Consider the following 115,343-nt stretch of genomic DNA (forward strand, 5'->3'; position numbering starts at 1 on the left):
GGTAACGCAGGGTGCCCCAGCCCTGATGCTCGGTGATCAGCCGGTCCTGACGGTCGTACTCGAAGGCCAAAGGATGTTGCTGGCCGTCGTCGACATTGATCAAACGACCGAGGCGGTCGTATTGGTAGGTGACCTTGATCCCGTCGGGCAGGGTTTTGACCAGCAGGCGCCTGGCCGCATCGCGCTCATAAGCGGTGAGCAAACAAGAGCCATCATCACCGAACTCGGTCTTCTCCAGCAGATGCCCGTTGAGGTCATAGGCGTACGCTGTACGGCGGCCGTCAAAACCGACTTCCTGACGAATCAGCCCGGTCGGCGTGTAATCCAGCCGGTACTTTTCCCCGGATTCGTTTTCGATCTCGGTGAGCAGCAGTTGCGCATGGTCATAGCGGTATTGCACCCGCGTGCCGTCGGGGTTGATCCGCCGCGAGACCAGGTGCAGATCGTCGTCATACTCATAACGGGTGATGTGCCCCTGTTCATCGCGCTCGGCGGTGACCTGACCGTAGGCGCCGTAGCTGTAAGCGCGGGTGCTGCCGGTAGGAAATGTCGTCTGGATCAGTCGGCCGACGGCATCCCAGTGCTGACGGGTGACCGCACCGTGTTCGTCGGCAGTCGTGGTACGTCGCCCCAGTGCGTCGTAGGAAAAGCGCCGCACGCCACCGTCGGGCAAGGTCTCTTCGGTCAACTGGCCGAACCTATTCCAGACCAGCCGATGGCGGCTGCTGTCCGGGTAGCGGATCGACAGCAACTGGCCCCGGGTGTCGTAGTAGTAATGAGTAACCTGGCCGTCGGGGTCGACCGCTTCGGTGACATCGCCCTCGGCATTGCGCCGGTAGATCCACACCGCCTCTTCGCGAGAGCGTTTGTGCAGGAAACCGTTGCGATACTCGTAGGACGTTGGCGCCTCATCCGGTGGAATCAGCGCGATCAATCGTCCGACGTCGTCGTAGCGGTATTCGGTGACAGCGCCCAAGGCATCCTGCTCGGCAATCAAGCGTCCCGAGGCGTCATAAGCCTTGAGCTGCTCGCCACCGTCCGCCGAGACTTTACGCACCAGTCGCGCACGCTCATCGTGCACGTACGTCTCTTCGGTGCCATCGACGTAATGCACCGCGACACTGCCGTCGTCCGCCCAGACGTAACGCGTGTCCATCTGCGAAAACGACGCCCAGTGACGCACGCAGCGCGCGGCTTTCCCCGACCGTTCCCACTCCCAGAAGAAGCTCGCGCCACCGGCCAGTTGCCGCTGCAGAATCACGTGGGCATCGTCGTAGTCGTAGCGCTCGCTGTCACCGACGGCGTTGGTCGCTTCGATCAGGTGCTGATAGGCGTCGTAGCGGTAACTGACCAGCGCCTGTTCGGTGCCCCAGGCACCGTCGCGAAACACCTGGTAATCCACACCAAGCAACTGCGCGCGGTCATAGCGCAACAACAGCGAACGCCCGGCGCCGTTGTCCAGTCGCTGCACCCGGTCAGAGTGATCGCGCTGCACCGTCAGACGATTGCCATAGACATCGCTGATCGCCGTCAGCCGTCCTGCACGAAAGTGATAAAAGCGCGCCGTGTCCCCGGCCAGCGCGAGGATCAGCTCTTCCGGCTCCTCGCCCAGAAAAATCGCCGCCCGCGACAAACTGTTGTGAATCGCCGGCCGCTCAACGCTCGGCAGCGGGAAACGGGTACGGCGGTTTTCGTGGTCGACCCAGACCACAAAGTCGCCTTCAAACGCCAGCCGATGCGCCAGCGAATGACTCCAGCCAAACCCCAACCCAATATCGATTTCGGCGGCGCTGGAGCGATACAAGCGGGTGAACTCAAACGGCAACACGCCATCGAGCAGCGCATCGTTCAGGGTCAGCAGTTCTTCGCCGGTGACCATCGACACCGGGCAGCCGTTGGTGCAGGTGCGCGGCACACAATCGGCGCTGTCGCCGTTGGGGTTTTTCGCCTGATCCGGCGAATCGTCGTGAGGCTCATGCCGTTCCAACCGGCTCGAAGCACCAGACTTGTCCCGCGCCAGTGGCGCCGGATTCGGCACCGTCAACACCAGCGAATCGGCCTGACGAATGTTCAGCGGTATCGACGGTGTCGGTTTCAACTCAACGTCACGCGCGTGAAACATCAGCGGCTTCAACGCGCCCGCATGTTTGTTCAGTTCTGGCGCTGACGTTAATTCCGCGAGTCGCAATGCCGAGGCCGCCAGCCACTCCCGCGCGCGCGGCGACTTGATCTTCGCCAGCACCTTACTGCTCAAGCGCAGCGGCACGCCGACGCCGCCCGACACGCCCATCAACAGGAAGCTGATCAGCAATTCGACGCGCACCTCGGCCACCACTTCGGCCAAATGTTGCGGCGGCAGCATCTTCAGCCAACTGGTGAACGCGGCCAGATGAATGAACAGCAGCGGCTCGTCACTGAGGATCAACAGACCGTTGGCAATGGCGTCGCTGGAGGCATTCAATAACGCCTCAAGCTCGGCCTCGCTGAGGTATTCCAGCAACTTTTCACTGTTGGCCTGCAAGTCGGCGAGCAGGGCGAATACCTGGTGGATGTCATCCCAAACACCATTCAGGGCTTGCTCGAATCCACGCCAATCGGCCTGTTGCAACTGACCGTAACGCTCAAGAAATCCGGCGCTGGAAAATTCCTTCCACTGCGGCTGAAATTCACTCCATTCCCCGCGCAACCAGCCCTCCAGGCCATCGATGATGCCCTGATAGGAGGCGTACAACGTCTGCACATGGTCCGTGGACACATCGGGAAAGAAGGTGATGCGATAACGCTGGCCCCGATCGCAGTCGGTCACTTGCAGAATGCCGCTGGGGCCGATGGTGTAATGCAGCGGTTCGCCGAAAGTCAGCACGCCGCCGACATCGGCAAGCACCGGTTCGAGGGTTACCGGGGTGTTGCCAATCGGCACAAACCGCGCGGCCTCGAACATGTGCACCAGCGTCAGCGACCCGCTGGCCGAGCACATGGCCACGGATGAACTGAGCGGCTGGCGCGACTTGATCGGCGCGCTGAGGCGCACGTCGTTGCCGACGGTAAAGACCTGCTCGACATCCAGCGTGGTGCCTGTCCAGAACTGCTCGGCCCAGGCCTCGTAGTTGTTCAGGCACAGGCGGAATTCGCGGATCAGGTTGTCAAAATCCGGCTCATCGGGATTCAAAGCAGCAACAACGAGCAGGCCGATGCTGTTGTTCAGGGCCAGAAGCCGATCAGTTGGAAGCATTCGCAGTCTCTCGCGCACGTCAAAAAGGTGCGGGGACTTTGCGGGGGATCAATCAGGAAAGAAGTCGGGCGAGTAGGCGATGCCTGTAGGGCGTTTCGCTAAATATCTGCGAGTAGTTCATCGCTCAATAAACATTGGCCGTTGCTCAATGTCTGTCGCGCTCGTTATGCTGCTGAACCCTTTAATCAGATCCGAGCAGCGGTTCACCTGCCGCCTGGGATGTCTTTGTTAACGGATCCGATGATGAATGCACCGCTGAAGGCGTTCGGCCCGATCAAGGCCGTGATTTTCGATATGGACGGTTTGCTGCTGGACACCGAGGGCATTTACACCGAAGTCACTTCGCTGATTGCCCAGCGCTACGGGCGCACCTTCGACTGGAGCGTCAAACAGAACATCATTGGTCGTGGAGCCAACGATCTGGCCAATTACGTGGTGCAGGCACTGGATCTGCCGATCACCGCCGAAGAGTTTCTGGTGATCCGCGAACCATTGATGCGCGAGCGTTTTCCCACGGCGCAAGCGATGCCGGGTGCCGAGGAGCTGATTCGCCACCTCAAGGCGCACAACATCCCCATCGCCGTCGGCACCAGTTCGTCGCGGCAATCGTTCGGACAAAAAACCACGCTGCACCGCGACTGGTTCGTGCTGTTCGACTTCATTGTCACGGCGGACGATCCGGAAGTCGGCGCGGCGAAACCGGCACCGGATATCTTCCTGACCGCTGCCCGCCGTCTGGGTGTTGCACCTGAGGACTGCCTGGTGTTCGAGGATTCGCCGTTTGGCGTGACCGCAGCGAAAGCCGCAGGCATGACGGCCATCGCCATCCCCGATGCCGCCATGGCCGATGAAAAGTACGCACACGCTGACGGGATTCTTCGGAGTTTGAAAGCGTTCACGCCAAGTGCCTGTGGTTTGCCGGCGCTGGAATGGGTGTAAACATCTGAGACAAAAAAACGCCGCCCCTCTGTAAAAAGAGGAGCGGCGTTTTTCGTTCAGGCGACTCGAAAAATCAGGCGCCGAAACCACCGTCGATGGTCAGGCTGGCACCGGTGATGTAACCGGCTTCCGGGCCCGCCAGATAGGCGACGAAACTGGCGATTTCTTCGGCTTTACCGTAACGACCGACGGCCATCAACGGAATGAGGCTTTCGGCAAAGTCACCGTGCGCCGGGTTCATGTCGGTGTCGACCGGGCCAGGCTGGACGTTGTTGATGGTGATGCCGCGCGGGCCGAGGTCGCGGGCCAGACCTTTGGTCAAACCGACCAGCGCCGATTTGCTCATGGCGTACACACCGCCACCGGCGAAGGGCATGCGGTCGGCGTTGGTGCTGCCGATGTTGATGATGCGCGAACCTTCGCCCATGTGCTTGGCGGCTTCTTGCGAGGCGATGAATACGCTGCGCACGTTGATGGCCAAGGTCTGGTCGAAATCTTCCAGGGTGAAATCTTCCAGCGGAGCGACAGCCAGCACACCAGCGTTGTTGACCAGGATGTCGAGTCGGCCAAAGGCTTCGACCGTGGCGCTGACCGCGTGGCGGATCGCTGCGGCGTCGGCGCTGTCGGCCTTGATCGCCAGGGCTTTACCGCCGCTGGCGGTGATGCTGTTCTGTAACTCTTCGGCTTTGGCGGTGGAGCTGACGTAAGTGAAGGCTACTGCAGCGCCTTCAGCGGCCAGGCGTTTGACGATGGCAGCGCCGATACCACGGGAACCGCCTTGAATCAGAGCGACTTTGCCGCCGAGGTGTTGAGTGGTCATGTTCGATCTCCAGACTATTCAAGGCGGGATGCCTTGTTGTTGGTGCCGAGTATCGGCCTCTGATCCACAACCGTGTAGACCCTGATTGCTATAGTCTGTGTAAACCAAAAGTTTATAGTGGCGGCCATGGAAACCTTCAGCAGTATCGAATGCTTTGTCCGTAGTGCTGAGGTCGGTAGCTTTGCCGAGGCGGCGCGGCGCTTGAGTCTGACCCCGGCAGCGGTTGGCAAAAGTGTCGCAAAGCTTGAGGTGCGGCTGGGTGTGCGGCTGTTTCAGCGCAGCACCCGCAGTCTGACGCTGACCGAGGCGGGGCAGCTGTTTTTGAGTGAAGTCAGTGCCAGTCTGACCACGATCCAGAATGCCGTGGCCAATCTGGCCAGTGCCGAAGGGCAGCCGATCGGCACCTTGAAAGTCAGCATGGGCACGGTGTTCGGGCGCCTTTATATAGTGCCGTTGCTCGGCGAGTTTCTGCGGCGCTTCCCGGCGATCAATCCGGACTGGCATTTCGATAATCGTCAGGTCGATCTGATCGGGCAGGGCTTTGATGCGGCGATTGGCGGCGGCTTTGAGCTGCCACAAGGTGTGGTGGCGCGCAGATTGACGCCAGCGCATCGGGTGTTGGTCGCTTCGCAGGATTATCTGAACGGCAATCCTGCGATCACTCATCCGGACGATCTCAAGCAGCACGACGGCATTCTGATTCGCTCACCGCAAACCGGGCGTGTGCGTTCATGGCAATTGACGCACCGCGATCAGCAGCACAGTCCGTTGATGCTCAAGGCCAGGATGACCATGAGCGATTCCGAAGCCGCGTGTGCGACAGCAGCGCAGGGCCTGGGGATTGCACTGGTGAGCATGCCGTTTGCGGTGGGGTATCTGCAGGCGGGTACGTTGCAGCGGGTGTTGCCGGACTGGTTTGTCGATGATGGCAACATCTCGATTTATTACGCCGAACATAAGTTGTTGCCGGGCAAGACGCGGGCGTTTGTCGATTATGTGATTGAACAGTTTGCGGAACAGGGATTGGCGCGGCGCTTTAGTGCGATTTGAGCAAGGCCTGGGAACAAGGTGAAGGCCTTCGCGAGCAGGCTCGCTCCCACAGGGAAATGCATTCCAAATGTGGGAGCGAGCTTGCTCGCGAATGGGGCGACTCGGTTTCCGATGATGAGCCTAGCGGGCAAACCGCCCCGGCCAACCAATGATGTTCTTCGGTCGGGGTGTTGCATACGTTCGCACTTTCGACGTCGACAAGCGCAAGCGCACCAGCGATTCCGCAATCGTTACCGCCGCCGTGACGCCATCCACCACCGGCACGCCAGTGCGCCGACGAATCTGTTCATCCAGCCCGGCCATGCCGCCGCAACCCAGGCAGATCACCTCGGCTTTGTCCTGCGTCACCGCCAGTTCTGCCTGATGCACGATGGCTTCCAAGGCACGCTGTGGCTCGTGTTCCAGTTCCAGAACGGCCAGACCACTGGCCCGTACCGATGCACAACGATCCCACAGGCCGGATAATTTCAGCCGATCTTCGATCAGCGGTACGGTGCGATCCAGCGTGGTCACCACCGAATAGGCGTGGCCGAGAAACATCGCCGTGCTCGCGGCCGCATCGGTGATATCCACCACTGGCACGTTGAGCAATTCCTGCAGACCTTCGCGACCGTGCTCGCCGTAGCCGGCCTGAATCACGGCATCGAACGGCTGGTCGTAGGCCATCACCCGATCCATCACCGCGATGGCCGCCAGATAGCTTTCGAAGTTGCCTTCAATCGAGTCGGCGCCGAAAAACGGTGTCAAACCGACGATTTCGGTACCGGGCGAGGCGACAGCCTGCGCCGAGCGGGCAATGGCCTCGGTGATGGATTCGGTGGTGTTGACGTTGACCACGAGAATACGCATGGGGAAATCCTTATAGCGGGCAGTTCGGCGGCCCGAAGTCCGGGCCACGAGGGAATTAATGGCAGACGTTGTCGACAGCGATCGATTCGCCGCTGATGTCGGCGTAGTGCGGCTGGCGTTTGGCGATGATCAGATAAAGCATTCCGGCGATCCCGGCGCCGATCAGCCAGGAGAACGGCGAGACGCTGTGGAAACCCGGCACGAGCGCCAGGACGATGGCGATCAGCGCCGCAGGAATAAATGCCGCCACCGCACGGAAATTCACCCCACGGCTGTAGTAATAAGCGCCGTCGGGATCTTCGCTGTAGAGCTGCGGGACGTTGATCCGGCCTTTGCGGATCAGCCAGTAGTCGACCATGATCACGCCGTACAACGGGCCGAGCAGGGCGCCGAGGCCAGACAGGAAGTACACGATCACCAGCGGGCTGTTGTAGAGATTCCACGGCAGGATCAGCACAGCGATGGTTGCGCTGATCAGCCCGGCGCGACGGAACGTCAGGTACTTCGGCGCCAGGTTGCTCAGCACGAATGCCGGGGCGACGAAGTTGGCCATGATGTTCACCGCCACAGTGACGATCAGGAATGCCAGGCAACCGAGCACCAGGAAGAAGGTGTTGGGAATCGAGGCGATGATCTCGGTCGGGCTCTCGATGATCCGGCCGTTGATCTGAAATTGCGCACCGCAGAGCAGCACGGTAATCGCGGCGAATACCAGAATATTCACCGGCAAACCCCAGAAGTTTCCTACTTTGATGGTCTTGCGGCACGGCGATGAGCGGGCGAAGTCGCAGAAATTCAGAATCAACGTGCCGTAGATCGCCAGCCACAGTGCGCCGCCGGCAAAAATGTTGCGCCACATCTCGCCACCGGTCAGTGGCTCGCGGATCGACCAGGCGATGGTCGCGTTGGCCTGGAAGTACATCCACGCGGCGAGGGCGGCAACGGTCAGCAGAATCACTGGCCCGGCAAACGCTTCGTAACGGCGGACCATTTCCATGCCGTAGGCGAGGATCGCCAGTTGCACGAACCAGATCGCCACGAAGCACACCCAACCCAGCGACGACAGACCAAGAATCGAATCGTGGTCGTATTCGGCGAATCCGGGATGGACTGCAGTGAGCAATACGCGAAATACCACTGACGCCAGATACGTCTGAATGCCGAACCAGGCGATGGCGATAACCGCGCGGATCAGTGCAGGAATTTGCGCGCCGTGGATGCCGAAACTGATCCGGCTGATCACTGGAAACGGCACCCCGGTTTTTTGTCCCATGTAACCGGACAGGTTCATGAAGACATACACCAGCGCCGCGCCGATCCCCAGCGACAGCAGAATCTGCCAGCCCCCCAGGCCCAAGGCGTACAGACCGATGGCGAACGAGTAGTTGGCGATGTTGTGCACATCGTTGGTCCACAGGGCAAAGATGCTGTATTTGCCCCAGCGTCGACCTTCGGCCTTGGTTGGCGCCAGATCGCTGTTGTGCAGACGCGGACTGAGTTGTAACGGCTCGGCCAGACCGTCATGGGGTAACGGTTGGTCGAGAGCAGCGGCGGGCAGATTCAGCGCGATGTTGTTGGAGAGACTTGTACGCATTCCGGCAGGCTCCTGATGTTCAGGGCCGCGATGACTGTGCATGAGCCGTCAGGCTCGACAAATCTTCGTCGCGGCAGTGAAAGCATCACTGGTTACGGGGCATCTGCAGCCTGTACGGGATAGGGCGCTTCAGGCTTGCGGATCGAAAGTGGTTTTATGTTTTGCAGTTTTGTATACAAAACATGTATGCACCTAAGCCAGATCTGTGCCAGTCGTTGATCTATGTGCAGCCGTGCTCATTTCGAAAAGTTATCGATGTGCGCTAAGTGTCTGAAAATAATTGGCTAAAAATTGACCGGTTGAACAGGTATTTATTTTTGGCGGGGGATTTTGATGGCGGGCGGAGGCGAGGGATTTTTGGCAGGGATGTAACTTTTCAGGGCGCTTAAACAAAAAAGTGCACACATAAATGGCACCGATGGTGACATTCCTGTGTACATATTTATTGATTCGCTACAAAACCTTGTGGGAGCGAGCTTGCTCGCGAAGGCGGTGTGTCAGTTTAGGAAGATGCTGACTGACATTGCGCTTTCGCGAGCAAGCTCGCTCCCACAGGGAATGGGGTGACAATTAGAAGGATTACGCCTTGCTGATGATATTCCCGGCATGCAACCCGCACTCTTTCTGCGTCGCCTCTTCCCACCACCAGCGGCCTTCGCGCTCGTGCTGATTCGGCAGGACAGGGCGGGTGCACGGTTCGCAGCCGATACTGATAAAGCCGCGCTCATGCAGGCTGTTGTACGGCAACTCGAGCATGCGGATGTAACCCCAGATCTCTTCGCTGGTCATCTGCGCCAACGGGTTGAACTTGTACAGGGTGCGCTCGGGGGTGGAGAACGCGGTATCGATTTCCATCACCGCTACAGCACTACGAGTGCCCGGGCTCTGGTCGCGGCGCTGGCCGGTGGCCCAGGCTTTGACGGTGGACAGTTTTCGGCGCAGCGGCTCGATCTTGCGGATACCGCAGCATTCGCCGTGGCCGTCCTTATAGAAACTGAACAGGCCTTTTTCCTTCACGAACGGTTCGAGTTTCGTGTAGTCCGGCGACACCAGTTCGATGTCGATCTTGTAGTGCTCGCGCACCTGATCGATGAAGCGGTAGGTCTCCGGGTGCAGACGGCCGGTGTCGAGGCTGAACACCTTGACGTTCTTGTTGAGCTTCCAGGCCATGTCCACCAGCACCACATCCTCGGCGCCGCTGAAAGATATCCACAAGTCATCGCCGAACTCGGCGAACGCGAGTTTGAGGATGTCTTGCGCGGATTTGTTGGCATAGGTCGTGGCGAGTTCCACGACGTCGAACGTTGCACTCATCAGGGCGGCTTCCTACAGGTCGGTGGCGCTGGGCGCTCTATATGGCGCTGATGGTAACAAAAAGCTGCACGGCTCGGGGGCGTGCTGTGCATTGCGCGTCTGCATGTGAGTCGCTAGAGTTCGGCCTCGCTCGACTCAAATAATCAATACAAACGGGAGTGTCTTGTGGAAATTGCTTGCCTGGATCTTGAAGGGGTGTTGGTGCCGGAAATCTGGATCGCCTTCGCCGAAAAAACCGGAATCGAATCCCTCAAGGCCACCACCCGGGACATTCCCGATTACGACGTGCTGATGAAGCAGCGCCTGCGCATCCTCGATGAGCACGGCTTGAAGCTGTCGGACATTCAGGAAGTGATCGCCACACTGAAGCCGCTGGACGGCGCGGTGGAGTTCGTCAACTGGCTGCGCGAACGCTTTCAGGTGGTGATTCTGTCGGATACGTTTTACGAGTTCTCGCAGCCGCTGATGCGGCAGCTGGGCTTTCCGACGTTGCTTTGCCATCGCCTGATTACTGACGAAACCGGGCGGGTCACCAGCTATCAGTTGCGCCAGAAAGATCCCAAGCGCCAGTCGGTACTGGCGTTCAAGAGCCTGTATTACCGGGTGATTGCGGCGGGGGATTCGTATAACGACACGACGATGCTGGGCGAGGCTGATGCGGGGATTCTGTTTCATGCGCCGGAGAATGTGATTCGTGAGTTCCCGCAGTTTCCTGCGGTGCATACCTTCGCTGAGTTGAAGCAGGAATTCCTCAAAGCCTCAAATCGCGACCTGAGTTTGTAGTCGTCTGGAAGGGCCCCTTCGCGAGCAGGCTCGCTCCCACTTTTGGAATGCATTCCCCTGTGGGAGCGAGCCTGCTCGCGAAGCTTTTAGAGGTTTTGCAGGGTTTCCAGCAGAACCTTCACTTTGGTAATCGACTCCTGATATTCAGCCTGCCAATCCGAATCGGCCACAATTCCGCCACCGCCCCAGCAGCACACCTGCCCATCCTTGACCAACAGACTGCGAATCGCGATGGAACTGTCCATCTCGCCGCGCACGTCCAGATACAGCAACGAGCCGCAATACAACCCACGCCGCGTCGGTTCCAGCTCATCGATGATTTGCATCGCGCGAATCTTCGGCGCGCCGGTAATCGAGCCACCGGGGAAGCTGCCGGCAATCAAATCCAGTGCGTCACGATTATCCGCCAACTCACCGGTGACGCTACTGACCAAGTGATGCACGTTCGGATAGCTTTCCAGACTGAAAAGCTCCGGCACTCGCACCGAACCGATGCGGCAGGTGCGCCCGAGGTCGTTGCGCAGCAGGTCGACGATCATCAGGTTTTCCGCACGATCCTTGGGGCTGGCCAGCAGTTCGGCGGCGTTCGCGGCATCTTCAGTCGGGGTCATGCCGCGCGGACGGGTGCCTTTGATCGGCCGGGTTTCCACCTGACGGTCGCTGACTTTGACGAAGCGCTCTGGCGACAGACTCAAAACGGCACCGCCATCAGGCAGGCTCTGGAAACCGGAGAACGGCGTCGGGCAGGCTTCGCGCAATGCGCAATAAGCCAGCCACGGATCGCCTTGGCATGAAGCGCGAAAGCGCTGAGCGAAGTTGACCTGATAGCAATCGCCGGCCTGGATGTAATGCTGGATGCGCTCGAAGGCCTGACGATAATTGTCGGCCGAGAGGTCGGCGGTCATTGGCTGGTTCAGTTTGAACGGCGCCATCGACTCGACAAGCGGCTGGCTGAACAGCGCGATCAGCCGCTGTTTCTCGCTATCGATCACGGATGGATGAAACACCAGTTGGCTGCTGGCCGTCTGGTGATCGCTGATCAGCGCCCAGTCGTACAGGCCAAAGCGGGCATCCGGCAATTGCAGATCATCCAGCGCCTGGCTCGGCAGGTTTTCCAGATGCCGACCGAAATCGTAGCTCAGGTAGCCGATCAAACCGCCAGCGAATGGCAGGTCGAAACCCGTTGGCAAATCAGCCTTGCCCAGACGGGTCAGATTATCCCGCAGGCGCTGAAGGAATACGCCGCCGCTTTCGTCGGGCAACACCGCCAGATGTTCCAGCGGCCAGGCGCTGAGCAGGTCATAACGACCACGGCCGGCACTCGGCCGGCCACTGTCGAGCAGCACGGCGCCGGGCGCGTTGCGGATGGCCGCGAAGTAGTCGGCGGGATTGGCATGGTAGGGCAGCGGGTGTACGGAACAGGTCAACATGGGCGGGGCAGATCGGCCGTTGAGGCGGGGTGGGGATTGTAGTCCTCTCTCGGCTGTCAGATCAAAATCAAAAGCCTACCCCCTCACCCCAACCCTCTCCCCCAAGGGGGCGAGGGGGAAAGGGAGCAGATCTTCATGCTTTTCAAGATCCGAGTTCGGCTCGATATTTCAAGCTGGCGAGGGGGAAAGGGAGCAGATCTTCATGCTTTTCAAGATCCGAGTTCGGCTCGATATCTAAAGCTGGCGAGGGGAACGGGAGCAGATCTTCATGCTTTTCAAGACCCGAGTTCGGCTCGATATCTCAAGCTGGCGAGGGGGAAAGGGAGCCGATCTTCATGCTTTTCAAGACCCGAGTTCGGCTCGATATCTCAAGCTGGCGAGGGGAAAGGGAGCCGATCATCATGCTTTTCAAGACCCGAGTTCGGCTCGATATCTCAAGCTGGCGAGGGGAAAGGGAGCAGATCTTCATGCTTTTCAATGCCGGAGTTCGACTCAAGACGTTCAGGTCGGCGTACCTCGAACATCCACCTCGGTCAGTCCCCTCTCCCTTTGGGAGAGGGCTAGGGTGAGGGGCTTTTTGTTTTTCAGCTTTTAGCCTTCCACAGCAGGAATATGCCCGAACATCTCCTGCGTAAACGCCACCCGCTCTTCAACCGATTCCGTCACCCCACGCGCCTTCAGCTCTTCCAGCCGCGCTTCAACCGCATGGGTACGCAACGTCAGCCCACAATCATTGGCAATCTGAATATTCAGCCCAGGCCGCGCATTCAGCTCGAGAATCAGTGGGCCTTTCTCCTGATCAAGCACCATATCAACACCGATATAGCCCAACCCGCACAGCTCATAACAGCCAGCTGCGAGCTTCATGAAACCGTCCCAGTAGGGCAGTTGCACGCCGTCCACCGCGTTGGTGGTGTCAGGGTGTTTGGCGATGATGTTGTTCAGCCAGGTGCCGCGCAACGTCAGACCCGTGGCCAGGTCAACACCGACACCGATGGCGCCCTGATGCAGGTTGGCCTTGCCGCCGGACTGCCGGGTCGGCAAGCGCAGCATGGCCATCACCGGGTAGCCCATCAGCACGATGATGCGGATGTCCGGCACGCCTTCGTAGCTGATGCTCTTGAAGATCTGATCCGGGGTCACGCGGTATTCGATCAGCGCCCGATCACGGTGGCCGCCGAGCGAATACAGGCCAGTGAGGATGCTCGAGATGTGATGCTCCAGCTCTTCATGAGCGAGGATCTTGCCTGACACCGTGCGATAGCGGCCCTCGAAGCGGTCGGCAATCACGATGATGCCGTCACCGCCAGCGCCTTGGGCCGGTTTGATCACGAAGTCGTTGCGCCCGCCGATGATCTCGTCGAGCTTGTCGATTTCCTTCTCGGTGGAGATCACGCCGTACAGCTCCGGCACGTGAATGCCGGCCTCGATGGCGCGTTCCTTGGTGATGATCTTGTCATCGACAATCGGGTACAGGCTGCGCTTGTTGTACTTGAGCACGTAGTCGGCGTTACGCCGATTGATGCCCATGATGCCCCGCGCCTCCAGGGCCTTCCAGGTCTTCCAGAAACCGAACATCAGGCGTCAGCCTTCTTCAGGAAAGCCTTGAAGCGCACCAACTCGGTCAGGCGGTAGCCGCGATAGCGCCCCATCGCCAGCATGAAACCGACCAGAATCAGCAGGATCGCCGGGAAGGTGAACACGAAGTAGACCAGCTCTGGCACGGTCATGATCAGGTGCGCGAGTGACGCCGCGAACAGCGTGCCGATCGCGACTTTCATCGCATGGCTGGCGCCGCGTTCTTCCCAGGTGATCGACAGACGTTCAATGGTCATGGTCAGAATCACCATTGGGAACAGCGCCACCGACAGCCCGCGTTCCAGGCCGAGTTTGTGGCTGAACAGGCTGATCGCCGCGATCAACACTACAACAAAGGTCAGCACCACCGAGAGTCGCGGCAGCATTTGCAGCTTCAGGTGTTCCAGATACGAACGTAATGACAAGCCCAGCGCCGTTATCACGGTAAACAGCAGAATGCCGAAGCCCAGTTGCGTTTCGCGGAAGGCGAGGGCGATCAGCACCGGGGTGAACGTGCCGAGTGTCTGCAGGCCGATCAGGTTGCGCAGAATCAGGATCACCAGCACGCCGATCGGGATCATCACCATGATCATGAACGTCTGCTGAGTCTGCAGCGGCAAGCCGTAGAGCGAGTATTCGAGGAAGTTGGCGTCGGTGTTTTCGTCCGTCAGCTTGGCCAGACGAATCGCGTTCATCTCGCTGTTGTTCAGGCTGAAGGTCACGTTGGCTTTTTTGCCGCCATCGACGGTGATCAGGTTTTCATCGCCGGTCCACCACAGCAGGCGGTCGGTCGGCAGGCCTTGCTCACCGGTTTCCGGGTTGAAGTACAGCCAGTCGTTGCCGTTGAAGCTGCGCAGCCACAGTTCAGGCGTTTGCGGCTGGTCGGCGACGAGGCGGATGGTGTGGACTTTTTCCACCGGCACGTGGGCGATGGACAACAGCAGTTCAACGATTTTGGCTTTGTGCGGCGTCGACGGATCGCCGGCCAGCAGCAGTTTCACGTTGTCGTCGTTGACGTTGTTGACGCGTTTGATCGCCTCGCCAATAAAGGTTTCGACGTCGGCGGAATGCTGGCGGATCGGCGCGAGCAGGGCTTCGGCGGCGATTTTCTCAGGGCCTTCGATGGCGATGCTGTCGCGGAAGGTCGGGCCTTTGATCTTGGATTTTTCGGCGGTGTAACGCTTGGTCAGCACCAAACGGTAATAAAGCGTCTGGTTGCCCTTGGCCCGGCGCGCCGACCAGGTGACCTTGCGGTTGCCGTCGACGCGGTTGACGGCGACACCGTAGTTATTGGAGATAAAGCTTTCATTGAGGCTGACGTAATCGCGGCTCAACGGTGGCACGAACATCTGGATCTTCACCGGATCCTTGGTGCTGGCGACGAACTCGACCTTGGCGTCGATGTTCCACAAGTCGTCGGTGGCGTCTTCGGTCACCGGGATGCCGAGCACGAAAATCTGATAGGCCGTAACCGAAACGCCCAGGAGCACCAGAATGGTGATCAGGATTTTCAGGTGGAAGGTTAGAGAACGCATGGAAATTACTCGGCGGTATGAGCGGCGATGGTGCAGGCGGGTTTGCCGACAGCGTATTTAAGGCTTGGATCGACCAGCGCATCAAAGCGTTTCAGCGCTTCGGAGCCAATCAAAAGCGGATATTGGAACGCACTTCGGTCGGTCAGGTTCACTTCGATGCTGCGCATCGCCGTGCCCATGCAGATATCCAGCTCGATCACCGGACGGGCGGTGTACTTCTTGCCTTCCTCCGGGTCGTAATCGCCGGCGCGGCGCTTGATTTTGCTGACCCGCGCCAGCGGCCGTTCGATCGGGTGCGAATGCGCGGCGTCGATGGCCAGGTAGAAACGTACCCAGGACTCACCGTTGCGTTTAAAGCGTTTTATGTCGCGGGCACTCAGCGATGCGGTTTTCGCACCGGTGTCGAGTTTTGCCGCAACTTCCAGGTTGATGCCGTCAAGCGAAGCGTATTCGTTGAGGCCGTACACGGTTTTTTCCCCCGCGGCGGCGAGGCCGGGCAGGCAAAACAGGGCAAAGAATGTGGGAAAAGGCTTGAGTCTCATAAATCCTGGTGCGCAGCGTTCCGTTTTCGGTTCAGGTCCTTGGCAAAACTTGCGCAAGGCCCTTCGTGTGCCTGGCAGCTTTTTATGACAAGCCGTACAAATGGCCAGCAAATGCGGGCGGCATTCTAGCACGGTGGGTTTATGGCGCCAGCGCTTGGGCCGGTCTATAAAAGATCAGAAGATCGCAGCCTTCGGCAGCTCCTACATTGGATTTGCGTGCGCCCTGTAGGAGCTGCCGAAGGCTGCGATCTTTTAAGGTTATTAGACGATTGTCGACAATACCTATTTATCCTTTGACTGACGCGGGCGAATTGGCTAGTTTTTGCCGCATTGGATTTAAAGGTGTCGACAATCATGCTGGATCAACTCGATCCCCCGGTCATCAGCGGCGACGATTCCGAGACGCTCTCGGAAAACGTCTTCCGGCGTATTCAAGCGGCCATCGTCAAAGGTGAGATCGCCCCGGGCAGCAAGATCTCAGAGCCGGAGCTGGCGCGCACCTACGGCATCAGTCGCGGGCCGTTGCGTGAGGCGATTCATCGCCTGGAAGGCCAGCGCCTGCTGGTGCGTGTACCGCACGTCGGTGCGCGGGTGGTGTCGCTCAGTCATGCCGAATTGCTCGAACTCTACGAAATCCGCGAATCCCTCGAAGGCATGGCCTGCCGTCTGGCGGCCGAACGCATGAGCGTCGAAGAAATCGACGAACTGCGCCGGGTGCTGGAAACCCACGAGCGCGACGCGGCGTTTCAGGCCGGCGTTGGCTATTACCAGCAGGAAGGCGATTTCGACTTCCACTACCGGATCATCCAGGGCAGCGGCAACCGCACGCTGACGCAGATGCTCTGCGGCGAGCTGTATCAACTGGTGCGCATGTACCGCATCCAGTTCTCGACCACGCCGAACCGCCCGCGCCAGGCCTTTGCCGAACACCACCGGATTCTCGATGCCATCGCCGACCGTGACGGCGAACTCGCGGAATTGTTGATGCGCCGTCACATCGGCGCTTCGAAACGCAACATCGCCCGTCATTACCAGGACGGCGCCCACAACAAGACAGCCACTGAACGAGGTGAGTCATGAGTTCCAACCTGAACACTCCAGGCCAGCGTTTCCGCGATGCGGTCGCCAGCGAGCATCCATTGCAAGTGGTCGGCGCGATCAACGCCAACCACGCGCTGCTGGCCAAGCGCGCCGGTTTCAAGGCGATCTACCTGTCCGGTGGCGGCGTGGCCGCAGGCTCCCTCGGCGTGCCGGATCTGGGCATCACCGGTCTGGACGACGTGCTGACTGACGTGCGGCGCATCACCGATGTCTGCGATCTGCCGCTGCTGGTCGACGTCGACACCGGTTTCGGCTCGTCGGCGTTCAATGTGGCGCGCACGGTCAAGTCGATGATCAAGTTCGGCGCTGCGGCGATTCACATCGAGGACCAGGTTGGCGCCAAGCGTTGTGGCCACCGTCCTAATAAAGAGATCGTCAGCCAGCAGGAAATGGTTGATCGCATCAAGGCTGCGGTGGATGCGCGTACCGATGACAGCTTTGTGATCATGGCGCGAACCGATGCACTGGCGGTGGAAGGTCTGGAGTCGGCACTCGATCGCGCAGCCGCATGCATCGAGGCCGGCGCCGACATGATCTTCCCGGAAGCCATCACTGAACTGGAAATGTACAAGCTGTTCGCCAACCGTGTGAAAGCGCCGATTCTGGCCAATATCACCGAGTTCGGCGCGACGCCGCTGTACACCACCGAGCAACTGGCTGGTGCCGACGTGTCGCTGGTGCTGTATCCGCTGTCGGCGTTCCGCGCGATGAACAAGGCAGCAGAAAACGTTTACACCGCGATCCGCCGCGATGGCACGCAGCAGAATGTCATCGACACCATGCAGACTCGCATGGAGCTTTACGATCGCATCGACTACCACACCTTCGAGCAGAAGCTCGATGCGTTGTTTGCACAAAAGAAAGGCTGAACAAGACCCCTGTGGGAGCGAGCCTGCTCGCGAAGGACGCCAACGATAACGCGGAGTCCCTGACGCACCGAGGTGTTCCAGCCACCTTCGCGAGCAGGCTCGCTCCCACAAGTTTTCCCCATACAAATTCAAAAAGATTGGAGAACACAATGGCCGAAGCAAAAGTACTCAGTGGTGCCGGGCTCCGTGGCCAGGTTGCCGGGCAAACCGCACTGTCCACCGTGGGCCAGGCCGGTGCCGGGCTGACCTATCGCGGCTACGACGTGCGCGAACTCGCTGCCGATGCACAATTTGAAGAAGTCGCCTACCTGCTGCTCTACGGCGAGCTGCCAACCCAGGCGCAACTCGACGAATACCAAGGCAAACTGAGCAAGCTGCGCGACCTGCCGCAAGCGCTGAAAGAAGTGCTTGAACGCATCCCCGCCGACGCCCACCCGATGGACGTGATGCGCACCGGTTGCTCGTTCCTTGGCAACCTCGAGCCGGAGAAAGACTTCTCCGAACAGCGCGACAAGACTGACCGTCTGCTCGCCGCGTTCCCGGCGATCATGTGCTACTGGTATCGCTTCAGCCACGACGGCAAACGCATCAACTGCGTCAGCGACGAGCCGACTATCGGCGGTCACTTCCTGCACCTGCTGCACGACAAGAAGCCAAGCGAACTGCACGTCAAAGTGATGAACGTTTCGCTGATCCTCTACGCCGAACACGAATTCAACGCCTCGACCTTCACCGCGCGCGTTTGTGCGTCGACCCTGTCTGATCTTTATTCCTGCGTGACCGCCGCCATCGGTTCGCTGCGTGGCCCGTTGCACGGCGGCGCCAACGAAGCGGCGATGGAAATGATCGAGCGCTTCTCGTCGCCGGAAGAGGCGATCAAGGGCACCCTCGGCATGCTCGAGCGCAAGGACAAGATCATGGGCTTCGGCCACGCGATCTATAAGGACAGCGATCCGCGCAACGAGGTGATCAAGGGCTGGTCGAAAAAACTCGCGGACGAGGTCGGCGACAAGGTGTTGTTCGCGGTTTCCGAAGCCATCGACAAGACCATGTGGGAGCAGAAAAAACTGTTCCCCAACGCCGATTTCTACCATGCCTCGGCGTACCACTTCATGGGCATTCCGACCAAGCTGTTCACGCCGATCTTCGTCTGCTCGCGCCTGACCGGCTGGGCCGCGCACGTGTTCGAGCAGCGCGCCAACAACCGCATCATCCGTCCAAGCGCCGAATATATCGGCGTTGAACAGCGCAAGTTCGTGCCAATCGAACGTCGCTGAAATGGTGAGCTGACCCGAAGCGCAAGATCACCGCTAAACCCTGTAGGAGTGAGCCTGCTCGCGATGACGGACTGACATTCACCATCGATGTCGACTGATCTACCGCTATCGCGAGCAGGCTCACTCCTACAAGGGACGGTGTGAATCTTGAGTCTGGCGTCAGCCCACCCTTTGCAACCACCGTGACCCGAGTCCTGACCCGATGAACACAGAATTCCGTAAAACCCTGCCCGGCAGCCCTCTGGATTATTTCGACGCCCGCGCGGCGGTCGAGGCGATTCAGCCCGGCAGTTACGACACTTTGCCGTACACCTCCCGCGTGCTGGCGGAAAACCTCGTGCGTCGCTGCGACCCGGCCACGCTCACCGATTCCCTCAAGCAACTGATCGAGCGCAAACGCGACCTCGACTTCCCGTGGTTCCCGGCGCGCGTGGTCTGCCACGACATTCTCGGCCAGACCGCACTGGTCGACCTCGCCGGTCTGCGTGACGCGATCGCCTTGCAGGGTGGCGATCCGGCGCAGGTCAACCCGGTGGTGCCGACGCAATTGATCGTCGACCACTCGCTGGCGGTGGAAGCGGGCGGTTTCGACAAGCAGGCGTTCGAGAAAAACCGCGCCATCGAAGACCGTCGCAACGAAGACCGTTTCCACTTCATCAACTGGACCAAAAAAGCCTTCAAGAACGTTGATGTGATCCCGCCGGGCAACGGCATCATGCATCAGATCAACCTGGAGAAAATGTCCCCGGTGATCCAGGTGCGTGAGGGCGTGGCGTTCCCCGACACTTGCGTCGGCACCGACAGCCACACCCCGCACGTTGATGCGCTGGGCGTGATCGCCATCGGTGTCGGCGGCCTCGAAGCCGAGAGCGTGATGCTTGGTCGCGCGTCGTGGATGCGCCTGCCGGAGAGCGTCGGCGTCGAACTGACCGGCAAGCTGCAACCGGGCATCACCGCCACTGACATGGTGCTGGCGCTGACCGAATACCTGCGCAAACAGAAAGTCGTCGGCGCATGGCTGGAGTTCTTCGGCGAAGGTGCGGCGGCGCTGACCCTCGGCGACCGCGCGACCATCTCCAACATGGCCCCGGAATACGGCGCCACCGCAGCGATGTTCTACATTGACCAACAGACTATCGATTACCTGAAGCTGACCGGTCGTGAAGACCAGCAAGTGCAGCTCGTAGAGCAGTACGCCAAGCTCACCGGCCTGTGGGCCGATAGCCTGAAAGGTGCGCAATACGAGCGCGGCCTGACTTTCGATCTGTCCTCGGTAGTGCGCAATATGGCCGGCCCGAGCAACCCGCACGCGCGCGTTGCGGTGGCGGATCTGGCGGCCAAAGGCATCTCCGGGCAGTGGGAGGACGTGCCCGGGCAAATGCCCGACGGCGCGGTGATCATCGCCGCCATCACCAGTTGCACCAACACCAGTAACCCGCGCAACGTGATTGCCGCCGGACTGCTGGCGCGCAACGCCAACAAGCTTGGCCTGACCCGCAAGCCGTGGGTGAAATCCTCGCTGGCGCCGGGTTCGAAAACCGTCGCGCTGTACCTCGACGAAGCGGGGTTGACCACTGAGCTGGAGCAACTCGGTTTCGGTGTTGTCGCCTTCGCTTGCACCACTTGCAACGGCATGTCCGGCGCGCTCGATCCGGTGATCCAGCAAGAGATCATCGACCGCGATCTGTACGCCACCGCCGTGCTTTCCGGCAACCGCAACTTCGACGGCCGCATTCACCCGTATGCCAAGCAAGCGTTCCTCGCTTCGCCGCCACTGGTGGTCGCATACGCCATCGCCGGGACCATCCGTTTCGACATCGAAAAAGATGTGTTGGGCGTGGTCGACGGCAAGGAAATCCGCCTGAAGGACATCTGGCCGAGCGACGAAGAAATCGACGCCGTGGTGAAATCTTCGGTCAAGCCTGAGCAGTTCCGTCAGGTCTACATTCCGATGTTTGCCGTCCACGAAGACACCGGCCCGAAAGTCACGCCGCTTTACGACTGGCGCGAAATGAGCACCTATATTCGCCGTCCGCCGTATTGGGAAGGTGCACTGGCCGGCGCCCGTCCGCTTAAAGGCATGCGCCCGCTGGCCGTGCTGCCGGACAACATCACCACCGATCATCTGTCGCCATCCAACGCGATCATGCTCGACAGCGCCGCCGGCGAATACCTGGCGAAAATGGGCTTGCCGGAAGAGGACTTCAACTCTTACGCCACCCACCGTGGCGACCACTTGACCGCACAGCGCGCGACGTTTGCCAACCCGAAACTGTTCAATGAAATGGTCGTGGAAAACGGCAAGGTCAAGCAGGGTTCGCTGGCCCGTGTCGAGCCGGAAGGCAAGGTCATGCGCATGTGGGAAGCCATCGAGACCTACATGGAGCGCAAGCAGCCGCTGATCATTATTGCCGGCGCCGATTACGGTCAGGGTTCGTCCCGTGACTGGGCGGCGAAAGGCGTGCGTCTGGCCGGTGTCGAGGCGATTGCCGCAGAAGGTTTCGAGCGCATTCACCGCACCAACCTGGTGGGCATGGGCGTGTTGCCGCTGGAGTTCAAGCCGGGCACTGACCGTCACACCCTGGCCATCGACGGCAGCGAAACCTACGACGTGATCGGCGAGCGCAAACCGCGCGCGGACCTGACGCTGGTGATCCATCGCCAGAACGGCGAGCGCGTTGACGTGCCGGTGACCTGCCGTCTGGATACCGCTGAAGAAGTGTCGATCTATGAGGCTGGCGGCGTGTTGCAGCGCTTCGCTCAGGACTTCCTCGAAGAGTCGGCGGTTGCCGTTTAAATCTACTGATGCAGGCGTGAGGCTTGGGTCTCACGTCTGTGGTTAAGGAGCACCATGGCTCACGCACCACAAATCAAAATCCCTGCGACCTACATGCGCGGCGGCACCAGCAAAGGCGTGTTCTTCAGCCTCAAGGATCTGCCCGAAGCGGCACAGATTCCCGGCCCGACCCGCGACGCTTTGCTGCTGCGCGTGATCGGCAGCCCCGACCCGTACGACAAACAAATTGATGGCATGGGCGGCGCCACGTCCAGCACCAGCAAAACCGTGATCCTGTCGAAAAGCATCAAGGCCGATCACGACGTCGATTACCTGTTCGGTCAGGTCTCCATCGACAAGCCGTTCGTGGACTGGAGCGGCAATTGCGGCAACCTCTCGGCAGCGGTCGGTTCGTTCGCCATCAGCAACGGTCTGGTCGACGCCAGCCGCATTCCGCACAACGGTGTTGCGGTGGTGCGCGTGTGGCAGGCCAACATCGGTAAAACGATTATTGCCCATGTGCCGATCACCAACGGCGAAGTGCAGGAAACCGGTGATTTCGAACTCGACGGCGTGACCTTTCCGGCGGCCGAAGTGCAAGTCGAATTCATCGACCCGGCAGCGGAAGAAGAGGGCGGCGGTGGTTCGATGTTTCCCACCGGCAATCTCATCGATGAGCTGGAAGTACCGGGTGTCGGCACGTTCAAGGCGACCATGATCAATGCTGGCATCCCGACGATTTTCGTCAATGCTGAAGACATCGGTTACACCGGTACCGAGTTGCAGAGCGCGATCAACAGCGATCCGCAAGCGCTGCAGATGTTCGAGACGATTCGGGCTTATGGCGCGTTGCGCATGGGTCTGATATCGAATCTCGATGAAGCGGCCAAACGTCAGCACACGCCGAAAGTCGCGTTTGTTGCCAAGCCTGCGGATTACGTCGCATCCAGTGGTAAAGCGGTTGGCGCCGGTGATGTGGATTTGCTGGTGCGCGCCTTGTCGATGGGCAAGTTGCATCACGCGATGATGGGCACGGCGGCGGTGGCCATCGGCACCGCTGCAGCAATCTCCGGCACCCTGGTAAACCTCGCGGCCGGTGGTGTTGAACGTAGTGCCGTGCGTTTTGGGCATCCGTCCGGGACGTTGCGCGTTGGCGCCGAAGCCAGCCTGGAAAACGGCGAGTGGGTGGTGAAGAAGGCCATCATGAGCCGTAGTGCGCGTGTCCTGATGGAGGGTTACGTGCGCGTCCCAGGAGACTCCTTCTGATCCGAGAGCTTTACCCTCATCGGAACGCCGCCCGCCCAGCACTCTCCCAAAGGGAGAGGGGGCCGACCGAGGTGTCTGGGGTTGTACATCGACCTGAAAGATCGAGTCGATTATGGATTCAGGGGCCGATCGAGGTGTGAAGTTGTGCATTGACCAGATCAATTATGGATTCAGCGCAGATCGTTCACGTCGGTGAACCTCTACAGCATCCCCCAATCGGTTCCCTCTCCCTCGGGAGAGGGCTAGGGTGAGGGGCCACCCACTGAAGAAACCCAGAACAAGCAGGCACCCCAGACCTGCAATCAACCAGACCAACCCAGCCAAGCCCTGAGGAAGACCGCACCCACTCATCATTCCCGCACAGGAGAACCGCAATGAGCGCCAACGTCGACCTGAACAACCGCCCCGACTACGACCGTGTCCTGCAGGACATCGCCGATTACGTCCTCACCTTCAAAGTCACCTCCACCGAAGCCCTCGACACCGCCCGCAACTGCCTGATGGACACGCTGGGCTGCGGCCTGCTGGCGTTGCGCTTTCCCGAATGCACCAAGCATCTGGGCCCGATCGTCGAAGGCACCGTCGTCCCGTTCGGCGCACGCGTTCCCGGCACCTCCTATCGCCTCGACCCGGTCAAGGCCGCGTGGGACATCGGCTGCATCGTCCGCTGGCTCGACTACAACGACACCTGGCTCGCCGCCGAGTGGGGTCATCCATCCGACAACCTCGGCGGGATTCTCGCTGTGGCCGATCATCTTTCGCAGAAGCGTCTGGCCAACGCTGAAGCACCGCTGACCATTCGCGATGTGCTGGAAGCGATGATCATGGCCCACGAGATTCAAGGCGTGATCGCTCTGGAAAACTCCTTCAATCGTGTAGGACTCGATCACGTCATTCTGGTGAAAGTCGCTTCAACCGCTGTCACCGCCAAACTGATGGGCGCCAATCGCGAGCAATTGCTGTCGGCGTTGTCCCACGCGTTCGCTGATGGTCAGGCGCTGCGCACTTATCGTCATGCACCGAATGCCGGTTCACGAAAATCCTGGGCGGCGGGGGATGCGACGAGTCGTGGTGTGCGTCTGGCCGACATCGCCATGCGCGGCGAGATGGGTATTCCCGGCGTGCTGACTGCGAAACAGTGGGGCTTTTATGACGTGCTGTTCAGCCATACCAACAGCGATCTGGCGCTGAAACCGGAAGATAAACGTGCTTTCAGTTTTTCGCGGCCGTTCGGCAGTTACGTGATGGAAAACGTGCTGTTCAAGATCAGCTTCCCCGCCGAATTTCATGCGCAGACGGCCTGTGAAGCGGCAGTGACGTTGCACCCGCAAGTGCGCAATCGTCTGCATGAAATCGACCGGATCGTCATCACCACCCACGAATCGGCGATTCGCATCATTTCCAAAGTCGGGCCGCTGGCCAACGCCGCCGACCGTGACCACTGCATCCAGTACATGACCGCCGTGCCACTGGCCTTTGGCAATCTGGTCGCCGAGCAGTACGAAGACGATTTCCACCGGGCGCATCCGATCATCGATGTGCTGCGCGAGAAAATGGTCATCGTCGAAGAACCGCGTTTCACCCGTGAATATCTGGAGCCCGACAAGCGCTCGATTGCCAACGCCGTGCAGGTGTTTTTCAAGGATGGCAGCAGCACTGAAAACGTCGTGGTGGAATACCCGATCGGTCATCGTCGCCGCCGTGTCGAGGGTATTCCATTACTCGAAGACAAGTTCAAGGCCAACCTGGCCACGCGCTTCACCGGCCAGCGCAGCAGCGAGATCTTCGCGTTGTGCAAGGATCCGGCGCAGCTCGAAGCCACCCCGGTCAATCGTTTTGTGGATATGTTCGTTATCTGAACCACTTTTCCACGGGCAATTTGGTGATCGCAAACCCGCTCAACAAAACCGCCGAATAGATCATCAGCTCCCGGGACAGGGTTTGTCCCTCGTACCAGGCGCCGATGATCACGGCGAATACCGGGAAAATGATAAACACGAACGACAGAATGATCGGGCTCAAGCGTTTAAGCAGCAAAAAGTAAACGATGAATCCGCCCACTGATGCCACCAGTCCCAGATACAGCAGGGCGCCCCACGAGCGCGCGCTGACATCGCTGAATACCGGCGTCTCAACGCTCAATCCGACAATAAATAACATCGCCCCGGCAATGCCGATTGGCAACGTGTTGTAGGTGATCACGCTGATCGCGCTGCCGTGTTTTTTCGTCACTACGTAACACAGCGCATGCATCACCGCCGCACAGAGAATCGCCAATACTCCCAGCCATTCCGCTTGATCCAGATGCAGGCCCTGACTACGAATAATCATGAACAGACTGCCAAAACCAATGGCGATGCCGAGCATTTGTGACGGGTAGATTCTCTCGCGCAGAAACAGCGCGGAAAACAACAGGATAAACACCGGCATGCAACTGAACAGCAGGGCTGTCAGGCCGGACGATACGTGCATCTCACCGTAGTTGAGCAGGTAGTAAGGCAGGCTGAAATACGACAGCGTGACAAACACAAAGAACCAGCGACTTTGCCGGGGAAACAACAGCGGTTCCTTGCGCAACAGCGCGAAGCTCAGGAACAGCGGAAAAGCGATCAGAAAACGCAGCCCGGCGGCCGTCAGCGGCGGCACGCTTTCCACCGCAATCTTGATCCCCAGCCACGTCGTGCCCCAACTCAAACAGACGATGAGAAACAGCGTGCTGGTGATCAATCCGGCGAGCCAGGGTTTGCTGATGTGCATCGGTGTGCTGACGGCGGTCGACATGTGGCGTACTCCGAACGGTGGAATTGACCTGATCGCGGAAACGGTCTATTTCTGATTGAACCTTTTTAAGCACGCTATTCGGGGCGAGAATGACTGTCAAAGTAAGTATTGCCATGGTGTCAATCCTCCGTGATGGACTCGCCAATGGCGTGGGCGTGAAGTACAAACGCCTGGCGAATGCCGTCGCGCAGGCCATCGACGAAGGCGTAATCGATGCCGGTAGCAAACTGCCGCCGCACCGGTTGTTGGCCGACAGTCTCGGAGTGACCATCGGTACGATCAGCCGTGCCTATGGCGAATTGGAACGCGTGGGGTTGGTCGTCGCCCGCGTCGGAGATGGCACTTATGTGTGTCAGCGCGGGATGGAACGGCCGCAGGACAAAGGCTTTCGTAATGTCAGCGATGAGCCGTCAGCCTGCTTCGACATGAGCCGCAACCAGCCTATTCCGGCGCAGGAAGCGGCATTCATGAGCCAGAGTCTGCAGGAACTGGCCAGCGATCCTCGGGTGCTGCAACAGTTGACCGGGTACACCGCTGAAGCCGGGTTGGCGCGGCATCGTGTGGCGGGGGCGGTGTGGTTGCAGCATGCGGCGTATGTCCCGCATGCCGATCAGGTGTTGTGCGTCAACGGTGGTCAGCATGGTCTGCTGTGCACATTGATGGGCTTGCTCAAGGCCGGCGACACCGTTGTGACCGAGCATTTGTCCTACCCGGGATTGATCGGCGTCGCACGCCAGCTCGGGATAAAACTCATTGGCGCGGCAATGGATGACGAAGGGCTTTTACCGTCGGCGCTCGAGGATATCTGCCGTCAGCATCGGGTTTCGGCGGTGTATTGCACCCCGACGATCCAGAATCCTACGGCCGCTGTAATGTCGATCCCACGGCGCGAGGCGATTGCCGACCTCTGTCGTCAACACAATCTGCTGATTATCGAAGACGAGGCTCATGCCGTTCTGGATCGCCAACGCCCGTTACCGCTCAGCTATTTTGCGCCGGAGCGATCGGTGTTGATTGGCAGTCTGAGCAAGGCTGTTTCGGCGGGATTGCGCGTCGGTTATCTGCATGCGCCGCAAGCCTTGATCGGGCGTTTGAGTGCCGGCATCCGCGCGACCTGCTGGATGGCCAATCCGTTATCGATGGAAGTCGCGAGCCTGTGGATTGAAAGCGGCATGGCCGAGCGTTTACTGGACGAGCAGATCAGCGAGATCGCTCGGCGCAAAGCGTTGGTGGCGCCTGTGCTGCAGGGTTTGAACTACAAGACTCACCCTTACAGTCCGCACTTCTGGGTGGAGGTGCCTGAGCTGTGGCGGGCGTCGCAGATTGCGGCGGAGTTGAAGGAGAACAACTATCTGGTGGCCACCGCTGAGGCGTTTGCGGTGGGGCACGCAGCAGTGCCGCAATTTATTCGGGTGAGTGTGTGTAATGCGGTGGGGAATGATCGGTTGTTGCTGGCAGGTTTTGAAGCTCTGGCCAAGGCATTAACAGACACCGTGTGATCGTTCTTCGCGAGCAAGGTGTTTGGGGTGAATGCAACATGTGCAAACACCCGAGAACCCTGTGGGAGCGAGCCTGCTCGCGAAGGCGTCAGATCAGGCAATACAGACCTATTTGAACCGCCGCTCCACACCTTTCTCCACCAGAATCTTCGCCGAAATCTCTTCCACGGAAAAATGCGTGGAGTTGATGTTGGGGATGTTCTCGCGACGGAACAGATTCTCCACTTCACGCACCTCGAACTCGCACTGGGCGTAGCTCGAATAACGGCTGTTGGGCTTGCGCTCGTTGCGGATTGCGGTGAGGCGGTCCGGGTCGATGGTCAGGCCGAACAGCTTGTGCTGATGAGCGCGCAGGGCCGTCGGCAGGGTCAGGCGTTCCATGTCGTCTTCGGTCAGCGGATAGTTGGCCGCGCGAATGCCGAACTGCATGGCCATGTACAGACACGTCGGCGTTTTGCCGCATCGCGACACGCCCACTAGTATCAAATCGGCTTTGTCGTAATAGTGCGTGCGCGCGCCGTCGTCGTTGTCGAGGGCAAAGTTAACCGCCTCGATACGTTCCATGTAGTTGGAGTTGTGGCCGATCGAATGCGACTTGCCGACGGTGTAGGAAGAGTGCTCGGACAGTTCCTGCTCCAGCGGGGCAAGAAAGGTCGAGAAAATGTCGATCATGAAACCATTGGACGTTGCGAGAATCTCACGGATGTCCTGATTGACAATGGTGTCGAAGATGATCGGGCGAAAGCCGTCGGTTTCAGCGGCTTTGTTGATTTGTTGTACCATGGCCCGCGCTTTTTCAACGCTGTCGATGTACGGTCGCGTGAATTTGCTGAAGGTAATGTTTTCGAACTGCGCCAGAAGGCTTTGACCCAGGGTTTCGGCAGTGATGCCGGTGCCATCGGAGATGAAGAAAGCAGATCGTTTCATTTGCACCTTGGGCCTTAAGCTAATGAGCATTTCTGGATATGATAGGCGCGATTTGTCGGCCGCGACTGGCCCGCATTCTCACTTATTTTCCAGGTCCAGGCCATACAACCGGCCAAGGCTCCCCCGGGCCACCGGTTTCTGAGCTTTTCCAACACAGTTAGTGGAGAGATCACCTTGGTAGAGTACGTAGTTTCCCTCGATAAGCTCGGCAAACACGATGTTGAGCATGTGGGGGGCAAGAACGCATCCCTGGGCGAGATGATCAGTAACCTGGCAGGCGCCGGTGTTTCGGTCCCCGGCGGCTTCGCCACGACGGCCCAGGCCTATCGTGATTTCCTCGAACTGAGCGGCCTCAACGACCAGATCCACAAGGCCCTCGACGCGCTCGACGTTGATGATGTCAACGCCCTGGCCAAGACCGGCGCACAGATCCGTCAATGGATCATGGAAGCCGAATTCCCTGAAAAACTGAATGCCGAAATCCGCACCGCGTTCGCCGCGCTGTCGGCCGGCAATCCTGATGTGGCCGTGGCCGTGCGTTCTTCCGCCACCGCCGAAGACTTGCCGGACGCCTCGTTCGCCGGTCAGCAGGAAACCTTCCTGAACATCCGTGGTGTGGAAAACGTTATCCGCGCCGCCAAAGAGGTGTTCGCGTCGCTGTTCAACGACCGTGCGATCTCCTACCGCGTGCACCAGGGCTTCGACCACAAACTGGTCGCCCTGTCGGCTGGCGTGCAGCGCATGGTGCGTTCGGAAACCGGCACTGCCGGCGTGATGTTCACCCTCGACACCGAATCCGGTTTCCGTGACGTGGTGTTTATCACCGGCGCCTACGGCCTGGGCGAAACCGTCGTACAAGGCGCGGTCAACCCGGATGAGTTCTACGTGCACAAGGGCACGCTGGAGGCCGGTCGTCCGGCGATCCTGCGTCGCAACCTGGGCAGCAAAGCGATCAAGATGATCTATGGCGACGAGGCCAAGGCCGGTCGTTCGGTCAAGACCATTGACGTCGACAAGGCGGATCGCGCGCGTTTCTGTCTGTCCGACGCTGAAGTCAGCGAGCTGGCCAAACAAGCGATGATCATCGAGAAGCACTATGGCTGCCCGATGGACATCGAGTGGGCCAAGGACGGTGACGACGGCAAGCTCTACATCGTGCAGGCGCGTCCGGAAACCGTGAAAAGCCGCACCCAGGCCAACGTCATGGAGCGTTACCTGCTGAAAGAAACCGGCACCGTGCTGGTTGAAGGTCGTGCGATTGGCCAGCGCATCGGCGCCGGTAAGGTTCGCATCATCAAAGACGTGTCCGAGATGGACAAAGTCCAGCCGGGCGACGTACTGGTTTCCGACATGACCGACCCGGACTGGGAACCGGTCATGAAGCGCGCCAGCGCGATCGTCACCAACCGTGGCGGCCGTACTTGCCACGCGGCGATCATCGCTCGTGAGCTGGGTATTCCGGCAGTGGTCGGTTGCGGCAACGCCACCCAACTGCTGAAGGATGGCCAGGGCGTGACCGTTTCGTGCGCCGAGGGCGACACCGGTTACATCTTCGAAGGCGAACTGGGCTTCGACATCAAGAAGAACTCCGTCGACGCCATGCCGGAGCTGCCGTTCAAAATCATGATGAACGTCGGCAACCCGGACCGCGCCTTCGACTTCGCGCAACTGCCGAACGCCGGTGTGGGCCTGGCCCGTCTGGAATTCATCATCAACCGCATGATCGGCGTCCACCCGAAAGCGCTGTTGAACTACGACGGTCTGCCGCAGGAAATCAAGGACAGCGTCGATAAGCGTATCGCCGGTTACGACGATCCGGTCGGCTTCTATGTCGAGAAACTGGTTGAAGGCATCAGCACCCTCGCGGCTGCGTTTGCACCGAAGAAAGTTATCGTGCGTCTGTCGGACTTCAAGTCCAACGAATACGCCAACCTGATCGGCGGCAAGCTCTACGAGCCGGAAGAAGAAAACCCGATGCTGGGCTTCCGTGGCGCTTCGCGTTACATCAGCGAATCGTTCCGTGACTGCTTCGAACTCGAATGCCGCGCGCTGAAACGTGTGCGCAACGAGATGGGCCTGACCAACGTCGAAATCATGGTGCCGTTTGTCCGTACTCTGGGCGAAGCCAGCCAGGTTGTTGATCTGCTCGCCGAGAACGGCTTGAAGCGCGGCGAGAACGGTCTGCGCGTGATCATGATGTGCGAACTGCCATCCAACGCGATCCTTGCTGAAGAATTCCTCGAATTCTTCGACGGTTTCTCGATCGGTTCCAACGACCTGACTCAGCTGACCCTGGGTCTGGACCGCGATTCCGGTATCATCGCGCACCTGTTCGACGAGCGTAATCCGGCGGTCAAGAAGCTGTTGGCCAACGCGATTGCGGCATGCAACAAGGCCGGCAAGTACATCGGTATCTGCGGTCAGGGTCCTTCGGACCACCCGGATCTGGCCAAGTGGCTGATGGAGCAGGGCATCGAAAGCGTGTCGCTGAACCCGGACTCCGTGCTGGAAACCTGGTTCTTCCTCGCCGAAGGCCAGGCGCAGGCCTGATCAATATGTGAACGGCCCGTTCCCTCTCAGGGGCGGGCCTTGAGATTCAAGTAGGGCGGGCTCCTGTAGATGCCGCCCTTTTTTGTGCAAGAGCATTATGCAAAGCAGCAGCAACTTATTTCCTGTCGCCCTGATCAGCGCCGAACGGCGTGGTGATCTGAGCGAAGACGTGTATCGCTTGAAACCCGGCAACAGTCCCGACTGGTCCGTGGAAATCGCTGTGACCCGTTTGGGCATGGCCGATGACTCGACGCCTCGCGGTGTGCCGGTGATTCTGCTGCACGGCAGTTTTTCCAATCGGCGCTTCTGGTTCTCACCCAAAGGCCTGGGCTTGGGCGCATATCTGACGCGCCTGGGGTTCGACGTTTGGATTCCGGAGATGCGCGGCCACGGCCTGTCGCAGCGCAACGAGGAATACCGGCGCAATCGCGTGGCCGACTATGCCCGCTACGACCTGCCGGCGATTGCCGCGTTCGTGCGTGAGCAGAGCGGACAGGTGCCGCACTGGATTGGTCATTCGCTGGGCGGCATCACCCTGGCGGCGGCGCTCGGTGGCGAATACCTGGGCGAGCCGGCGGTAGCGTCGGCAGCGTTTTTTGGCACCCAGGTCAGCCGCACCTACTGGCCGCTGAAAATCCCGCCAGTGGAGTGGAGCGGGCGCTTTATCCTCAAGCGTTTTGCGCAATTGTCGGGTTCGCGTCTCAAGCGTGGCCCGGAAGATGAGCCGATCGGTCTGGCGCTGGAAAGCATGCGCTGGTACGGCTTGTTCGGTCGTTTTGGCGACAAGGACAAGGATTGGTGGGCGGGGCTGGCCGATGTTCAAGTGCCAGTGCTGGCGGTGACCGCAGCAGGGGATCATCAGGATCCGGCCTGGGCCTGTCGCAAATTGTTCGAGCAGATCGGCTCCGAGCACAAGCAGTTCATCAATCTGGGGCGCGAGCAGGGCTTCAACGATAATTTCGGCCATGTCGAGATGTTGGTGAGCAAAGCGGCGCAGACCGAGGTCTGGCCATTGGTGGCGCTTTGGTTGAACGATCAGCACACGCCATTGTTGGGCGAGAAGCCGGATCTGGCCGCTGCCGTGTGAGTGCGAAGGACTTGAAGGGATTTCGTTCGGGTTGGCTTGCGGCTAAGATATGACGCAATGTGCGGATCTGGTCATTTTTGGTGGCGGTTTAGCTATTACGTTTCAGGGTTTGTTCAGGTTCGTTCAGCGACCATGGGATGGACTAAGGTAAACAACGACCACCGAAACTCGTCTCCTCAGAACGCAGCATCCTTGATCGTTTTCCTTTTTACAGGAGTTTTTCGATGAACCATTACCTTACGCCTGATCTGTGCGACGCCTATCCGGAGCTGGTACAGGTGCTGGAACCGATGTTCAGCAATTTCGGCGGCCGTGATTCGTTCGGCGGCGAAATCGTGACCATCAAATGCTTCGAAGACAACTCGCTGGTCAAGGAACAGGCTGAACTCAAGGGCAGCGGCAAGGTGCTGGTGGTCGATGGCGGCGGTTCGCTGCGCCGTGCGCTGCTGGGCGACATGATCGCCGAGAAGGCGGCGAAAAACGGTTGGGAAGGGCTGGTGATATACGGCTGCATCCGTGACGTTGACGTCATCGCCCAGACCGATCTGGGCGTGCAGGCGCTGGCCAGCCATCCGATGAAAACTGAAAAACGTGGTATTGGCGACCTCAACGTCCCGGTGACTTTCGCCGGTGTGACGTTCCACCCGGGCCACTACATTTATGCGGACAACAACGGCGTGATCATCTCGCCGAGTCCGCTGAAGATGCCTGAATAAGCTTTTCGACAAAGGGATGCGGATGTTCGAGGAAGAAAACGCGCAGTGGGGGCTAGTGCATGCCCTGGTGCTGGACGGAAAAGGCGGTGCGCGTTCGATAGCCCGGACTGAGCTCGACGATTTGCAGCTGCAGGCCCATGAAAGCCTGTGGCTGCATTGGGATCGCAGCCATCCGCAGACCCAGACCTGGCTGCGCAAATCCAGCGGGCTCAATGAATTCACCTGTGATCTGCTGCTGGAAGAGAACACCCGGCCGCGCCTGTTGCCGCTGCCGGATGCCGAACTGTTGCTGTTTCTGCGCGGGGTCAATCTCAACCCGGGCGCCGAGCCGGAAGACATGGTCTCGGTGCGGATTTTCGCTTCTGCCCAACGGGTGATTTCCCTGCGTTTGCGCCCGTTGCGCGCCACCGATGAGCTGCTGGCGCAATTGGCCGACGGCAACGGCCCGAAAACCTCCTCCGAACTGATCCTTTATCTGGCGCAGTTCCTCACCAACAAGGTGCAGGATCTGGTCACTTGCCTCTCGGAAATCGCCGATGAGGAAGAAGAAAAGATGGATGCCGACGAACGGTATACTCCCGAGCATGGCGCCATTTTGCACATCCGTCGCCGGGCGGCCGGACTAAAGCGTTTTCTTGCACCGCAGCGGGATATTTTCGGACAACTCACGCGGATAAAACTGCCTTGGTTTGTCGATGACGATGCCGATTACTGGAACGAACTGAACAACAGTCTGACCCGCTATCTCGAAGAGCTCGAATTGACCCGAGAGCGCGTGGGGCTTGTGCTGGAGGCCGAAGACCGGCGCTTGAGCGAGCGTATGAATCGCACGATGTACCGCTTCGGGATCATCACCTGCATCTTTTTGCCGATGAGTTTTATCACCGGTTTGCTGGGTATAAACGTCGGCGGAATTCCGTTCTCCAGCAGCCCTTATGGTTTCCTGATTGCCTGTTTGACGGTGCTCGCCCTGGCCTTCGGTCAGTGGTGGTTATTCCGTCGTTTGCGCTGGGTATGAAGATGGCGCATGTGACCCGACCAAATCTGCCCGCGTCTTTCACAGACATCACGAGAGGTGCGTATGCACGATCCGTTTGAACAGTCTTTGCGCGACATGCTCAACGCTTCGCCGTCCAGCCGCGACGACGATGCGTGCCTGGGCCGCGTACTCAAAACCGCCAACCGCCAGGTTGGCGCCGGTGATCTGTTCAGCCTGCTGGGCCGCTGGCTGCCCGCGCTGATGATCGCCCTGAATAATGGATCGGCGCATGTCTCGCCGGTTTCCCGTCTTCGTAAACCTACCGCTCGCACTGCTGATAAGGCTGATTGAATATGGAACTTGATCTCTGGACTCAGAGCCTCGTCACGGCAATGACTGCGTTGTGGACCAAAGTCGCCAACTTCATCCCGAACCTGTTCGGCGCACTGGTCGTGCTGCTGTTGGGTTTCGTGGTGGCCAAGCTGCTCGATACCCTGCTGTCCAAACTGCTCGCCAAGCTCGGTCTTGATCGCCTGATGGGCGGCACCGGGCTGACCAAGTTGATGTCGCGCGCCGGGTTGCAAGTTCCGATCTCGACCCTGATCGGCAAGATCGTTTATTGGTTCGTCCTGCTGATTTTCCTGGTTTCTGCAGCAGAATCCCTTGGCCTTGAGCGAGTTTCGGCTACGCTGGATATGTTGGCGCTCTATTTGCCGAAAGTATTCGGCGCGGCGCTGGTGTTGCTGGTAGGTGTTTTGCTCGCGCAACTGGCCAACGGGCTGGTGCGCGGGGCGGCAGAAGGCGTGGGCCTGGACTACGCTTCGGGGCTGGGGCGAATTGCGCAAGGGCTGGTGATCATCATCAGCATCTCGGTCGCGATCAGTCAGCTTGAGGTCAAGACTGACCTGCTGAACCATGTGATCGTCATCGTTTTGATTACCGTTGGTCTGGCCGTTGCGCTGGCCATGGGTTTGGGAAGCCGGGAAATTGCCGGTCAGATTCTTGCGGGAATCTATGTGCGTGAGTTGTATCAGGTTGGGCAACAAGTGCGTGTTGGCGAGGTCGAAGGCCAGATCGAGGAGATCGGCACGGTTAAAACCACATTGCTGACCGATGAGGGTGAGCTAGTCTCTCTTTCCAATCGGATCCTGCTGGAACAGCATGTGAGTAGCCGCTAATCCGGCAAACCCTGCTAATGTATGCCGCCGCAAAATGCCAGCTGATGCTGGTTGCGGCGGACATTGACCTGACTGTCGGCACGACTTGTTTTGAATAAAGCCCAAACGCTATCCACGCGCTACGACCCCCGCGAGCTCTCTGATGAGGAGTTGGTCGCGCGCTCGCATACCGAGCTTTTTCACGTAACGCGCGCCTATGAAGAACTGATGCGGCGTTACCAGCGAACATTATTTAACGTTTGTGCGAGATATCTTGGGAACGATCGCGACGCAGACGATGTCTGTCAGGAAGTCATGTTGAAGGTGCTGTATGGCCTGAAGAACTTCGAGGGGAAATCGAAGTTCAAAACGTGGCTGTACAGCATCACGTACAACGAATGTATTACGCAGTATCGGAAGGAACGGCGAAAGCGTCGCTTGATGGACGCATTGAGTCTTGACCCCCTCGAGGAAGCGTCCGAAGAAAAGGCGCCGAAACCCGAGGAGAAGGGCGGGCTTGATCGCTGGCTGGTGTATGTGAACCCGATTGACCGTGAAATTCTGGTGCTTCGATTTGTCGCAGAGCTGGAATTTCAGGAGATCGCAGACATCATGCACATGGGTTTGAGTGCGACAAAAATGCGTTACAAACGTGCTCTAGATAAATTGCGTGAGAAATTTGCAGGCATTGCTGAAACTTAGTTCAGCGCAAATATCTCTTACGTGTAGGCAAGTTCTGATAGACTTGCCGCCGAGTTGTCCCCCGGTTTGCGGGACTGCTTCACAATCACCAGATGGGGATTTAACGGATGAAACTGAAAAACACCTTGGGCTTGGCCATTGGTTCTCTGATTGCCGCCACTTCGTTCGGCGCTCTGGCACAAGGCCAAGGCGCAGTTGAAATCGAAGGCTTCGCAAAGAAAGAACAATTCGACAGCGCTCGTAACTTCAAGAACAACGGCAACCTGTTCGGCGGCTCGATCGGTTACTTCCTGACCGACGACGTTGAACTGCGTCTGGGCTACGACGAAGTGCACAACGTGCGTTCCGACGACGGTCGTAACATCAAGGGCGCTAACACCGCTCTGGACGCTCTGTACCACTTCAACAACCCAGGCGACATGCTGCGTCCATACGTATCGGCTGGTTTCTCCGATCAGAGCATCGGTCAGAACGGTTCCGGCGGTCGTGACCGCTCCACCTTCGCCAACGTTGGCGCTGGTGCCAAGCTGTACTTCACCGACAACTTCTACGCCCGTGCTGGCGTTGAAGCTCAGTACAACATCGACCAGGGCGACACCGAGTGGGCTCCTAGCGTCGGTATCGGTGTGAACTTCGGTGGCGGCTCCAAGCCTGCTGCTGCTCCAGTTCCAGCACCAGCTGAAGTCTGCTCCGACAGCGACAACGATGGCGTTTGCGACAACGTTGACAAGTGCCCGGACACCCCAGCCAACGTAACTGTTGACGCTGACGGCTGCCCAGCAGTTGCTGAAGTTGTTCGTGTTGAGCTGGACGTTAAGTTCGACTTCGACAAGTCGGTTGTGAAGCCAAACAGCTACGGCGACATCAAAAACCTGGCTGACTTCATGAAGCAGTACCCATCCACCACCACTACTGTTGAAGGTCACACTGACTCCGTCGGTCCTGACGCTTACAACCAGAAACTGTCCGAGCGTCGTGCAAACGCCGTTAAGCAAGTTCTGACCAACCAGTACGGTGTTGAATCGTCCCGCGTTCAGTCTGTTGGCTACGGCGAATCCCGCCCAGTTGCTGACAACAAAACTGAAGCTGGCCGCGCTGTAAACCGTCGCGTAGAAGCGCAGGTTGAAGCTCAAGCTAAGTAATTAGCTGCCGCTCTGAGAAAAGCCCGGCTTAGGCCGGGCTTTTCTTTGCCTGCGATTTGGCTTTGCAGCTTTAAAAGGTCGCAGCCTGCGTCAGCTCCTACAGGACCAATGCAGATCCAAAGTAGGAGCTGCCGCAGGCTGCGATCTTTTGCTCTTCAACAACAGCCGCCACCGCCCCGATCACCAGAATCGCCGGGCTTTTCAATCCAAACGCACACGCGTCATCACTCATGCTCGCCAGATCACTCCGGCATTCGCGCTGCTCTGGCAACGATGCATTCTCGATCATCGCCACCGGCGTATCCGCCGCCATCCCGCCTGCCAGCAGTTGATCGCGAATCTCCCCCAGCTTGGCCACGCCCATATAAACCACCAGCGTCGTACCCCCCTGTGCCAGCGCCTGCCAGTTCAACTGGCTGTCGTCCTGGGTGTGTGCAGTCACCAGGGTCACCCCGCGCGCCACACCGCGTAACGTCAGCGGAATATCGCACTGCGTCGCCCCGGCCAGCCCAGCGGTAATGCCATTGACCAGTTCCACCTCAACTCCGCGCTCACGCAGCCACTGCGCCTCTTCGCCGCCACGGCCGAAGATGCACGGATCGCCGCCCTTGAGCCGCACCACACACTTGCCATGGCGGGCATAGCGCAGCATCAACCGATGGATAAATGCCTGCGGCGTCGAACGGCATCCACCGCGTTTACCCACCGCAATAATGCGGGCGTCAGGACAGTGTTCCAGCACCGCGTCGTTGACCAGATCATCAATCAGCACCACATCGGCCTCGCGCAGGGCGCGCACCGCTTTGAGGGTCAGCAGTTCCGGATCACCCGGCCCCGCGCCGACCAGCCAGACTTTTGCGTTCATGGTGTTTCCCTCATCAGATAACAGCGGCTGGCTGCACGTCGGCAGCGAGTAAGCGTTTTATTTCCGGGACGCACGAGCCGCATTGCGTGCCGCAGCCCAGTTGGTTTTTCAAGCCCTGCAGATCCAGGCCTTGGCGAATGCCGGCGCAGACCGCGTTGAGGCTGACGTTCTTGCAGTTGCACAGGGTTTTATCCACAGCCATTTGCGCCCCGACACTGCCCGGCGGCGCACTCATTGGCGCCAATAGCCAGCGCCGCAGTTGCTCATCCGCACGGCCTTCCAGCCACAACCCTTGCAGCCAATGCTGAGCGAGGGTTTCACCGGCTAACCGGATCGCAGTGATCCGGCCGTTTTCAATGCGCACGCGTTTGCCAATGGCGCGGCGAGGATCGTCATAAGCCAATACCGGGCCGTCGATCAGTGACAGGCATTGGTCGATTTCACCGAGCAATTGCGCATTCGGAGCTTCGCTGCTGGCCGCGCGTATCAGCAATGCCGATCGTTCACGTCCGACAAGGCTGAGACTCACGTAGGAAAATGCCTCACAGAGCGGTCGTAGCGTCTCGAAATGCCGTTGAACATCACCCTCGATCAGTGCGAAAAGTTGCCACGGCAGACTGACCGGCTCGAGGCGCACACCGTTGTGTTTGAGTTCCGGTTGCTTCGACAGCGGATCAAAGTCCGGCAGGGTCAGGCTGTTCACACCGCCCTTGAGAAAACGGTCGCCCCAGTGCATCGGCAGAAACGCTTGCCCCGGACGTACGCTGTCATCGCTGCCAACCGCGACGATTACCGCGCCGCGACGACTTTTAAGGTTGACCAGATCGCCCGGCTGCAAACGATGCCGGCGCATTTCGTCCGGGTGCAGGCTCAACACCGCTTCGCTGACATGCCCGAACAATTGCGCTGCCGTGCCAGTGCGGCTCATACCGTGCCATTGATCGCGCAAGCGGCCAGTGATCAACGTCAGTGGAAAGCGAGCATCGCGCTGCTCTTTGGCGGCGCGATACGGATCGGCAATAAACTGAGCCCGACCGTTGGCCGTAGGAAAAATACCGTCCTCGTACAGTCGTGGCGTTCCTTGCCGCGCTCCGACAGGGAAGGGCCATTGCTGCGGTCCGATCTCGTCGATCAGCGCGTGACTGATTCCGGACATATCCAGATCCCGCCCACGCGTCAGCCCTTTGAATTCATCGAACAACTGCGCGGGCTGAGCAAACGCAAACAGGCTTGGTTCAGCGGGACGCAGACGTTTCTCCAGACGTTGTGCGAAATCTACCGTGATCGCCCAGTCCGGCCGCGCCTCACCCGGTGGGAGGATGGCTTTACGCACGTGGGAAATGCGTCGCTCGGAATTGGTCACCGAGCCTTCTTTCTCGCCCCAACTGGCGGCAGGCAGCAGGAGATCGGCGAATGCTGCGGTTTCGGTGGTGCGAAAGGCTTCTTGCAGAACCACAAACGGGCAGGTCTCAAGCGCTGCTCGCACAGCATGTTGGTCCGGCATCGATTGGGCAGGGTTGGTGCAGGCAATCCACAACGCCTTGATCTTGCCGTTGCGCACTTGCTCGAACAGTTCGATGGCACTGAGACCGGTACTTTCCGGCAACCGATCAACGCCCCAATATGCCGCTACTTCGGCGCGATGTTCAGGGTTGGCCGCGTCTCGATGGCCCGGCAACAGATTCGACAAACTGCCCGTTTCGCGCCCGCCCATGGCATTTGGCTGACCGGTAAGGGAGAAAGGTCCTGCACCCGGACGGCCGATTTGCCCGGTAGCTAAATGCAGATTGATCAGCGCGCTGTTCTTCGCGCTGCCAGCGGTGGACTGGTTCAGGCCCATGCACCACAGCGACAGAAAACTCGGCGAGGTGCCCACCCATTCCGCGCATTGCTGCAATTGCTCGACACTGATCCCGCACAGTTGCGAAACCATTTGCGGGGTGTAATCGCGCACCAGATTTTTCAAGTCGGCGAGGCCATCGGTGTGCGCCTTGATGAAGTCACGGTCGATCCAGTCTTCCCACAGCAACAGATGCAGAATTCCGTGAAACAACGCGACATCGGTGCCCGGCAGAATTGCCAGATGCAGATCGGCGAGGTCGCAGGTGTCGGTGCGCCGTGGATCAATGACGATGACTTTCATCTGTGGGCGACGGGATTTTGCCTCTTCCAGCCGACGGAAAAGTACCGGATGGGCGTAGGCCATGTTACTGCCGACGATCATCACGCAATCGCTGAGTTCCAGGTCCTCATAACTGCACGGTGGAGCGTCGGCGCCGAGGCTGCGCTTGTAGCCGACCACCGCTGAAGACATGCACAGGCGCGAATTGCTGTCGATGTTGTTAGTCCCGACCAACGCCCGCGCCAGTTTGTTGAAGGCGTAATAGTCCTCGGTCAGTAACTGCCCGGAAATATAGAACGCCACACTGTCCGGGCCGTGCTCGGCAATGGTCTCGGCGAACACGTTGGCAGCGTGTTCCAGTGCCGTATCCCAATCCGTTCGGCTGCGCGCCAGGCCTTTGCCCAGACGCAGTTCCGGGTACAGCGCGCGAGCCGCGAGGTCGCCGGTCAGGTGCAGGGTCGAGCCTTTGCTGCAGAGTTTGCCGAAGTTGGCCGGGTGCGCCGGATCGCCGCTGACGCCGAGGATGCGCTCGCCGTCATGCTCGATCAGCACGCCGCAGCCGACCCCGCAATAACAGCAGGTCGAGGCGGTCGTCTGGCGGTTCATCAGATGGCGTCCCGCAGGGCCAGTTGTACACGACCGTTTTCGACCCGCGCCGGGTGATGGTGCGCGCAACCGATATCCGGCGCCTGAGCTTCGCCAGATTCGAGGTCGATCTGCCAGTTGTGCAACGGGCAGGCCACACGTTTGCCGTAGATCAAACCTTGCGACAATGGTCCGCCCTTGTGCGGGCAGCGGTCGTCGAGGGCGAAAACCTCATCGTCGCTTGTACGAAAAATCGCGATGTCACCTTTCGGCCCGGCAATGATTCGCGAACCGAGGGCATTGATCTCGTCGAGGGCACAGATATCCAGCCAGTTCATGCCGGCACCTCCAGGTTTTTCACGGGAATTACGTCGAATTCTTTCTTCAGTTGCGGCTGTGCCAGACGCTCTTTCCAAGGGTCTTGCTCGAACGACAGAGAGAATTGCAGGCGCTCGTTCAGTGCCTTGCGACGCTCGGGGTCTTCGAGCACGGCTTTCTTGATGTGCTCCATACCGACCCGTTGCAGGTAGTGCACGGTGCGTTCGAGGTAGAAGGCTTCTTCGCGATACAGCTGCAGGAAGGCGCCGTTGTATTCGCGGACTTCCTCGGCGGTTTTCAGCTTGACGAAGAACTCAGCGACCTCGGTTTTGATTCCGCCGTTACCGCCGATGTACATCTCCCAACCGGAGTCGACACCGATAATTCCTACGTCTTTGATCCCCGCTTCCGAGCAGTTGCGGGGGCAACCGGAGACGGCGAGTTTCACTTTGTGCGGCGACCACATGTTGAACAGATCGTGCTCGAGCTCGATGCCCAGTTGCGTCGAGTTCTGCGTGCCAAAGCGGCAGAACTCGCTACCGACGCAGGTCTTCACGGTACGGATGGATTTGCCGTAGGCATGCCCGGATGGCATGTCGAGGTCTTTCCAAACGCCGGGCAAGTCCTGCTTCTTGATGCCGAGCAAATCGATGCGCTGACCGCCGGTGACCTTGACCATCGGCACGTTGTACTTGTCGGCCACGTCGGCAATCCGCCGCAGTTCCGAAGGATTGGTTACGCCGCCCCACATCCGTGGTACCACCGAATAGGTGCCGTCCTTCTGGATGTTGGCGTGTGCACGCTCGTTGATCAGGCGCGATTGCGGATCGTCCTTGGTTTCGCCAGGCCAAGTGGAAATCAGGTAATAGTTGAGGGCTGGGCGGCAAGTTGCGCAGCCGTTCGGCGTGCGCCAGTTGAGGTAGCTCATGGTCCCGGCGATGGTCAGCAGATGCTGTTCGCGAATCGCTTGTCGGATCTGTCCGTGATTGAGGTCGCTGCAACCGCAGATGGCTTTTTCGCTCTTCGGTTTGACGTCCGCCGCACCGCCGACGGTGTTGATCAGGATCTGTTCGACCAGCCCGGCGCAGGAGCCGCAGGAGCTGGCAGCCTTGGTATGTTTCTTCACCTCATCGACGCTGAACAGGCCGTGTTCCTGAATGGCTTTGACGATGGTGCCTTTGCACACGCCATTGCAGCCGCAGACTTCGGCGCTGTCGGCCATGACCATGGCTTTGTCCTGGCCCTGATGTCCTACGTCTCCGAGTGCGTTTTCTCCGAACATGAGGTGATCACGGATCTCGCCGATGGCGTGATTCTCACGAATCTGCCGGAAATACCAACCGCCATCTGCCGTATCGCCGTACAGACAGGCGCCGACCAGCACGTCATCCTTGATCACCAATTTTTTGTACACACCGCCGATCGGGTCGGAGAGGGTGATGGTTTCCGTGCCTTCGCCGCCCATGAAATCGCCGGCAGAAAACAGATCGATGCCGGTGACTTTCAACTTGGTCGAGGTCACCGAACCCTGATAACGGGCGAAGCCCAGTTGTGCGAGGTGGTTGGCGCAGACCTTGGCCTGTTCGAACAACGGCGCGACCAGACCGTAGGCAATGCCGCGGTGGCTGGCGCACTCGCCGATGGCATAAATGCGCGGGTCGTAGGTTTGCAGCGTGTCGTTGACCAGAATCCCGCGATTGCACGGGATGCCGGCCTTTTCCGCCAATTCTGTGTTGGGACGAATACCGGCAGCCATTACCACCAGATCGGCGGGGATGATCTCGCCGTTCTTGAACTGCACCGAGCCGACCCGGCCATTGCCTGCGTCGTGCAGCGCCTGAGTCTGTTCGGACAGACGGAAGTGCAGGCCACGGGATTCAAGAGCGTTTTGCAGCAGTTGGCCGCTGGTTTTGTCGAGTTGACGTTCCAGCAACCACTCACCGATGTGCACCACGGTGACGTGCATGCCGCGCAGCATCAGGCCATTGGCGGCTTCGAGCCCGAGCAGACCGCCACCGATGACCACCGCGTGTTTGTGGGTTTTAGCGGTGTCGATCATTGCCTGGGTATCGGCGATGTCGCGATAGCCGATCACTCCGTGCAAGGTGTTGCCGGGGATCGGCAGGATGAACGGCGTCGAACCGGTGGCGATCAGCAGGCGATCGTATTCGGCTTCGGTGCCGTCCTCGGCGATCACCCGGCGTTTGACCCGGTCGATCTCCACCACTTTGCGGTTGAGCAGCAACTTGATGTTGTTTTCCAGGTACCAGTCGAGATCGTTGAGGACGATCTCTTCGAAAGTCTGCTCACCGGCCAGCACCGGCGACAGCAGGATGCGGTTGTAGTTGGTGTGCGGTTCGGCGCCGAAGACCGTGATGTCGTACAGCTCGTTGCTCAGCTTGAGCAGTTCTTCGAGGGTGCGGACCCCGGCCATGCCATTGCCGATCATCACCAGTTTGAGTTTTTTCATCAGGTTCTCCGGGGAGCTGCGGCTGGCCTCTTGTGGGCAGTCAGGCCTTGCTCGAGAAATTTTGCGCAAACAAAAAAAGGCGTCCCGCTAGTTGCCTAGCGAGGACGCCTTTGTCCTGGTCCCGTTCTCTCGGGAAGCGCAGCCTTCGTCGTTGAAGGTTGGGCTTTATGTGTGTGTTGAGTGGGGTAATGCAGTGGTTGTGCCAAGTGGGGGCGGTGGCGGGTTTATTGGGGTTTGGCAGTTTTTGAGGGTAATTTTTTGCACTGAATCGAGGCGGGTTGCTCGTTCGTGGGGCATTCAGGCAGGTGGATTTGTAGTGATTGGGCGGGCCCCTTCGCGAGCAAGCTCGCTCCCACAGGGGATTCGTGTCGTTCGCAAATCTCCTGTGGGAGCGAGCTTGCTCGCGAATGGCGCGACGCGGTTCAACTGTGAAACAACAAAACCAGCAGCGCCACATTTCCGAGCAACGCCAGCAACGCCATCGTCCGCCAGACCTTCAATGGCTCACGCTCCAATAATGGTCTGGGCCGCACACTCAAACTCTGCCTCTCGCCCTGTTCTAACACCAATAACCACTCTTCAGCCGTTTCAAACCGTTGCTGCGGATCAGCCGCCACCCCGCGCTCCAGACTCTGCGCCAGCCATTCCGGCAGATCCGGCCGAAATCGACTGGCACTCACTGCCACACCAAATCGCGGCCGCTGAAACGCTTCGATCTCGCCATAGGGAAAATGCCCGGTGAGCAAGAAATACAGGGTCACACCGACCGCATACAAATCCTGCTGCACATTCGGCGGATCCCCACGAAACGCTTCCGGGGCGATATAGCTGGGCGTTCCCGGCAACGTTGACGGCGCGTCTTCGGACAAGCCTGGGCAGTACGCCAGGCCAAAATCCAGCAGACGCAATTCGCCGTCGTCGCCCACGTGCAGATTTTCCGGTTTGATGTCCCGGTGCAGAATCTGTCGCCGATGCAGCAGCCCGACCGCACGCAACAGGCGCTCGGCGATGTCCTGCCACTGTGCCAACGGCAGCGGGCCTGACTGTTGAAACAGCTGTGCCAGCGTCGCCCCGGAATATTCCCGCATCACGTAGTACAAATGCTGACGCTGCTGGCAGGCATGGACTTCAGGAAAGTGGCGACCGGCTACGCGTTTCAGAAACCATTCCTCGGACAACAGTGCTTGCCCGGCGTAGGAATCATCGGCGGAACGCGTGGGTAGGGTTTTCAGAAGCCACGTTTGACCTTGTCCATCAAGCACCCGATACAGCAGCGATTGCTGGCTCTGAGCGACAACCTCCAGCACTTGCCAGCCTTCGAACGACTGACCGAGTTTCAACGGTGGCGGCAGGGGCCATTGCTGCAGATGAATCAGCGCATCGCCGATACTCGCCTCACCGACAGCATCCACCCGCACCAGCAAAGCACTGGCATTGTCCTGGCTCCCCGCCAGATGCGCGGCGTTGACCAGCGTCTGCGCGGCACTGTGCAGATCCGGTTGATCACGCAGAATCGCCGCAATGGCGGTATCGCCGAGTGTCGACCAGACTCCGTCACTGAGCAAAACAAAGCACTCGCCGTCGCGCAGTTCGCCATCAAGGAAGTCCAGCACCAGATGCTGATCCAGCCCTAGCGCACGCTTGAGCACATGCTGCATGCCCGGCTGATCCCAGACGTGGTCTTCGCTGATTCGCTGCAAGCTGTCGGCGTGCCAGCGATACACCCGGCAATCGCCGACGTGGGCGAGGGTGAAACGCCGACCACGCATGACCAAGGCGCTGACCGTGGTGAGCAACGGTTGCCCACCACCGTTGGCCTGCAACCAGCGGTTTTGCGCGAGCAGCAGGCGATCCAGTGCCTGGGCCACGCTCCAGGTTTCCGGTGTGGCGTAGTAGTCCAGCGCCAAGGCTTGCAAGGTCGAACGCGCAGCCAGTCCGCCATCGGCACACTGGCTGACGCCGTCGGCGATGGCGAACAGATAACCCTTGCTCGCCGCCAGCGCTGGCGCGGGCGTGACCAGACGCAAAGCGTCCTGATTCTCCGCGCGCGGACCGGTGGCGCTGGCGTCGGCAAAGCTCAGTTGCAAGGCCATCGAAGGTTCAGACCCGCGCCGCCGTCACCGCCGCCGAACCCCAGGTGGTTCTCCAGCGACGCTTGACGCCGTGCAGGCCAAACCACGCCAGCACGCCAAGGCTGGCGAACAACCACAGGGCCAGTTGATAGCTGCCGGTGCTCTGCTTGATCGCGCCCATGCCAGCGGCCAAGGCAAAACCGCCGATGCCGCCGGCCATGCCGATCAGTCCGGTCATCACGCCGATCTCCAGGCGAAAGCGCTGTGGTACCAGTTGGAAAACTGCGCCGTTGCCTGCCCCTAAACCGAGCATGGTGCAGACGAAAAGCGCCAGAGCAGCGTAGGAACTTGGCAGGTTGAAACCGACGGCCGCGATGCACACGGCGGCGACGGTGTACATCGCCAGCAACGTACGAATACCACCGAAGCGATCAGCCAGTGCGCCACCCAGCGGCCGCATCAAGCTGCCGCCGAACACGCAGGCTGCGGTGTAGTAGCCAGCGGTCACCGGGCTCAAACCGTACTGATCGTTGAAATAGCCGGGCAGGGCGCTGGCCAGGCCGATAAAGCCGCCGAAGGTCACGCTGTAGAAAAACATGAACCACCAGCTGTCACGGTCGCCCAGCGCCTTGAAGTAGTCGGCCATGGCTTTGGCTTTCGGCCGTTCAGGCGCATTTTTTGCCAGCCAGGCGAACAGCACCAGCGTCAGGATCAGCGGGATCAGAGCGAAACCGAAGACATTGCTCCAGCCGAACGCGGCGGCGAGTACCGGCGCGAGCAGCGCGGCGAAAACGGTACCGGAGTTGCCCGCACCGGCGATGCCCATGGCTTTGCCTTGATGCTGCGGCGGATACCATTGCGAGGCCAAGGGCAGGGCGACCGCAAACGATGCGCCGGCCATGCCGAGGAACAGGCCGAGAATCAACGCCTGCTCGTAGCTATGAATGCCGATTTTCCAGGCACCGAACAGCGCGCAAATCACGATGACCTGACCGATCAGCCCAGCAGTTTTCGGTGACAGCCGATCGGCGAGCATGCCCATGATGAAGCGCAACACGGCGCCAGCAAGGATCGGCGTGGCGACGACGAGACCGCGTTGTTGCGTGGTTAGCTGCAGGTCGGCGGCAATCTGCACCGCCAGCGGACCGAGCAGGTACCAGACCATGAAGCTCAGGTCGAAATACAGGAAGGCCGCGAACAGGGTCGGGGTGTGGCCGGATTTCCAGAAGCTTGAATTCATCGCGCACCTCAGCTGAAAAGAGTCTCGAAAGGAGTCATGCAACAGCAGGTGGGGCGCCGCCACGGCCGCACCACCGGCCCCGGTCTGTGGGGCCAAAACGCAAAAACGCCGCTCCCTGATGCGCCGGTTGGGCGAACGGGTGAGCGACGTCTTTGTCGTAGGTGGGGCAACCGCCGTTGGTTACCTGTGCGTTTTACTTAGCGAGATTTGTGCCAACAGCCGGAAAATCAAAAGCCCCTCACCCTAGCCCTCCCGAAACGTCGGACCGCCCAGAGGGAGGGCTAGGGTGAGGGGCTTTTCAAGCGTTCAGCGCTTTCAGCCCAACAACTCACTCATCGCAATAATCTGCTCCGCCACCTGAATCAGCTTCTGCTGCCGACTCATCGCCTGGCGCCGCATCAAGGTGTAAGCCTCTTCCTCATTGCAATCCTTCATCTTCATCAACAACCCCTTGGCCAGCTCAATACGCTTGCGCTCGGCCAGTTGCTGGTCTCGCGCCTGCAGCTGCGCACGCAAAGCCTGATCACTCTCGAATCGTGCCATCGCCACATCGAGAATCGGCTGTAAACGTTGTGCATGAATGCCTTCGACGATGTAGGCGCTGACCCCGGACTTGATCGCCTGACGCATCACACCGGGGTCATGCTCGTCGGTAAACATCACGATCGGCCGTGGCTGGTCGCGGCTGACCAGTACCACTTGCTCCATGACATCGCGGCTCGGTGACTCGGTATCGATCAGGATCACGTCCGGGCGCACCGTTTCGACGCGCGCGGGCAGGTCGATGGTCAGGCCGGACTCGTCGATCACCTCGAAACCGGCCTCGGTCAACGCAGCTTTCAGGCGCCCGACTTTTTTCGCTGTGTCGTTGATCAACAGAATACGCAACATGTTCGCGGTCTCCTGTCAGCGGCGGGCGAGAAGGGGGGCGTCGTCGTTCAGCGCGTGCAACTTGAAACTGCGCGCGTAAGCAGCCGGGTCGCTGCCGTCCCAGACTTTGCCGTCGAGCAACTGGCTGCTGCGCATGTCAGTGCCCCATGCGGCGACGCCGACAGCGGTGGCGGCGTCGCGGTAGACGTCCAGCCGCTGAACCTGGCGGGCGACGGCGAGGTAATCCGGATCTTCGCGCAGCAAACCCCAGCGGCGGAACTGGGTCATGAACCACATGCCGTCCGACAGATACGGCAGATTCACTTCGCCGTTACCGTGAAAGCGCAGCGCGTGCGGATCCTGCCAGCGATTGCCGAGGCCATCGGCATAGTCACCGAGAAAACGCGGTTCGATGCACGACACTGGCGCGTCCAGATATTCCGCCGCGCTGAGCAATTGCGCGGTGCTGCGACGATTTTCCGGGCTTTCTTCGATGAAGCGGCTGGCTTCAAGGATCGCCATCACCAGCGCTCGTGCAGTGTTCGGGTATTGCTCGACAAACTCACGCGTGCAGCCGAGGACTTTTTCCGGATGATCGGGCCAGATGGTCTGGCTGGTGGCCAAGGTAAACCCAAGATCCTGCTGCACCGCGCTGGCCGCCCAAGGCTCGCCGACACAAAAACCGTCGATGCGTCCGGCTTGCAGGTGCGCGACCATTTGCGGCGGCGGCACCACCACGCTGTCGACGTCCTGCAATGGATGAATGCCCTGGCTCGCCAGCCAGTAATACAGCCACATGGCATGAGTGCCGGTGGGGAAGGTCTGCGCGAAGGTGAGTTTTGCGCGGCTTTGGTGCACGTGCCGGTCCAGTGCTTCAGGACTGGTCACGCCGAGGTTTTGCAGGCCGTGAGAGAGGTTGAGGCTCTGACCGTTCTGATTCAGGCCCATCAGCACGGCCATATCGGTCGGGGCGACCCCGCCGATACCCAGGTGCACGGCGTAGATCAGTCCGTACAAACTGTGCGCGGCGTCGAGTTCGCCGCTGACCAGATTGTCGCGCAGATTCGCCCATGAGCTCTGGCGCTTGAGGTTCAGCGTCAATCCATAAGGCTGGGCGAAGCCCTGTGTGGCTGCGACCACCACCGACGCGCAATCGCTCAGGGCCATGAAGCCGAGGTTGATCGCGCTTTTTTCCGGGGCATCGCTGCCATTGACCCAGGCCAGTGGCCCTACCGAAGGTTCATTCATCCAACGTACCTCGAAAAAAAAGCGCCGCCCCGGACTTTGCGCAGGCAAACCCCGAAGACGACGCCATTGTCCGTGCCCGCCTGCCGTCATTGACCGGCGCGCTGATAGCCAGGAGGGTGCAAGGCATATGCCAGTGCCAGTGATTTGCGCGTGCGCCTCGCGCCGCAGGTCGATGCCCGGCTATAATCGCCGCCTCTTTTCGCCGCCCGAGTCATCGCCGCCCATGTACACCCTGGCCCGTCAGCTGTTGTTCAAACTTTCCCCGGAAACCTCCCACGATCTGTCGCTGGATCTGATCGGCGCGGGTGGGCGTTTGGGCCTCAACGGCTTGCTGTGCAAGGCGCCGGCAAAGAAGCCGGTGACGGTCATGGGCCTCGATTTTCCGAACCCGGTGGGGCTGGCGGCCGGTCTGGACAAGAACGGCGCGGCCATCGATGGCTTCGCGCAACTGGGCTTCGGCTTTGTTGAAATCGGCACCGTGACCCCGCGTCCGCAGCCGGGCAACCCGAAACCACGGATTTTCCGTTTGCCGGAAGCCGAGGCGATCATCAACCGCATGGGTTTCAACAACCTCGGTGTCGATAACCTGCTGGCGCGCGTGGCCGCGGCGAAATACAAAGGCGTGCTGGGTATCAACATCGGCAAGAACTTCGATACGCCGGTTGAGCGCGCGGTCGACGATTACCTGATCTGCCTGGACAAGGTTTACGCCCACGCCAGCTATGTGACAGTCAACGTCAGCTCGCCGAACACTCCGGGCCTGCGCAGCCTGCAATTTGGTGATTCGCTCAAGCAGTTGCTCGCCGATCTGGCTACCCGCCGCGCCGAACTGGCCTTGCGTCACGGCAAGCATGTGCCGCTGGCGATCAAGATCGCGCCGGACATGACCGATGAAGAAACCGCACAGGTTGCTCAGGCGCTGATCGAAACCGGCATGGACGCGGTGATCGCGACCAACACCACCCTGAGCCGTGTTGGCGTCGAAGGCATGGAGCATGGCGACGAGGCGGGCGGTTTGTCCGGCGCACCAGTGCGGGAGAAGAGCACGAATACTGTGAAGGTGCTGGCCGGTGAGTTGGCGGGGCGTTTGCCGATCATTGCGGCTGGCGGGATTACCGAAGGCAAGCATGCTGCCGAGAAGATTCTGGCCGGTGCGAGCCTGGTGCAGATCTACTCTGGCTTTATCTATAAAGGCCCGGCGCTGATTCGTGAATCGGTAGACGCGATCGCCTCCCTGCGCTGATCCATAGACACCACTGTTCCCTTGTAGGAGTGAGCCTGCTCGCGATAGCTTTCTTTCGGTCACTTCATCAGCGACTGACAGACCGCTATCGCGAGCAGGCTCACTCCTACAGGTTATGCGCTCGGCACAAAAATCCATGCAATAAAAAGGGCTCCTCGAAGGAGCCCCTGGGCCGCAGCCCGCCGTCCGGGAAGGACGTGCATGGTAAGTCGCTACAAATTCAGATTGTCGTGTCGGAATTAATGCCCTGTGTCAGCCGACGGCGTGAAGTTCGTTGAGTCTGTGGATTCCCGCAGTGCCGGTCATACCGTCCCAGTTGTCGCCGCGTCCTTCTCGCCAGCCGTTAATCCAGGCTTGGCGTACCGACGGTAGAGTAAATGGGCAAAGCTCACGGGATTTGCCACCAACGCCATATTGATATCCGCGCAAAAATGCTCTTTCCAACGGATCACGCTTAAGTCTTCTCATAGGGTGTTTCCCTCACTTGTTGACTGTTTTGTGTCGCGTTGACCTCAACTGAGGTCTGGCAGAAGAAACCTGCCATGGTGCGGCTCGCTGCCGGCGTGGCGAGCCAAGGTGTTGACGCCGTTGCGACGTCAACCTGTGTTCAGTTCTAACCAATGAGTCACACCGAGGGAATGATCGTTTTGTCATAAGGACGTAACGAAATTGGTGCTACAGCCATAAGTAACGACGGGTTTCATGCACGGTTTTTCAGCAAACCCCGGTATGATCGGCCCCGCGCTGCATGATGGGGTTAATTCTTTAGTGAGAATGACCCACGTTTGCGCTGGGGTATAAAGCGACGAAGGGTCGCTTTAAGACTTTTTGTTTCATCAACTTTTTTATCTGTCCCGGCATCTAAGCTCTTTTAACCCGAGCAGCGGGGATGGAACGGCACACCTTCGTGCCACGCGGGCGTTCTTTTAGAAAAGCGCCTGATTGAAAACCGGATCGGCAATGCGTTGCCGATTCACTAGCCAAAGGCTCTGGAAATACCATGTCCGACCGTTTCGAACTCTTCCTCACTTGCCCTAAAGGTCTTGAAGGCCTGCTCATCGAGGAAGCCGTCGGGCTTGGCCTTGAAGAAGCGCGCGAGCACACTTCTGCCGTGCGTGGCATGGCGACCATGGAAACCGCTTATCGCCTGTGCCTCTGGTCGCGTCTGGCCAACCGCGTGTTGCTGGTACTCAAGCGTTTCCCGATGAAAGACGCGGAAGACCTCTACCACGGCGTGCTCGACATCGAGTGGCAGGATCACATGCTCAGCGACGGCACCCTGGCCGTTGAATTCAGCGGCCACGGCTCAGGCATCGACAACACCCACTTCGGTGCCCTGAAAGTCAAAGACGCCATCGTCGACAAACTGCGCACGCCGCAGGGCGACCGTCCGTCGATCGATAAGCTCAACCCGGACCTGCGCATTCACCTGCGTCTGGATCGCGGCGAAGCGATTCTCTCCCTTGACCTGTCCGGCCACAGCCTGCACCAGCGCGGTTACCGTCTGCAGCAGGGCGCTGCACCGCTGAAGGAAAACCTCGCGGCGGCGATCCTGATCCGTTCCGGCTGGCCGCGCATTGCCGCTGAAGGCGGCGCGCTGGCTGACCCGATGTGCGGTGTCGGTACGTTCCTCGTCGAAGCCGGCATGATCGCCGCTGATATGGCGCCGAACCTGCGCCGTGAGCAGTGGGGCTTCACCGCATGGCTGGGTCACGTGCCGGCGCTGTGGAAAAAACTCCACGAAGAAGCCGTCGAGCGTGCCGCTGCCGGTCTGGCCAAGCCACCGCTGTGGATTCGTGGTTATGAAGCTGACCCACGTCTGATTCAGCCAGGCCGCAACAACGTTGAGCGTGCTGGCCTGAGCGAGTGGATCAAGATCTACCAGGGCGAAGTCGCGACCTTCGAGCCGCGTCCGGATCAGAACCAGAAAGGTCTGGTCATCTGCAACCCGCCGTACGGCGAGCGTCTCGGCGACGAAGCCAGCCTGCTGTATCTCTACCAGAACCTCGGCGAGCGCCTGCGTCAGGCTTGCCTGAACTGGGAAGCGGCGGTGTTCACCGGCGCCCCGGATCTGGGCAAGCGCATGGGCATTCGTAGCCACAAACAGTATTCGTTCTGGAACGGCGCGCTGCCGTGCAAACTGCTGTTGATCAAAGTGCTGCCGGATCAGTTCGTCACCGGCGAGCGGCGTACCCCGGAACAGCGTCAGGCCGAGCGTGAGCAAGCGGCTTACGACCAGACCCCGGACGAGCCGCAAGAGCGCAAGTTCAACAAGAACGGTAACCCGATCAAACCGACGCCAGCCCCGGCACCGGTGATCGAGCAACCGCGCTTGAGCGAAGGCGGGCAGATGTTTGCCAACCGTCTGCAGAAAAACCTCAAGGCCATGGGCAAGTGGGTCAAGCGCGAAGGCATCGATTGCTACCGCGTCTACGATGCCGACATGCCTGAATATGCGATGGCCATCGACCTGTACCACGATTGGGTGCACGTCCAGGAATACGCCGCGCCAAAATCGATCGACCCGGAAAAAGCCTCGGCGCGCATGTTCGACGCGCTGGCGGCCATTCCGCAGGCGCTGAACGTCGACAAGAGCCGCGTGGTGGTCAAACGCCGCGAGCGCCAGAGCGGCACCAAGCAGTACGAGCGTCAGGCTGCGCAAGGCAAGTTCAATGAAGTCAGCGAGGGCGGCGTGAAGTTGCTGGTCAACCTCACCGACTACCTCGATACCGGCCTGTTCCTCGATCACCGTCCGATGCGCATGCGTATTCAGAAAGAGGCCGCCGGCAAGCGCTTCCTCAATCTGTTCTGCTACACCGCGACCGCCAGCGTGCACGCGGCCAAGGGCGGTGCGCGCAGCACCACCAGTGTCGACCTGTCGAAAACCTACCTCGACTGGGCGCGCCGCAACCTGTCGCTGAACGGCTTCTCGGACAAGAACCGTCTGGAGCAGGGCGATGTGATGGCTTGGCTGGAAAGCAGCCGTGACGAGTACGACCTGATCTTCATCGATCCGCCGACCTTCTCCAACTCCAAGCGCATGGAAGGCATCTTCGACGTGCAACGTGATCAGGTGCAGTTGATCGACTTGGCCATGGCGCGTCTGGCGCCGGGCGGTGTGCTGTATTTCTCCAACAACTTCCGCAAGTTCCAGTTGGAAGAAAACCTCGCCGAGCGTTACGCGGTCGAGGAAATCAGCGCGCAGACCATCGATGCGGATTTCGCCCGTAACACCAAGATCCACCGCGCCTGGAAAATCACGGCTCGTTGACGCTTGGCGCAATTGGATCCACAGAGCCTTGATTTTTAAAGGCTCCGTGGATCTGCCCGCGCTAGCTAAATTAGTGGCTAATAGCTATAACTCACACACGGTCAATGGGGTTTTCCCGTAAATGCTGGCGTAGTGTGAGTTGTCTTTATGTCGTTGCACCCCGTGCGCCCAAAGATTCTGGGTTTCATCAGCGAAGACGTCTCGGCCTGGCTGGTCGCGCTACTGGTATTGCTCGCCGGCGGGATTCTCACGGGGCTGCTCGCTTGGGCCACCCTCAATCAATTCCAGCAACAGACCCGTCAGCGTTTTCAACTGCTGGCCAACGAACGTTACACCCGCATCGAAGAACGCTTTCAGGATCAGGAGCAACGCCTCGACGGCCTGCGCCGCTTCTTCGCCAACTCCGAATCGGTGTCCCGCGCCGAATTCGACGGTTACACCCACCCCTTATTGATGCGTACCCAGGCCTATTCGTTTGCCCTCAAGGTCAATGGGGCCGAGCGCGCTGCATTTGAGCAGCGGGTGCGTGACGAAGGCCTGACCGACTTCACGATTCGTGAGCTGAATGCGCAGGGCGAACTGCAACTGGCGGGCGAACGCGAGGAATACGTGCCGGTGCTCTACAGCCAGACGCAGAGTCGACTCGGCTCACCGTTGGGTTATGACCTGCTGGCGCAACCCTTGCGCCGGGACACCCTGCAACGTGCCGACAAACGCGGCGGGCTGGCGGTGTCGCAACCGATGCACCTGGTCAGCATCGAGCCGTCCTATGCGCGCGGTGTGCTGCTGGTGGCGCCAGTGAGTCGTAATGGCGAGCGCCAGTCGTTTGGCTACGTGATGGCGGTAATCAGCATGCGCCAGTTGCTGGCCGACGGTCTGCCGGATGCCTTCCATGATTATCTGTCGGTGCGCATTCTCGACATGTCGACCAATGATCAGCACGAAGTGTTGTTCGAGTCGACCAATGAGCCGGCGCCGAGCGACCTGTCGGCCACGCGATTACTGCGCATGGCCGATCACGACTATCAGGTCGATATCCTGCCGAGCGACGCCTTCGCGCAGGCCAACCATTCGTCGGTCGGCAGTGTGATCATCCTGGGGGGCTTGCTCAGTCTGCTGCTCAGCGCCTTGCTCTACGTGTTGGTCAGTCAACGTCAGCGCGCCTTGCGCATGGTCGAACTGCGCACGCAGGAGCTGCACGCCAGCGAACAGGAGTTGCGCGGCACCCACGGTCAGTTGCGCGGCGTGCTGAATGCAGCGACGCAGGTGGCGATCATCGCCACCGACTTGCGCGGCGTGATCAACACCTTCAACCCCGGCGCCGAACAAATGCTTGGCTACAGCAGTGCCGAAGTCGTCGGGCACATGACCCTGGAAAACCTGCACCTGCCCCGTGAGCTGATGGCCCGCGCTGCCGAGTTGAGTGCGCGCTACGGGAAAAGCATCCCGACCTGCCACGCGATGCTGGTCGAGGGCGGTGAGGTCGGCGGCCATGAGGCCCGCGAATGGACGCTGGTGCGCAGCGATGGCAGTCATTTGCCGGTGAATATGCTCGCCACGCCGGTGCTCGATGAACAAGGGTTGTGGGTCGGGCATCTGGCGATCTGCATCGACATCACCGAGCGCAAGCGCGTGCACGAGGTGCTGGCGGCGCGGGATGTGTTGCTGAAGAAACTCAGCGCGCACGTGCCCGGCGGTATTTATCAATTCAGGATGGAATTCGATGGGCGCTTCAGCGTGATCTACGCCAGCGACGGCATCCGCGAGATCTACGAGCTGGAGCCGGACGTGCTGTTGTTCAACGCCGAAGCGATCTTCACGCGCATTCATCCACAGGACGTTACTCGTGTGCGCTCTTCCATTCGCGCCTCGGCCGACAGCCTCAGCCCATGGCGCGAGGAATACCGCGTGCAACTGCCCGAGCGCGGCCTGCGCTGGGTGCGCGGCGAGGCGACGCCGGAAGAGCTGCCGGGCGGCGGCGTGCTTTGGCACGGCTATATCTCGGATATTTCTGACCTCAAACGCGTCGAGGAAGAGTTGCGGGCGCTGTCGGTGACCGATTCGCTGACCGGCATCCACAACCGTCGCTACTTCCAGGAACGCCTGACCACGGAAATGGCCCGGGTCGAGCGCGGCGGCGGCGAGCTGTCGGTGATCATGCTTGATATTGACCACTTCAAACGTATCAACGATCAGTACGGCCACGCTGTGGGCGACCGGGTGCTGCAAGCGGTGTGCGAACGCATCGGCCATCGATTGCGGCGCACCGATGTGTTCTGTCGCTTGGGCGGCGAGGAATTCATGGTGCTGTGCCCGGACATCGACGGCGAGCATGCGCACACGCTGGCGGTTGAGTTGTGGCAGGGTTTGCGCAGTGCGCCGGTGGATGTAGTTGGCGTGGTGACCGCGAGTTTCGGTATCGCCAGTTGGCGACCGGGGGAGGGCGCGGACGCGCTGCTGTTGCGGGCGGATTCGGGCGTGTATATGGCGAAGCAGCGCGGGCGTGATCGCGTCGAACAGATGAGCTAAGCCGCGACGCTGTTCCCTTGTAGGAGTGAGCCTGCTCGCGATTGCGGTATGTCAGTCACACATGATGTATCTGGACTGACGCTATCGCGAGCAGGCTCACTCCTACAGGAGCCGCGGTGATCAGAGAACCGAAGCGGTCTGCGGCAGTTTCGGCTGCTTGTACAGATCCAGCAGCACCTGATCGAGCACCGACGATGCCCCAAACGGTGCCTTGTCATTGAGGATCGCCACCACTGCCCAGGTGTTGCCATTCACATCACGGCTGAAACCGGCGATCGCGCGCACGGTGTTCAGGGTGCCGGTCTTGACGTGAGCCTCACCGCGCATCGCCGTGGTTTTCAGGCGTTTACGCATGGTGCCGTCAGTACCGGCAATCGGTAGCGAGCTGATGTACTCGGCAGCATACGGGCTGTGCCACGCCGCTTGCAGCATGCTCGCCATCTCACGGGCGCTGACACGTTCGGCGCGAGACAAACCGGAGCCGTTCTCCATCACCAGATGTGGTGCAGTGATGCCTTTCTTCGCCATCCACTGACGCACTACGCGCTGCGCTGCCTTGGCGTCGTCACCGTCGGCATCGTTGCGGAAGCGTTGCCCAAGGCTGAGGAACAGTTGCTGGGCCATGGTGTTGTTACTGTATTTGTTGATGTCGCGGATGATTTCCGCCAGGTCCGGGGAGTAGGCACGAGCCAGCAGTTTCGCGTTGCTCGGGGTCGAGGCCAGACGATCCTTGCCCTGAATGCTGCCACCCAGTTCTTTCCAGATCGCGCGCACGGCGCCGGCGGTGTAGGTCGCGTGGTCGAGCAGCGACAGATAAGTCTGCGAACTGCAACCTTCACCCAACTGGCCGGCCACGGTCACGGTCACGCTGCCATCGGCCTGCGGCACCGGGTTGTAGCGCACGCCGCCGGTGCATTGTTTGGAAGGCAGCGCTTTGACAGTGTTTTCGATACGCACGCTGGCAATCGGCGGCTCAACCGAGATCAGCACCCGGCCGTTATCGTTACGGGCAACAAAGCGCAGGGCCTTGAGGTTGACCAGCAAGGAGTCGGGTTTGACCAGGAACGGCTTGTTCTCGTCATTCCCGTCATCGTTGAATTCCGGCAGCACTGGCTGCACGAAGAAGTTACGGTCGAGGATCAGATCACCGGTGATTTGCGTCACACCGTTGGCGCGCAGGTCGCGCATCAGCAGCCAGAGCTTTTCCATGTTCAGCTTTGGATCGCCGCCGCCCTTGAGGTAGAGGTTGCCGTTGAGGATGCCGCCGTTCAGGTCGCCATCGGTGTAGAACTCGGTCTTCCACTGATGGTTGGGGCCGAGCATTTCCAGCGCCGCGTAAGTGGTCACCAGTTTCATGGTCGAGGCCGGGTTGACCGACACGTCGGCGTTGAACACGGTCGGCGTGCCCGGGCCGTCCAGCGGCACCATCACCAGCGACAGGGCGCTGGGCTGCAATTTGCTCGCCTTGAGGGCTTTTTCGACATTCGGGGTGAGGGAAGTATTGATGGTGGCAGCGGAAACAGGCAGGGCCAGGGGCAAAAGAAGGCCGGCTAGAAACAGAGGACGCAACGATTTGATCATATGAAATAAAACCCTACAGTCGAGGGGAAAATAACGAGGACATGGATGAAAAAGCCCTCAGCGGTCATGAAAGTGTCGGCATTATGCCCCAAGGTGTTACAGCTTGTGCCTTGTCCGGGTCGGCCAATACATTATTTTTTACAGGCGGTCGGCTTCAGGGGCCAGAGAGGCGGGCAATCGACGGCTTAAACTGGTAAAGTGCCGGCCGTTAATACTTATGAGGATTGTTCCAATGGCGACTAACCGTTCCCAGCGTCTGCGCAAAAAACTGTGCGTTGATGAATTTCAAGAGCTGGGTTTCGAACTGAACCTGGACTTCAAAGAAGACTTGTCCGAAGAAGCCATTGACGCTTTCCTCGAAGCCTTCATCAAAGAAGCCATGGAAGCCAATGGTCTGGGTTATGTGGGCGGCGACGACTTCGGTCTGGTTTGCCTGCAGAAGCGTGGCTCGGTCAACGAAGAGCAGCGCGCTGCCGTTGAAGCCTGGCTGAAAACCCGCTCCGAACTGACCAAGTATGAAGTCAGCCCGTTGCTGGACGTTTGGTATCCGGAAAAGCCGATCAACGCGGCTAAGTGATACTGAAAAAAACGGCGACCTGAGGGTCGCCGTTTTTTTTCGTCTGGGGTTTGGGTTTTTGGCTTGGGTACTGTGGTGAATCTACCCCTCACCCCAGCCCTCTCCCCCAGGAGAGGGGGCCGATTTATGAGCTTTTCAAAATTTGAGTTCGACTCGGGATCACATGTCGCTAAAACTCCCGCATACAACGCGGTCAGTCCCCTCTCCCTCCGGGAGAGGGATAGGCGGGCGGCGTTCCGATGAGGGGCTTTTGATCTTTTGCCTTAAACTTTGCGCCAATTGAGGATCAGCAAGGTCAAAACCCCCGCCACAATCCCCCAAAACGCCGACCCAATGGAAAACAGCGTCAACCCCGACGCCGTGACCATAAAGGTAATCAGCGCCGCCTCCCGTTCCTTCACCTCGGTCATGGCAATGCTCAAGCCATTGATGATCGAACCGAACAGCGCCAGCGCGGCAATCGACAGCACCAGTTCCTTCGGCAGCGCGGCAAACAGCGCCGCCAACGTGGCGCCGAACACCCCGGCAATCCCGTAGAAAATCCCGCACCACACCGCAGCGGTGTAGCGCTTGTTGCGATCTTCGTGGGCGTGCGGCCCGGTGCAGATCGCCGCGCTGATCGCTGCGAGGTTGATGCCGTGGGAGCCGAATGGCGCCAGCAGCAGCGAGGCAATACCGGTGGTGGTGATCAGCGGTGAGGCCGGCACGTTGTAACCGTCGGCGCGCAGCACGGCGATCCCGGGCATGTTCTGCGAGGTCATCGCGACTACGAACAGCGGAATGCCGATGCTGATGGTCGCCGCCAGCGAGAAGTGCGGGGTGGTCCACACCGGTGTCGCCACTTCCAGATGAAAACCGCTGAAGTCGAGCAGACCCATAAAGCCTGACAGCGCGGTGCCGATCAGCAGCGCGGCGAGCACGGCATAACGCGGCGACAGGCGTTTGATCAGCAGATAAGTGAAGAACATCCCCAGCACCAGCCCGGTGCGGTGCTGCGCAGCGACGAAGATCTCACTGCCGATCTTGAACAGAATCCCTGCCAACAATGCCGCCGCCAGTGAAGCGGGGATCTTTTTCACCAGCCGTTCGAAGCTGCCGGTCAGGCCGCAGATCGTCACCAGCACGGCGCAGGTGATGTAGGCGCCAATGGCCTCGCCATAGCTCACGCCGCCGAGGCTGGTGATCAGCAACGCTGCGCCGGGGGTCGACCAGGCGATGGTGATGGGCGTGCGATAACGCAGCGACAAACCAATCGAACAGACCGCCATACCGATCGAGATCGCCCAGATCCACGAAGAAATCTGCCCGCTGCTCAGCCCGGCCGCTTGCCCGGCCTGGAACATCAGCACCAGCGAGCTGGTGTAGCCAGTCATCATCGCGATGAATCCCGCGACGATCGCCGATGGTGATGTGTCGGCCAGTGGGCGCAGTTGAGTGTGCGTGGCGTCGTTCATGACGGCGGTGTTCCTTATACCAATGAAGATGTCCCCTGTACGCCAAACCCCTGTGGGAGCGAGCCTGCTCGCGAAAGCGGTGTGTCAGTCGACATTCATTTTGAATGTGAAACGGCTTTCGCGAGCAGGCTCGCTCCCACAGGGGATTGTGGTCGACCAGCGGATTCTGTGATCAAGCCTAAACTCAAACGTAACGGATCGTTGCAATACAGCGGAAGTCACAAACAGCCGTACAGTCGTGTTGCCACCTTTCATTGTGTACAATCGCGCTGTTTTTTACGCGATACTTGCCAGCGACCTACTGTGCCGTATTACAGTCACGGTCTATTCGCCGCAGTTCTCCCGACTCGAGTGCCCATGAACGAACAGTTGCAACCCCTCAAGAAACAACCGCGAGCAGGCAAAGCCGGCCGCAGCGGAACCCAGGACGATATTGTCTACGCGCATATCTTCGAGGCCATCCTCGAACAGCGTCTGGCGCCCGGCACCAAGTTGAGCGAAGAAGCGCTGGGGGAAATCTTTGGGGTCAGCCGCACCATCATTCGCCGCGCGCTCTCGCGTCTGGCCCATGAAGGCGTGGTGCTGTTGCGGCCGAACCGTGGCGCCGTGGTTGCCAGCCCGAGTGTTGAAGAAGCCCGTCAGGTGTTTCTTGCCCGTCGCCTGGTCGAACGCGCGATCACTGAGCTGGCGGTGCAACACGCCACCGCCGAGCAGATCGCCGAGCTGCGGCAGATGGTCAACGACGAGCGCGACAGCTTCTCCCGTGGCGATCGCGGCGCCGGTATTCGTCTGTCGGGCGAATTCCACCTGAAACTGGCGGAAGCGGCGATGAACGCCCCGTTGATCAGCTTTCAGCGCAGCCTGGTTTCGCAGACGTCGCTGATCATTGCCCAGTATGAAAGCGGCAATCGCTCGCATTGCTCGTATGACGAACACACCCAGTTGATTGACGCGATCGAGAAGCGCGACGGTGAGTTGGCGGTGAATCTGATGATGCACCACATGGATCACATCGACAGCAAGCTCAACCTCGACGAGGAAGGCGCGTCGGATGATCTGCATGCGGTGTTCTCGCATTTGTTGCAGACCAAGAAGCCGGGGCGTCCTGCGGCCAAGCTCTAAGCTGATACCGAGTCGACCCCTTCGCGAGCAGGCTCGCTCCCACAGGGGAATGCATTTCAAATGTGGGAGTGAGCCTGCTCGCGAAGGCGATCTTACAGGCAACAAAAAATCCCCCGGGGCTGAACACCACCGGGGGATTTTTTATGCCTTGGAAAAAGCTTAGCGCTGATGCACCAAAGCACCCGCCGCATACGTCTGCTGCACCGTGCGGTCATCGCCCAGCGTCATCAACACAAACAACGTCTCGGCAATGTTGTTGGCCTGCTTCAAACGGTAGCTCAGCAGCGGCGTCGCGTTGTAATCGAGCACCAGGAAGTCAGCGTCGGAACCCGGTTGCAGGTTGCCGATCTTGTCTTCCAGACGCAGCGCCCGCGCGCCACCCAAGGTCGCCAGGTACAGCGACTTGAACGGGCTCAGTCGTGCCCCTTGCAGTTGCATCACTTTGTACGCTTCGTTCAGCGTCTGCAGCAGCGAGAAACTGGTGCCGCCGCCAACGTCAGTGCCCAGACCGACATTGAGCTTGTGCTTCTCGGCCATCGGCAGGTTGAACAGGCCGCTACCCAAGAAGAAGTTCGAGGTCGGGCAGAACGAGATCGCCGAACCGGTTTCCGCCAGTCGCGCGCATTCGTCGTCGCACAGGTGCACGCCGTGGGCGAACACCGAGCGCTCGCCGAGCAGTTTGTAGTGGTCATAAACGTCGAGGTAGCCCTTGCGCTCAGGGAACAGCTCCTTGACCCACTCGATTTCCTTGAGGTTTTCGCTGATGTGGGTCTGCATGTACAGATCCGGGTATTCGGTCAGCAGTTGCCCGGCGAGGGTCAGTTGTTCCGGGGTGCTGGTCGGCGCGAAGCGCGGGGTGACCGCGTAGTGCAGGCGGCCCTTGCCGTGCCAGCGTTCGATCAGCGCCTTGCTTTCGACGTAGCTCGATTCGGCGGTGTCGGTCAGGTAGTCCGGGGCGTTGCGGTCCATCATCACCTTGCCGGCGATCATGCGCAGGTCGAGCTTCTCGGCCGCTTCGAATAACGAGTTCACCGATTGCGGGTGCACGCTGCCAAACACCAATGCGGTAGTGGTGCCGTTGCGCAGCAGCTCCTTGACGAAAATGTCAGCGACTTCGTCGGCGTGGGCCTTGTCGCCGAACTGGCTTTCGCACGGGAAGGTGTAGGTGTTCAGCCAGTCGAGCAATTGCTCGCCGTAGGCACCGACCATGCCGGTTTGCGGAAAGTGAATGTGGGTGTCGATGAAGCCCGGGGTGATCAACGCGTCCTGGTAATGCTCGATTTCGATGTCCGCCGGCAGGGTCGGCAGCAAATCACTGGCATGGCCAAGGGCGCTGATCTTGCCGCCATCGACCACCAGCAGGCCGTCCTCGAAATATTCGTAGGAGGCTTCGATCCCGACTTCGGCGGGGTCGGCGATGCTGTGCAGGATGGCGGCGCGGTAGGCTTTGCGAGTCAGAGGCATGAGGGTTCTCTAATCAGTTTGAGGCTTTGAGTTTGGTCGCTTGACTGCGCCGCGACACCGGCAACAGTTTGGCAATCGGTTCGGCGCTGGCAGTCTGCTGGCCGAAGTTGGCGTTGTAGGTGGCGATGATTTCGCCGGCGATGGAGATGGCAATTTCCACAGGCAGTTTGCCTTTGACTTCGCCGATGCCCATCGGGCAGCGCATGCGTTGCACGACGCCGCTGTCGAAACCGCGATCACGTATACGGTGCTCGAACTTCGCGCGTTTGGTCTTCGATCCGATCAGGCCGAAGTAGGCGAAGTCGTTGCGCTTGAGAATCGCGGCAGTGAGTTCAAGGTCGAGTTGATGGTTGTGGGTCATGACGATGCAGTAACTGCCGGCGGGCAGGTCATCGATTTCATCCACAGGCTCTTCGGCGACGATTTTACGCACGCCGTGGGGGATGTGTTCGGGGAATTCGGCCTCGCGCGAATCGATCCAGCGCACCCGGCAGGGCAGGCTGGCGAGCAGCGGCACCAAGGCGCGGCCAACGTGACCGGCCCCGAACACGGCGATTTGCGCCTGCACCTGGCCCATTGGTTCGAACAGCAACACGGTGGCGCCGCCGCAGCACTGGCCCAGGCTGGCGCCGAGGCTGAAGCGCTCCAGATGAGTGTCCTGCTTGCCGCAGGCGAGCATCTCGCGGGCGATCTGCATGGCTTTGTATTCCAGATGCCCGCCACCGATGGTGTCGAAACTCTGATTAGCACTGATGACCATTTTCGAGCCGGCATTGCGTGGCGTCGAGCCGAGCTCTTCGATGATCGTCACTAGAACGCAGGGTTCACCCTGGTTCTGCAGGTCGGCGAGGGCGTCGATCCAGTTGTACATACACACCTCTCAGATCGCTCCCACGCTCTGCGTGGGAATGCATCACTGGACGCTCCGCGTCCGCTGTTCAGGATGCGACGCAGAGCGTCGCGGGCTGCATTCCCACGCAGAGCGTGGGAACGATCATCAAACAACCGCGGTTTCAGCTTCGACGGCTTTCACCGCTTTCAACTGACGCATCTGCTCACAACCCCACAACACCCGCTCCGGTGTCGCCGGCGCATCGATCTGCGGCTGATGCTTGTAATCACCGAGGCTCGCCACCGCATCCTTGATCGCACACCACGAGGCAATCCCGAGCATGAACGGCGGCTCGCCGACAGCCTTGGAATGGAACACCGTGTCTTCCGGGTTCTTGCGGTTTTCCACCAGCTTCACCCGCAGGTCCAGCGGCATGTCCGCCACGGCCGGGATCTTGTAGCTGGCCGGGCCGTTGGTCATCAGCTTGCCTTTGTTGTTCCAGACCAGCTCTTCCATGGTCAGCCAACCCATGCCCTGAATGAAACCACCCTCGACCTGACCGATGTCGATGGACGGGTTCAGCGAGGCGCCGACGTCGTGAAGGATGTCGGTGCGCAGCATCTTGTACTCGCCGGTCAGGGTGTCGACGATCACTTCGCAGCACGCCGCGCCGAAGGCAAAGTAGTAGAACGGACGACCACGGGCCTGGCTGCGGTCGTAGTAGATTTTCGGGGTCTTGTAGAAGCCAGTGCTCGACAGCGAAACCTGATTGAAATACGCCTGCTGGATCAGCGCTTCAAAGGTCAGGATGTGGTCGCGAACACGCACGTGACCGTTGTGGAATTCAACGTCTTCTTCAGTGACTTTGTAGTGACGCGCAGCGAATTCGATCAGGCGTTTCTTGATGATTTCCGCCGCGTTCTGCGCCGCTTTACCGTTCAAGTCGGCGCCGCTGGACGCTGCCGTCGGCGAGGTGTTTGGCACCTTGTCGGTGTTGGTCGCAGTGATCTGCACACGGTCGATTTCGACCTGGAACACTTCGGCCACGACCTGCGCGACTTTGGTGTTCAGGCCCTGACCCATTTCCGTGCCGCCATGGTTCAGGTGGATGCTGCCATCGGTGTAGATGTGGATCAGCGCACCGGCCTGGTTCAAGAAACTGGCGGTGAAGGAAATGCCGAATTTCACCGGGGTCAGCGCCAGGCCTTTTTTCAGGATCGGGCTGTTGGCGTTGTAGCGACGAATCGCTTCACGGCGCTCGTGGTACTGGCTGCTTTCTTCCAGTTCGGCGGTCATCTCTTCGAGCATGTTGTGCTCGACGGTCTGGTAGTAATGGGTGACGTTGCGTTCGGTCTTGCCGTAGTAGTTGGCCTTGCGCACCGCAAGTGGGTCAAGCTGCAGGTGACGGGCAATCGCGTCCATCACTTCTTCGATCGCGACCATGCCTTGCGGGCCACCGAAACCACGGTAAGCGGTGTTCGACGCGGTGTTGGTCTTGCAGCGGTGACCGTGGATGGTCGCATCGCCGAGGTAGTAAGAGTTGTCGGAATGGAACATCGCCCGGTCAACGATCGACGCGGACAGGTCCGGCGAGCAGCCGCAGTTGCCGGCCAGGTCCATGTTGATCCCGTGCAGGCGCCCGGTGCTGTCGAAGCCGACGTCGTACTCGACGTAGAACGGGTGACGCTTACCGGTCATCAGCATGTCTTCGACGCGCGGCAGGCGCATCTTGGTCGGCTGGCCGGTGAGGTGCGCAACCACCGCGCACAGGCACGCCGGGCTGGCGGCCTGGGTTTCCTTGCCACCGAAACCACCGCCCATGCGGCGCATGTCGACGACGATTTTGTTCATCGACACGTCGAGCACTTCGGCAACCAGTTTCTGTACTTCGGTCGGGTTCTGCGTCGAGCAGTAAACGATCATGCCGCCGTCTTCGGTGGGCATTACCGAGGAGATTTGCGTCTCCAGGTAGAAGTGTTCCTGACCGCCGATGTGCAGTGTGCCTTGGATGCGGTGTTCAGCGGTTGCCAGCGCAGAAACCGAATCGCCGCGCTGGTGGGTGTGGCTGTCAAGGACGAAGTGGCGCTTGCGCAGGGCTTCGACTACGTCGAGCACAGGTTCGAGATCTTCGTATTCGATGATCGCCGCCATCGCGGCTTTGCGCGCGGTTTCCAGATCCTTCGCGGCCACCGCGAGCACCGGTTGGCCGACGAACTGCACGTCATCGATGGCCAGCAACGGGTCGCCTGGCATCAGCGGGCCGATGTCTTTCAGGCCTGGCACGTCTTCGTGGGTGATGGCGATGCGCACGCCTTCGAAGGCGTAACACGGCGAGGTGTCGATGCTGATGATCTTCGCGTGGGCGCGGTCCGACATGCGTGCATACAGGTGCAACTGGTTGGGAAATTCCAAGCGATCATCGATGTACTGCGCTTCACCGGACACGTGCTTGGCGGCGCTGTCGTGCTTGACGCTGCGGCCGACGCCAGAGGTCAGATCCTTGGCGAACAGTTCAGCCAGTTCAGCCTGGGTTTTTTCTACGCCGTGATGGTTAGACATAAGCGGTCACCCGAGTCTCGATGTGCGGTGTTTGCAGTTCGATGAAATATTTACGCAGCAGGTTCTGCGCGCTGAGCAGGCGATATTCCTTGCTGGCGCGGAAGTCCGAGAGCGGGGTGAAATCTTCCGCCAGTGCGGCGCAGGCACGTTCGACCACCGTGTTGGTGAACGGCGCACCAATCAGCGCGGCTTCACAATGGGCGGCGCGTTTCGGGATCGCGGCCATGCCGCCGAAAGCCATGCGTGCATCGGTGATCACGCCGTTTTCCACGCGCAGGTTGAACGCGGCGCAGACGGCAGAGATGTCGTCGTCCAGACGCTTGGAGACCTTGTAGGCGCGGAACAGCTGCTCGGCGCTGGCGCGCGGGACGATGATCTTCTCGATGAATTCACTTTCCTGACGGACCGTGACTTTGTAATCGATGAAGTAATCTTCCAGGTTCAAGGTGCGGCGAGTTTCGCCTTTGCACAGCACGACCTGCGCGCCGAGAGCGATCAGCAGCGGTGGCGAATCACCAATCGGCGAGGCGTTGCCGATGTTGCCGCCGAGGGTGCCCTGGTTGCGGATTTGCAGCGAAGCGAAGCGGTGCAGCAGTTCGCCGAAGTCCGGGTACTCGGCGTTCAGCGCTTCGTAGCAGTCGGAGAGGGCGGTGGCGGCGCCGATTTCGATGCGGTCTTCGAAGGTGTCGATGCGCTTCATTTCCGCGACGTTGCCGACGTAGATCATCACCGGCAGGGTGCGGTGGAATTGGGTGACTTCCAGCGCCAGATCAGTGCCGCCAGCGAGCAGGCGCGCTTGTGGGTAAGCGTCGTAGAGATCGGCCAGATCAGCGACGGTCAGCGGCACCAGGCAGCGTTTGTCGCCGCTGTTGAGTTCGCCGATATCGGTCGGTGCGATGGCTTTGAGGCGCGCAATGGTCTCCGCTTCGCGGGCATCGAACTGATCTGGTTGCTTGCCGCAGCAGGATTGCTCGGCAGCGGCCAGAATAGGCCGGTAGCCGGTGCAACGGCAGAGGTTGCCGGCCAGCGCTTCGTGGGCCTTGGCGTGATCCGGTGCATCGCTGTTCTTTTGCAGGGCGAACAGCGACATGACGAAACCGGGGGTGCAGAAACCGCACTGCGAGCCGTGGCACTCGACCATGGCTTTCTGCACGCTGTGCAGTTCGCCTTGGTGCTTGAGGTCTTCGACGCTGATCAGTTGTTTGCCGTGCAGCGACGACACGAACGTCAGGCACGAGTTGAGGCTGCGATAGCGAATGTGTTCGCGGCCAGCGTCATCCGTTTGCAACTCGCCGACCACCACGGTGCAGGCGCCGCAGTCACCGCTGGCGCAACCTTCTTTGGTGCCGGATTTGCCGACGTGTTCACGCAGGTAATTGAGCACAGTCAGATTCGGGTCCAGGGCGTGCTCGCTACGGAGTTCCTGGTTAAGTAAAAACTGGATCACGGAAGGCCTCGCAGACTCATTATTGTTGTTAACCGACGTGAACCGAATTTAGCAGGTCTGACTTTTCGGTCAATGGTTTTCTGACTTAAAGGTCAGGAAAAAGCATTTCGTCGATCAACAACGTGTCTATTCAGTATTGACCCTCATTGGATCCCCTGCTTTTTTGCGGGAATCGTGCCAAAAACCGCTGAGTGGGCACTCCGCCATGAGCCTGCATTTGCGCTACACTGCGCCGCTTGTGCAGATCGATAGAGTTTGAAGGACAACCATGACGTTCAAGGCGCCGGACAGCCTCGCCGAGCAAATCGCTCACCACCTCGCCGAACGCATCATTCGTGGCGAAATGAAGCCGGGAGAGCGCATCCAGGAACAGAAGGTCACGCTGGCACTGAATGTCAGTCGCGGTTCGGTCCGTGAAGCCTTGCTGATCCTTGAGCGCCGCCACCTGATCGCGATCCTGCCGCGCCGTGGTGCGCACGTCACCGAGCTGACGCCGCACAAGGTGCAGAGCCTGTGCACGCTGATGAGCGAGCTGTACATCCTGCTCGGCAACGCAGTGGCCAATGGCTGGCAAGTGCAATCGGACATGGCGCCGTTCGTGCAGATCCAGCAGCGCCTGACCGCCAGCTACGAGCGTCAGGATATCCGCAGCTTCGTCGACGACAGCTTCGCCGTAATGCGCGCCGCCTATCCGTTCGCCAACAATCCGTACCTGCAAGAGACCGTCGAGAACCTGCAGCCGGCCATGAGCCGTGCGTACTTCCTCGCCCTCGAACAGCGCAAGGCTTCAATGAGCGAGTTCCTCGAACTGTTCGAACGCCTGCTCGCCGCCGTGCTCGCCCGTGATTTGCCGCAGATCCGCATCGTGCTGACGGCTTACGCCCAGCGCAGCTGCGATCTGGTGGTTTCCGCCCTGACGGTTGCCTAAGCGTGCGGCTCAAGTGCATCAAACTGGCGGGATTCAAATCCTTCGTCGACCCGACCACGGTGAACTTCCCCAGTAACATGGCGGCGGTCGTCGGGCCGAACGGTTGCGGCAAGTCGAACATCATCGACGCCGTACGCTGGGTGATGGGCGAGAGTTCGGCGAAGAACCTCCGTGGCGAGTCGATGACCGACGTCATCTTCAACGGCTCGACCAGCCGCAAACCGGTGAGTCAGGCCAGTATCGAACTGGTTTTCGACAACTCCGACGGCACGCTGCTGGGCGAGTACGCCGCCTACGCCGAGATTTCCATCCGCCGTAAAGTCACCCGCGACAGCCAGACCACGTATTACCTCAACGGCACCAAATGCCGGCGTCGCGACATCACCGATATCTTCCTCGGCACCGGTCTGGGCCCGCGCAGTTACTCGATCATCGAGCAGGGGATGATCTCCAAGCTGATCGAGTCCAAGCCCGAAGACCTGCGCAACTTTATCGAAGAAGCCGCCGGCATCTCCAAGTACAAGGAGCGCCGGCGTGAGACCGAAAACCGCATCCGTCGCACCCACGAAAACCTCGCGCGTCTGACTGACCTGCGCGAAGAGCTCGAGCGTCAACTCGAGCGCCTGCACCGCCAGGCCGAAGCGGCGAAGAAGTATCAGGAATTCAAAGCCGAGGAGCGTCAGCTCAAGGCACAACTGTCGGCCCTGCGCTGGCAGGATCTCAACGAACAGGTCGGCCAGCGCGAGTCGATCATCGGCACCCAGGAAATCAGTTTCGAAGCGCTGGTCGCCGAGCAGCGTAATGCTGACGCGGCCATTGAGCGTCTGCGTGATGGTCACCATGACCTGTCCGAACGCTTCAATCTGGTGCAGGGGCGCTTCTATTCGGTCGGCGGCGATATCGCCCGCGTCGAGCAAAGCATCCAGCACGGCCAGCAACGCTTGCGGCAGTTGCAGGACGACTTGAAAGAAGCCGAGCGCGCACGCCTCGAAACCGAATCACACCTGGGCCACGACCGCACGTTGCTGCTGACCCTCGGCGAAGAGCTGGACATGCTCACCCCCGAGCAGGAAGTCACCAGCGCTGCCGCCGAAGAAGCCGCCGCTGCACTGGAAGATTCCGAATCGGTCATGCACGGCTGGCAGGAGCAGTGGGACGCCTTCAACCTGACCGCCGCCGAACCGCGCCGTCAGGCTGAAGTGCAGCAGTCGCGCATCCAGCAGCTGGAAACCAGCATGGAGCGTCTGGCCGACCGGCAAAAGCGTCTCGGCGAAGAGCGCGCGCTGCTCTCGGCTGACCCGGAAGACGCGGCGATCATGGAACTCAACGAGCAGCTCGCCGAGTCCGAAGCGACCCTCGAAGATTTGCAGACCAGCGAAGAAGCGCAGGTCGAAAAACTCGAACAACTGCGGCAGGAATTGCAGCAGGCGCTGACCGCGCAACAACAGGCGCAGGGCGATTTGCAGCGACTTAACGGTCGCCTCGCGTCCCTCGAAGCCTTGCAGCAAGCCGCGCTCGACCCGGGCACCGGCACTGCCGAATGGCTGAAAGAACACAACCTCGCCGAGCGTCCGCGTCTGGCCGAGGGCCTGAAGGTCGAGGCCGGTTGGGAGCTGGCGGTGGAAACCGTGCTCGGCGCCGATCTGCAAGCGGTGCTGGTCGACGACTTCAGCGGCTTCGATTTGTCCGGTTTTACTCAGGGCGATCTGCGCCTGCTCAGCCCGGCCAGCGATGGCGTGCGCGTGGCCGGCAGCTTGCTCGACAAGGTTGATGCGCAGGTCGATCTGTCGCCGTGGCTCGGTCAGGTCAAACCGGTCGATAGTCTTGAGCAGGCCTTGGCCTTGCGCGGACAGTTGAGCGCTGGCGAGAGCCTGATCAGTCGTGACGGTTACTGGGTCGGCCGGCACTTCCTGCGCGTGCGCCGGGCCAGCGAAGCGGAAAGCGGCATGCTCGCCCGTGGTCAGGAAATCGAAGCGCTGCACCTCGAACGTGAAGAAAAAGAAGCCACGGTCGAGGCCATGGAAACCCGTCTGCAAACCCTGCGTGCGCAACAGCGTCAGCAGGAAAACGGCCGCGAACATTTGCGTCGTTTGCTGCAAGACGAAGCGCGTCAGCAAGGCGAATTGAAAGCACAGCTGTCCGCCGGTAAAGCCAAGGCCGAACAGCTGACTTTGCGCCGCACCCGTCTCGATGAAGAGCTGGTCGAGCTCGGCGAACAACGCGAACTCGAGCACGAACAGATCGGCGAAGCGCGCATGCAATTGCAAGAAGCGCTGGATGCCATGGCGCTGGACACCGAACAGCGCGAGTTGCTGTTGGCCCAGCGCGACAGCCTGCGCGAGCGCCTTGACCGCGTGCGCCAGGAGGCGCGGCAGCACAAGGATCACGCCCATCAATTGGCCGTGCGTCTTGGCTCTTTGCGCGCGCAGCACGACTCCACGCGTCAGGCGCTGGAGCGTCTGGAAATGCAGGCCGAGCGCCTGACTGAAAAGCGCGAACAGTTGAGTCTGAATCTGGAGGAGGGCGAGGCACCGCTGGAAGAGCTGCGCCTGAAACTCGAAGAACTGCTCGATAAGCGCATGACCGTCGATGAAGAACTGAAGACCGCGCAGATCGCTTTGGAAGATGCCGATCGCGAATTGCGCGACGCGGAAAAGCGCCGGACTCAGGCCGAGCAGCAATCGCAGTTGATTCGCGGCCAGCTCGAACAGCAACGCATGGAATGGCAAGCCCTGACCGTGCGCCGCAAGGCTTTGCAGGATCAGTTGCTGGAAGACGGCTACGATCTTAACGGCGTGCTCGCGACATTAACCGCACAAGCCAGTGAACGCGAAGCCGAAGAAGAACTCGAACGCATCAACGCGCGGATTCAGCGCCTGGGTGCGATCAACCTCGCGGCCATCGATGAATACACGCAACAGTCCGAGCGTAAACGTTATCTGGATGCCCAGGACGCCGATCTGGTCGAAGCGCTGGAGACCCTGGAAAACGTTATTCGCAAGATCGACAAGGAAACCCGCAACCGCTTCAAAGATACCTTTGATCAGATCAATGGCGGTTTACAGGCGCTTTTTCCAAAAGTTTTCGGTGGCGGGCGCGCGTATTTGGAACTGACGGGCGAAGATCTACTCGATACAGGGGTAACGATCATGGCGCAGCCGCCAGGGAAGAAGAACAGCACCATCCATTTGCTCTCCGGCGGGGAAAAAGCCCTGACCGCACTGGCACTGGTTTTTGCCATCTTCAAATTGAACCCGGCGCCGTTCTGCATGCTCGATGAGGTTGACGCGCCACTGGATGACGCTAACGTTGGACGCTACGCACGCTTGGTCAAAGAGATGTCGCAGACCGTGCAGTTCATCTATATCACCCACAACAAGATCGCCATGGAAATGGCCGAGCAGTTGATGGGCGTAACGATGCATGAACCGGGTTGTTCGCGACTGGTAGCCGTAGATGTCGAGGAGGCGATGGCGATGGTGGACGCCTGAGTCAGCGTGGTGTCGGAAAAGGTAATTCAGGTCTGTAGGACTTTTTTACCAACTGCGACTTGCTGGCCAATCGACATATTCGCGCAAGCCAAATGAGACAGACGGTGTAAAGTTGTCTTTGGTCGTGCTAGTTTAATGTCAATTTTTCGTATACGTGGGCAAAACGCCTGTCAGAACATAGAGTTGGCGCCACGTTTTAAAGCGGTTTGCACAATGTAAACCCCTTATTTTTCAGCATTTTTTATAGAGGCACGGGATTACATGGAAATCGGTCTGCGCGAGTGGCTGATCGTCATCGGCATCATTGTGATAGCCGGTATTCTTTTCGATGGCTGGCGCCGTATGCGCGGCGGCAAGGGAAAACTGAAATTCCGTCTTGACCGAAGTCTGTCCAACCTGCCGGACGAGGACACCAGCGCTGAGCTGTTGGGCCCGGCTCGCGTGCTGGACACCCACAAAGAGCCGCAACTGGACGAACACGACCTGCCGTCGGTGAGCATGCCGGCCCGCGAAGCACGCGAGCCTCGCGAATCCGGTTCGAAACGTGGCAAGCGTGGCAGCAACGGTCCGGCGCAGGGTGACCTGAACCTCGATCTGGATCTGGACGGCGGCCCGAGCTTCAGCAGCCGTGACAACGATTTCGTTGAAGACAGCAAGCCTGCGCCGGCTGTGGCCGACAAGGATCAGCCACAAGCTGAAGAAGTATTGGTCATCAGCGTGATCTGCCGTGATGCCGCTGGCTTCAAAGGCCCGGCGCTGTTGCAGAACATTCTCGAAAGCGGCCTGCGTTTCGGCGAGATGGATATTTTCCACCGTCACGAAAGCATGGCCGGCAACGGTGAAGTGCTGTTCTCCATGGCCAACGCGGTCAAGCCGGGCATCTTTGATCTGGACGACATCGACCATTTCAGTACCCCGGCGGTAAGCTTCTTCCTCGGCCTGCCAGGCCCGCGTCATCCGAAGCAAGCTTTCGACGTGATGGTGGCTGCAGCCCGCAAGCTGTCGCAGGAATTGAACGGCGAACTGAAAGATGACCAGCGCAGCGTCCTGACCGCGCAGACCATCGAGCACTACCGTCAGCGCATCGTCGAATTCGAACGTCGCGCCTTGACCCAGAAGCGTTGATTGAAAAGATTTCCTCGGCACAAGAGGCAGTCGGCAATATAGATTGAGCAGCCTCGGCTGCTCTTTTGCTTTTTGAGAGAACACCCATGACCGCCGCCAAAAACCGCATTCTCGAGCTACGCGCTGAACTCGATCAGCACAACTACCGTTATCACGTTCTCGACGAGCCGAGCATTCCGGACGCCGAGTACGACCGGTTGTTCCACGAGCTCAAAGCGCTGGAAGCGGCCAACCCGGAACTGATCACCAGCGATTCGCCGACCCAGCGCGTCGGCAGCGTGGCGCTCACCGCGTTCACCCAGGTGCGTCACGAAGTGCCGATGCTCAGCCTCGGCAACGCTTTCGAAGAAACCGATATGCGCGAATTTGATCGCCGGGTGACCGAAGGTCTGGACCTGCCGGCCGGCGATCTGTTCGGTGGCGGTGCTGCGGTGGAGTACAGCTGCGAGCCGAAACTCGATGGCCTAGCGGTCAGCCTGCTTTATCAGGACGGCGTGCTGGTACGCGGCGCCACGCGCGGCGACGGCACCACTGGCGAAGACATCAGCGTCAACGTGCGCACCGTGCGCAACATTCCCCTGAAACTGCATGGCGAAGGCTGGCCGGCGACCCTGGAAGTGCGCGGTGAAGTGTTCATGTCCAAGGCCGGCTTCGAGCGTCTCAACGCCTCGCAACTGGAAATCGGCGGCAAGACCTTCGCCAATCCACGCAACGCTGCCGCTGGTAGCCTGCGCCAGCTCGACTCGAAGATCACCGCCAACCGTCCGCTGGAATTCTGCTGCTACGGCATCGGTCAGGTCTCCCACGATATTTCCGACACCCACATCGGCAACCTCAAGCAGTTGCAGAAGTGGGGTATGCCGATCAGTCACGAACTGAAACTGGCCAAGGGCATCGGCGAATGCCTGGATTACTACCGCGACATCGGTGAGCGTCGTAACGCGCTGGCCTACGAAATCGACGGCGTGGTGTTCAAGGTCAACAGCATTGCCGATCAACGCGAACTGGGCTTCCGCGCCCGCGAACCGCGTTGGGCGATCGCGCACAAATTCCCGGCTATGGAAGAACTCACCGAACTGCTCGACGTCGAGTTTCAAGTCGGTCGTACCGGTGCTGTCACCCCGGTCGCTCGTTTGAAACCGGTCAAGGTCGCCGGCGTCATCGTGGCCAACGCTACGCTGCACAACATGGATGAGGTCGCGCGTCTGGGCCTGATGATCGGCGACACCGTGATCATCCGTCGCGCCGGTGATGTGATTCCGCAGGTGGTGCAAGTGGTCATGGATCGCCGTCCCGAAAATGCGCGCGCGGTGCAGATTCCCGAGAGCTGCCCTGTGTGCGGTTCGCACGTCGAGCGCACGCAACTGATCAAGCGCAGCAAAGGCAAGGAAACCGTCAGCGAAGGCGCGGTGTATCGCTGTGTGGGCCGACTGGCCTGTGGCGCGCAACTGAAGCAGGCGATCATTCACTTCGTCTCGCGTCGGGCGATGGACATCGAAGGCTTGGGCGACAAAAGCGTGGAGCAACTGGTCGATGAAGGTCTGGTCAGTTCGCCGGCCGATCTGTATGCGCTGAAGTTCGATGACATCGTCGATCTGGAAGGTTTTGCCGAGGTATCGAGCAACAAACTGCTGGCGGCCATCGAAGACAGCAAGAAACCGGGGCTGGCGCGTTTTATCTATGCACTGGGTATCCCTGATGTCGGCGAGGAGACTGCCAAGGTCCTGGCGCGCTCGCTGGGTTCGCTGGAGCGCGTGCAGCAGGCGCTGCCGCAAGTGCTGACCTATCTGCCGGATGTGGGGCTGGAAGTGGCGTACGAGATTCACAGCTTCTTTGAAGATGCGCATAACCAGCAGGTCATCGCTGAGTTGCTGGGCCATGGTCTGCAGATTCAGGATCAGGGTGAGTTGGGCGCCGAGTTCGCGGCCAGCACTACGTTGGGTGGCTTTCTCGACAAGCTGCACATTCCTTCGGTCGGCCCCGGTGGCGCGCAGAAGCTGGCGGACAAGTTCGGTTCGCTGGAAGCGGTGATGAATGCTGACTGGCTGGACATGCGTCAGGCCTTGCCGGAGAAACAGGCGAATTCGGTTCGCGAGTTTTTTGCGCTGCCTGAGAACCGGCAACTGGCTGAGGCATCCGAAAAGCAACTGCGTGATTTCGGCATGCACTGGCAGAGCGAGAAGAAGGTTGTTGAGGGCTTGCCGCTGTCCGGCGAGACCTGGGTGCTGACCGGCAAGGTTGAGTTGATGAGCCGTGATGTCGCCAAGGAACATCTGGAAAGCCTTGGCGCCAAGGTTGCCGGTTCCGTGTCGGCGAAGACTCATTGTGTGGTCGCAGGCCCCGGCGCTGGTTCCAAACTGACCAAGGCCAATGAGCTGGGCGTGAAAGTGATGGACGAAGAAACCTTCATCGCCTTCCTCAAAACTCACGGCGTCGCCGTTTAAGATTGATCGTTCCCACGCTCCCGCGTGGGAATGCCGCTCCGGACGCTCCGCGTCCGCTGTGACGCAGAGCGTCACTGGATGCATTCCCACGCAGAGCGTTGGAACGATCAGCAAAGCGCGGGAACGATGTTGTCACGGGAATGATCTAGTCTTGGCAAGCCCCAGGGAGAGATCGCCATGCACCGCTTTTTCGAGCAGCTCAGTTCCCGCATCATCGCGCCGTTCATGGGCGAATCCTCACGCAACAGCAAAGTCTGGCCGTGCCGCTGCGGCCAGTCGCTGTTCTTTCGCAACAGCCAGTGTCTGGCCTGTAATGCGTTACTCGGTTATCAAGCCGAAGAAAGTCGCCTGACCTCGCTGCAGCCGGGGCCGTATGAGGGCACCTGGACGCTCGATGCCGACCCCGAGGCCGGCCTGTTCCGCCGCTGCGCCAACCTCGACACAGCCGCCGCGTGCAACTGGCTGCTGCCGGCCAACGATCACGACAGCCTGTGCATCGCCTGCAGCCTCAACCGCACCATCCCCGACCTGTCCGCCCCTGACAACCCTGAGCGTTGGCGCAAAGTCGAAATCGCCAAGCGTCGCCTCGTTGCGCAACTGATCACCCTCGGCCTGCCAGTCATCCCGAAAACCGTTGATGAAGACACTGGGCTGGCCTTCGACTTCATCGGCGTCGACCTCGAAGGCAACGCACCGATGACCGGCCACGCCAATGGCCTGATCACCCTCGACATCAAAGAAGCCGACGACGCCCACCGCGAGCAGGTGAGGGCGGCGATGCATGAACCCTATCGCACACTGCTTGGGCATTTTCGCCATGAGGTTGGCCACTATTACTGGGATCGCCTGATCGCCAACGGCCCCTGGCTCGGCTCATTCCGCAGCCTGTTCGGCGACGAACGCGCCAGTTACGCCGAAGCGCTTGATCGTCACTATCAACAAGGCGCACCTCAGGACTGGCCGCAGCACTACGTCAGCGCCTACGCAACCATGCACCCGTGGGAAGACTGGGCGGAAACCTGGGCGCACTACCTGCACATGATGGATGCGGTGGACACCGCGCTGGGTTTTGGCATGAGCGCGCGGGAAATGGATTTCGACTACCAGCCGTTTCCGCCCAGCACGCTGTACGACCCGGAGCATCCCGGTGGCGAGGCGTTCCTGTCATTCGTCAACGCGTGGATCGAACTGGCCGGCATGCTCAATGAACTGTCACGGAGCATGGGCCAGCCGGATTTTTACCCGTTCGTGCTGCCGGCGCCAGCGATTGCCAAACTGCACTTCATTCATCTGGTGATCCAGCAGGCGGGCGGCAGGGCGGATGAAGTTCTGGCCCTGTAGGCGCTGCCGCAGGCTGCGATCTTTATGTCCTTGAACCCGTTCATATTTTTAATCTGCAACCAACGGTTGTAACTTCGTCTCAGATAGGTACAATGGCGCGGCTCGCCGACAGGCAAGCGTCGTTATGGTGACCCCATCGGTCCCCCCGCAACGATTACCCGTGAACCTGGTCAGAGCCGGAAGGCAGCAGCCACAGCGGGAACATTGTGTGCCGGGGTGTGGCTGGTGGGGTTACCACCTTAACGAACAATCGAACGCTTAAACAGAACTGCATGGGTTTCGCCCACTGCGGTTTTTTTGTGTCTGCGATTTGGCCAGTGCCCTGAGTTAACTGTGGGAGCGAGCTTGCTCGCGAAGGCGTCAGACCTGCCAGAGATGAGTTGACTGAGACACCGCTTTCGCGAGCAGGCTCACTCCTACAGGGGTTATGGGGTGGCTTCAGAGGACCCGGTATAGAGCCGGATAATCTCATCAATCTCCCCCGACATTTTCATCCGCAACAACGTGCGCAATATTCGCTGCACCGGTACCTTCGGATCATTCCGCACATAACAACCGACCTTCTGCTCCTGCAACACCGCCACCCCTTGCAGCTGTTGCTCAGGTAGCAGGCGCTGGTTAAACCAGTCCAGCGTCCACTGATTGCTCACCGCATAGCGATAACGCCCGGCCAACAGTTTTTCCAGCACCTGCTCCTGATTGCGCGCATCTTCACGTTGCAGCCGATCCGCATCAAACAGCGGTTGCAGAGTCGGGTAGGTGTAGCCCAGAACGGTGCCGATGGATTGGCGGGGCAAATGCGCGGGGACGACACTGTTAGGTTGATCTTTGCGGCTGATCAGCAGATCGCGCTGGAAGAACAACGGCAGACTCCAGATGTAATCCCCCGACTGATTTGGCAGCCATGACTGTGCGGCATAGCAGCGCACGTCGATCTCGCCGTGTTCCATGGCGGTCTGCACGCGGGCGCGGGGCAGGACGTGAAACTCGGCCGGTACGCCGACCTGCGTGGCCAGGCTGAGCATCAGGTCGTAGAGAATGCCTTGGGTCGGTCGGCCGCGTTCGAATTGCACCATCGGCATTGCCCAGCTGTCGGGCATGGCGAAGCGCAACGGGGTTTCCGCTGCCGTCACGTTCAGGCTGATTCCCAGCAACGCCCCTAAGGCCCACCGCATAAACGCTCCGGTAATTCCCGATCCCGAGCCGATAAAAGCCTCTGCTCATGCAGCTTAGCCATATTAGACGAGGACACCGGATGCAATTTTGCCCTTGCTCCGCTAGCATTAGCCGCTTCAGCTTCCTTCGTTGCGACGGTTTTCGATGAGTTATCAGGTTCTTGCACGTAAATGGCGTCCGCGCTCGTTCCGCGAAATGGTCGGCCAGACCCATGTGCTCAAGGCTCTGATCAATGCCTTGGACAGCCAGCGGCTGCACCACGCGTACCTGTTTACCGGTACGCGCGGGGTGGGTAAAACCACGATTGCGCGGATCATTGCCAAATGCCTGAACTGTGAGACAGGTATCACTTCCAGCCCGTGCGGCGAGTGTTCGGTGTGCCGTGAAATCGATGAGGGGCGCTTCGTCGACCTGATCGAGATCGACGCCGCGAGCCGCACCAAGGTCGAAGACACCCGCGAACTGCTCGACAACGTGCAGTACGCGCCAAGCCGTGGGCGCTTCAAGGTCTACCTGATCGACGAAGTGCACATGCTCTCCAGCCATTCCTTCAATGCGCTGCTGAAAACCCTCGAAGAGCCGCCGCCGTACGTCAAGTTCATCCTGGCGACCACTGATCCGCAGAAACTTCCGGCAACGATTTTGTCGCGCTGCCTGCAGTTCTCGCTGAAGAACATGACGCCGGAGCGTGTGGTCGAGCATTTGACCCACGTTCTCACTGCCGAAAACGTGCCGTTTGAAGACGATGCACTGTGGCTGCTCGGTCGCGCCGCTGACGGTTCGATGCGTGACGCCATGAGCCTCACCGATCAGGCGATTGCTTTCGGTGAAGGCAAGGTTCTCGCTACCGACGTGCGGGCGATGCTCGGCACGCTGGATCACGGTCAGGTCTATGACGTCCTGCATTCATTGATCGAAGGCGACGCCAAGGCGTTGCTCGAAGCCGTACGTCACCTGGCCGAACAAGGCCCGGACTGGAATGGCGTGCTCTCGGAAATTCTTAATGTGCTGCACCGCGTGGCCATCGCCCAGGCGCTGCCGGAAGGCGTCGACAACGGCCATGGCGACCGCGATCGCGTATTGGCACTGGCGCAGGCCTTGCCGGCTGAAGACGTGCAGTTCTATTACCAGATGGGCCTGATCGGCCGCCGCGATTTACCGCTGGCGCCGGACCCGCGTGGTGGCTTCGAAATGGTCCTGCTGCGGATGCTGGCCTTCCGGCCGGCAGATACGGCAGACGCACCGAGGCAACCGCTAAAGCCAGTGGGGATCAGCCAGGCCACAGTTGATTCCGCAAACTCCGTGGCTGCCGCGCCTAAACCTGCGCCGGTAGTCGCTGCGGCTGTTGCGCCGACGCCTGCTGTAGCGCCTGCGCCAGTGGCTGCACCTGCACCTGCACCGGCTCCCGAGCCGGCGCCGGTTGCTCCTGTTGCCGCGCCAGAACCTGAGCCAGCGCCTCTCGTCGCTGAAGAAGTCGTCGACCTGCCGTGGAATGACCCGGTGGAACCCGAGGCCGACCCCGAGCCTGCGCAGCAACCCGCCGTCGAACCGGTACTGGAAACCACCGCCGAGCAACCCGAGTTGCCGCCAATGCCACTGCCGACCCCGGACAGCGTCGTTCCGGAAGCGCCTGAGTGGGCCGCCGCGCCGATTCCCGAGCCGTCGGTCGCCGACGTCGATGCCGCCACCCCGGGCATGGACCTGGACGACGAGCCGCCGCTGGATGAGGATTACATCGAGCCGGACATCGATTCGGCCTACAGCTACCTCGACGAACTGGCCAGCGAACACGCTGCCGAGCCTGCCCCGGAACCCGAGCCAGAGCCGGCTGCGGCGCCGGCCACAGGTCTGGCGTTGCAGTGGCTGGAGCTGTTCCCGAAACTGCCGATCTCCGGCATGACCGGCAGCATCGCCGCCAACTGCACATTGATCGCCGTCGATGGCGACCATTGGCTGATGCACCTCGACCCGGCGCACAGCGCACTGTTCAACGCCACGCAGCAGCGTCGTCTCAACGATGCCTTGAACCAGTTCCACGGTCGCACGCTGAGCCTGACCATCGAGCTGATCAAGCCCGAGCAGGAAACCCCGGCCCAGGCCGCGTCCCGTCGGCGCGCCAACCGTCAGCGCGAGGCGGAGGAGTCAATCCATGGCGATCCGTTCATCCAGCAGATGGTTCAGCAGTTCGGCGCGGTGGTGCGAAACGATACTATTGAACCTGTCGACGCCTTGGTCACCCAAGGCTAATAACTGAAGGTGCCCGGCCGCGCTGGCCGGGCGCTGTTTTGATCCAAGTACTTTTGAGGTGATTCCCATGATGAAAGGTGGCATGGCCGGCCTGATGAAGCAGGCACAGCAGATGCAGGAAAAAATGGCCAAGATGCAGGAAGAACTGGCCAACGCCGAAGTCACCGGTAAGGCCGGCGGCGATATGGTCACCGTGGTGATGACCGGTCGCCACGACGTCAAAAGCGTGAGCATCGACCCAAGCCTGGTTGAAGGTATGAGCGAAGATGACAAAGAAATGCTGGAAGCGGTCATCGCCTCCGCCGTCAACGACGCAGTGCGCAAGATCGAAAAGAACAGCCAGGACAAAATGGGCAACATGACCGCTGGCATGAACCTGCCAGCCGGTATGAAACTGCCATTCTGATTCGCCATCCGGCGGCAGATGAGCTACACAAAATGCCAGGCATTGCGCCTGGCATTTTTGTTTCTGGCCGATCGTTCCCACGCTCTGCGTGGGAATGCAGCCCGGGACGCTCCGCGTTCCAAGTCCAGAGCCGAACGCGGAGCGTCCGTTGCGGCATTCCCACGCGGAGCATGGGAACGATCAACTCACCTCGGTCCACCGGAATAAACATCGAACGCCCAAAAGCCTCAACGGTCTGCTCCCTATACCCGCTGAATTAACCCTTCACAGGAGACGCTGACATGTCCGACTCTCTTACCCTCAACCAACGCTTCGTCCTCGCCTCGCGTCCGGTTGGCGCGCCGACCCCGGAAAACTTCCGCCTCGAACGCGAAGCCTTGCCGGATCTGCAGGACGGTCAGGTATTGTTGAAAACCCTGTACCTGTCCCTCGATCCCTACATGCGCGGGCGCATGAGCGACGCACCGTCCTACGCCGCGCCGGTACAAATCGGTGAAGTGATGACCGGCGGCGCGGTCAGCCGTGTCGAGGATTCACGTCATCCGAAATTCCATAAAGGTGATCTGGTGGTCGGCGCGACCGGTTGGCAGAGCCACAGCATCAGCGATGGCCGTGACATCATGCCGATCCCTGCCGGGTTGCCGAGCCCGTCGATGGCGCTGGGTGTGTTGGGCATGCCCGGCATGACCGCGTACATGGGGCTGATGGACATCGGTCAGCCGAAAGAAGGCGAAACGCTGGTGGTGGCGGCTGCCTCCGGCGCGGTCGGCTCGGTAGTCGGGCAAGTGGCCAAGATCAAAGGCCTGCGCGCAGTCGGCGTGGCCGGCGGTGCCGAGAAGTGCAAGTACGTGGTCGAAGAGCTGGGTTTCGATGCCTGCATCGATCACAAGGCGCCCGATTTTGCCGAGCAATTGGCCAAGGCCTGCCCCAACGGCATCGACATCTATTACGAGAATGTCGGTGGTCATGTCTTCGATGCCGTGGTGCCGTTGCTCAACCCCAAGGCGCGCATTCCGCTGTGCGGCCTGATCGCCGGTTACAACGCCTCCGAAGCGCCAAAAGGCCCGGATCGCCTGCCGATGCTGCAACGCACGCTGCTGACCAAGCGCGTGCGCATTCAGGGCTTCATCGTGTTCGACGACTACGGTGATCGTCAGCCGGAGTTCATCAGCCACATGGTGCCGTGGGTACGCGATGGCAAGGTGAAATTCCGCGAGGACGTGGTCGAAGGCCTTGAGCAGGCGCCCGAGGCGTTTATCGGTCTGCTGGAAGGGCGCAACTTCGGCAAACTGGTGGTGAAGGTCGCCCAGGACTGAGTATTTGACGCTGGCCAGAGGCGCGGGTATAAACCGCGTCTCGTTGTTTTGTCGGACTTTTTACCCATGAGCTTCAGCCCTTTGATTCGCCAACTGATCGACGCCTTGCGCACTTTGCCGGGCGTGGGGCAGAAAACCGCTCAGCGCATGGCGTTGCAGATGCTTGAGCGTGACCGCAGCGGCGGCTTGCGCCTGGCCCAGGCCCTCAGCCAGGCCATGGAAGGGGTCGGTCACTGCCGTCAGTGCCGCACGCTGACCGAAGACGATCTGTGCCCGCAATGCGCCGATACCCGCCGTGACGATACGTTGCTGTGCGTGGTGGAAGGGCCGATGGATGTGTATGCGGTCGAGCAGACCGGTTTCCGTGGCCGCTACTTTGTGCTCAAGGGGCATTTGTCGCCGCTCGATGGCCTGGGGCCTGAGGCGATCGGCATTCCGCAGTTGATGACGCGGATCGAAGAGGCGGGCACGTTTACCGAAGTCATCCTCGCGACCAACCCGACCGTGGAAGGTGAAGCGACGGCGCATTACATTGCTCAGCTGTTGAGCAACAAAGGCCTGATCGCCTCTCGCATTGCCCACGGCGTGCCGTTGGGTGGTGAACTGGAACTGGTCGATGGCGGCACGCTGGCGCATTCGTTTGCCGGGCGTAAACCGATTTCTCTCTGAATTTGCAGTGTCTGAGCTGACGCCTTCGCGAGCAAGCTCGCTCCCACATTGGTTTTGTGTCATTCACAAATCCCCTGTGGGAGCGAGCTTGCTCGCGAATGGGGTGACTCGGTTTGGCTGATTCACACAATTGAGTTGAAAACCAAGCAAGCGCTCGGTTAAGTTCGGCGAACCTTTCCGTGGAGCTCGCCCATGCCTGCCTTTCAGGAATACTTCGACCCCAGCCACCAATTGGTCCGCGACAGCGTCAGACGTTTCGTCGAACGCGAGATCCTGCCGGACATCGATCAGTGGGAAGAAGCCGAAAGCTTCCCCCGCGAGCTGTACCTGAAGGCTGGCGCGGCAGGCATCCTCGGCATCGGTTATCCGGAAGCGCTGGGAGGCAGCCATGCAGGCGATCTGTTCGCCAAGGTCGCCGCGAGTGAAGAGTTGATGCGCTGCGGCTCTGGCGGCCTGGTAGCGGGGCTGGGATCGCTGGATATCGGCCTGCCACCGATCGTCAAATGGGCCCGTCCCGAGGTGCGTGATCACGTTGTGCCGCAAGTGCTCAGCGGCGAAAAGATCAGTGCCCTGGCCGTCACCGAACCCGGCGGCGGCTCCGACGTCGCCAACCTGCAAACCCGCGCCGTGCGTGACGGCGATGTCTATCGCGTCAGCGGCAGTAAAACCTTTATCACCAGTGGCGTGCGCGCCGATTTCTACACCGTCGCGGTACGCACCGGTGCGCCGGGGTTTGGCGGCATCAGTCTGCTGCTGATCGAGAAGGGTACGCCGGGCTTCACCGTTGGCCGGCAGTTGACAAAAATGGGTTGGTGGGCGTCGGACACGGCTGAGTTGTTCTTCGACGATTGCCGCGTGCCTGCAGAAAACCTGATCGGCGCCGAGAACATGGGCTTCGCCTGCATCATGGGCAACTTCCAGAGCGAACGGCTGGCGTTGGCGCTGATGGCCAACATGACCTCACAGCTTGCACTGGAGCAAAGCCTGAGGTGGGCGCGCGAGCGCGAAGCGTTTGGCAAGCCGATCGGCAAGTTTCAGGTAATCAAGCATCGCCTCGCCGAGATGGCGACTGCGCTGGAAGTCTCACGCGAATTTACTTACCGGCAAGCGGCGAAGATGGCGGCGGGGCAGAGTGTGATCAAGGAAATTTCCATGGCGAAGAACTTTGCCACGGACACCTCGGACCGGATCACCACCGAGGCGGTGCAGATTCTTGGCGGGCTGGGTTATATGCGCGAAAGTCTGGTGGAGCGGCTGTATCGGGATAACCGCATTCTGTCGATTGGCGGCGGGACGCGGGAAGTGATGAACGAGATCATTAGCAAGCAGATGGGGCTTTAGGTTTCGGCGTGAGGCTGCCGGACCCTTCGCGAGCAAGCTCGCTCCCACAGTTGGAATGCGTTCCCTTGTGGGAGCGAGCTTGCTCGCGAAAGCGTCCGGGAGGGCGCTACTTATTTATCAGTCAGGGCAAACTGCGTCAGGCAGAAGCTAGGAATGCCCATGTCCTCAAGACGCTGCGAACCACCCAGCTCCGGCAAATCAATAATCGCCGCCGCCTCATGCACCCGCGCGCCCATGCGGCGAATCAGGTTCGCGGCGGCGATCAACGTCCCGCCCGTGGCAATCAAATCATCGAACATCACCACCGAATCGCCTTCACACAGGCTGTCGGCGTGCACTTCCAGGAACGCTTCGCCGTACTCGGTTGCGTAACCTTCGGCCAGTACGTCCGCCGGCAGTTTGCCTTGCTTGCGGAACAGCACCAGCGGCTTGTTCAACTGATAGGCCAGCACCGAGCCGATCAGGAAGCCACGGGCATCCATCGCGCCAATGTGGGTGAAATCAGCTTCGACGTAGCGGTGGGCGAAACTGTCCATCACCAGGCGCAGAGCCGTCGGCGACTGAAACAGCGGGGTGATGTCGCGAAAGATCACGCCCGGTTTCGGGAAGTCGATCACAGGGCGGATAAGCGATTTGATGTCGAAGGAGTCGAAGACCATCGTCGAGGTGTCCTGGCAGGGCTGCAAACGGCGCAGTATACCCGCGGCTGAAACGCTTCGCTCAACCGCGGATCGAGATCAGCCTTCGATCGAGCCACCGGCCAGCGCGCAGAGCTGGATCGGGTCGAGGATGTGAATCTCTTTGCCCTCGGCGGCGATCAGTTCGTTCTGCTGAAAACGGGTGAAAACCCGGGACACGGTTTCCACCGCCAGACCGAGGTAGTTGCCGATTTCATTGCGCGACATGCTCAGGCGGAACTGGTTGGCCGAAAATCCGCGAGCGCGGAAGCGGGCCGAGAGGTTGACCAGGAAGGTAGCGATGCGCTCGTCGGCGGTTTTTTTCGACAGCAGCAACATCATTTGCTGGTCGTCGCGGATTTCCCGGCTCATGACGCGCATCAACTGGCGGCGTAGCTGCGGCAGTTGCAGGGCCAGTTCATCGAGACGTTCAAAAGGGATTTCGCAGACCGAAGTGGTTTCCAGTGCTTGGGCGGAGACCGGGTGTTTCTCGGTGTCCATGCCGGACAGGCCGACCAGTTCGCTCGGCAGGTGGAAACCCGTCAACTGCTCTTCGCCGCTGTCGCTGAGGCTGAAGGTCTTCAGGGCGCCGGAGCGTACTGCATAAACGGAATCGAACGTGTCGCCCTGGCGGAACAGGAACTCGCCCTTTTTCAGCGGGCGGCCGCGTTTAACGATTTCGTCCAGCGCATCCATGTCTTCCAGATTCAGAGAAAGTGGCAGGCAGAGAGGGGCCAGGCTGCAATCCTTGCAATGGGCCTGGTTGTGAGCGCGCAGTTTAACTGGCTCGGACATTTCTTGGATCCTTGTGGGAAAACACACATAAGCCGTAAGGGTAACTCACGGGAGGACATTCAGGCCAGTCTGGGGCGACTTTGCCCTACAGCCATAAAGCCACAGGGCCAGCAGCCGATAAACAGGTATCAAAGTGCATACAAGGAACGATTCGATGGCCGCGATTGGTACGCTGGGCCCCGCTAGCAGCGACGTTGCGGCAACGCCGGAAGCGTTTAAAGCTGCGTCCGGCAATGCACGCGATCCAGGCTCGCCCGAAGAGGCAACCCCGACCTTGGTCGAGGGCGTCAAAGTGTCGCTGTCCGGCGCATCGATCGAAAAGGCCGCCAGTATCGGTGGCGAAAACAGCGACATCGAGAACAGTGGCTTGCCAGAGAACATCCAGCAATTGCTGAAGATGATCCGCAAACTGCAAAAACAGATTGCCGAGAAAAAGGCACTCATCGAAGCGGTCATGGCCGACAAGCGCCTTTCCAACGAAGAAAAGATCATCAAGGCTGCCGCGCTGCGAGGCGCTATCGCCGCGTTGAATACCGGCCTGATCACGGCCAATCTGGCTTTGTCCAAAGTGGTCGGGCAGTCCGGGTTGACCGCGGATCAGAACCTGAGCGTCGGTTCGTTGCTGACGAAAAACTAGATCACCCGCGAAAAACGCTGACGGTTCTGCTGTTCCAGGTAGGCATCGAACACCATGCACACCGAGCGCACCAGCAGACGACCCGCCGGCAAAACGGCGATCCGCTCGCGATCCAGCGCGATCAGGCCATCACTGGCCATACCCTGCAACTGCGGCCACAGCGCGCCGAAATAGCCCTGAAAATCGATGTTGAACTGCTGCTCGATCTCGGCGAATTCCAGGCTGAAATTGCAGATCAGTTGCTGAATCACCGCTCGGCGCAAGCGGTCATCGGCGTTACACACCAAGCCCCGGCTGGTCGCCAGTTGTGCGGCGGCGAGGGTGTTCTGGTACTCGTTGAGATCGCTGCTGTTCTGGCAGTACAGATCGCCAATCTGGCTGATGGCCGAAACGCCCAATCCGATCAGGTCGCAATGGCCGTGAGTGGTGTAACCCTGGAAGTTACGTTGCAGGGTTTGTTCTTCCTGAGCAATCGCCAGCTCGTCATCGGGCAGGGCGAAGTGATCCATGCCGATGTAGCGATAGCCGGCGGCGGTGAGCTGCTCGATGGTGCGCTCAAGCATTTCCAGCTTCTGCGCAGGCTCGGGCAATTCATTGCCGTTGATCCGTCGCTGCGGCATGAAACGCTCGGGCAGGTGCGCATAGTTGAACACCGAGAGCCGGTCCGGTTGCAGGCTGATGACTTCTTCAACGGTGCGGGCGAAATTTTCCGAGGTCTGTTTGGGCAAGCCGTAGATCAAATCGATATTGATCGAGCGAAATTGCAGAGTACGCGCAGCATCGATCACCGCGCGGGTTTCTTCCAGACTTTGCAGGCGATTGACCGCGCGCTGCACCGCTGGATCAAGGTCTTGCAGGCCGATGCTGACCCGGTTGAAACCCAGTTCGCGCAGCAGGCCCATGGTCGACCAGTCGGCTTCACGCGGGTCGATCTCGATGCCGTAATCGCCGGAGTCGTCATCCAGCAGATTGAAATGCTTGCGCAGGTGCGCCATCAACTGACGCAGTTCGTCGTGGCTGAGAAAGGTCGGCGTGCCGCCACCGAAGTGCAGTTGTTCGACCTTCTGCGCCGGGTCGAGGTGGCAGGCGATCAACTGGATTTCCTGCTCCAGCCGCTGCAGGTAGGGCAGGGCGCGACCACGATCCTTGGTGATGACTTTGTTGCAGGCGCAGTAGTAGCAAATGTTCGCGCAGAACGGCACATGCACATACAACGACAACGGGCGCAGGGCCTTGCGGCTGTCGCGCAGGGCATGAAACAGGTCGAAGGTGCCGACCTGACTGTGAAATTGCACGGCCGTCGGATACGAGGTGTAGCGCGGCCCCGCCAGGTCGTAGCGGCGGATCAGATCAGAGTCCCAACGAATGGCGTCGAGCATGCGGGCATTCCCCCGGATAGGCTGGCAGTGTGGGCGAGTCTATAGGGCGGCGGCGATGGGGCTTTTGATTTGCATCAACGGGGAGAAGTGTGGTGTTAGTGCGGGCCTCTTCGCGAGCAGGCTCGCTGCCACATTGGATCGGTGGTGCAACAAAAATCCCCTGTGGGAGCGAGCCTGCTCGCGAAGGCCGCGCCGCCGATCTAATGGCCCATGAGCCAATGCTGATGTGGGCCGGGCAATGTCCAGATCCCGAACAGGATCACCAGCAGTCCACCCGCCATGCGCACGCTGCGTTTGCGCAAAATGGCAGTCACGCGTTCCGCCGCAAGCCCCGTCGCCAGCAAAACCGGCCAGGTGCCGAGGCCGAACGCGAGCATCAACAACGCACTGTCCAGCGCATTGCCCTGACTCGCCGACCACAGCAATGTGCTGTAAACCAGTCCGCACGGCAGCCAGCCCCACAACGCGCCAAGTAGTAACGCGCGCGGCACACTCGACACCGGCAGCAAGCGGTTGGCCACCGGTTGAATGTAACGCCACAGCCCGCGCCCCAAACTTTCAATGCGCGTCAGCCCGCTCCACCATCCGGCCAGATACAAACCCATGGCGATCAGCAACAACCCGGCCAGCACACGCATGAACAATGCGGCTGGACTGTTCGCCACCGCCCATCCCGCCAGCCCGATCAGCAAGCCCGCCGTGGCATAACTGAGGATTCGGCCAAGGTTATACGCCAGCAACAAGCGGAAACGCCGGCTGCGCTGTTCCTTGGGAATCGCCAGGGTCAGCGCGCCCATCAAACCGCCGCACATGCCCAGGCAATGACCGCCACCGAGCAGGCCGAGGATCAATGCCGATACCAGCAAGGGCGCCAGTTCAAGCATGAGGTGGGGCCTTGTCGTCCGGTTTGTCGGGGTTGGCTTCGTCCACGGCGGCGGTGTGGTTCGGATCCTGATCATCGAACAGGATGCTGTGCGCCGGTCCGTCGAGGTCGTCGTACTGACCGCTGTCCACCGCCCAGAAAAAGATGTAAACGGCGATGGCCACGATCAGCAGGGCGGCCGGGATCATCACGTAGAGAGCTGGCATCTGTACTCCAGGTGCCCGCGCGGCTCAGGCCGGCAGCGGGCGGGTGTGCGATCGGGTGCTGGCGGGCGGCGGACTCGGCAGGCGAGTCAGGCGCAGGGCATTGAGCACCACGGTCAACGAACTGATCGACATGCCGACGGCGGCCCACACCGGAGTGATCCAGCCGAGGGCGGCGAACGGCAACATGAGGCCATTGTACAGCGCCGCCCACAGCAGGTTCTCGATGATGACCCGACGGGTCCGCCGCGCGAGCGTGAAGGCTTGGATCAAGGCGTCGAGGCGGTTGGACAGCAACACCGCATCGGCACTGGTTTTCGCCAGATCGGTGGCCGAACCCATGGCCACGCTGATGTCGGCCGCGGCGAGTACCGGCACGTCATTGACGCCATCGCCGAGCATCAGCACTTTGCGACCTTCCCGGTGCAGCTGTTGTAGGACTTGCAGTTTGTCGTCTGGGCGCAAACCGCCACGAGCTTCATCGATGCCCAATTCCGCAGCTACACTGGCGACCATTGGCGAGCTGTCGCCGGACAACAACAGCGTACGCCAGCCGCGCGCCTTGCACGCGGCGAGCAGGGCGGGGGCGTCGTCACGCAAGCGGTCGTCGAGAACGAACCACGCCAGTGGCCCTTGAGTGTCGCCGAGCAGCAACCATTGGCCGGCCTCATTCGGCATGGCGGGCACGTTCGCACCGCTGAGGGCGCAGACAAATTCTGCCTGACCGATGCGCAAACGCTGTCCGCCCACCAAGCCTTCGAGGCCAAGCCCCGGCGTGCTGTGGACTTCTTCAGCGGCCAGCGGCGCACGGCCAAAGGCACGGGCAATCGGGTGTTCCGAACGGTTTTCCAGTGCGGCGGCAAGGCTCAGGCATTCATCGCTGTCGCGCGCGCCGAGCGGGCGAATCGAGCGCAGCACCAGTCGGCCTTCGGTGAGGGTGCCGGTCTTGTCGAAGATCACCGTGTCGATTTGATTCAAGCCTTCCAGCACGTGACCACGGGTCAGCAGCAAACCGAGTTTGTGCAATGTCCCGGTGGCTGCGGTGAGCGCGGTCGGTGTGGCCAGCGACAGCGCGCACGGGCAGGTCGCAACGAGCATGGCGAGGACGATCCAGAATGCGCGCGATGAATCCAGCTCCCACCAGAGCAGGCCGATGGCCGCGGCGGCAATCAGTGATAACAGCAAAAACCATTGCGCGGCGCGGTCGGCGATTTCCGCCAGTCGCGGTTTTTCCGCCTGGGCGCGGTCGAGCAGACGGACGATGGCCGACAGGCGCGTGTCTTGGCCCAGCGCCTGAACTTCCACGGTCAACGCGCCTTCGACATTGAGCGTGCCGGCAGTGACCGTGTCGCCGAGGGTACGCGGTTGCGGCAGGTATTCGCCGGTGAGCAGCGATTCGTCGATGCTCGATTGGCCGTCGATGATCTTGCCGTCCGCCGGCAGAATCGAGCCGGCCTGCACCAGAATCCGCTCGCCGAGGCGCAGTTCGCTGAGCAGGATGCGTTCGCTCTGGCCGGCTGCATCAAGGCGCAGGCAGGAGGCAGGCAACAGATTGACCAATTGCGCGGTGGCGGCAGCGGTGCGTTCGCGGGCACGGCGTTCGAGATAGCGGCCGGCGAGCAGGAACAGTGCAAACATCCCCACCGCGTCGAAATACAACTCGCCGACCCCGGTGATCGAGGTCCAGATCCCGGCAATGTAGGCACTGCCGATCGCCAGCGACACCGAGACATCCATGGTCAGGTGGCGTGTGCGCAGATCGCGCATCGCGCCTTTGAAGAACGGCGCGCAGCTGTAGAACACGATCGGTGTGGTCAGGAACAGCGCGACCCAGCGCAGGATCGTGTGCAGCTCGGGGCTGAGGTCGATGTTGAATTCCGGCCAGGTGGCCATGGTCGCCATCATCGCCTGGAACCACAGCAGCCCGGCGACGCCGAGCTGACGCAGGGCCAGGCGGTTTTCGCTGGCCAGTTGTTCGCTGGCGCGATCGGCCTGATACGGGTGGGCGGCGTAGCCGATGTGGCGCAGTTCGGCGAGCACTTGGCTCAGCGGTAATTGCGCGTCGGCCCAGCGCACGTGCAAGCGATGGTTGGACAGGTTCAGCCGCGCTTCGGCCACGGCGGGCAGCGTGCGCAGGTGTTTTTCGATCAGCCAGCCGCAGGCGGCACAACTGATGCCTTCCATCAACAGGGTGGTTTCAGCCAGTTCGCCTTCATGGCGGACGAAGGGTTGCTGCACATCGGCGCGGTCGTACAGGGCCAGTTCATCGACCAATTGCACCGGCAATGCTTCGGGGTTGGCCGAGGCTTCGCTGCGGTGTTGGTAATAGCTTTCCAGGCCGCCGGCGACGATGGCTTCGGCCACGGCCTGACAGCCCGGGCAGCAGAATTCGCGGGATTGCCCGAGTACGACGGCAGTGAAGCGGCTGCCGGACGGGACCGGCAGGGCGCAGTGATAGCAGGGGAGTGGGGTGGTCATGGCATCGTTGAGGGGTTAAGCCCTTGCATTGGGGTTGTCCGCTTGCCCTCACCCCAGCCCTCTCCCGGAGGGAGAGGGAGCCGATCGGTGTGAGCCGGAAAAACTGGTTCAGTCGACTGGATCTTTACTGTCATACACAAAACGTGCAAACGCTCGAGATCAGTTCCCTCTCCTGGGGGAGAGGGCTAGGGTGAGGGGGCTTTTGAAGTTGTTTACTTCTTCAAGTCTTCGGCACCTTGCAGCGGTTCATCACCCAGCAGCAGATCCTTGTCATGGTTAACCAATTCTTCCTCGAACATCCGCCAGACGTGATCATCCTGACTGCCCAGCAACTCGACAAACCGGCGACCTTCAACTTTGTCACCCAATTGACCGATGTAACGCCCGGTTTCAGTCTCGCTGCGGGTCAGGACAATCTTGCGATCCTTCTCCGGCTGCGTCGGTGAAATCAGGTTCAGCTCCAGGGTCTTTGGCTGACTGTCACCGCTCAAGCGCAAATCAACTTCACCGGTCACGTCATCCAGATGCACAGCGGCGCGCATTTTCAGAGTCTGTGCCAACAGTTCACGGTCCAGCGAACGGTTGATGCCTTTGCCGGCCTCGTAGTAGTTGTCGTTGACCAGGTTGTCCGGGTTGTTCACCGCAATGGTCACCATGGACAGGGTCAGGGTCACCGAACAGGCCAGAATCCCGATGATGATCCATGGCCAAAGGTGCTTGTACCAGGGACTTGCGGCGTTTGCTGCGGGCATGTTCAGTTCTCTCAACGGATTTGTGGGCCGATGAATCGGCTCTTGGCTTCAACGTGGACGCTGTCGTCATCGGCATCCTTGAGGATGAATTTCACCTCGTTGGTGCTCGATGGCAGTTGCTCCGGTGCGCTCGACAACTCGACCGGCATGCTGACGATGTCGCCGGCCGCGACTTTGATCTCGCGTTTGCCTTGCAGGCGCAGGTCGGGCAGGCCCGCGGCTTCCAGCACGTAAGTGTGGTCGCGCTGATCCTTGTTCATGATCTTCAGGCTGTAGACGTTTTCGATCCGGCCTTCGGCGTTTTCGCGGTACAGCACGCGGTCCTTGCTAACGTCGAAGCCGACCAGCGAGCGCATCACGAATGCAGTGACCAACAGGCTGATCATCGCCAGCAACACTACGGCATAGCCGATCAGGCGTGGCCGCAGTTTATGGGTTTTCTGCCCGGACAGGTTGTGTTCGGTGGTGTAGCTGATCAGCCCGCGCGGGTAATCCATCTTGTCCATGATGCTGTCGCAGGCGTCGATGCAGGCCGCGCAGCCAATGCACTCGATCTGCAGGCCGTCGCGGATGTCGATGCCGGTCGGGCACACCTGAACGCACATGGTGCAATCGATGCAATCGCCCAGCCCCTGGGCCTTGTAATCGACGCCTTTCTTGCGCGGGCCACGGCTTTCACCGCGACGCGGGTCGTAGGAAACAATCAGCGTGTCCTTGTCGAACATCACGCTCTGGAAGCGTGCGTACGGGCACATGTAAATGCACACCTGCTCACGCAGCCAACCGGCGTTGCCGTAAGTGGCGAGGGTGAAGAAACCGACCCAGAAATACGACCAGCCATCGGCCTGGCCGGTGAAGAATTCGAAGACCAGTTCACGGATCGGCGAGAAGTAGCCAACGAAGGTCATGCCGGTGACAAAACCGATCAACAGCCACAGCGCGTGTTTGGCGAATTTGCGCGCAAATTTGTTGGTGCTCATCGGCGTCTTGTCGAGCTTGATGCGCTGATTGCGGTCGCCTTCGGTGACCTTCTCGCACCACATGAAAATCCACGTCCACACACTTTGCGGACAGGTGTAGCCGCACCAGACTCGGCCGGCGTACACGGTAATGAAGAACAGGCCGAACGCGGCAATGATCAACAGGCCCGAGAGCAGAATGAAATCCTGTGGCCAGAAAGTGGCGCCGAAGATGAAGAACTTGCGCTCCGGCAGGTTCCACCACACGGCCTGATGACCGCCCCAGTTCAGCCACACCGTACCGAAATACAGCAGGAACAATGCCGCACCGCCCATCATCCGCAGATTGCGGAACAGGCCGGTGAACGCGCGGGTGTAGATTTTTTCTCGAGAGGCGTAAAGGTCAACGCTGTTGTTCGCGTTTTTGCTCGGTGGTGTGACGTCGTGTACCGGAATCTGGTTGCTCATCATTGCATCCCACGGCAGTGGAAAAATGCCTCGGTCGATACGTGCCAACCCAGGTCAGAAAGGGGTGTTGCAGTGGCGCAATGATACGCCGGTCGCTCTGGATCAAGGGTGCGACCTTTGGTCGCGTTGGGTAAAAAACCTGAATGGTGTAGCGAATGCAGCAAAGCATGATGCAGGTCAATTGACTTGTTGAGTATGGACGGTTTTGGCTTGAGGGCTAATTCATTGTTTCCATGGGAGAACAGTCCGCCGCTGCGGTCATTGCGAGTTTCATAAAAAAGCCTGGTCAGATTGGACGCCCGCACGAATGGCGTCACGTTCAGGGTTTCCTTTGCACAACTCGACGCGTGTCTGGCCTGAAAGAAAACTTTGAATGTGGTTTTGCGTGGGCCACGCCACGTTGAATGGAACTTGTCATGTTTATTTTCAGTGCTCTGCAGGTTATTAAACTTGTGCGGCTAGTGTCTCTGAAATAAATCCAATTGATTGTTCTTTGTGAGTGCTTTGAAGTTTTCTGTTTTTTCGAATAAGTTCTGTTTGCGCGAAAAGTTTGCGCCTGATTGATTAATTTAAACGGAATTTAATGTATGGCTTTTAACAAGTTTGCAAGCGTTGTGCTGGGTGTGTGTTTATGGGCGACGGGTGCATCGGCGCAGGCTATAACCGGAACACCGAAACACATGGTTTTTGCCTCGGATACTCAATATCCCTGGACCGACAAGACCGATGACCGGGAGCCGGAATCCGACGCCGAATTCGATGTTCGTTCGAAATGGCTGGTTGATACTCAGCTTGGGAGTATTGCCGAGTTCAGAAATCAGCACGGCTCTCAAGCCCAGGTGCCTTTGATGATCAATGGCGATATAACCGCTTTTGGTCATGGCTGGCAGCGTTCGTTCATGAAGGATTTACTGACCAAGCACTTCAAAGGTGAGTATTTATACGGCTTGGGTAATCACGATTATGAAAACAATGTTGATGATTGTTTTAGTAATAGCTGTGCGGCGGGAAGTATTGTCGAGTTCAAAGAGCACCATGAGCGTAAAGTCGACAGCTTTGATCTGAAAATCACCAGTGGGTTTCTCAGTAAAAAGTACTCTGGCAGTCTCGCCTATTCAAAAAACATCGGCGAAGTTCATATGGTTCAACTCAATAACGAACCGACGTATACCACCCGGATTGCTCATCCATTGAACCCGACGACATTTGAAATCAACGATGCGCTCGACTGGCTCGAGACGGACCTCAGACTGGCGCGAGCCTCGGGGTACGCCATCATCATCAATATGCATAAACCGTTGCGCCACCAGGGGACCCAGGCGCAACAGAAACGCTTCACCGATATGGTCAATAAATATCAAGTGACGGCGATCTTTGCCGGCCATTTGCATAAGGATGGAGGTGATGCCTATTGGGAGGGTAGCGTACCCATCTACCTGAGCGGCAGTACGTCTCAGCAAACCTATCTGATTGCCAGTTTCACCGAGGACCGCAAGCAGTTGCAGGTCTATCTGGTGAAGAACAATCAGTGGCGCAATCGAACGCTGATCGATACGACGCCGGTGCATTCAATCTTTGCCAAGCGCCCATAAAAAAGCCCCGCCAGTGATTAGGCGGGGCTTTGGACGATCAGTGATTGGCCGCGTTCCATGGATTGATCAGATGAACGCCGCTGAGTTGGAAATCGGCAACATTACGGGTGACCAGCGTCAGCCCATGAACAAGCGCGGTGGCGGCGATCAAAGCGTCGCATTCATTGCTGCGATCAGGCACGTGCAGCTGTGCGCATCGGCTAGCGACGGCGCTATCGACCGAGAGGATTCTTCCCGAGAATGCGGGTTTGACATGACGCTCGAGCCAGTTGCGCAGCATCCCTCCTTGTGGCGGGTCGCGGCGTTCGATACGCAGAATGCCGGTTTCCAGCTCCAGCACAGTGATGGCCGATAAATACAGGCTGGCCGGGGCGACGCTGTTTGCCCATGTCACCACCTGCTTGTTGGCCTGGGGTTTTCGCAGTTCGGAAACTACATTGGTATCCAGTAGAAACATTAGGACAGGTCCACGCTGCGAGGAGTGATGACGGCGCGCTCGGTTTCGAACTCGATGTCAGGCGCATTCGGCATGACCAGCAGATCGACGATGCTGGTCTGGCTACCGGTCAGTTTCTGGTATTCCTCGATGCTCAGCAGTACATGGGCAGGTTTGCCACGATCGGTAATGATGACCGGGCCCTGATGCGCGGCTTTTTTGGCGGCACTGGTGTCCTGGTTGAATTCGCGGCTGGAAATGGTCGTGATGGCCATCATGTTCGGCCTCCGGTGATTCTGGTGTAGAAACGTTACTACTTTGGGGTTTGCCCAGCAATCAAAAAGGTGGGTTGCGGACGATCGGTTTATCACTGTCATAACGGCACCGGCGAAAGCGCCCCGGCCAAAGGGCAGGGGCGCAGGATATTGGACGTAATTCGCTGTGTTTTGCTGCCCCCTGTCAGGGCAATCTGCCGCCGCCAAGACCGTCCAGACCGCCGCTGTTACCTGGGCGACCTACAGGGTTTGGTGAGGGTGAGCGTGCGGGTGCCACAGGCCTATTCACCGCCGTTGCTTCATGATCATGGAGGGGCTGCAAACGTTTTGGCAGTGTGGTTTCGTCATTCTTTGACATGTAGGCTTCATCCTTGAAGGTTGACCCGATGCTGTTCATCGGAGTGGGAAAAACCTACAGGGCAGTGCTGCTCAGGTCTATTGAGCATATGTCTCAAGGCATGAATGCCAGCATGAAAAAAGGCCCCGCCAATCAACATTGGCGGGGCCTTTTGTACTTCAAGCGCTGGCCTTACTCGGCGTTCGCTTCGGGTGCTTTTTCACCGTGGGACAGGCTGTAAACATATGCCGCCAGCAGGTGCACCTTGTCGTTGCCTTGCAGTTGTTCCTGCGCAGGCATCTGGCCCTGACGGCCGTAACGGATGGTCTGCTGCAGTTGCGCGAAGCTCGAACCGTAGATGAACGCGCCCGGGTGGGTCAGGTCAGGCGCACCCATGGCGGGGGTGCCTTTGCCGGCCGGACCGTGGCAGGCCACGCAGTTGGCGGCGAACAGTTTGCCGCCGTTGGCCGGATCAGCCTTGGTGCCTTCCGGCAGCTTGCGGCCATCCAGGTTGGTCACAACGAATGCTGCTACGTCGGCAACACCTTGCTCACCGATGACTTCAGCCCAGGCCGGCATCACTGCGTGACGACCGCCCATGATGGTGGTCTTGATGGTTTCCGGCTCGCCGCCCCAGCGCCAGTCGGCGTCGGTCAGGTTAGGGAAACCGTAGGCGCCCTTGGCGTCGGAACCGTGGCACACCGAGCAGTTGGAGGCGAACAGACGGCCACCCATCTTCAGTGCTTGCGGATCCTTGGCCACTTCTTCGATTGGCATGGCAGCGAACTTGGCGAAGATCGGACCGAACTTGGCGTCCGAGCGGGCCATTTCCTTTTCCCACTCGTGCACGCCGGTCCAGCCGGTCTGGCCGTTGGCGAACGCGGTCTGCTTGTCGTTATCGAGGTAGTTGTAGCCCGGCAGCAGGCCTTTCCAGTTGCCCAGGCCCGGGTACAGCACCAGGTAACCCAAGGCAAAAATGATGGTGCCGACAAACAGCATGAACCACCATTTCGGCAGTGGGTTGTCGTACTCCTCGATCCCGTCGAAAGAGTGCCCGACCGTCTCGTCCGTCTGTTCGCTGCGCTGGCCCTTGCGGGTCGACAGCAGCAGCCAGGTCAGGGAAAAGATCGTACCGAGACTGAGGACTGTGACGTACAGACTCCAGAATGTAGTCATTCTTTGTTACTCCTAGAAGCTTGCTCGACGTGCTTGATGGCTTCGGGATCATCCGCAAAAGGCAACAAGGTCGCGTCTTCAAACTCCGACTTGCGCTTGGGGCTGAACACCCACAGCGCCAGACCGATGAAGGCCACCATCACGACAACGGTGCCCAGGCCACGAATCATCCCGATATCCATCCAGATCACCGTTTGCTTTTGATGATGGTGCCCAGGCCTTGCAGATAGGCCACCAGCGCGTCCATTTCGGTTTTGCCCTTCACGGCATCCTTGGCCCCGGCGATGTCTTCGTCGGTGTAAGGAACGCCGAGCGTGCGCAACACTTCCATCTTCCTGGCAGTGTCTTTGCCGTCGAGCTTGTTTTCTACGAGGAACGGGTAAGCCGGCATTTTCGACTCAGGCACGACGTTGCGCGGGTTGTACAAGTGCGCACGTTGCCAGTCATCGGAGTAACGACCGCCGACACGGGCCAGATCTGGCCCGGTACGTTTGGAACCCCACAGGAACGGGTGATCCCAGACGCTTTCACCGGCGACCGAGTAGTGCCCATAGCGTTCGGTTTCAGCGCGGAACGGACGGATCATCTGCGAGTGGCAGCCGACACAGCCGTTGGCGATGTAAACGTCGCGGCCTTCCAGTTCCAGCGCCGAACGCGGCTTCATGCCTTCGACCGGCTTGTTGGTGACGTCCTGGAAAAACAGCGGAACGATTTGGGTCAGGCCGCCAACGCTGACGGCGATGACCATGAAGAAGGCCAGCAGGCCAATATTCTTCTCGACAGCTTCATGCTTCATCAGTGAGCTCCAACGACAGCGATCTGGGCAGCGGCTTCGGCTTCAGCCGGGTTCGAGGCGCGCACGGTGCGCCAGACGTTGTAAGCCATCAGGAACATGCCGCTGGCGAAGAAAGCACCGCCCAAGGCACGGACGATGTAGCCCGGGTGGCTGGCTTGCAGCGCTTCAACGAACGAATAGGTGAGGGTGCCGTCGTCGTTGATTGCACGCCACATCAGGCCCTGCGTGATGCCGTTGACCCACATCGAAGCGATGTACAGCACGGTGCCGATGGTCGCGAGCCAGAAGTGCGCGTTGATCAGGCCGACACTGTGCATCTGCGCACGCCCGAACAGGCGCGGGATCATGTGGTAGATCGCGCCGATCGAGATCATCGCGACCCAGCCGAGGGCGCCGGCGTGTACGTGGCCGATGGTCCAGTCGGTGTAGTGCGAGAGCGAGTTGACGGTCTTGATCGCCATCATCGGCCCTTCGAAGGTCGACATGCCGTAGAACGCCAGCGAAACCACGAGGAAGCGTAGGATCGGGTCGGTGCGCAACTTATGCCAGGCGCCAGACAGGGTCATCATGCCGTTGATCATGCCGCCCCAGCTTGGCGCCAGGAGGATGATCGACATCGCCATGCCCAGCGATTGTGCCCAATCCGGCAGTGCGGTGTAGTGCAGGTGGTGTGGGCCGGCCCAGATGTACAGGGTGATCAGGGCCCAGAAGTGCACGATCGACAGACGATAGGAGTAGATCGGACGTTCGGCCTGTTTCGGCACGAAGTAGTACATCATCCCGAGGAAACCGGTGGTCAGGAAGAAGCCCACCGCGTTGTGGCCGTACCACCACTGGATCATCGCATCGGTCGCGCCGGAGTAGGCGGAGTAGGACTTGAAGAAGCTCACCGGCAGGGAGGCGTGGTTGACGATGTGCAGCATCGCCGTGACCACGATGAACGCACCGTAGAACCAGTTACCCACATAAATGTGCTTGGTTTTGCGCTTGGTAATGGTGCCAAAGAACACCAGACCGTAGGTGACCCAGACAATCGCCAGCAGAATAGCCAGTGGCCATTCCAGTTCCGCGTATTCCTTGGTGGTGGTGTAACCCAGCGGCAAGGTAATGATCGCGCCGACGATCACCGCTTGCCAGCCCCAGAAGGTGAAGGCCGCGAGGCTATCGGAAATCAGTCGCGTCTGGCAGGTTCGCTGCACGACATAGTAGGAAGTGGCAAACAGTGCACAGCCACCGAAGGCAAAAATCACCAGGTTTGTGTGCAACGGGCGCAGGCGTCCAAAGCTCGTCCACGGCAGACCGAAGTTCAACTCCGGCCAAACCAGTTGCGAGGCGATGAAGACACCGAGCCCCATGCCAAGGATCCCCCAGACCACCGTCATGATGGCGAACTGGCGGACTACCTTATAGTTATAAGCAGTCGGACTGATTGCTGTGCTCATTCTAAGGTTCCACGGTTTGGGTGTTTTATTAGGATTAAAATCGGCCGCAAGTATGCAGAGAGCAGGGGGTCATTGCAACGCGCCATGACCTGGGTCAATGCTTTCCAACGCTGATTCTGCGGCCTTTCCATGCGCCGCGTAAGGACAAAATTGGCCTCGGACAAAATGTCGCAGCGGACGAAAAAAGCGAGGGGTTCAGGTCGCTTGTAACGGAGTGTGTTCAAACGCTCAGTTCGGGTGACGGACGGTAAATGGCACGACAGCCGGTATCTACCGGCGTTTGCGGCCACATCAGTCAGCCGGTTCGCGGAACACAGCAGTCAGCGTTGACCTGGAACCGGCACAAGCCAGTCCGCATCGAGCAAGCGTAGACCCGAATCAGAGGAACCGAAAGGAGAGGGTGTGAAGGGGTGCGACAATGCGTCGCAAAGGGGCTGGATGCTGCCGCACCGAGAATGGTGCGGCAGATGTGTACGCAATGATTACTTCTTGTTGTCTTCAGTAATAAGTTTTTCTGTATTCAATCCATGTGACAGGCTGTACACATAAGCGGCAAGCAATTGCACTTTATCGTTGCCCAACAGCTCGTTCTGCGCCGGCATGTGACCCTGGCGACCATGGCGAATGGTCTGCTCGAGTTGGGTCAGGCTGGTGCCATAGATAAACCCGGCCGGGTGCGTCAGATTCGGCGCGCCCATGGCTTCAGTACCTTGGCCGGTCGCCCCATGACAGGCCACGCAAGTAATGCTGAACGCTTGCTGTCCGGCTTGCAGGTCAGCCTTGTTGTCGGCTGGCAATGGCAAACCGGCCAGTTCGTGACGCACATAAGCGGCCACGTTCTTCACCCCGGCTTCGCCCAACACTTCGCCCCAGGCCGGCATCGCCGCCATCCGGCCACCCATGATGGTGGTCTTGATGGTGTCGGCGTCGCCGCCCCAGCGCCAGTCGCTGTCGGCAAGGTTAGGGAAACCGAACGCGCCTTTGGCATCGGAACCGTGGCACACCGAACAGTTGGAGGCGAACAAGCGGCCACCCATTTTCAGCGCCTGTGGGTCCTTCGCCACTTCTTCCAGCGGCATGGCGGCGAACTTGGCGAAGATCGGCCCGAATTTGGCGTCGGCCTTGTTCATTTCCTTTTCCCACTCGTGCACGCCGGTCCAGCCATCCTCGTAACCCGGCAGGATGCCTTTCCAGTTGCCCAGGCCCGGATAGAGGATCAGATAGCCCACGGAAAACACCAGCGTGCCGGCGAACAGCATGAACCACCACTGCGGCAGCGGGTTGTCGTACTCCTCGATGCCGTCGAAGCTGTGGCCCATGGTCTGGTCGACGCTGCCCTTGGTCTCGCCCCGGCGGGTGCCGATCAGCAGCCATGTCAGGCCGATCAGGCTGCCGATGGTCAGTACGCAGATCCACGTACTCCAGAAGGTGGTCATGGCCGGGTACTCCTTGTCTCATTTACTGGGGTTGTGTCGGGTTGCAGCTCGTCGGCGAACGGCAGCAGACGCGCTTCGGCGAACTCCGGGGTGCGCTTGCGGTTGAAAACCCACAAGGTCAGGCCGACAAAGGCGACGAACACCACGACCGTGCCGAGGCCACGAATCATGCCTGCACTCATTTCAATGACCATGGCTCACCTCTTGCTCTTGATCGCAGTGCCGAGCACTTGCAGGTAGGAGACGAGGGCGTCCATTTCGGTCTTGCCCTTGAGGCTGGCCACCGCGCCGCTGATGTCGTCGTCGGTGTACGGCACGCCGAGGGTGCGCATGGTCTTGAGCTTGGTTTCGGTGTGGCTGCTGTCGACCGCCTGCGTGACCAGCCACGGGTAGGCCGGCATTTTCGATTCCGGCACAACGTTGCGCGGGTTGTACAAGTGCGCACGGTGCCAGTCATCCGAGTAACGCGCGCCGACCCGGGCGAGGTCCGGACCGGTACGTTTCGAACCCCACAGGAACGGGTGATCCCAAACGCTTTCGCCGGCCACCGAGTAGTGCCCGTAGCGCTCGGTTTCGGCGCGGAACGGCCGGATCATCTGCGAGTGGCAACCGACGCAGCCTTCGCGGATGTAGATGTCGCGGCCTTCCAGTTGCAGCGCGGTGTAGGGCTTCATGCCTTCCACCGGTTTGTTGGTGACGTCCTGGAAGAACAGCGGGACGATCTGGGTCAGGCCGCCGATGCTCACGGCGAACACCATGAGCAACATCAACAGGCCAACGTTCTTTTCAATCGTTTCGTGTTTCATGGCGGACTCCTCAGGCCATCTGCGCGGCAGCAACGACGTCAGCAGGCTGCGAGGCCCGCACGGTGCGCCAGGTGTTGTAAGCCATCAGGAACATGCCGCTGAGGAAGATCGCCCCACCAATCAGCCGCACGACAAAGCCTGGGTGGCTGGCCACCAGGGTTTCGACGAAGGAGTAGGTCAGCGTGCCGTCCTCGTTCACCGCGCGCCACATCAGGCCTTGGGCGATGCCGTTGACCCACATCGAGGCGATGTAGAGCACGGTGCCGATGGTCGCGAGCCAGAAGTGCGCGTTGATCAAACCGACGCTGTGCATCTGCGCCTTGCCGAAGATTTTCGGGATCATGTGGTACAGCGCGCCGATCGAGATCATCGCTACCCAGCCGAGAGCGCCGGCGTGTACGTGGCCGATGGTCCAGTCGGTGTAGTGGGAGAGGGCGTTGACGGTCTTGATCGCCATCATCGGACCTTCGAAGGTCGACATGCCGTAGAACGCCAGCGAGACCACAAGGAAGCGCAGGATCGGGTCGCTGCGCAACTTATGCCAGGCGCCCGAGAGGGTCATCATGCCGTTGATCATGCCGCCCCAGCTCGGTGCCAGCAGAATCAGCGACATCACCATGCCCAGCGACTGTGCCCAGTCCGGCAGCGCGGTGTAGTGCAAGTGGTGCGGGCCGGCCCAGATGTACAGGGTGATCAATGCCCAGAAGTGCACGATCGACAGGCGATACGAATACACCGGACGCTCGGCCTGTTTCGGCACGAAGTAGTACATCATCCCGAGGAAACCGGCGGTGAGGAAAAAGCCTACGGCGTTGTGGCCGTACCACCATTGCACCATCGCGTCGGTTGCACCGGCGTACACCGAGTAGGACTTGGTGAAACTCACCGGCAACTCAAGGTTGTTGACGATGTGCAGAATCGCCACGGTGATGATGAACGCGCCGAAGAACCAGTTGCCCACGTAGATGTGCTTGGTCTTGCGCTGCATGATCGTGCCGAAGAACACGATGGCGTAGGCGACCCAGACGATGGTGATCAGGATGTCGATCGGCCATTCCAGCTCGGCGTATTCCTTGGAGCTGGTGTAACCCAGTGGCAGGCTGATCGCCGCCAACAGGATCACCAGTTGCCAGCCCCAGAAGCAGAACGCGGCGATTTTCGGCGCAAACAATTGGGTTTGGCAGGTGCGTTGCACCGAGTAGAACGAACTGGCGAACAGCGCACAGCCACCGAACGCGAAGATCACCGCGTTGGTGTGCAGCGGGCGCAGACGGCCGAAACTGGTCCAGGGCAAATTGAAGTTGAGTTCGGGCCAGACCAATTGGGCCGCGAGAAAAACCCCGAGGCCCATGCCGACGATGCCCCACACCACCGTCATAATGGCGAATTGGCGGACCACCTTGTAGTTGTAGGCGGTACTGATAGAAGTGTTCATGGTTCCCCATCCACGGTTCAGCCGAAGTGAGCGCGCGCAAAACACGCGGCGAATCCTTCGTCTGGAGTTATAGGCAGACTAAAAGCGAGGCAAGCATGGACAAACAGCACAAGGCCAGTATTGACGGGGATCAATGGGCGCAGTGCGTGCGTGATCATGGGTGGCTTTGGGATGCTGCTGATGGAGAGGCTGCGGCGACGTTGATCCTTGCTCACGGGGCGGGGGCGCCGATGGATAGCGATTGGATGAACGACATGGCTGGGCGCCTTGCCGGGCTTGGGGTGAATGTGTTGCGGTTTGAGTTTGCGTATATGGCGCAGCGGCGGGTGGATGGGGTGAAGCGGCCGCCGAATCCTGCTGCGAAACTGCAGGAATGCTGGCGCGAAGTGTTTGCCGAAGTGCGACGTCATGTCGCTGGGCCGCTGGGGATCGGCGGCAAGTCCATGGGCGGGCGGATGGCGAGTCTTTTGGCTGACGAATTGGGCGTTGATGCGTTGGTGTGTTTGGGCTATCCGTTTTATGCAGTGGGTAAACCGGAGAAACCGCGGGTTGAGCATTTGGCTTCTTTGCAGACGCGGACTTTGATTGTGCAGGGGGAGCGGGATGCGCTGGGCAATCGGGAGGCGGTTGAGGCTTACACCTTGTCACCGAGTATTGAGGTGACGTGGCTAACGGCTGGAGATCATGACCTCAAGCCATTAAAGGTTTCCGGGTTTACCCATGAACAGCATTTGGCGAGCGCCGCGCAGAAAGTATCCGAGTTTCTCAGCAAGTGACCGAGCCGGGCTGAGATTTTGAACTGCATGAAGATCTGCTCCCTTTCCCCTCGCCCCCTTGGGGGAGAGGGCTGGGGTGAGGGGGTAGATCTTGAACGCGACCCATTTTTCGATCTGAGTGCATATCTGTTGCTGCGGTAACGGCCGCTCAGGGTTCCGCCCTTACGGCGGGTCACTTTTTCCAGACGCCGAAAAAGTAACCAAAAACGCTTGCTCCTACGTGCGGCCCACTCGCTAAAGCTCGGGGTCCCTTCGCTCCGGGATCGATCCGGGCGCAGCGTCTCCGGTTTGCTTCGCTGCACCTACTCCCGCTGTGTTTGGCTTCGCCAAACGGTCGCTGCGCTCCCACGCCCGGATCAATCCCTCCACTCAGCCTTCCGACGTCGCTCGTGGATCAAGATCAAAAGCAGGCGAGCTGACACTCGGCCTATTGAGTGGTGAAGAGCACGGCGCGCTTGGCTTTGGTTTTTGTGGTGTTCTCGCCCCTCACCCCAGCCCTCTCCCGAGGGAGAGGGAGCCGATTTTTGGGCTTTTCAAAGCCTGAGTTCAACGCACTATTGCACGTCGGCGTACCTCTCCCAAACACCGCGATCAGTCCCCTCTCCCTCGGGAAGAGGGCTAGGGTGAGGGGCTTTTGATCTGTTTCAGAATCTGAGTTCGACTTGTTATCGCACGTCGGCGTATCTCTTCCATTCCATGCGGTCAGTCCCCTCTCCCTCTGGGAGAGGGTTAGGGTGAGGGGCAATTTCGCTGACACGATAAAGAACTGGAAGCGCTCACTGTCCGGCATTTCCCTTGCACAAACGTGATTTTGTGAGCACGTTTAAATTACACAACCCGTTACGCCTCGGGGCCTACAACACCTTGCGCCGTTACCTACGCGTACGCCAGAATCCGCCGGCTTACACGACTACAGGCCGGGCTATATCGTTTCCTTGTCACTGAAAAACAGTGATCGGGTTTGGTAGCCCGCCTTAAATTGTCGTTGTTGCGACACTGTCGATGCTGTCTCCTTTTTGAGATATGGCTTTGTATGGTGGGCATGCGTGGGGCTCCTCTGTGAGCGCCGGGTTACCCAATTTGACCGGTCTACCAACCCGCGCATGGCCGCCACCCGCCGTTTGGTAGCGAGGGTGATGGCTCCCGTTTTTTCAAATTGGAGCTTTATCTATGTTCAAAATCACACCAAACCCACCACCCACTGATCCAATCCCCCACGACCCAGCGCTCAGCCCGCAAAAGATCAAAGAAGCAACCGACCGCGCCCTCGACTATTACCTCAGACCCGAAGCACTGGGGGCTCCACCGAGCTCGCCCAAGTTTCGTCCGGTCTATCTCGTCGACCCCACGCTGGATGACGAAACCCTGCTGGTCGAGGCGAGCGAGTCGCTTTCATACGCCCATGCCATGGTCGGTAATATCGCCAACTCAATAGGCGGCCCGGAGCGCAAACCGCTGCTGGCGCTGCAACAGGTGATCATGCTCAACGAGCTGTTGGTCAATCGACTGCTGGATAAGCTGAAGTTGCCTCAGTAATTTCGCTGGCTGTTATGGCCTCATCGCGAGCAGGCTCGCTCCCACAGGGGATTGTTGTCGGGCACATAATCTATGACCACCGCAGATCCAATGTAGGAGTGAGCCTGCTCGCGATGACGGTATGACAAGCGACATCAATTTCAGACAGGTGATAAAAAAGCCCGAATGCTTTCGCTTTCCGGGCTTCCACGATCAAAAGATCGCAGCCTTCGGCAGCTCCTACCGTGATCGGTGTAATAGCTGCCGAAGGCTGCGATCTTTTAATTTACTTTGCAGTGTGTAGCCTGCCAGTGATCAAAAATTTATCGAACAATTTCTGGCCATCACGCGCGGCTTGCCGAACATCAAGGAATGTCAGGTCATCACAAGTTTTCTGTTTTGCGGGTTTTCGGACGGAGATTTTATTCATGCTTGCCGGTCTGCGTGATTGAGTAGCGACCGGCAAACGATAGAACCTGGCATCAACGAGCACCAGTCGGTGCACTCTGGCGAAGCTGTAGGCAGTTTCTGCATTGCTTGAGTGAGATCGTCGTTGGCAGAGAAGGCCTCTTCGCGAGCAGGCTCGTTCCCACAGGGGATTGTCGTCGGACACAAAACTGTGGTCCCGAGCAGTTCCAATGTGGGAGCGAGCCTGCTCGCGAAAGCGGCCTGCCAAACAACGTCTATTTCAGACAGGCAACAAAAAACCCGGAAGCTCTCGCTTTCCGGGTTTTTTGTTATCGCCAGTTCAATCAGCGGTTAAACCGCTCCACCAACGAGTACTGCGTATTCGCTGTCTTCGTCAGCTCTTCACTCAACAACGCCGAGTTATGCGCCTGTTCCGACGTCTGATCCGCCAGTTCCGAAATATTGCTGATGTTGCGGCTGATCTCTTCAGCCACCGCACTTTGCTCTTCCGTCGCTGCAGCAATCTGCGTGGTCATGTCGGTGATGTTGGCCACCGCTTCACTGATACCGACCAACGCCTGATCCGCTTCCAGCACCCGCGCTACACCTTCTTCAGCCTGGCGATGCCCGGCTTCCATGGTTTGCACGGCACTCGAAGCCGTCTGCTGCAACTTGGCGATCAGGGCATGAATCTGCCCGGTCGATTCGCTGGTGCGTTGCGCCAGTTGACGCACTTCGTCAGCCACCACGGCAAAACCACGGCCCATCTCGCCAGCACGGGCTGCCTCGATGGCGGCGTTGAGCGCGAGCAGGTTGGTCTGGTCGGCGATGCCTTTGATCACATCAACCACGCCGCCGATTTCGTCACTGTCCTTGGCCAGTTGCGTCACGGTCAGGCCGGTTTCCCCGACGACTACAGACAGACGCTGAATGGCTTCGCGGGTTTCGCCGGCGATGTCACGGCCGCGACCGGTCAGGCGATTGGCTTCCTGAGTGGCGTCAGCGGTGCGCTGGACATGGCTCGCCACTTCCTGAGTGGTCGCGGCCATCTGGTTGACGGCGGTGGCGACCTGTTCGGTTTCCACGCGCTGACGTTCCAGGCCGCTGGAACTGTTGTGCGCCAGGACGTCGGACTGCTTGGCCTGATCGGTCAGGTGTTCGGCGGTGTCCTGCAGACGGGTCAGGCAGGTTTTCAGGCGTGCTTCCTGGCTGAGGATCGACATTTCCAGACGCGCCTGGGCGCCACGGCTGTCGGTGTACATCTGCGCGATCAGCGGGTCGGAAGTGGTCTGCTCGGCCAGGCGCAGCAGGCGTTTCAGCCCGCGTTGCTGCCATTGCAGGCCCATCAGGCCCAGCGGCACCGACAAACCGGCAGCGAGGGCGAAGCCCCAGTGCGAGTTCAGCGTCGCGCCGATCACGAAGCTCAGTTGGCTGACCAGAATGAACGGCAGCCAGTCTTGCAGCACCGGCAGCCATTTATCGGTGGACGGGATCGCCGACTTGCCCTGGTTGATGCGTTGGTAGAGCGCTTCGGCGCGGCGGATCTGTTCGGCGGTGGGTTTGATCCGCACCGACTCGTAACCGACCACCTGATTGCCGTCGAACACCGGAGTCACATAGGCGTTCACCCAGTAGTGGTCACCGGATTTGCAGCGATTCTTGACAATGCCCATCCATGGCAAGCCTTGTTTCAATGTGCCCCACATGTGCGAAAACACCGCCGCCGGTACGTCTGGGTGACGGACCAGGTTGTGCGGCGCACGGATCAGTTCCTCACGCGAAAACCCGCTGATCTCGACGAAAGCGTCGTTGCAGTAGGTGATCACGCCCTTGGCGTCGGTTGTGGAAATCAACCGCTGCTGAGCCGGGAAAGTCCGTTCGCGTTGTGTAATGGGCTGGTTGTTACGCATGGTTTTTCAATCCGCAAGGCTTTGAAAGGTTGTCGGCGGTGACAGCTTTTTATTGAAATTTTTTTTCAATAATCAGCACGGCGTCGCAAAACGGCGCTTGCTTCAGCCGGCGAGCATCGGATAAGTGAACAAACCAAAATGCAGCAGGTTCAGCCCGAAATGTGTGGCGATCGCCGCGCCGAGCCCGCCAAAACGGTAGGCCAGACCATAGCCGACACCCGCCAGACCCGCCAGCAACACCCAGGTCCAGCCCGCACCGACATGCACCAGACCGAACAGCAACGAGGCCAGCAGCAGGGCAAGGTTTTCACCGTAAGGCAGGTGTTTGAAACGCTGACTGAGGCCGCCCTGTATATAGCCGCGAAACAGCGCTTCCTCGACCAAGGTCACCAGCAGCAGATTGTTCAGCACCCACAGCCACGCTTGATCAGGCCACTTCGGTGCCCAGGCGATCACGCCCAGCAACAGCGCGCCGCCAATGGCAAGAACCGCGCTCAGCGTCAGGGCGAGGGCGGTGGCGTAGACGCTCAGGCGCAACGAACGTCGCCCGACAATCCACGGGCACACCAGCAACAACCAGAAGCCAACCAGCGGTTTGTCGAGGTTCAGGTACATCGCGAACGGCACGGCGTTGTCGGTGAAGCGTTGCGGATCAATGGCGCGACCGTTGGCGAAACCCGGTAGCCAGTGCAATGCCAACGCCACGGCCAGCACGATGAACAGGCCATGGCCGAGAAAACGTGCGACCGGCACTTTCTGCAGATGCACGGCGAAACCTGCGAACACCAGCAGCCCAATGGAAATCAGCGCCAGCCAGCCGAGGTGGCCGTAACTCAGCGCCCATCCGTAACCGAGGCTGAGAAGCGCCAGATAGAGCCATGGCAAAGCCTTCATCGAAAGTCCCTGTGCAAATTTGTGGAAGGGCTTTCTACACGGACGAGCGGCGGGGGACAAGTGAAGGTGTGGCGGCAAACCGGGACAACTCCAATACCGTTGGCCAAACATAAATCCCAATGTGGGAGCGAGCTTGCTCGCGAAAGCGGTGTGACAGGCAATAGTTGTTTCGACTGATACACCGCATTCGCGAGCAAGCTCGCTCCCACAGGGGATTGGTATTGCAGAAAGGGTTTTGCGTTTGGCGTGGGATCTAGCGCAAGTTAAGTTTCGCCGCCGCACGCTCGGTGATTTCCGTGCGCAGCTTCAGCGATGGCGCTGCACGCAAACGTGCTTCATCGACAATCTCACTCGGCGCAGTCTCCGGGCTACCCGCGTTGAACGGCGGTGCCGGGGCATATTCCAATTGCAACTGGATCAGCTGCGCCGCGTCGGCACCCACCAACTCTTCAGCCAGCACCAGCGCAAAATCAATCCCCGCCGTGATCCCGCCGCCGGTAAACAGATTGCCGTCACGCACCACCCGATCCTTCACCGCGATCGCCCCCAGCGTCGGCAGCAGATCGTGATACGCCCAATGCGTGGTCGCCCGTTTGCCTTGCAGCAGACCCGCCGCGCCGAGCACCAGCGAACCGGTGCACACCGATGTCACGTACTTCGCCTGCGCAGCCTGACGCTTGATGAAAGCCAGCGTCAGCTCATCTTCCATCAGCGCGCCGACGCCACCACCACCCGGTACACAGATCACATCCAGATCCGGGCAATCCTCAAACGTGGTGGTCGGTTTCAGCAGCAGTCCGGTGCTGGCGGTGACCGGCATCAGATCCTTCCAGATCAAGTGCACCTGCACGCCCGGCAGCGAGGCGAGCACGTCATACGGCCCGGTCAGGTCGAGTTGCTGAACCTGCGGAAACAACAGAAAACCGATCTGCAACGTCATCGTTCTTACTCCATGAAAAGGGCTGGACGGCTTCACTGTAGGCGCGTAGGTTCTGGCGCATACGCCAATCACCCCACGAATTACGCCAAATGCCCAAAGCCATCCACGTACTCGCGTTTGCCAACATGCAGATCCTCGACGTCACCGGCCCCTTGCAGGTGTTCGCCTCGGCCAACGACATCGCCCGTCAGCGCGGCTTGCCGATCCCGTATGCGCCGAGCGTGATTGCCAGCGGCGGCGGGGCGGTGATGTCGTCGGCGGGTCTGGCGGTGTTGGCCGAACCGTTGCCCGAAGCGCCCAGCGACACGTTGATCATCGCCGGTGGCTGGGGCATTTATCCGGCGGCCGAAGATGTGCTGTTGGTGGATTGGGTGCGCGAACACGCGGGCAAATGTCGACGCGTGGCCTCCGTGTGTACGGGGGCATTTCTGTTGGCGGCAAGCGGTTGGCTCGATGGCCGTCGCGTGGTCACACACTGGACGCGATGCGAACAACTGGCGCAGCAACATCCGAATCTGCACGTTGAGGCCAATCCGATTTTCATCAATGACGGCCCGATCTGGACGTCGGCGGGAGTCACGGCCGGCATCGATCTGGCCTTGGCCATGGTTGAAGAGGATCTGGGCAGCGACATCGCCCTGGATGTCGCCCGGCACCTCGTGGTGTTTCTGAAACGCCCAGGCGGGCAATCGCAATTCAGCGTGACCTTATCCTTGCAGAATCAGGGCAATCGCTTTGATGAACTGCACGCGTGGATCGCCGAAAACCTCACCTGCGACCTCGGCATCCCGACCCTCGCAGAACAAGCCGGCATGAGCGAACGCAGTTTCGTCCGCCACTACCGCGCCGACACCGGCCAGACCCCGGCGCGGGCGATCGAATTGATTCGCGTCGAAACCGCCCGGCGATTGCTCAGTGACACCGGTTTGCCGGTCAAACGCATCGCCGCCAATTGCGGGTTTGGCAGTGAAGAGACCTTGCGCCGAAGTTTCCTGCGGGCTATCGGGGTGACGCCGCAGGCTTATCGGGAGCGGTTTTCGGTCAGCGCTGCAACAGATCCAGTAATGCCTTGAGGGTTTGTTCAGGAGCTTCCTCGGGAATGTTATGGCCGACATCGGGCAACACACGCCGCTCATAAAAACCGGTGAAATGCTCTGCGTCTTCATCCTCTTGTGGCGCAGGGCCGACACCGTCGTCGGCACCGCACAAAGAAATGGTCGGCACGCCAATGGTCGGTTGCCGAATTAGCAAATCTTCCATCAACTCAAACGCCGGATCTCCCGCGACATACATGAAGCGGTGGCGATAGGAGTGGGTCACCACGTCAACGAAATCAGGGTTGTCGAAGGCAGGCGCGGTCAGGGGAAAACGCTTGGCAGCGTGCGACCAGGTCGGAGACCAAAGCCTCCAGAGCAGCTCACAAAACTCCCGACGATTGTGCTTCAGGCCCTCAACGCCACGTGGCGTGTGGAAGTAATACTGATACCAGAACCGATGCTCGGTCTCGGGATCCAGCGGTCGAATCGAGTTGGGGATGTCCTGCAGGTTGTAGCCATCACCGGTCACCAAGCCGCGCACTCGTTCCGGAAATAACGCCGCGACGATGCATGCCGCGCGACCACCCCAGTCATACCCGCAGAGCGTGGCTTGTTCGATGGAGAGTGCATCCATCAAATTCAACAAATCCTGAGCGAGTGCGGCTTGCTGGCCTGAGCGCAGTGTTTGTGCATCGTTGAAGCGAGTCTGCCCATAGCCGCGCAGGTACGGAACGATGACTCGGTAACCCTGAGCGGCGAGGAGCGGCGCGATTTCATCGTAAGCGCGAGGGGAATAGGGGAAGCCATGAAGGAGGATCACCGGCACACCGGTTTCCGGGCCATGCGCTTCATAGGCAATGGTCAGGCTAGCGGTTTTGCAGAACAGAATCGCTTTTCCACTCATACCTGGCTCCTGTTATCCGAACAGCACCTTCTGCCAATGATCTTCACTGATGATGGCGATTGGCACGCCGCTGTCTCTCAGCTCAACGGCTTTTTTGATCTTCGTACCATAGCTGCTGTGCAGCCACTGTTCATTGCCGATGCTGCCGATCACTAGATAATGGATTTTCTTGCTGACACCTGCACCTATCATTCCGCCGCGTTCTACGATCAGCGATTCACACGCTTTGCGCGGCCCGTAAGCCATAACACCGGTAAACAGAAAAACACGATTGGCACAGTCCAGAGTTGGGGCTGGACTATCGAGCGGCAGGCTGTTGGGCACACTGAAGGTTTGTGCTGCGCCCACTGGCAGGCCGGCGAACTGATGAAGAATCTCCAGCAGTTCCACCGATTCATCGGCATCCAATACACCGTCGCTAAGCATGCCCTCAAGACGCTTGTAGAGAATATTTACCACCGGATCCCCCAAGTGAACCAAGTGGGTTTCGATCCAGGTCTTGAGAAACTCGGCTTCCTGCTGATTGATCTTGCCATCAGCGGCTAGCCCGGCAGCGACCCCTGCCAGTGCGTCGGCCGAACGCCTGTCAATCCGCGCTTCGTGAAAGAAACGGCTGTTTTGAAATTCCTGATGCAAATCGACCATCGCTGTTTCTCCTTAAACCTCAGCTTCCGCCACCTGATTGAAATACTTCGTTCGATCCGGGGTAAACGTCACCCGCATCTTCGTTCGCGAGCAGGTCAACGAGCGTTCTTCGCTCAGATCAATATCCAGATCCTCACCGCGCAAGCCTTGCCACTGCGCCAGATACTTCAGCGAGCCATATTTCTCGTTTTTCTTCAGGCTGCGGCTCACGCCACCTTTCCAGCCGAGCACGGGCAGTTCGCCGGCGAGACATTTTTGCGCGAGGTCGGGGAAGCGGGTGGCGCGCTGGCGGCCGATTTCCCAGCACTTGATCAGGCCTTTGTCCGCGGCTTCCCAGAGTTGGGTGCGGGTCAGGCCGCTGCGAAGCGGCGTGTCGATGGTGCGCTGGACGTGCTGGGACATTCTGGTTCCTTGAATTCGGGTTTTATTGGACAGCTCCGCTGTGCCCGTTGCGGTGGATGGTAGGGGTGGATGTAACAGCTGGCAACAGGGTATTTCCGGGTGTGACTGCGAGTTGCAGGGCAGGCACGGTTCGGAGGATGTTGACCATTTGTAGTCTTACGGCAGTTGAAAACTGTGCTGAGGGAGCTTGCTCCCGCTCGGCTGTGCAGCAGGCGCAAAGTCAGGCAACCCGGTGCTTCAGTGGGCTTGGGGAGGCAGATTTCAGGGCCGCTTCGCGCCCCGGCGGGAGCAAGCTCCCTCGCCATAGGGGGTGGGAGTGAGCCTGCTTTTGCGTAGGTGTCAGTCCTACAATTGGCTGTTGATGCAGACTATTTCCTACAGCCTTTGGTGACAATTACGGCTGCCAGTAACTCTTTTCCCCACTCAGCTTGCGGTCGAGAAAACTCGCCGCACTGATCAACGCCAGATGCGTCAAGGCTTGCGGGGTATTACCCAAGTGCCGGCCATGGGCGTCGAACTCTTCGGCGTAGAGACCCAGCGGATTGGCATAGCGCAGCAATTGCTCAAACTCCAGATGGGCTTTTTCAACCTGCCCCGCGCGAGCCAGGCATTCGACATACCAGAACGAACACGCGGCGAAGGCGCCTTCAGTGCCGGTCAGGCCATCGATATTGCTGTCGTCATTGCGATAGCGATAAACCATGCCGTCGCGCACCAAGGTCTTTTCGATGGCCGCAAGGGTCGACAGCCAGCGCGGATCCTTGGCGCTGACGAAACGCACCAACGGCATCAACAACATCGAGCCATCCAGCGCGGTGCCGCCCTTGTACTGGACGAAATGCCCGCGCTCCTCATTCCAGAAGTTGTCCCAGATGTCGGCGTAGATCGCCTGCCGGGTCGAGTCCCATTGCGCAAACGGTGCCGGTAACGAGCGTTTCGAGGCCAAGCGAATCGCCCGGTCCAGCGCTACCCAGCACATCAGCCGTGAGTGCAGGAAGTGATGCTGCTCACCGCGCATTTCCCAAATGCCGACATCGGCGGTCTGCCACGTTTCACAGACTTGATCGACCACTTCGCGCACATGTTTCCAGCCTTCATGGGAAATCGCGTCGCCGTACTTGTTGACCAGATACACCGCATCCATCAGCTCGCCGAAGATATCCAGCTGAATCTGATCGTAAGCGCCGTTGCCGATGCGCACCGGTTGCGCACCGCCGTGACCGGACAAGTGCGACAGCTCGGTTTCCGGCAATTCCTGACGACCATCGATGGCGTACAGAATGTTCAACTTCATCGGCTTGCCGCAGCAGTCGCTGACCCGTCCGCGCAGCCAGCCCATATAGGCGTTGGCCTCGCCGACAAAGCCCAGGCGCATGAACGCGTACACCGTGAACGAGGCATCGCGGATCCATGTGTAGCGGTAGTCCCAGTTACGTTCGCCGCCCGGCGTTTCCGGTAGCCCGAAAGTGGCGGCGGCGAGAATCGCGCCGTGTTTGCGTGAGGTCAGCAGTTTCAACGCGAGGGCCGAGCGGTTGACCATTTCCCGCCAGCGCCCGCGGTAAATCGACTGACCGATCCAGTCGCGCCAGAACTTCAATGTGCGTTCCATGCACAAGTGTCCGGCGCCTTCGGCGAATCGTGGATCATCGGTCGCCCCGAGCATGAACGCCGCCGTTTCATTTTGCTTGAGCGTGAATTGTGCCACCGCCGCTTGCGCGTCGATCTGCATCGGCTGGTCCGAAGCCAGGCGCAGTGACGGTTGGCCGGAAGCGCTGAACGTCACGTCTTGTTGATCCATCTCAGCTCGGGTGTCGGCTCGGGCGTAATCGTGGCGCACGGCGCAGCGCATGGTGAAAGTCGCTTCGCCGCTGACCACGCGCACCCGACGCATCAACAGCGGCAGGTCATCGGCGTTGTCCGCCACTGGCAGCAGATCGGTGACTTCGACCACCGCGCGCTCACTCAACCAGCGGGTTTGCAGAACGTTAGTGTCGGGCAGGTAAATCTGTTCGCGGCGCGCGTCCGGCAAGTCCGGCGCCAACTGGAAAATCCCCGCGTCCGGGGTGTCCAGCAACGAACAGAAAATCGACGGACTGTCGAATTCCGGCCAGCAGAAAAAATCCACACTGCCACGGTCGTTGATCAGTGCCGCACTGCGCATGTCGCCGATGATGCCGTGGGCGTCGATCGGGCTTTGTCGTTCCAGGTGATGCTCAGCCATTGCCGCGAAACTCCGGATAGAGGCTCATGCCGCCGTCGATGAACAGGGTGGTGCCAACGATGTAGTCGGCGGCATCCGAGGCGAGAAAGACCACGGCGTTGGCGACGTCTTGCGCGTCGCCGATACGCCCGTAGGGAATCAGATCAAGCAGCTTTTCGCCGGCAGCGCCTTCGGTGGCATCTTTATTGATCGCCGTGCGAATCGCCCCCGGCGCGATGCCGTTGATGCGAATGCGTTGGTGGCTGACTTCCTGTGCAAGGGTCTGCATCAACTGATCGACACCACCCTTGGACGCGGCGTAATTGACGTGCCCGGCCCAGGGAATGCGCTGGTGCACAGAGCTCATGTGGATGATCTTGCCGGCCGCGCGGGACACGCCTTCACGAACGCCCTGGCGATTGAAAATCCGCAGGGCAGCGCGGGCGCAGAGAAACTGCCCGGTGAGGTTGACGCCGATCACCGCGTTCCAGTCGTCGAGGGTCATGTCCACAGCGGCGGCATCTTTTTGCATACCCGAGTTGGCCAGCAGAATATCCAGCGAACCGAAGGCATCGATGGCCGCCGAGAACAGCCGCTCAACCTCGTCTTCCTTGGAGACATCAGCGCGAATGGCGATGGCCTGCCCACCGTCAGCAATGATTTGCCGGGCCAGTGCTTCGGCAGGTTCGGCCTGGCGGTTGTAGTTGATGACCACCGCCGCGCCGGCAGCGGCCAGGGCTTTGGCGCACGCGTGGCCGATGCCGGAGCTGGCGCCGGTGATCAGGGCTGTTTGTCGGGCGAGGGAAATATGCATGCAAAATCGCGCCTGGGGTCAGTGGGCCTATTTAGCTGACTGACGGGCGGCGGCGAGAGTTCATCTTGCAATCATGAAAAGATCGACAGCTTCAGACCTGGTAGCGCCCACTGGTGCGATGCCATTCCACATTGCCGGCCAGCCAGCTCTTGACTCCGCCCAGGTAACGTATGAGCGGCGCTGATGCGTGCGGCAGTACGGCCTCTTCTGCGGCCTCGTACAAATGCATGATCTCGTCGTGAATGGCGGCACTTTGCGCCATTGCTTGTTCCGGCGAGCAGTGCTGTTCGCGGATCAACAGCAAGGGCAGGTTGAAGTCACCGATTCCGGCTTGCTGCTCCTTCAGCGCCGAAAACAGATCATTGGCAATGATCGTAGCGCTGGCGGCCAGTGCCGTGACGCGTCGCACGTCGGGTGCGCTATACACATTGGCCGGTAGTTCGTAGCCTGCAATGATGTCGATCAACGACAGGCACGGCAGGAAACTGTTGACCTGACGGTGGGCCAGATATTCCCAAAGTGCTGGCGTGAGACCTTCGGTGCGCCAGGCCGCTTCGGCGCTCATGGTCACGAACATGGCGATGATTTCATGGCGTACGCGTGCCACCTGTGCAGGTGTGGCGAAGGACTCCACCCGCGCCAGATACCCGCGCAGAGCGACCAGTACCGGATCGCCGCTCAATGCCCGCTCAAGGCCGGGGCGGAACCGTTCGCTCAAGTAAACCGGTTCCAGCGCTGCCAGCGCCACGGACAGGCGTGGGCCGACCATTTTCGGTTCAGATCCGGTTCTCTCGTCATCGCAGTAGTAATCATCGACGGCGAACAGGGCGGCAAAACATTGCGCCGCCAGCAGCAGGCGGTCCGGATCATCCGTATCGTTATGACAAAGCACAGCGAAGCGCCCGAAGCCCATCGCCCGCACTTTTTTGTGCTGGCCTGGAAAAATCCCGACCTGCTCGATCCACGGCATGAGGCGATCATCCACTTCTGCCGCCAGAGACGGGTCGACTCTAAAAGGGGCAAGTCCATATAGCGGCGGGACAGTCCAGGGCGATTGCATCGGCGATTCCTTCGCGGTTGAGCGCAGG

General features: G+C 59.7%; 93 protein-coding genes and 1 other RNA gene (1 of these 94 running past the window's edge). 39 read left to right on the forward strand and 55 right to left on the reverse strand.

From position 1 onward, the window contains the following. Positions 1-3,232: DUF6531 domain-containing protein (locus BMY54_RS10165; RefSeq protein ID WP_093431721.1), on the reverse strand; the 3,232-nt coding region annotated here is incomplete at its 3' end. A gap of 243 nt (positions 3,233-3,475) precedes the next feature. On the opposite strand from BMY54_RS10165, the gene BMY54_RS10170 reads away from it, so the two are divergent. After that, on the forward strand, positions 3,476-4,171 hold the full coding sequence (locus tag BMY54_RS10170) for an HAD-IA family hydrolase (RefSeq protein WP_093431724.1): 696 nt from the start codon (positions 3,476-3,478) through the stop codon (positions 4,169-4,171). 73 nt (positions 4,172-4,244) lie between these two features. Here BMY54_RS10170 and BMY54_RS10175 read toward each other — a convergent pair whose 3' ends face one another. Next, the gene (locus tag BMY54_RS10175) at positions 4,245-4,991 is read right to left on the reverse strand and encodes a 3-oxoacyl-ACP reductase family protein (RefSeq protein ID WP_093431727.1); all 747 of its coding nucleotides are present in this window, start codon (positions 4,989-4,991) and stop codon (positions 4,245-4,247) included. 126 nt (positions 4,992-5,117) lie between these two features. Here BMY54_RS10175 and BMY54_RS10180 point away from each other — a divergent pair, with 126 nt between their 5' ends. Continuing rightward, complete coding sequence (locus BMY54_RS10180; protein ID WP_093431729.1) at positions 5,118-6,041, forward strand: LysR family transcriptional regulator; 924 nt, start codon at positions 5,118-5,120, stop codon at positions 6,039-6,041. A 120-nt stretch (positions 6,042-6,161) separates the two neighbouring features. Here the strand turns inward: BMY54_RS10180 and BMY54_RS10185 are convergent, their stop codons facing one another. The 3 genes from BMY54_RS10185 to BMY54_RS10195 form a co-directional block, all read right to left on the reverse strand. Beyond that, positions 6,162-6,890: an aspartate/glutamate racemase family protein gene (locus BMY54_RS10185; RefSeq protein ID WP_093431732.1), complete on the reverse strand. Its 729-nt coding sequence runs from the start codon at positions 6,888-6,890 to the stop codon at positions 6,162-6,164. 55 nt (positions 6,891-6,945) lie between these two features. Then, the gene (locus BMY54_RS10190; RefSeq protein WP_093431735.1) at positions 6,946-8,484 is read right to left on the reverse strand and encodes an NCS1 family nucleobase:cation symporter-1; all 1,539 of its coding nucleotides are present in this window, start codon (positions 8,482-8,484) and stop codon (positions 6,946-6,948) included. Between the two features lie 579 nt (positions 8,485-9,063). Next, positions 9,064-9,798 (reverse strand): phosphoadenylyl-sulfate reductase, encoded by a 735-nt coding sequence (locus BMY54_RS10195; RefSeq protein ID WP_093431738.1) that lies wholly within the window; start codon positions 9,796-9,798, stop codon positions 9,064-9,066. A gap of 165 nt (positions 9,799-9,963) precedes the next feature. On the opposite strand from BMY54_RS10195, the gene thrH reads away from it, so the two are divergent. Continuing rightward, positions 9,964-10,581, forward strand: a complete 618-nt coding sequence (gene thrH, locus BMY54_RS10200; protein ID WP_007916444.1) for a bifunctional phosphoserine phosphatase/homoserine phosphotransferase ThrH — start codon at positions 9,964-9,966, stop codon at positions 10,579-10,581. A gap of 86 nt (positions 10,582-10,667) precedes the next feature. Here the strand turns inward: thrH and pabB are convergent, their stop codons facing one another. The 4 genes from pabB to BMY54_RS10225 form a co-directional block, all read right to left on the reverse strand. After that, positions 10,668-12,011 (reverse strand): aminodeoxychorismate synthase component I, encoded by a 1,344-nt coding sequence (pabB, locus tag BMY54_RS10205; protein ID WP_093431741.1) that lies wholly within the window; start codon positions 12,009-12,011, stop codon positions 10,668-10,670. Positions 12,012-12,602: 591 nt separating this feature from the next. After that, positions 12,603-13,589 carry an alpha-L-glutamate ligase-like protein gene (locus BMY54_RS10215; RefSeq protein WP_093431747.1) on the reverse strand — a complete coding sequence of 329 codons (987 nt, stop codon included), beginning with the start codon at positions 13,587-13,589 and terminating at the stop codon, positions 12,603-12,605. After that, positions 13,589-15,124 (reverse strand): osmotic stress tolerance membrane protein RloB, encoded by a 1,536-nt coding sequence (locus tag BMY54_RS10220; RefSeq protein WP_093431750.1) that lies wholly within the window; start codon positions 15,122-15,124, stop codon positions 13,589-13,591. The genes BMY54_RS10215 and BMY54_RS10220 overlap by 1 nt, the downstream gene beginning before the upstream one ends. A gap of 5 nt (positions 15,125-15,129) precedes the next feature. Continuing rightward, positions 15,130-15,666: a retropepsin-like aspartic peptidase RloA gene (locus tag BMY54_RS10225; RefSeq protein WP_093431752.1), complete on the reverse strand. Its 537-nt coding sequence runs from the start codon at positions 15,664-15,666 to the stop codon at positions 15,130-15,132. Between the two features lie 357 nt (positions 15,667-16,023). Here BMY54_RS10225 and BMY54_RS10230 point away from each other — a divergent pair, with 357 nt between their 5' ends. The 6 genes from BMY54_RS10230 (at position 16,024) to prpD (ending at position 24,814) form a co-directional block, all read left to right on the forward strand. Beyond that, positions 16,024-16,746 carry a GntR family transcriptional regulator gene (locus tag BMY54_RS10230; protein WP_172828118.1) on the forward strand — a complete coding sequence of 241 codons (723 nt, stop codon included), beginning with the start codon at positions 16,024-16,026 and terminating at the stop codon, positions 16,744-16,746. Further along, a complete protein-coding gene (prpB, locus tag BMY54_RS10235; protein ID WP_093431754.1) occupies positions 16,743-17,636 on the forward strand; it encodes a methylisocitrate lyase in 894 nt (297 codons plus the stop codon). The genes BMY54_RS10230 and prpB overlap by 4 nt, the downstream gene beginning before the upstream one ends. A 149-nt stretch (positions 17,637-17,785) precedes the next feature. After that, complete coding sequence (gene prpC / locus BMY54_RS10240; RefSeq protein ID WP_093431756.1) at positions 17,786-18,913, forward strand: bifunctional 2-methylcitrate synthase/citrate synthase; 1,128 nt, start codon at positions 17,786-17,788, stop codon at positions 18,911-18,913. Between the two features lie 202 nt (positions 18,914-19,115). Then, a complete protein-coding gene (gene acnD, locus BMY54_RS10245) occupies positions 19,116-21,710 on the forward strand; it encodes a Fe/S-dependent 2-methylisocitrate dehydratase AcnD (RefSeq protein ID WP_093431760.1) in 2,595 nt (864 codons plus the stop codon). A gap of 54 nt (positions 21,711-21,764) precedes the next feature. Next, positions 21,765-22,955: a 2-methylaconitate cis-trans isomerase PrpF gene (gene prpF / locus BMY54_RS10250; protein ID WP_093431763.1), complete on the forward strand. Its 1,191-nt coding sequence runs from the start codon at positions 21,765-21,767 to the stop codon at positions 22,953-22,955. A 374-nt stretch (positions 22,956-23,329) separates the two neighbouring features. Beyond that, positions 23,330-24,814, forward strand: coding sequence for a 2-methylcitrate dehydratase (prpD, locus tag BMY54_RS10255; protein ID WP_093431765.1), 1,485 nt, complete (start codon positions 23,330-23,332; stop codon positions 24,812-24,814). Here prpD and BMY54_RS10260 read toward each other — a convergent pair. Then, positions 24,807-25,712 (reverse strand): DMT family transporter, encoded by a 906-nt coding sequence (locus BMY54_RS10260; protein ID WP_175559587.1) that lies wholly within the window; start codon positions 25,710-25,712, stop codon positions 24,807-24,809. The two genes, prpD and BMY54_RS10260, sit on opposite strands and share 8 nt — an antisense overlap. Positions 25,713-25,825: 113 nt before the next feature. Here BMY54_RS10260 and BMY54_RS10265 point away from each other — a divergent pair, with 113 nt between their 5' ends. Beyond that, entirely contained in the window at positions 25,826-27,235 is a 1,410-nt protein-coding gene (locus BMY54_RS10265; protein ID WP_093431769.1) for an aminotransferase-like domain-containing protein, read from the forward strand. A gap of 108 nt (positions 27,236-27,343) precedes the next feature. On the opposite strand, the gene BMY54_RS10270 is transcribed toward BMY54_RS10265, so the two are convergent. Next, positions 27,344-28,162 carry a posphoenolpyruvate synthetase regulatory kinase/phosphorylase PpsR gene (locus tag BMY54_RS10270; RefSeq protein ID WP_093431771.1) on the reverse strand — a complete coding sequence of 273 codons (819 nt, stop codon included), beginning with the start codon at positions 28,160-28,162 and terminating at the stop codon, positions 27,344-27,346. 174 nt (positions 28,163-28,336) lie between these two features. On the opposite strand from BMY54_RS10270, the gene ppsA reads away from it, so the two are divergent. From ppsA to BMY54_RS10310, 8 genes are all read left to right on the forward strand, one after another. Next, on the forward strand, positions 28,337-30,712 hold the full coding sequence (ppsA, locus tag BMY54_RS10275; RefSeq protein WP_093431773.1) for a phosphoenolpyruvate synthase: 2,376 nt from the start codon (positions 28,337-28,339) through the stop codon (positions 30,710-30,712). 97 nt (positions 30,713-30,809) lie between these two features. Beyond that, complete coding sequence (locus tag BMY54_RS10280; protein WP_093431775.1) at positions 30,810-31,799, forward strand: alpha/beta fold hydrolase; 990 nt, start codon at positions 30,810-30,812, stop codon at positions 31,797-31,799. Positions 31,800-32,023: 224 nt separating this feature from the next. Then, complete coding sequence (gene rraA / locus BMY54_RS10285) at positions 32,024-32,515, forward strand: ribonuclease E activity regulator RraA (protein ID WP_093431777.1); 492 nt, start codon at positions 32,024-32,026, stop codon at positions 32,513-32,515. A 22-nt stretch (positions 32,516-32,537) separates the two neighbouring features. After that, entirely contained in the window at positions 32,538-33,533 is a 996-nt protein-coding gene (locus BMY54_RS10290) for a zinc transporter ZntB (RefSeq protein ID WP_093431779.1), read from the forward strand. 63 nt (positions 33,534-33,596) lie between these two features. Then, positions 33,597-33,845 carry a hypothetical protein gene (locus tag BMY54_RS10295; RefSeq protein ID WP_008076827.1) on the forward strand — a complete coding sequence of 83 codons (249 nt, stop codon included), beginning with the start codon at positions 33,597-33,599 and terminating at the stop codon, positions 33,843-33,845. Between the two features lie 2 nt (positions 33,846-33,847). Continuing rightward, complete coding sequence (locus tag BMY54_RS10300; RefSeq protein ID WP_007916401.1) at positions 33,848-34,672, forward strand: mechanosensitive ion channel family protein; 825 nt, start codon at positions 33,848-33,850, stop codon at positions 34,670-34,672. Positions 34,673-34,762: 90 nt separating this feature from the next. Continuing rightward, positions 34,763-35,353, forward strand: a complete 591-nt coding sequence (gene sigX, locus BMY54_RS10305; RefSeq protein ID WP_011333251.1) for an RNA polymerase sigma factor SigX — start codon at positions 34,763-34,765, stop codon at positions 35,351-35,353. A 107-nt stretch (positions 35,354-35,460) separates the two neighbouring features. Further along, complete coding sequence (locus BMY54_RS10310; protein WP_034152869.1) at positions 35,461-36,495, forward strand: OmpA family protein; 1,035 nt, start codon at positions 35,461-35,463, stop codon at positions 36,493-36,495. 97 nt (positions 36,496-36,592) lie between these two features. Here the strand turns inward: BMY54_RS10310 and cobA are convergent, their stop codons facing one another. From cobA to BMY54_RS10360, 8 genes are all read right to left on the reverse strand, one after another. Continuing rightward, on the reverse strand, positions 36,593-37,360 hold the full coding sequence (gene cobA / locus BMY54_RS10315; protein WP_093431781.1) for a uroporphyrinogen-III C-methyltransferase: 768 nt from the start codon (positions 37,358-37,360) through the stop codon (positions 36,593-36,595). A gap of 13 nt (positions 37,361-37,373) precedes the next feature. Next, positions 37,374-40,088: a nitrate reductase gene (locus BMY54_RS10320; protein WP_093431783.1), complete on the reverse strand. Its 2,715-nt coding sequence runs from the start codon at positions 40,086-40,088 to the stop codon at positions 37,374-37,376. Next, positions 40,088-40,405: a nitrite reductase small subunit NirD gene (gene nirD / locus BMY54_RS10325; RefSeq protein WP_016985592.1), complete on the reverse strand. Its 318-nt coding sequence runs from the start codon at positions 40,403-40,405 to the stop codon at positions 40,088-40,090. The genes BMY54_RS10320 and nirD overlap by 1 nt, the downstream gene beginning before the upstream one ends. Continuing rightward, positions 40,402-42,855 (reverse strand): nitrite reductase large subunit NirB, encoded by a 2,454-nt coding sequence (nirB, locus tag BMY54_RS10330; protein ID WP_093431786.1) that lies wholly within the window; start codon positions 42,853-42,855, stop codon positions 40,402-40,404. Before nirB ends, nirD begins: the two co-directional genes overlap by 4 nt. A 422-nt stretch (positions 42,856-43,277) precedes the next feature. Beyond that, positions 43,278-44,948, reverse strand: coding sequence for a bifunctional protein-serine/threonine kinase/phosphatase (locus tag BMY54_RS10340; protein WP_093431789.1), 1,671 nt, complete (start codon positions 44,946-44,948; stop codon positions 43,278-43,280). A 7-nt stretch (positions 44,949-44,955) separates the two neighbouring features. Further along, positions 44,956-46,167 carry a nitrate/nitrite transporter gene (locus BMY54_RS10345; RefSeq protein WP_093431792.1) on the reverse strand — a complete coding sequence of 404 codons (1,212 nt, stop codon included), beginning with the start codon at positions 46,165-46,167 and terminating at the stop codon, positions 44,956-44,958. A 315-nt stretch (positions 46,168-46,482) separates the two neighbouring features. Then, the gene (locus tag BMY54_RS10355) at positions 46,483-47,058 is read right to left on the reverse strand and encodes an ANTAR domain-containing response regulator (protein WP_007916390.1); all 576 of its coding nucleotides are present in this window, start codon (positions 47,056-47,058) and stop codon (positions 46,483-46,485) included. Between the two features lie 15 nt (positions 47,059-47,073). Then, positions 47,074-48,285 carry a CmpA/NrtA family ABC transporter substrate-binding protein gene (locus BMY54_RS10360; protein ID WP_093431795.1) on the reverse strand — a complete coding sequence of 404 codons (1,212 nt, stop codon included), beginning with the start codon at positions 48,283-48,285 and terminating at the stop codon, positions 47,074-47,076. 223 nt (positions 48,286-48,508) lie between these two features. Here BMY54_RS10360 and BMY54_RS10365 point away from each other — a divergent pair, with 223 nt between their 5' ends. Beyond that, positions 48,509-49,528, forward strand: coding sequence for a quinone-dependent dihydroorotate dehydrogenase (locus tag BMY54_RS10365; RefSeq protein WP_093431798.1), 1,020 nt, complete (start codon positions 48,509-48,511; stop codon positions 49,526-49,528). A gap of 252 nt (positions 49,529-49,780) precedes the next feature. Here the strand turns inward: BMY54_RS10365 and rmf are convergent, their stop codons facing one another. Next, positions 49,781-49,996, reverse strand: a complete 216-nt coding sequence (gene rmf / locus BMY54_RS10370; protein WP_003223300.1) for a ribosome modulation factor — start codon at positions 49,994-49,996, stop codon at positions 49,781-49,783. Between the two features lie 532 nt (positions 49,997-50,528). On the opposite strand from rmf, the gene rlmKL reads away from it, so the two are divergent. Further along, positions 50,529-52,799, forward strand: a complete 2,271-nt coding sequence (rlmKL, locus tag BMY54_RS10375; protein WP_034152861.1) for a bifunctional 23S rRNA (guanine(2069)-N(7))-methyltransferase RlmK/23S rRNA (guanine(2445)-N(2))-methyltransferase RlmL — start codon at positions 50,529-50,531, stop codon at positions 52,797-52,799. 147 nt (positions 52,800-52,946) lie between these two features. Continuing rightward, the gene (locus tag BMY54_RS10380) at positions 52,947-55,328 is read left to right on the forward strand and encodes a sensor domain-containing diguanylate cyclase (RefSeq protein ID WP_034152860.1); all 2,382 of its coding nucleotides are present in this window, start codon (positions 52,947-52,949) and stop codon (positions 55,326-55,328) included. Between the two features lie 120 nt (positions 55,329-55,448). Here BMY54_RS10380 and dacB read toward each other — a convergent pair whose 3' ends face one another. Then, a complete protein-coding gene (dacB, locus tag BMY54_RS10385; RefSeq protein ID WP_093431801.1) occupies positions 55,449-56,909 on the reverse strand; it encodes a D-alanyl-D-alanine carboxypeptidase/D-alanyl-D-alanine endopeptidase in 1,461 nt (486 codons plus the stop codon). Positions 56,910-57,141: 232 nt separating this feature from the next. Between dacB and BMY54_RS10390 the strand changes: the two genes are divergently transcribed. After that, positions 57,142-57,486, forward strand: a complete 345-nt coding sequence (locus BMY54_RS10390; protein ID WP_007916365.1) for a YggL family protein — start codon at positions 57,142-57,144, stop codon at positions 57,484-57,486. A 263-nt stretch (positions 57,487-57,749) separates the two neighbouring features. On the opposite strand, the gene BMY54_RS10395 is transcribed toward BMY54_RS10390, so the two are convergent. Next, complete coding sequence (locus BMY54_RS10395; RefSeq protein WP_093431804.1) at positions 57,750-58,940, reverse strand: benzoate/H(+) symporter BenE family transporter; 1,191 nt, start codon at positions 58,938-58,940, stop codon at positions 57,750-57,752. A gap of 357 nt (positions 58,941-59,297) precedes the next feature. Here BMY54_RS10395 and BMY54_RS10400 point away from each other — a divergent pair, with 357 nt between their 5' ends. Then, on the forward strand, positions 59,298-60,062 hold the full coding sequence (locus tag BMY54_RS10400) for a GntR family transcriptional regulator (RefSeq protein ID WP_007918375.1): 765 nt from the start codon (positions 59,298-59,300) through the stop codon (positions 60,060-60,062). 159 nt (positions 60,063-60,221) lie between these two features. Here BMY54_RS10400 and guaD read toward each other — a convergent pair whose 3' ends face one another. The 4 genes from guaD to xdhA form a co-directional block, all read right to left on the reverse strand. Then, on the reverse strand, positions 60,222-61,526 hold the full coding sequence (gene guaD / locus BMY54_RS10405) for a guanine deaminase (RefSeq protein WP_093431807.1): 1,305 nt from the start codon (positions 61,524-61,526) through the stop codon (positions 60,222-60,224). Between the two features lie 13 nt (positions 61,527-61,539). Next, entirely contained in the window at positions 61,540-62,397 is an 858-nt protein-coding gene (gene xdhC, locus BMY54_RS10410) for a xanthine dehydrogenase accessory protein XdhC (RefSeq protein WP_093431810.1), read from the reverse strand. Positions 62,398-62,523: 126 nt separating this feature from the next. After that, the gene (gene xdhB, locus BMY54_RS10420) at positions 62,524-64,917 is read right to left on the reverse strand and encodes a xanthine dehydrogenase molybdopterin binding subunit (RefSeq protein ID WP_093431813.1); all 2,394 of its coding nucleotides are present in this window, start codon (positions 64,915-64,917) and stop codon (positions 62,524-62,526) included. Further along, positions 64,910-66,364: a xanthine dehydrogenase small subunit gene (gene xdhA, locus BMY54_RS10425; RefSeq protein WP_093431816.1), complete on the reverse strand. Its 1,455-nt coding sequence runs from the start codon at positions 66,362-66,364 to the stop codon at positions 64,910-64,912. Before xdhA ends, xdhB begins: the two co-directional genes overlap by 8 nt. 268 nt (positions 66,365-66,632) lie before the next feature. Here xdhA and BMY54_RS10430 point away from each other — a divergent pair, with 268 nt between their 5' ends. The 6 genes from BMY54_RS10430 (at position 66,633) to ffs (ending at position 75,924) form a co-directional block, all read left to right on the forward strand. Further along, complete coding sequence (locus BMY54_RS10430) at positions 66,633-67,292, forward strand: GntR family transcriptional regulator (protein WP_034152853.1); 660 nt, start codon at positions 66,633-66,635, stop codon at positions 67,290-67,292. 2 nt (positions 67,293-67,294) lie between these two features. Continuing rightward, positions 67,295-70,783: a chromosome segregation protein SMC gene (gene smc / locus BMY54_RS10435; protein ID WP_093431819.1), complete on the forward strand. Its 3,489-nt coding sequence runs from the start codon at positions 67,295-67,297 to the stop codon at positions 70,781-70,783. Positions 70,784-71,044: 261 nt separating this feature from the next. Next, positions 71,045-71,908 carry a cell division protein ZipA gene (zipA, locus tag BMY54_RS10440; RefSeq protein ID WP_093431822.1) on the forward strand — a complete coding sequence of 288 codons (864 nt, stop codon included), beginning with the start codon at positions 71,045-71,047 and terminating at the stop codon, positions 71,906-71,908. 86 nt (positions 71,909-71,994) lie between these two features. Then, complete coding sequence (ligA, locus tag BMY54_RS10445; RefSeq protein WP_093431825.1) at positions 71,995-74,352, forward strand: NAD-dependent DNA ligase LigA; 2,358 nt, start codon at positions 71,995-71,997, stop codon at positions 74,350-74,352. 177 nt (positions 74,353-74,529) lie between these two features. Then, positions 74,530-75,693, forward strand: a complete 1,164-nt coding sequence (locus tag BMY54_RS10450; protein WP_093431828.1) for a zinc-binding metallopeptidase family protein — start codon at positions 74,530-74,532, stop codon at positions 75,691-75,693. A gap of 134 nt (positions 75,694-75,827) precedes the next feature. After that, positions 75,828-75,924, forward strand: an RNA gene (gene ffs / locus BMY54_RS10455) — signal recognition particle sRNA small type. 194 nt (positions 75,925-76,118) lie between these two features. Here ffs and BMY54_RS10460 read toward each other — a convergent pair. Next, positions 76,119-76,868 (reverse strand): substrate-binding periplasmic protein, encoded by a 750-nt coding sequence (locus BMY54_RS10460; protein ID WP_093431831.1) that lies wholly within the window; start codon positions 76,866-76,868, stop codon positions 76,119-76,121. Between the two features lie 145 nt (positions 76,869-77,013). Between BMY54_RS10460 and dnaX the strand changes: the two genes are divergently transcribed. From dnaX to BMY54_RS10490, 5 genes are all read left to right on the forward strand, one after another. Next, positions 77,014-79,116 carry a DNA polymerase III subunit gamma/tau gene (gene dnaX, locus BMY54_RS10465; protein WP_093431834.1) on the forward strand — a complete coding sequence of 701 codons (2,103 nt, stop codon included), beginning with the start codon at positions 77,014-77,016 and terminating at the stop codon, positions 79,114-79,116. 67 nt (positions 79,117-79,183) lie between these two features. Beyond that, on the forward strand, positions 79,184-79,522 hold the full coding sequence (locus BMY54_RS10470) for a YbaB/EbfC family nucleoid-associated protein (protein ID WP_016984747.1): 339 nt from the start codon (positions 79,184-79,186) through the stop codon (positions 79,520-79,522). 281 nt (positions 79,523-79,803) lie between these two features. After that, positions 79,804-80,838: an NADP-dependent oxidoreductase gene (locus tag BMY54_RS10480; protein ID WP_093431840.1), complete on the forward strand. Its 1,035-nt coding sequence runs from the start codon at positions 79,804-79,806 to the stop codon at positions 80,836-80,838. Between the two features lie 66 nt (positions 80,839-80,904). Next, positions 80,905-81,507, forward strand: coding sequence for a recombination mediator RecR (gene recR / locus BMY54_RS10485; RefSeq protein WP_007918335.1), 603 nt, complete (start codon positions 80,905-80,907; stop codon positions 81,505-81,507). 192 nt (positions 81,508-81,699) lie between these two features. After that, on the forward strand, positions 81,700-82,848 hold the full coding sequence (locus tag BMY54_RS10490; RefSeq protein WP_093431843.1) for an acyl-CoA dehydrogenase family protein: 1,149 nt from the start codon (positions 81,700-81,702) through the stop codon (positions 82,846-82,848). Positions 82,849-82,958: 110 nt separating this feature from the next. On the opposite strand, the gene BMY54_RS10495 is transcribed toward BMY54_RS10490, so the two are convergent. Both BMY54_RS10495 and fnr read right to left on the reverse strand, forming a co-directional pair. Then, on the reverse strand, positions 82,959-83,507 hold the full coding sequence (locus BMY54_RS10495; RefSeq protein ID WP_034152844.1) for an adenine phosphoribosyltransferase: 549 nt from the start codon (positions 83,505-83,507) through the stop codon (positions 82,959-82,961). 78 nt (positions 83,508-83,585) lie between these two features. Next, a complete protein-coding gene (fnr, locus tag BMY54_RS10500) occupies positions 83,586-84,320 on the reverse strand; it encodes a fumarate/nitrate reduction transcriptional regulator Fnr (RefSeq protein ID WP_007918332.1) in 735 nt (244 codons plus the stop codon). Positions 84,321-84,474: 154 nt separating this feature from the next. On the opposite strand from fnr, the gene BMY54_RS10505 reads away from it, so the two are divergent. Beyond that, on the forward strand, positions 84,475-84,957 hold the full coding sequence (locus BMY54_RS10505; RefSeq protein ID WP_093431846.1) for a hypothetical protein: 483 nt from the start codon (positions 84,475-84,477) through the stop codon (positions 84,955-84,957). Here BMY54_RS10505 and hemN read toward each other — a convergent pair. The 7 genes from hemN to BMY54_RS29930 all read right to left on the reverse strand — a co-directional run bounded on the left by hemN (position 84,954) and on the right by BMY54_RS29930 (position 92,396). Next, positions 84,954-86,336, reverse strand: a complete 1,383-nt coding sequence (gene hemN / locus BMY54_RS10510) for an oxygen-independent coproporphyrinogen III oxidase (protein WP_093431849.1) — start codon at positions 86,334-86,336, stop codon at positions 84,954-84,956. The genes BMY54_RS10505 and hemN overlap by 4 nt on opposite strands. 200 nt (positions 86,337-86,536) lie before the next feature. Beyond that, a complete protein-coding gene (locus tag BMY54_RS10515; RefSeq protein WP_064116888.1) occupies positions 86,537-87,220 on the reverse strand; it encodes a sulfite exporter TauE/SafE family protein in 684 nt (227 codons plus the stop codon). Further along, a complete protein-coding gene (ccoS, locus tag BMY54_RS10520; protein ID WP_093431851.1) occupies positions 87,213-87,425 on the reverse strand; it encodes a cbb3-type cytochrome oxidase assembly protein CcoS in 213 nt (70 codons plus the stop codon). The genes BMY54_RS10515 and ccoS overlap by 8 nt, the downstream gene beginning before the upstream one ends. Positions 87,426-87,449: 24 nt before the next feature. Beyond that, positions 87,450-89,900, reverse strand: a complete 2,451-nt coding sequence (locus BMY54_RS10525; protein ID WP_093431854.1) for a heavy metal translocating P-type ATPase — start codon at positions 89,898-89,900, stop codon at positions 87,450-87,452. Positions 89,901-90,112: 212 nt separating this feature from the next. Then, positions 90,113-90,652: a FixH family protein gene (locus tag BMY54_RS10530; protein WP_093431857.1), complete on the reverse strand. Its 540-nt coding sequence runs from the start codon at positions 90,650-90,652 to the stop codon at positions 90,113-90,115. An 11-nt stretch (positions 90,653-90,663) separates the two neighbouring features. Beyond that, positions 90,664-92,079: a cytochrome c oxidase accessory protein CcoG gene (gene ccoG / locus BMY54_RS10535; RefSeq protein ID WP_093431860.1), complete on the reverse strand. Its 1,416-nt coding sequence runs from the start codon at positions 92,077-92,079 to the stop codon at positions 90,664-90,666. Next, on the reverse strand, positions 92,079-92,396 hold the full coding sequence (locus BMY54_RS29930) for a hypothetical protein (RefSeq protein ID WP_139213396.1): 318 nt from the start codon (positions 92,394-92,396) through the stop codon (positions 92,079-92,081). The genes ccoG and BMY54_RS29930 overlap by 1 nt, the downstream gene beginning before the upstream one ends. Before the next feature lie 270 nt (positions 92,397-92,666). Between BMY54_RS29930 and BMY54_RS10540 the strand changes: the two genes are divergently transcribed. Beyond that, positions 92,667-93,671, forward strand: coding sequence for a metallophosphoesterase family protein (locus tag BMY54_RS10540; RefSeq protein WP_093431863.1), 1,005 nt, complete (start codon positions 92,667-92,669; stop codon positions 93,669-93,671). Positions 93,672-93,708: 37 nt separating this feature from the next. Here the strand turns inward: BMY54_RS10540 and BMY54_RS10545 are convergent, their stop codons facing one another. The 10 genes from BMY54_RS10545 to ccoN (BMY54_RS10590) all read right to left on the reverse strand — a co-directional run bounded on the left by BMY54_RS10545 (position 93,709) and on the right by ccoN (BMY54_RS10590) (position 101,810). Then, complete coding sequence (locus BMY54_RS10545; protein ID WP_093431866.1) at positions 93,709-94,128, reverse strand: type II toxin-antitoxin system VapC family toxin; 420 nt, start codon at positions 94,126-94,128, stop codon at positions 93,709-93,711. Next, positions 94,128-94,382, reverse strand: coding sequence for a type II toxin-antitoxin system Phd/YefM family antitoxin (locus BMY54_RS10550; protein WP_175559588.1), 255 nt, complete (start codon positions 94,380-94,382; stop codon positions 94,128-94,130). Before BMY54_RS10550 ends, BMY54_RS10545 begins: the two co-directional genes overlap by 1 nt. A gap of 529 nt (positions 94,383-94,911) precedes the next feature. Next, positions 94,912-95,895, reverse strand: coding sequence for a cytochrome-c oxidase, cbb3-type subunit III (gene ccoP / locus BMY54_RS10555; RefSeq protein WP_093431872.1), 984 nt, complete (start codon positions 95,893-95,895; stop codon positions 94,912-94,914). Then, a complete protein-coding gene (locus BMY54_RS10560) occupies positions 95,892-96,077 on the reverse strand; it encodes a CcoQ/FixQ family Cbb3-type cytochrome c oxidase assembly chaperone (RefSeq protein WP_003175465.1) in 186 nt (61 codons plus the stop codon). The genes ccoP (BMY54_RS10555) and BMY54_RS10560 overlap by 4 nt, the downstream gene beginning before the upstream one ends. 5 nt (positions 96,078-96,082) lie before the next feature. Continuing rightward, positions 96,083-96,691, reverse strand: a complete 609-nt coding sequence (gene ccoO, locus BMY54_RS10565; RefSeq protein ID WP_093431874.1) for a cytochrome-c oxidase, cbb3-type subunit II — start codon at positions 96,689-96,691, stop codon at positions 96,083-96,085. Next, entirely contained in the window at positions 96,691-98,133 is a 1,443-nt protein-coding gene (gene ccoN / locus BMY54_RS10570) for a cytochrome-c oxidase, cbb3-type subunit I (protein ID WP_093431876.1), read from the reverse strand. The genes ccoO (BMY54_RS10565) and ccoN (BMY54_RS10570) overlap by 1 nt, the downstream gene beginning before the upstream one ends. Before the next feature lie 482 nt (positions 98,134-98,615). Further along, positions 98,616-99,569 carry a cytochrome-c oxidase, cbb3-type subunit III gene (gene ccoP, locus BMY54_RS10575; RefSeq protein WP_093431879.1) on the reverse strand — a complete coding sequence of 318 codons (954 nt, stop codon included), beginning with the start codon at positions 99,567-99,569 and terminating at the stop codon, positions 98,616-98,618. Then, positions 99,566-99,763 (reverse strand): cbb3-type cytochrome oxidase subunit 3, encoded by a 198-nt coding sequence (locus BMY54_RS10580; RefSeq protein ID WP_093431882.1) that lies wholly within the window; start codon positions 99,761-99,763, stop codon positions 99,566-99,568. The genes ccoP (BMY54_RS10575) and BMY54_RS10580 overlap by 4 nt, the downstream gene beginning before the upstream one ends. A 3-nt stretch (positions 99,764-99,766) precedes the next feature. Then, on the reverse strand, positions 99,767-100,375 hold the full coding sequence (ccoO, locus tag BMY54_RS10585) for a cytochrome-c oxidase, cbb3-type subunit II (protein WP_003223389.1): 609 nt from the start codon (positions 100,373-100,375) through the stop codon (positions 99,767-99,769). Between the two features lie 10 nt (positions 100,376-100,385). Next, complete coding sequence (ccoN, locus tag BMY54_RS10590; protein WP_008082029.1) at positions 100,386-101,810, reverse strand: cytochrome-c oxidase, cbb3-type subunit I; 1,425 nt, start codon at positions 101,808-101,810, stop codon at positions 100,386-100,388. 95 nt (positions 101,811-101,905) lie between these two features. Here ccoN (BMY54_RS10590) and BMY54_RS10595 point away from each other — a divergent pair, with 95 nt between their 5' ends. After that, positions 101,906-102,586, forward strand: coding sequence for an alpha/beta family hydrolase (locus BMY54_RS10595; protein ID WP_093431885.1), 681 nt, complete (start codon positions 101,906-101,908; stop codon positions 102,584-102,586). Between the two features lie 1,170 nt (positions 102,587-103,756). Then, complete coding sequence (locus BMY54_RS10605) at positions 103,757-104,122, forward strand: DUF6124 family protein (RefSeq protein WP_093431891.1); 366 nt, start codon at positions 103,757-103,759, stop codon at positions 104,120-104,122. 731 nt (positions 104,123-104,853) lie between these two features. On the opposite strand, the gene BMY54_RS10610 is transcribed toward BMY54_RS10605, so the two are convergent. The 3 genes from BMY54_RS10610 to inhA form a co-directional block, all read right to left on the reverse strand. After that, positions 104,854-106,419: a methyl-accepting chemotaxis protein gene (locus BMY54_RS10610; RefSeq protein WP_093431894.1), complete on the reverse strand. Its 1,566-nt coding sequence runs from the start codon at positions 106,417-106,419 to the stop codon at positions 104,854-104,856. Between the two features lie 102 nt (positions 106,420-106,521). Then, positions 106,522-107,313: a CPBP family intramembrane glutamic endopeptidase gene (locus BMY54_RS10615; RefSeq protein ID WP_093431897.1), complete on the reverse strand. Its 792-nt coding sequence runs from the start codon at positions 107,311-107,313 to the stop codon at positions 106,522-106,524. A 253-nt stretch (positions 107,314-107,566) separates the two neighbouring features. After that, positions 107,567-108,253 (reverse strand): isonitrile hydratase, encoded by a 687-nt coding sequence (gene inhA / locus BMY54_RS10620; RefSeq protein WP_093431900.1) that lies wholly within the window; start codon positions 108,251-108,253, stop codon positions 107,567-107,569. 89 nt (positions 108,254-108,342) lie between these two features. Here inhA and BMY54_RS10625 point away from each other — a divergent pair, with 89 nt between their 5' ends. Next, positions 108,343-109,326: a GlxA family transcriptional regulator gene (locus BMY54_RS10625; RefSeq protein ID WP_093431903.1), complete on the forward strand. Its 984-nt coding sequence runs from the start codon at positions 108,343-108,345 to the stop codon at positions 109,324-109,326. Here the strand turns inward: BMY54_RS10625 and BMY54_RS10630 are convergent. The 6 genes from BMY54_RS10630 to BMY54_RS10655 form a co-directional block, all read right to left on the reverse strand. Beyond that, complete coding sequence (locus BMY54_RS10630; protein WP_093431906.1) at positions 109,295-110,194, reverse strand: alpha/beta fold hydrolase; 900 nt, start codon at positions 110,192-110,194, stop codon at positions 109,295-109,297. The two genes, BMY54_RS10625 and BMY54_RS10630, sit on opposite strands and share 32 nt — an antisense overlap. A gap of 12 nt (positions 110,195-110,206) precedes the next feature. Continuing rightward, positions 110,207-110,839, reverse strand: a complete 633-nt coding sequence (locus BMY54_RS10635; RefSeq protein ID WP_093431909.1) for a BRCT domain-containing protein — start codon at positions 110,837-110,839, stop codon at positions 110,207-110,209. 12 nt (positions 110,840-110,851) lie between these two features. Further along, positions 110,852-111,241 (reverse strand): hypothetical protein, encoded by a 390-nt coding sequence (locus tag BMY54_RS10640; protein ID WP_093431912.1) that lies wholly within the window; start codon positions 111,239-111,241, stop codon positions 110,852-110,854. Positions 111,242-111,635: 394 nt separating this feature from the next. Further along, positions 111,636-113,462 (reverse strand): glycoside hydrolase family 15 protein, encoded by a 1,827-nt coding sequence (locus BMY54_RS10645; protein ID WP_093431915.1) that lies wholly within the window; start codon positions 113,460-113,462, stop codon positions 111,636-111,638. Then, positions 113,455-114,255, reverse strand: coding sequence for a glucose 1-dehydrogenase (locus BMY54_RS10650; protein WP_093431918.1), 801 nt, complete (start codon positions 114,253-114,255; stop codon positions 113,455-113,457). The genes BMY54_RS10645 and BMY54_RS10650 overlap by 8 nt, the downstream gene beginning before the upstream one ends. Positions 114,256-114,346: 91 nt before the next feature. After that, positions 114,347-115,343, reverse strand: partial view of a family 2 encapsulin nanocompartment cargo protein terpene cyclase gene (locus BMY54_RS10655; protein WP_305881821.1) — the 3' portion only. 5 nt of this gene lie beyond the right edge of the window; only the last 997 of its 1,002 coding nucleotides appear in the window; the start codon falls outside the window, past its right edge; its stop codon occupies positions 114,347-114,349.

The organism is Pseudomonas sp. ok266, assembly GCF_900110195.1.
Lineage (GTDB): Bacteria > Pseudomonadota > Gammaproteobacteria > Pseudomonadales > Pseudomonadaceae > Aquipseudomonas > Aquipseudomonas neuropathica.

Coding starts and splice junctions, on each gene's coding strand:
- ccoS (WP_093431851.1), bottom strand. CDS start 87,425: ATGCCAGCTCTCTACGTGATGATCCCGGCCGCCCTGCTGATCGTGGCC.
- BMY54_RS10645 (WP_093431915.1), bottom strand. CDS start 113,462: ATGGCTGAGCATCACCTGGAACGACAAAGCCCGATCGACGCCCACGGC.
- BMY54_RS10400 (WP_007918375.1), top strand. CDS start 59,298: ATGAACGAACAGTTGCAACCCCTCAAGAAACAACCGCGAGCAGGCAAA.
- BMY54_RS10640 (WP_093431912.1), bottom strand. CDS start 111,241: ATGTCCCAGCACGTCCAGCGCACCATCGACACGCCGCTTCGCAGCGGC.
- BMY54_RS10380 (WP_034152860.1), top strand. CDS start 52,947: ATGTCGTTGCACCCCGTGCGCCCAAAGATTCTGGGTTTCATCAGCGAA.
- BMY54_RS10615 (WP_093431897.1), bottom strand. CDS start 107,313: ATGAAGGCTTTGCCATGGCTCTATCTGGCGCTTCTCAGCCTCGGTTAC.
- BMY54_RS10550 (WP_175559588.1), bottom strand. CDS start 94,382: ATGGCCATCACGACCATTTCCAGCCGCGAATTCAACCAGGACACCAGT.
- BMY54_RS10340 (WP_093431789.1), bottom strand. CDS start 44,948: ATGGCCTTGCAACTGAGCTTTGCCGACGCCAGCGCCACCGGTCCGCGC.
- BMY54_RS10495 (WP_034152844.1), bottom strand. CDS start 83,507: ATGGTCTTCGACTCCTTCGACATCAAATCGCTTATCCGCCCTGTGATC.
- guaD (WP_093431807.1), bottom strand. CDS start 61,526: ATGCCTCTGACTCGCAAAGCCTACCGCGCCGCCATCCTGCACAGCATC.
- BMY54_RS10390 (WP_007916365.1), top strand. CDS start 57,142: ATGGCGACTAACCGTTCCCAGCGTCTGCGCAAAAAACTGTGCGTTGAT.
- BMY54_RS10630 (WP_093431906.1), bottom strand. CDS start 110,194: ATGAGTGGAAAAGCGATTCTGTTCTGCAAAACCGCTAGCCTGACCATT.
- ccoO (WP_093431874.1), bottom strand. CDS start 96,691: ATGAAGCATGAAGCTGTCGAGAAGAATATTGGCCTGCTGGCCTTCTTC.
- hemN (WP_093431849.1), bottom strand. CDS start 86,336: ATGCTCGACGCCATTCGTTGGGACTCTGATCTGATCCGCCGCTACGAC.
- ccoG (WP_093431860.1), bottom strand. CDS start 92,079: ATGAGCAACCAGATTCCGGTACACGACGTCACACCACCGAGCAAAAAC.
- dacB (WP_093431801.1), bottom strand. CDS start 56,909: ATGATCAAATCGTTGCGTCCTCTGTTTCTAGCCGGCCTTCTTTTGCCC.
- BMY54_RS10580 (WP_093431882.1), bottom strand. CDS start 99,763: ATGGTCATTGAAATGAGTGCAGGCATGATTCGTGGCCTCGGCACGGTC.
- BMY54_RS10625 (WP_093431903.1), top strand. CDS start 108,343: ATGCCCAAAGCCATCCACGTACTCGCGTTTGCCAACATGCAGATCCTC.
- ccoN (WP_008082029.1), bottom strand. CDS start 101,810: ATGAACACTTCTATCAGTACCGCCTACAACTACAAGGTGGTCCGCCAA.
- BMY54_RS10365 (WP_093431798.1), top strand. CDS start 48,509: ATGTACACCCTGGCCCGTCAGCTGTTGTTCAAACTTTCCCCGGAAACC.
- BMY54_RS10635 (WP_093431909.1), bottom strand. CDS start 110,839: ATGGTCGATTTGCATCAGGAATTTCAAAACAGCCGTTTCTTTCACGAA.
- BMY54_RS10180 (WP_093431729.1), top strand. CDS start 5,118: ATGGAAACCTTCAGCAGTATCGAATGCTTTGTCCGTAGTGCTGAGGTC.
- BMY54_RS10170 (WP_093431724.1), top strand. CDS start 3,476: ATGAATGCACCGCTGAAGGCGTTCGGCCCGATCAAGGCCGTGATTTTC.
- ccoP (WP_093431879.1), bottom strand. CDS start 99,569: ATGACCACCTTCTGGAGTACGTGGATCTGCGTACTGACCATCGGCAGC.
- BMY54_RS10650 (WP_093431918.1), bottom strand. CDS start 114,255: ATGCATATTTCCCTCGCCCGACAAACAGCCCTGATCACCGGCGCCAGC.
- acnD (WP_093431760.1), top strand. CDS start 19,116: ATGAACACAGAATTCCGTAAAACCCTGCCCGGCAGCCCTCTGGATTAT.
- BMY54_RS10395 (WP_093431804.1), bottom strand. CDS start 58,940: ATGAACGACGCCACGCACACTCAACTGCGCCCACTGGCCGACACATCA.
- ligA (WP_093431825.1), top strand. CDS start 71,995: ATGACCGCCGCCAAAAACCGCATTCTCGAGCTACGCGCTGAACTCGAT.
- prpD (WP_093431765.1), top strand. CDS start 23,330: ATGAGCGCCAACGTCGACCTGAACAACCGCCCCGACTACGACCGTGTC.
- BMY54_RS10450 (WP_093431828.1), top strand. CDS start 74,530: ATGCACCGCTTTTTCGAGCAGCTCAGTTCCCGCATCATCGCGCCGTTC.
- BMY54_RS10515 (WP_064116888.1), bottom strand. CDS start 87,220: ATGCTTGAACTGGCGCCCTTGCTGGTATCGGCATTGATCCTCGGCCTG.
- BMY54_RS10530 (WP_093431857.1), bottom strand. CDS start 90,652: ATGCCCGCAGCAAACGCCGCAAGTCCCTGGTACAAGCACCTTTGGCCA.
- nirB (WP_093431786.1), bottom strand. CDS start 42,855: ATGAAAAAACTCAAACTGGTGATGATCGGCAATGGCATGGCCGGGGTC.
- xdhB (WP_093431813.1), bottom strand. CDS start 64,917: ATGTCTAACCATCACGGCGTAGAAAAAACCCAGGCTGAACTGGCTGAA.
- BMY54_RS10190 (WP_093431735.1), bottom strand. CDS start 8,484: ATGCGTACAAGTCTCTCCAACAACATCGCGCTGAATCTGCCCGCCGCT.
- BMY54_RS10540 (WP_093431863.1), top strand. CDS start 92,667: ATGGCTTTTAACAAGTTTGCAAGCGTTGTGCTGGGTGTGTGTTTATGG.
- BMY54_RS10280 (WP_093431775.1), top strand. CDS start 30,810: ATGCAAAGCAGCAGCAACTTATTTCCTGTCGCCCTGATCAGCGCCGAA.
- BMY54_RS10525 (WP_093431854.1), bottom strand. CDS start 89,900: ATGACCACCCCACTCCCCTGCTATCACTGCGCCCTGCCGGTCCCGTCC.
- BMY54_RS10460 (WP_093431831.1), bottom strand. CDS start 76,868: ATGCGGTGGGCCTTAGGGGCGTTGCTGGGAATCAGCCTGAACGTGACG.
- dnaX (WP_093431834.1), top strand. CDS start 77,014: ATGAGTTATCAGGTTCTTGCACGTAAATGGCGTCCGCGCTCGTTCCGC.
- rraA (WP_093431777.1), top strand. CDS start 32,024: ATGAACCATTACCTTACGCCTGATCTGTGCGACGCCTATCCGGAGCTG.
- BMY54_RS10175 (WP_093431727.1), bottom strand. CDS start 4,991: ATGACCACTCAACACCTCGGCGGCAAAGTCGCTCTGATTCAAGGCGGT.
- inhA (WP_093431900.1), bottom strand. CDS start 108,253: ATGACGTTGCAGATCGGTTTTCTGTTGTTTCCGCAGGTTCAGCAACTC.
- BMY54_RS10355 (WP_007916390.1), bottom strand. CDS start 47,058: ATGTTGCGTATTCTGTTGATCAACGACACAGCGAAAAAAGTCGGGCGC.
- BMY54_RS10545 (WP_093431866.1), bottom strand. CDS start 94,128: ATGTTTCTACTGGATACCAATGTAGTTTCCGAACTGCGAAAACCCCAG.
- BMY54_RS10290 (WP_093431779.1), top strand. CDS start 32,538: ATGTTCGAGGAAGAAAACGCGCAGTGGGGGCTAGTGCATGCCCTGGTG.
- xdhC (WP_093431810.1), bottom strand. CDS start 62,397: ATGTACAACTGGATCGACGCCCTCGCCGACCTGCAGAACCAGGGTGAA.
- BMY54_RS10470 (WP_016984747.1), top strand. CDS start 79,184: ATGATGAAAGGTGGCATGGCCGGCCTGATGAAGCAGGCACAGCAGATG.
- prpC (WP_093431756.1), top strand. CDS start 17,786: ATGGCCGAAGCAAAAGTACTCAGTGGTGCCGGGCTCCGTGGCCAGGTT.
- BMY54_RS10295 (WP_008076827.1), top strand. CDS start 33,597: ATGCACGATCCGTTTGAACAGTCTTTGCGCGACATGCTCAACGCTTCG.
- zipA (WP_093431822.1), top strand. CDS start 71,045: ATGGAAATCGGTCTGCGCGAGTGGCTGATCGTCATCGGCATCATTGTG.
- BMY54_RS10265 (WP_093431769.1), top strand. CDS start 25,826: ATGACTGTCAAAGTAAGTATTGCCATGGTGTCAATCCTCCGTGATGGA.
- prpF (WP_093431763.1), top strand. CDS start 21,765: ATGGCTCACGCACCACAAATCAAAATCCCTGCGACCTACATGCGCGGC.
- BMY54_RS10345 (WP_093431792.1), bottom strand. CDS start 46,167: ATGAATTCAAGCTTCTGGAAATCCGGCCACACCCCGACCCTGTTCGCG.
- BMY54_RS10595 (WP_093431885.1), top strand. CDS start 101,906: ATGGACAAACAGCACAAGGCCAGTATTGACGGGGATCAATGGGCGCAG.
- pabB (WP_093431741.1), bottom strand. CDS start 12,011: ATGTTGACCTGTTCCGTACACCCGCTGCCCTACCATGCCAATCCCGCC.
- BMY54_RS10480 (WP_093431840.1), top strand. CDS start 79,804: ATGTCCGACTCTCTTACCCTCAACCAACGCTTCGTCCTCGCCTCGCGT.
- BMY54_RS10215 (WP_093431747.1), bottom strand. CDS start 13,589: ATGTTCGGTTTCTGGAAGACCTGGAAGGCCCTGGAGGCGCGGGGCATC.
- cobA (WP_093431781.1), bottom strand. CDS start 37,360: ATGAACGCAAAAGTCTGGCTGGTCGGCGCGGGGCCGGGTGATCCGGAA.
- BMY54_RS10605 (WP_093431891.1), top strand. CDS start 103,757: ATGTTCAAAATCACACCAAACCCACCACCCACTGATCCAATCCCCCAC.
- rlmKL (WP_034152861.1), top strand. CDS start 50,529: ATGTCCGACCGTTTCGAACTCTTCCTCACTTGCCCTAAAGGTCTTGAA.
- BMY54_RS10300 (WP_007916401.1), top strand. CDS start 33,848: ATGGAACTTGATCTCTGGACTCAGAGCCTCGTCACGGCAATGACTGCG.
- ccoO (WP_003223389.1), bottom strand. CDS start 100,375: ATGAAACACGAAACGATTGAAAAGAACGTTGGCCTGTTGATGTTGCTC.
- rmf (WP_003223300.1), bottom strand. CDS start 49,996: ATGAGAAGACTTAAGCGTGATCCGTTGGAAAGAGCATTTTTGCGCGGA.
- BMY54_RS10270 (WP_093431771.1), bottom strand. CDS start 28,162: ATGAAACGATCTGCTTTCTTCATCTCCGATGGCACCGGCATCACTGCC.
- BMY54_RS10195 (WP_093431738.1), bottom strand. CDS start 9,798: ATGAGTGCAACGTTCGACGTCGTGGAACTCGCCACGACCTATGCCAAC.
- BMY54_RS10430 (WP_034152853.1), top strand. CDS start 66,633: ATGACGTTCAAGGCGCCGGACAGCCTCGCCGAGCAAATCGCTCACCAC.
- prpB (WP_093431754.1), top strand. CDS start 16,743: ATGAGTTCCAACCTGAACACTCCAGGCCAGCGTTTCCGCGATGCGGTC.
- BMY54_RS10225 (WP_093431752.1), bottom strand. CDS start 15,666: ATGAGACTCAAGCCTTTTCCCACATTCTTTGCCCTGTTTTGCCTGCCC.
- BMY54_RS10360 (WP_093431795.1), bottom strand. CDS start 48,285: ATGAATGAACCTTCGGTAGGGCCACTGGCCTGGGTCAATGGCAGCGAT.
- BMY54_RS10505 (WP_093431846.1), top strand. CDS start 84,475: ATGGCCGCGATTGGTACGCTGGGCCCCGCTAGCAGCGACGTTGCGGCA.
- BMY54_RS10310 (WP_034152869.1), top strand. CDS start 35,461: ATGAAACTGAAAAACACCTTGGGCTTGGCCATTGGTTCTCTGATTGCC.
- BMY54_RS10220 (WP_093431750.1), bottom strand. CDS start 15,124: ATGCGTTCTCTAACCTTCCACCTGAAAATCCTGATCACCATTCTGGTG.
- nirD (WP_016985592.1), bottom strand. CDS start 40,405: ATGAACTGGCTGGATATCTGTGCCCTCGACGAGATCAATGCCCTCGGT.
- fnr (WP_007918332.1), bottom strand. CDS start 84,320: ATGTCCGAGCCAGTTAAACTGCGCGCTCACAACCAGGCCCATTGCAAG.
- BMY54_RS10260 (WP_175559587.1), bottom strand. CDS start 25,712: ATGCACATCAGCAAACCCTGGCTCGCCGGATTGATCACCAGCACGCTG.
- BMY54_RS10185 (WP_093431732.1), bottom strand. CDS start 6,890: ATGCGTATTCTCGTGGTCAACGTCAACACCACCGAATCCATCACCGAG.
- BMY54_RS10320 (WP_093431783.1), bottom strand. CDS start 40,088: ATGAACCGCCAGACGACCGCCTCGACCTGCTGTTATTGCGGGGTCGGC.
- ccoN (WP_093431876.1), bottom strand. CDS start 98,133: ATGAGCACAGCAATCAGTCCGACTGCTTATAACTATAAGGTAGTCCGC.
- BMY54_RS10610 (WP_093431894.1), bottom strand. CDS start 106,419: ATGCGTAACAACCAGCCCATTACACAACGCGAACGGACTTTCCCGGCT.
- BMY54_RS10490 (WP_093431843.1), top strand. CDS start 81,700: ATGCCTGCCTTTCAGGAATACTTCGACCCCAGCCACCAATTGGTCCGC.
- BMY54_RS10560 (WP_003175465.1), bottom strand. CDS start 96,077: ATGGATATCGGGATGATTCGTGGCCTGGGCACCGTTGTCGTGATGGTG.
- recR (WP_007918335.1), top strand. CDS start 80,905: ATGAGCTTCAGCCCTTTGATTCGCCAACTGATCGACGCCTTGCGCACT.
- ccoP (WP_093431872.1), bottom strand. CDS start 95,895: ATGACTACATTCTGGAGTCTGTACGTCACAGTCCTCAGTCTCGGTACG.